General features: G+C 63.7%; 101 protein-coding genes, 2 tRNA genes and 2 pseudogenes (1 of these 105 running past the window's edge). 56 read left to right on the top strand and 49 right to left on the bottom strand.

Annotated features, from left to right (window positions below; genetic code table 11):
* Together BLT75_RS19725 and BLT75_RS19720 are read right to left on the bottom strand one after the other, a co-directional pair.
* Positions 1-1,745: the 5' portion of an error-prone DNA polymerase gene (locus BLT75_RS19725; protein WP_093036040.1), read on the bottom strand. It extends 1,159 nt beyond the left edge of the window; 1,745 of the gene's 2,904 nt are visible here — the first part of the coding sequence; its start codon is at positions 1,743-1,745; its stop codon lies beyond the left edge, outside the window.
* Positions 1,746-1,889: 144 nt separating this feature from the next.
* On the bottom strand, positions 1,890-2,342 hold the full coding sequence (locus BLT75_RS19720; protein ID WP_093036037.1) for a cytochrome c: 453 nt from the start codon (positions 2,340-2,342) through the stop codon (positions 1,890-1,892).
* A gap of 60 nt (positions 2,343-2,402) precedes the next feature.
* Between BLT75_RS19720 and BLT75_RS19715 the strand changes: the two genes are divergently transcribed.
* From BLT75_RS19715 to BLT75_RS19695, 5 genes are all read left to right on the top strand, one after another.
* On the top strand, positions 2,403-4,055 hold the full coding sequence (locus BLT75_RS19715) for a Y-family DNA polymerase (RefSeq protein WP_093036034.1): 1,653 nt from the start codon (positions 2,403-2,405) through the stop codon (positions 4,053-4,055).
* A 140-nt stretch (positions 4,056-4,195) separates the two neighbouring features.
* Complete coding sequence (locus BLT75_RS19710) at positions 4,196-4,546, top strand: DUF2794 domain-containing protein (protein ID WP_093036031.1); 351 nt, start codon at positions 4,196-4,198, stop codon at positions 4,544-4,546.
* A gap of 73 nt (positions 4,547-4,619) precedes the next feature.
* A complete protein-coding gene (locus BLT75_RS19705) occupies positions 4,620-5,357 on the top strand; it encodes an adenylate/guanylate cyclase domain-containing protein (RefSeq protein ID WP_093036028.1) in 738 nt (245 codons plus the stop codon).
* The gene (locus BLT75_RS19700; protein WP_093036025.1) at positions 5,342-5,839 is read left to right on the top strand and encodes a hypothetical protein; all 498 of its coding nucleotides are present in this window, start codon (positions 5,342-5,344) and stop codon (positions 5,837-5,839) included. The genes BLT75_RS19705 and BLT75_RS19700 overlap by 16 nt, the downstream gene beginning before the upstream one ends.
* Positions 5,840-5,842: 3 nt before the next feature.
* Positions 5,843-6,478: a hypothetical protein gene (locus tag BLT75_RS19695; RefSeq protein ID WP_093036022.1), complete on the top strand. Its 636-nt coding sequence runs from the start codon at positions 5,843-5,845 to the stop codon at positions 6,476-6,478.
* A gap of 174 nt (positions 6,479-6,652) precedes the next feature.
* Here the strand turns inward: BLT75_RS19695 and smpB are convergent, their stop codons facing one another.
* Positions 6,653-7,129 (bottom strand): SsrA-binding protein SmpB, encoded by a 477-nt coding sequence (gene smpB / locus BLT75_RS19690; RefSeq protein ID WP_093036020.1) that lies wholly within the window; start codon positions 7,127-7,129, stop codon positions 6,653-6,655.
* A 119-nt stretch (positions 7,130-7,248) separates the two neighbouring features.
* Here smpB and BLT75_RS19685 point away from each other — a divergent pair, with 119 nt between their 5' ends.
* Entirely contained in the window at positions 7,249-7,968 is a 720-nt protein-coding gene (locus BLT75_RS19685) for a type 1 glutamine amidotransferase (RefSeq protein ID WP_093036017.1), read from the top strand.
* A gap of 2 nt (positions 7,969-7,970) precedes the next feature.
* On the opposite strand, the gene BLT75_RS19680 is transcribed toward BLT75_RS19685, so the two are convergent.
* Positions 7,971-9,635 carry an amidohydrolase gene (locus BLT75_RS19680; protein ID WP_093036014.1) on the bottom strand — a complete coding sequence of 555 codons (1,665 nt, stop codon included), beginning with the start codon at positions 9,633-9,635 and terminating at the stop codon, positions 7,971-7,973.
* Positions 9,632-10,345, bottom strand: a complete 714-nt coding sequence (locus tag BLT75_RS19675) for a TetR/AcrR family transcriptional regulator (RefSeq protein ID WP_093036011.1) — start codon at positions 10,343-10,345, stop codon at positions 9,632-9,634. The genes BLT75_RS19680 and BLT75_RS19675 overlap by 4 nt, the downstream gene beginning before the upstream one ends.
* 118 nt (positions 10,346-10,463) lie before the next feature.
* Here BLT75_RS19675 and BLT75_RS19670 point away from each other — a divergent pair, with 118 nt between their 5' ends.
* The 7 genes from BLT75_RS19670 (at position 10,464) to lptF (ending at position 18,313) form a co-directional block, all read left to right on the top strand.
* Entirely contained in the window at positions 10,464-11,525 is a 1,062-nt protein-coding gene (locus tag BLT75_RS19670; protein WP_093036008.1) for an ABC transporter ATP-binding protein, read from the top strand.
* Positions 11,526-11,529: 4 nt separating this feature from the next.
* Positions 11,530-12,462: an ABC transporter permease gene (locus BLT75_RS19665; RefSeq protein ID WP_093036005.1), complete on the top strand. Its 933-nt coding sequence runs from the start codon at positions 11,530-11,532 to the stop codon at positions 12,460-12,462.
* The gene (locus tag BLT75_RS19660; protein ID WP_093036001.1) at positions 12,455-13,279 is read left to right on the top strand and encodes an ABC transporter permease; all 825 of its coding nucleotides are present in this window, start codon (positions 12,455-12,457) and stop codon (positions 13,277-13,279) included. The genes BLT75_RS19665 and BLT75_RS19660 overlap by 8 nt, the downstream gene beginning before the upstream one ends.
* Positions 13,280-13,344: 65 nt before the next feature.
* Positions 13,345-14,367 (top strand): ABC transporter substrate-binding protein, encoded by a 1,023-nt coding sequence (locus BLT75_RS19655; RefSeq protein WP_093035997.1) that lies wholly within the window; start codon positions 13,345-13,347, stop codon positions 14,365-14,367.
* Positions 14,368-14,451: 84 nt separating this feature from the next.
* Entirely contained in the window at positions 14,452-15,663 is a 1,212-nt protein-coding gene (locus BLT75_RS19650) for a serine hydrolase domain-containing protein (protein ID WP_093035994.1), read from the top strand.
* Positions 15,664-15,674: 11 nt separating this feature from the next.
* Positions 15,675-17,099 carry an amidase gene (locus tag BLT75_RS19645; protein ID WP_093035991.1) on the top strand — a complete coding sequence of 475 codons (1,425 nt, stop codon included), beginning with the start codon at positions 15,675-15,677 and terminating at the stop codon, positions 17,097-17,099.
* Positions 17,100-17,185: 86 nt separating this feature from the next.
* Positions 17,186-18,313 carry an LPS export ABC transporter permease LptF gene (gene lptF, locus BLT75_RS19640; protein WP_093035988.1) on the top strand — a complete coding sequence of 376 codons (1,128 nt, stop codon included), beginning with the start codon at positions 17,186-17,188 and terminating at the stop codon, positions 18,311-18,313.
* Between the two features lie 8 nt (positions 18,314-18,321).
* Here the strand turns inward: lptF and BLT75_RS19635 are convergent, their stop codons facing one another.
* The 4 genes from BLT75_RS19635 to BLT75_RS19620 are packed head-to-tail and all read right to left on the bottom strand — an operon-like array spanning position 18,322 to position 24,654.
* Positions 18,322-20,301, bottom strand: a complete 1,980-nt coding sequence (locus BLT75_RS19635; protein WP_093035985.1) for an oxidoreductase — start codon at positions 20,299-20,301, stop codon at positions 18,322-18,324.
* Positions 20,298-21,029: an NAD(P)-binding domain-containing protein gene (locus BLT75_RS19630; RefSeq protein ID WP_093035982.1), complete on the bottom strand. Its 732-nt coding sequence runs from the start codon at positions 21,027-21,029 to the stop codon at positions 20,298-20,300. Before BLT75_RS19630 ends, BLT75_RS19635 begins: the two co-directional genes overlap by 4 nt.
* A gap of 1 nt (position 21,030) precedes the next feature.
* Positions 21,031-23,076 carry an NADH:flavin oxidoreductase gene (locus BLT75_RS19625; protein WP_093035979.1) on the bottom strand — a complete coding sequence of 682 codons (2,046 nt, stop codon included), beginning with the start codon at positions 23,074-23,076 and terminating at the stop codon, positions 21,031-21,033.
* Between the two features lie 9 nt (positions 23,077-23,085).
* Positions 23,086-24,654, bottom strand: coding sequence for a trimethylamine methyltransferase family protein (locus BLT75_RS19620; RefSeq protein WP_093035976.1), 1,569 nt, complete (start codon positions 24,652-24,654; stop codon positions 23,086-23,088).
* A gap of 104 nt (positions 24,655-24,758) precedes the next feature.
* On the opposite strand from BLT75_RS19620, the gene BLT75_RS19615 reads away from it, so the two are divergent.
* Both BLT75_RS19615 and BLT75_RS19610 read left to right on the top strand, forming a co-directional pair.
* On the top strand, positions 24,759-25,382 hold the full coding sequence (locus BLT75_RS19615) for a TetR/AcrR family transcriptional regulator (RefSeq protein ID WP_093035973.1): 624 nt from the start codon (positions 24,759-24,761) through the stop codon (positions 25,380-25,382).
* 62 nt (positions 25,383-25,444) lie between these two features.
* Positions 25,445-25,837 (top strand): hypothetical protein, encoded by a 393-nt coding sequence (locus BLT75_RS19610; RefSeq protein ID WP_245706591.1) that lies wholly within the window; start codon positions 25,445-25,447, stop codon positions 25,835-25,837.
* A gap of 55 nt (positions 25,838-25,892) precedes the next feature.
* Here the strand turns inward: BLT75_RS19610 and istB are convergent, their stop codons facing one another.
* Together istB and istA are read right to left on the bottom strand one after the other, a co-directional pair.
* Positions 25,893-26,684, bottom strand: a complete 792-nt coding sequence (istB, locus tag BLT75_RS19605) for an IS21-like element helper ATPase IstB (RefSeq protein ID WP_093035970.1) — start codon at positions 26,682-26,684, stop codon at positions 25,893-25,895.
* Positions 26,674-28,203 (bottom strand): annotated as a pseudogene (gene istA, locus BLT75_RS19600) (IS21 family transposase). The gene istB and the pseudogene istA overlap by 11 nt, the downstream one beginning before the upstream one ends.
* Before the next feature lie 189 nt (positions 28,204-28,392).
* Here istA and BLT75_RS19595 point away from each other — a divergent pair.
* Positions 28,393-29,679 carry a hydantoinase B/oxoprolinase family protein gene (locus tag BLT75_RS19595; RefSeq protein ID WP_176828141.1) on the top strand — a complete coding sequence of 429 codons (1,287 nt, stop codon included), beginning with the start codon at positions 28,393-28,395 and terminating at the stop codon, positions 29,677-29,679.
* A gap of 16 nt (positions 29,680-29,695) precedes the next feature.
* Positions 29,696-30,211: an RNA 2',3'-cyclic phosphodiesterase gene (thpR, locus tag BLT75_RS19590; protein WP_093035967.1), complete on the top strand. Its 516-nt coding sequence runs from the start codon at positions 29,696-29,698 to the stop codon at positions 30,209-30,211.
* 3 nt (positions 30,212-30,214) lie between these two features.
* Here thpR and BLT75_RS19585 read toward each other — a convergent pair whose 3' ends face one another.
* A complete protein-coding gene (locus BLT75_RS19585; protein ID WP_093035964.1) occupies positions 30,215-31,750 on the bottom strand; it encodes a trimethylamine methyltransferase family protein in 1,536 nt (511 codons plus the stop codon).
* A gap of 4 nt (positions 31,751-31,754) precedes the next feature.
* Complete coding sequence (locus BLT75_RS19580; RefSeq protein WP_245706590.1) at positions 31,755-33,128, bottom strand: MmgE/PrpD family protein; 1,374 nt, start codon at positions 33,126-33,128, stop codon at positions 31,755-31,757.
* Positions 33,129-33,295: 167 nt separating this feature from the next.
* On the opposite strand from BLT75_RS19580, the gene BLT75_RS19575 reads away from it, so the two are divergent.
* Entirely contained in the window at positions 33,296-34,183 is an 888-nt protein-coding gene (locus BLT75_RS19575) for a LysR substrate-binding domain-containing protein (protein WP_093035958.1), read from the top strand.
* A gap of 105 nt (positions 34,184-34,288) precedes the next feature.
* Here the strand turns inward: BLT75_RS19575 and BLT75_RS19570 are convergent, their stop codons facing one another.
* The 3 genes from BLT75_RS19570 to BLT75_RS19560 form a co-directional block, all read right to left on the bottom strand.
* Positions 34,289-36,706: a GcvT family protein gene (locus tag BLT75_RS19570; protein WP_093035955.1), complete on the bottom strand. Its 2,418-nt coding sequence runs from the start codon at positions 36,704-36,706 to the stop codon at positions 34,289-34,291.
* A 99-nt stretch (positions 36,707-36,805) separates the two neighbouring features.
* Positions 36,806-38,056, bottom strand: a complete 1,251-nt coding sequence (locus tag BLT75_RS19565) for an aminotransferase class V-fold PLP-dependent enzyme (protein WP_093035952.1) — start codon at positions 38,054-38,056, stop codon at positions 36,806-36,808.
* Between the two features lie 327 nt (positions 38,057-38,383).
* Complete coding sequence (locus BLT75_RS19560; protein ID WP_093035950.1) at positions 38,384-39,781, bottom strand: aminotransferase family protein; 1,398 nt, start codon at positions 39,779-39,781, stop codon at positions 38,384-38,386.
* 393 nt (positions 39,782-40,174) lie between these two features.
* Between BLT75_RS19560 and BLT75_RS19550 the strand changes: the two genes are divergently transcribed.
* The 5 genes from BLT75_RS19550 (at position 40,175) to BLT75_RS19530 (ending at position 46,000) form a co-directional block, all read left to right on the top strand.
* Positions 40,175-41,182: a taurine ABC transporter substrate-binding protein gene (locus tag BLT75_RS19550; protein WP_093035944.1), complete on the top strand. Its 1,008-nt coding sequence runs from the start codon at positions 40,175-40,177 to the stop codon at positions 41,180-41,182.
* Positions 41,183-41,308: 126 nt separating this feature from the next.
* Positions 41,309-42,115, top strand: coding sequence for a taurine ABC transporter ATP-binding protein (locus BLT75_RS19545; protein WP_093035941.1), 807 nt, complete (start codon positions 41,309-41,311; stop codon positions 42,113-42,115).
* On the top strand, positions 42,112-43,389 hold the full coding sequence (locus BLT75_RS19540; protein ID WP_093035938.1) for an ABC transporter permease: 1,278 nt from the start codon (positions 42,112-42,114) through the stop codon (positions 43,387-43,389). The genes BLT75_RS19545 and BLT75_RS19540 overlap by 4 nt, the downstream gene beginning before the upstream one ends.
* Positions 43,390-43,524: 135 nt before the next feature.
* Positions 43,525-45,153, top strand: a complete 1,629-nt coding sequence (locus tag BLT75_RS19535) for an acyl-CoA synthetase (RefSeq protein ID WP_093035935.1) — start codon at positions 43,525-43,527, stop codon at positions 45,151-45,153.
* A 1-nt stretch (position 45,154) separates the two neighbouring features.
* Positions 45,155-46,000 carry a GNAT family N-acetyltransferase gene (locus tag BLT75_RS19530; protein ID WP_245706589.1) on the top strand — a complete coding sequence of 282 codons (846 nt, stop codon included), beginning with the start codon at positions 45,155-45,157 and terminating at the stop codon, positions 45,998-46,000.
* 293 nt (positions 46,001-46,293) lie between these two features.
* On the opposite strand, the gene BLT75_RS19525 is transcribed toward BLT75_RS19530, so the two are convergent.
* Both BLT75_RS19525 and BLT75_RS19520 read right to left on the bottom strand, forming a co-directional pair.
* Positions 46,294-46,512: a hypothetical protein gene (locus tag BLT75_RS19525; RefSeq protein WP_093035932.1), complete on the bottom strand. Its 219-nt coding sequence runs from the start codon at positions 46,510-46,512 to the stop codon at positions 46,294-46,296.
* A 212-nt stretch (positions 46,513-46,724) separates the two neighbouring features.
* Positions 46,725-46,810 (bottom strand) — tRNA-Leu (locus BLT75_RS19520).
* A 221-nt stretch (positions 46,811-47,031) separates the two neighbouring features.
* Between BLT75_RS19520 and BLT75_RS19515 the strand changes: the two genes are divergently transcribed.
* Positions 47,032-48,015: a complex I NDUFA9 subunit family protein gene (locus BLT75_RS19515; protein WP_093035929.1), complete on the top strand. Its 984-nt coding sequence runs from the start codon at positions 47,032-47,034 to the stop codon at positions 48,013-48,015.
* On the opposite strand, the gene BLT75_RS19510 is transcribed toward BLT75_RS19515, so the two are convergent.
* Positions 48,016-48,819 carry an undecaprenyl-diphosphate phosphatase gene (locus tag BLT75_RS19510; RefSeq protein WP_093035926.1) on the bottom strand — a complete coding sequence of 268 codons (804 nt, stop codon included), beginning with the start codon at positions 48,817-48,819 and terminating at the stop codon, positions 48,016-48,018.
* A gap of 225 nt (positions 48,820-49,044) precedes the next feature.
* On the opposite strand from BLT75_RS19510, the gene BLT75_RS19505 reads away from it, so the two are divergent.
* From BLT75_RS19505 to BLT75_RS19470, 8 genes are all read left to right on the top strand, one after another.
* Positions 49,045-50,478: an NAD(P)-dependent oxidoreductase gene (locus BLT75_RS19505; RefSeq protein WP_093035923.1), complete on the top strand. Its 1,434-nt coding sequence runs from the start codon at positions 49,045-49,047 to the stop codon at positions 50,476-50,478.
* Positions 50,479-50,536: 58 nt separating this feature from the next.
* The gene (locus BLT75_RS19500) at positions 50,537-50,974 is read left to right on the top strand and encodes a GFA family protein (RefSeq protein WP_093035920.1); all 438 of its coding nucleotides are present in this window, start codon (positions 50,537-50,539) and stop codon (positions 50,972-50,974) included.
* Positions 50,971-55,503 (top strand): glutamate synthase large subunit, encoded by a 4,533-nt coding sequence (gene gltB, locus BLT75_RS19495; RefSeq protein WP_093035917.1) that lies wholly within the window; start codon positions 50,971-50,973, stop codon positions 55,501-55,503. Before BLT75_RS19500 ends, gltB begins: the two co-directional genes overlap by 4 nt.
* A 220-nt stretch (positions 55,504-55,723) precedes the next feature.
* On the top strand, positions 55,724-56,665 hold the full coding sequence (locus tag BLT75_RS19490) for a Hint domain-containing protein (RefSeq protein WP_093035915.1): 942 nt from the start codon (positions 55,724-55,726) through the stop codon (positions 56,663-56,665).
* A 106-nt stretch (positions 56,666-56,771) separates the two neighbouring features.
* Positions 56,772-57,446, top strand: coding sequence for a monofunctional biosynthetic peptidoglycan transglycosylase (mtgA, locus tag BLT75_RS19485; RefSeq protein WP_245706588.1), 675 nt, complete (start codon positions 56,772-56,774; stop codon positions 57,444-57,446).
* A gap of 281 nt (positions 57,447-57,727) precedes the next feature.
* On the top strand, positions 57,728-58,393 hold the full coding sequence (gene fzlA / locus BLT75_RS19480) for an FtsZ-binding protein FzlA (protein WP_093035909.1): 666 nt from the start codon (positions 57,728-57,730) through the stop codon (positions 58,391-58,393).
* Positions 58,394-58,468: 75 nt separating this feature from the next.
* Positions 58,469-59,530 carry a tRNA epoxyqueuosine(34) reductase QueG gene (gene queG / locus BLT75_RS19475; protein ID WP_093035906.1) on the top strand — a complete coding sequence of 354 codons (1,062 nt, stop codon included), beginning with the start codon at positions 58,469-58,471 and terminating at the stop codon, positions 59,528-59,530.
* Between the two features lie 42 nt (positions 59,531-59,572).
* Positions 59,573-61,576 (top strand): hydantoinase/oxoprolinase N-terminal domain-containing protein, encoded by a 2,004-nt coding sequence (locus BLT75_RS19470; RefSeq protein WP_093035903.1) that lies wholly within the window; start codon positions 59,573-59,575, stop codon positions 61,574-61,576.
* A 139-nt stretch (positions 61,577-61,715) separates the two neighbouring features.
* On the opposite strand, the gene msrA is transcribed toward BLT75_RS19470, so the two are convergent.
* A complete protein-coding gene (gene msrA, locus BLT75_RS19465; protein ID WP_093035900.1) occupies positions 61,716-62,228 on the bottom strand; it encodes a peptide-methionine (S)-S-oxide reductase MsrA in 513 nt (170 codons plus the stop codon).
* A complete protein-coding gene (gene msrB / locus BLT75_RS19460; RefSeq protein WP_093036082.1) occupies positions 62,225-62,674 on the bottom strand; it encodes a peptide-methionine (R)-S-oxide reductase MsrB in 450 nt (149 codons plus the stop codon). Before msrB ends, msrA begins: the two co-directional genes overlap by 4 nt.
* Positions 62,675-62,813: 139 nt before the next feature.
* Here msrB and BLT75_RS19455 point away from each other — a divergent pair, with 139 nt between their 5' ends.
* Positions 62,814-63,335 carry a glutathione peroxidase gene (locus tag BLT75_RS19455; protein WP_093035896.1) on the top strand — a complete coding sequence of 174 codons (522 nt, stop codon included), beginning with the start codon at positions 62,814-62,816 and terminating at the stop codon, positions 63,333-63,335.
* Here the strand turns inward: BLT75_RS19455 and BLT75_RS19450 are convergent.
* The 6 genes from BLT75_RS19450 to ade form a co-directional block, all read right to left on the bottom strand.
* Entirely contained in the window at positions 63,332-64,210 is an 879-nt protein-coding gene (locus BLT75_RS19450) for a DMT family transporter (RefSeq protein WP_093035893.1), read from the bottom strand. The two genes, BLT75_RS19455 and BLT75_RS19450, sit on opposite strands and share 4 nt — an antisense overlap.
* A 64-nt stretch (positions 64,211-64,274) precedes the next feature.
* Positions 64,275-65,567 (bottom strand): tetratricopeptide repeat protein, encoded by a 1,293-nt coding sequence (locus BLT75_RS19445; protein ID WP_093035890.1) that lies wholly within the window; start codon positions 65,565-65,567, stop codon positions 64,275-64,277.
* Between the two features lie 119 nt (positions 65,568-65,686).
* A complete protein-coding gene (locus BLT75_RS19440) occupies positions 65,687-67,108 on the bottom strand; it encodes a M20 family metallopeptidase (protein WP_093035887.1) in 1,422 nt (473 codons plus the stop codon).
* 120 nt (positions 67,109-67,228) lie between these two features.
* On the bottom strand, positions 67,229-67,516 hold the full coding sequence (locus BLT75_RS19435) for an HU family DNA-binding protein (RefSeq protein ID WP_093036079.1): 288 nt from the start codon (positions 67,514-67,516) through the stop codon (positions 67,229-67,231).
* 131 nt (positions 67,517-67,647) lie between these two features.
* Positions 67,648-69,111 (bottom strand): AMP nucleosidase, encoded by a 1,464-nt coding sequence (locus BLT75_RS19430; protein ID WP_093035884.1) that lies wholly within the window; start codon positions 69,109-69,111, stop codon positions 67,648-67,650.
* Complete coding sequence (ade, locus tag BLT75_RS19425) at positions 69,108-70,910, bottom strand: adenine deaminase (protein ID WP_093035881.1); 1,803 nt, start codon at positions 70,908-70,910, stop codon at positions 69,108-69,110. Before ade ends, BLT75_RS19430 begins: the two co-directional genes overlap by 4 nt.
* A 110-nt stretch (positions 70,911-71,020) precedes the next feature.
* Between ade and BLT75_RS19420 the strand changes: the two genes are divergently transcribed.
* A complete protein-coding gene (locus BLT75_RS19420; protein WP_093035878.1) occupies positions 71,021-71,449 on the top strand; it encodes a VOC family protein in 429 nt (142 codons plus the stop codon).
* A gap of 92 nt (positions 71,450-71,541) precedes the next feature.
* Here the strand turns inward: BLT75_RS19420 and BLT75_RS19415 are convergent, their stop codons facing one another.
* Positions 71,542-72,414: a LysR family transcriptional regulator gene (locus tag BLT75_RS19415; protein WP_093035875.1), complete on the bottom strand. Its 873-nt coding sequence runs from the start codon at positions 72,412-72,414 to the stop codon at positions 71,542-71,544.
* Positions 72,415-72,534: 120 nt separating this feature from the next.
* Between BLT75_RS19415 and BLT75_RS19410 the strand changes: the two genes are divergently transcribed.
* The 6 genes from BLT75_RS19410 (at position 72,535) to queF (ending at position 76,782) form a co-directional block, all read left to right on the top strand.
* Positions 72,535-73,290, top strand: coding sequence for a class II aldolase and adducin N-terminal domain-containing protein (locus BLT75_RS19410; protein ID WP_093035872.1), 756 nt, complete (start codon positions 72,535-72,537; stop codon positions 73,288-73,290).
* A 78-nt stretch (positions 73,291-73,368) separates the two neighbouring features.
* The gene (locus BLT75_RS19405; protein ID WP_093036076.1) at positions 73,369-74,358 is read left to right on the top strand and encodes a sterol desaturase family protein; all 990 of its coding nucleotides are present in this window, start codon (positions 73,369-73,371) and stop codon (positions 74,356-74,358) included.
* A gap of 171 nt (positions 74,359-74,529) precedes the next feature.
* The gene (queC, locus tag BLT75_RS19400) at positions 74,530-75,222 is read left to right on the top strand and encodes a 7-cyano-7-deazaguanine synthase QueC (RefSeq protein ID WP_093036072.1); all 693 of its coding nucleotides are present in this window, start codon (positions 74,530-74,532) and stop codon (positions 75,220-75,222) included.
* Positions 75,222-75,578, top strand: a complete 357-nt coding sequence (gene queD, locus BLT75_RS19395; protein ID WP_093035869.1) for a 6-carboxytetrahydropterin synthase QueD — start codon at positions 75,222-75,224, stop codon at positions 75,576-75,578. Before queC ends, queD begins: the two co-directional genes overlap by 1 nt.
* Entirely contained in the window at positions 75,575-76,294 is a 720-nt protein-coding gene (gene queE, locus BLT75_RS19390; RefSeq protein WP_176828139.1) for a 7-carboxy-7-deazaguanine synthase QueE, read from the top strand. The genes queD and queE overlap by 4 nt, the downstream gene beginning before the upstream one ends.
* A gap of 20 nt (positions 76,295-76,314) precedes the next feature.
* Positions 76,315-76,782 (top strand): preQ(1) synthase, encoded by a 468-nt coding sequence (queF, locus tag BLT75_RS19385; RefSeq protein WP_093035863.1) that lies wholly within the window; start codon positions 76,315-76,317, stop codon positions 76,780-76,782.
* A gap of 37 nt (positions 76,783-76,819) precedes the next feature.
* Here the strand turns inward: queF and BLT75_RS19380 are convergent, their stop codons facing one another.
* Complete coding sequence (locus BLT75_RS19380; RefSeq protein WP_093035860.1) at positions 76,820-77,452, bottom strand: class I SAM-dependent DNA methyltransferase; 633 nt, start codon at positions 77,450-77,452, stop codon at positions 76,820-76,822.
* 88 nt (positions 77,453-77,540) lie between these two features.
* On the opposite strand from BLT75_RS19380, the gene BLT75_RS19375 reads away from it, so the two are divergent.
* On the top strand, positions 77,541-78,386 hold the full coding sequence (locus BLT75_RS19375) for an SDR family oxidoreductase (protein WP_093035857.1): 846 nt from the start codon (positions 77,541-77,543) through the stop codon (positions 78,384-78,386).
* 134 nt (positions 78,387-78,520) lie between these two features.
* On the opposite strand, the gene BLT75_RS25365 is transcribed toward BLT75_RS19375, so the two are convergent.
* The 8 genes and pseudogenes from BLT75_RS25365 to BLT75_RS19335 form a co-directional block, all read right to left on the bottom strand.
* Complete coding sequence (locus BLT75_RS25365; RefSeq protein WP_483880120.1) at positions 78,521-79,021, bottom strand: adenylate/guanylate cyclase domain-containing protein; 501 nt, start codon at positions 79,019-79,021, stop codon at positions 78,521-78,523.
* Positions 79,022-79,126: 105 nt separating this feature from the next.
* A pseudogene (locus tag BLT75_RS25360) lies at positions 79,127-79,501 on the bottom strand (nuclear transport factor 2 family protein); the annotation flags it as partial.
* Between the two features lie 112 nt (positions 79,502-79,613).
* Positions 79,614-81,542: a 1-deoxy-D-xylulose-5-phosphate synthase gene (gene dxs, locus BLT75_RS19360; RefSeq protein ID WP_093035851.1), complete on the bottom strand. Its 1,929-nt coding sequence runs from the start codon at positions 81,540-81,542 to the stop codon at positions 79,614-79,616.
* Positions 81,543-81,557: 15 nt separating this feature from the next.
* A complete protein-coding gene (locus tag BLT75_RS19355) occupies positions 81,558-82,424 on the bottom strand; it encodes a polyprenyl synthetase family protein (RefSeq protein ID WP_093035848.1) in 867 nt (288 codons plus the stop codon).
* Between the two features lie 2 nt (positions 82,425-82,426).
* Complete coding sequence (locus BLT75_RS19350) at positions 82,427-82,669, bottom strand: exodeoxyribonuclease VII small subunit (RefSeq protein ID WP_093035845.1); 243 nt, start codon at positions 82,667-82,669, stop codon at positions 82,427-82,429.
* Complete coding sequence (locus BLT75_RS19345) at positions 82,666-83,592, bottom strand: histone deacetylase family protein (protein ID WP_093035842.1); 927 nt, start codon at positions 83,590-83,592, stop codon at positions 82,666-82,668. The genes BLT75_RS19350 and BLT75_RS19345 overlap by 4 nt, the downstream gene beginning before the upstream one ends.
* A gap of 28 nt (positions 83,593-83,620) precedes the next feature.
* A complete protein-coding gene (locus BLT75_RS19340; protein WP_093035839.1) occupies positions 83,621-84,322 on the bottom strand; it encodes a response regulator in 702 nt (233 codons plus the stop codon).
* On the bottom strand, positions 84,319-84,831 hold the full coding sequence (locus BLT75_RS19335; protein ID WP_093035836.1) for a MarR family winged helix-turn-helix transcriptional regulator: 513 nt from the start codon (positions 84,829-84,831) through the stop codon (positions 84,319-84,321). The genes BLT75_RS19340 and BLT75_RS19335 overlap by 4 nt, the downstream gene beginning before the upstream one ends.
* A 155-nt stretch (positions 84,832-84,986) precedes the next feature.
* Here BLT75_RS19335 and BLT75_RS19330 point away from each other — a divergent pair, with 155 nt between their 5' ends.
* Both BLT75_RS19330 and BLT75_RS19325 read left to right on the top strand, forming a co-directional pair.
* Positions 84,987-85,853, top strand: a complete 867-nt coding sequence (locus BLT75_RS19330) for a branched-chain amino acid aminotransferase (RefSeq protein WP_093035833.1) — start codon at positions 84,987-84,989, stop codon at positions 85,851-85,853.
* Positions 85,854-86,138: 285 nt separating this feature from the next.
* A complete protein-coding gene (locus BLT75_RS19325; RefSeq protein WP_093035830.1) occupies positions 86,139-87,707 on the top strand; it encodes an alkaline phosphatase D family protein in 1,569 nt (522 codons plus the stop codon).
* Positions 87,708-87,774: 67 nt separating this feature from the next.
* Here the strand turns inward: BLT75_RS19325 and BLT75_RS19320 are convergent, their stop codons facing one another.
* From BLT75_RS19320 to BLT75_RS19310, 3 genes are read right to left on the bottom strand one after another with little or no spacing between them, the layout of a single operon-like run.
* The gene (locus BLT75_RS19320) at positions 87,775-88,641 is read right to left on the bottom strand and encodes a DMT family transporter (RefSeq protein ID WP_093035827.1); all 867 of its coding nucleotides are present in this window, start codon (positions 88,639-88,641) and stop codon (positions 87,775-87,777) included.
* Positions 88,642-88,646: 5 nt separating this feature from the next.
* Complete coding sequence (gene cobO / locus BLT75_RS19315; RefSeq protein ID WP_093036066.1) at positions 88,647-89,246, bottom strand: cob(I)yrinic acid a,c-diamide adenosyltransferase; 600 nt, start codon at positions 89,244-89,246, stop codon at positions 88,647-88,649.
* Positions 89,247-89,302: 56 nt separating this feature from the next.
* A complete protein-coding gene (locus BLT75_RS19310) occupies positions 89,303-90,238 on the bottom strand; it encodes a DMT family transporter (RefSeq protein WP_093035824.1) in 936 nt (311 codons plus the stop codon).
* A gap of 101 nt (positions 90,239-90,339) precedes the next feature.
* On the opposite strand from BLT75_RS19310, the gene BLT75_RS19305 reads away from it, so the two are divergent.
* On the top strand, positions 90,340-91,671 hold the full coding sequence (locus BLT75_RS19305; protein WP_093035821.1) for a CoA transferase: 1,332 nt from the start codon (positions 90,340-90,342) through the stop codon (positions 91,669-91,671).
* Here the strand turns inward: BLT75_RS19305 and BLT75_RS19300 are convergent, their stop codons facing one another.
* Genes BLT75_RS19300 through aroC form a run of 3 tightly spaced genes read right to left on the bottom strand, consistent with a single transcriptional unit; the run spans position 91,672 to position 94,356 of the window.
* A complete protein-coding gene (locus tag BLT75_RS19300) occupies positions 91,672-92,613 on the bottom strand; it encodes an AEC family transporter (protein ID WP_093035818.1) in 942 nt (313 codons plus the stop codon).
* A complete protein-coding gene (locus tag BLT75_RS19295; RefSeq protein ID WP_093035815.1) occupies positions 92,610-93,272 on the bottom strand; it encodes an HD domain-containing protein in 663 nt (220 codons plus the stop codon). Before BLT75_RS19295 ends, BLT75_RS19300 begins: the two co-directional genes overlap by 4 nt.
* Complete coding sequence (gene aroC / locus BLT75_RS19290; protein ID WP_093035812.1) at positions 93,256-94,356, bottom strand: chorismate synthase; 1,101 nt, start codon at positions 94,354-94,356, stop codon at positions 93,256-93,258. The genes BLT75_RS19295 and aroC overlap by 17 nt, the downstream gene beginning before the upstream one ends.
* Before the next feature lie 301 nt (positions 94,357-94,657).
* Here aroC and BLT75_RS19285 point away from each other — a divergent pair, with 301 nt between their 5' ends.
* Positions 94,658-95,275: an FMN-binding negative transcriptional regulator gene (locus BLT75_RS19285; RefSeq protein WP_093035809.1), complete on the top strand. Its 618-nt coding sequence runs from the start codon at positions 94,658-94,660 to the stop codon at positions 95,273-95,275.
* On the opposite strand, the gene BLT75_RS19280 is transcribed toward BLT75_RS19285, so the two are convergent.
* Positions 95,272-96,162, bottom strand: coding sequence for an alpha/beta fold hydrolase (locus tag BLT75_RS19280; RefSeq protein WP_093035806.1), 891 nt, complete (start codon positions 96,160-96,162; stop codon positions 95,272-95,274). The two genes, BLT75_RS19285 and BLT75_RS19280, sit on opposite strands and share 4 nt — an antisense overlap.
* Before the next feature lie 170 nt (positions 96,163-96,332).
* Here BLT75_RS19280 and BLT75_RS19275 point away from each other — a divergent pair, with 170 nt between their 5' ends.
* From BLT75_RS19275 to BLT75_RS19245, 7 genes are all read left to right on the top strand, one after another.
* Positions 96,333-96,944, top strand: coding sequence for a glutathione S-transferase (locus BLT75_RS19275; protein ID WP_093036063.1), 612 nt, complete (start codon positions 96,333-96,335; stop codon positions 96,942-96,944).
* A 199-nt stretch (positions 96,945-97,143) separates the two neighbouring features.
* Entirely contained in the window at positions 97,144-97,704 is a 561-nt protein-coding gene (petA, locus tag BLT75_RS19270) for a ubiquinol-cytochrome c reductase iron-sulfur subunit (protein ID WP_093036060.1), read from the top strand.
* A 12-nt stretch (positions 97,705-97,716) separates the two neighbouring features.
* On the top strand, positions 97,717-99,045 hold the full coding sequence (petB, locus tag BLT75_RS19265; RefSeq protein ID WP_093035803.1) for a cytochrome b: 1,329 nt from the start codon (positions 97,717-97,719) through the stop codon (positions 99,043-99,045).
* A gap of 18 nt (positions 99,046-99,063) precedes the next feature.
* Positions 99,064-99,858, top strand: a complete 795-nt coding sequence (locus BLT75_RS19260; RefSeq protein ID WP_093035800.1) for a cytochrome c1 — start codon at positions 99,064-99,066, stop codon at positions 99,856-99,858.
* Positions 99,859-100,076: 218 nt separating this feature from the next.
* Positions 100,077-100,331, top strand: coding sequence for a PepSY domain-containing protein (locus BLT75_RS19255; RefSeq protein ID WP_093035797.1), 255 nt, complete (start codon positions 100,077-100,079; stop codon positions 100,329-100,331).
* Between the two features lie 6 nt (positions 100,332-100,337).
* The gene (locus tag BLT75_RS19250; protein WP_093035794.1) at positions 100,338-100,904 is read left to right on the top strand and encodes a cytochrome b/b6 domain-containing protein; all 567 of its coding nucleotides are present in this window, start codon (positions 100,338-100,340) and stop codon (positions 100,902-100,904) included.
* The gene (locus BLT75_RS19245) at positions 100,901-101,422 is read left to right on the top strand and encodes a helix-turn-helix transcriptional regulator (RefSeq protein ID WP_245706587.1); all 522 of its coding nucleotides are present in this window, start codon (positions 100,901-100,903) and stop codon (positions 101,420-101,422) included. The genes BLT75_RS19250 and BLT75_RS19245 overlap by 4 nt, the downstream gene beginning before the upstream one ends.
* Before the next feature lie 337 nt (positions 101,423-101,759).
* Here BLT75_RS19245 and mtaB read toward each other — a convergent pair whose 3' ends face one another.
* Positions 101,760-103,016, bottom strand: a complete 1,257-nt coding sequence (gene mtaB / locus BLT75_RS19240; protein ID WP_093035791.1) for a tRNA (N(6)-L-threonylcarbamoyladenosine(37)-C(2))-methylthiotransferase MtaB — start codon at positions 103,014-103,016, stop codon at positions 101,760-101,762.
* A complete protein-coding gene (gene dapF / locus BLT75_RS19235; protein WP_093035788.1) occupies positions 103,013-103,855 on the bottom strand; it encodes a diaminopimelate epimerase in 843 nt (280 codons plus the stop codon). Before dapF ends, mtaB begins: the two co-directional genes overlap by 4 nt.
* A 210-nt stretch (positions 103,856-104,065) precedes the next feature.
* Here dapF and BLT75_RS19230 point away from each other — a divergent pair.
* From BLT75_RS19230 to BLT75_RS19220, 3 genes are all read left to right on the top strand, one after another.
* A tRNA-Lys gene (locus BLT75_RS19230) sits at positions 104,066-104,141 on the top strand.
* Between the two features lie 335 nt (positions 104,142-104,476).
* Positions 104,477-105,487, top strand: a complete 1,011-nt coding sequence (locus BLT75_RS19225; RefSeq protein WP_093035785.1) for an SMP-30/gluconolactonase/LRE family protein — start codon at positions 104,477-104,479, stop codon at positions 105,485-105,487.
* 207 nt (positions 105,488-105,694) lie between these two features.
* On the top strand, positions 105,695-108,823 hold the full coding sequence (locus BLT75_RS19220; protein WP_176828137.1) for an ATP-binding protein: 3,129 nt from the start codon (positions 105,695-105,697) through the stop codon (positions 108,821-108,823).
* Between the two features lie 26 nt (positions 108,824-108,849).
* Here BLT75_RS19220 and BLT75_RS19215 read toward each other — a convergent pair whose 3' ends face one another.
* From BLT75_RS19215 to BLT75_RS19205, 3 genes are read right to left on the bottom strand one after another with little or no spacing between them, the layout of a single operon-like run.
* Positions 108,850-110,262 (bottom strand): Dyp-type peroxidase, encoded by a 1,413-nt coding sequence (locus BLT75_RS19215; RefSeq protein WP_093035779.1) that lies wholly within the window; start codon positions 110,260-110,262, stop codon positions 108,850-108,852.
* Positions 110,262-110,978, bottom strand: a complete 717-nt coding sequence (locus BLT75_RS19210; protein ID WP_093035777.1) for a hypothetical protein — start codon at positions 110,976-110,978, stop codon at positions 110,262-110,264. The genes BLT75_RS19215 and BLT75_RS19210 overlap by 1 nt, the downstream gene beginning before the upstream one ends.
* Positions 110,979-110,981: 3 nt before the next feature.
* Positions 110,982-112,016: a catalase gene (locus tag BLT75_RS19205; protein WP_093035774.1), complete on the bottom strand. Its 1,035-nt coding sequence runs from the start codon at positions 112,014-112,016 to the stop codon at positions 110,982-110,984.
* A gap of 736 nt (positions 112,017-112,752) precedes the next feature.
* Here BLT75_RS19205 and BLT75_RS19200 point away from each other — a divergent pair.
* Positions 112,753-113,006, top strand: a 254-nt coding sequence (locus BLT75_RS19200; RefSeq protein ID WP_143028604.1) for a transposase, incomplete at its 3' end; no start/stop codon positions are given.

Genomic DNA, 113,006 nt, shown 5'->3' with positions numbered 1-113,006 from the left:
TGCCGCGCGATCAGATCGAACGCCTTGCGGATGCAGGTGAGCATGCCGAGGCTGAGCACATCGACCTTGAGGATGCCCAAGGAGTCGATATCGTCCTTGTCCCAGCAGATGACGGTGCGGTCCTCCATCGTGGCGTTCTCGATCGGCACCAGTTCATCAAGCCGCCCTTCGGTGATGATGAAGCCGCCGACATGCTGGCTGAGGTGGCGGGGAAAGCCCACGATCTCGTAGACCAGAGCCATGGTCTGTTGCAGGCGGCGGTCGGTGGGATCGAGGCCGATCTCGCGCATTCGCTGCGCCTCCAGCCCCTGTGTCGAGAAGAAGCCCCAGAGCTGCGAGCTGAGCGCGCCGATCGTGTCCTCGGTCAGGCCCATGGCGCGGCCCACCTCGCGGATGGCGCGCTTGCCCCGGTAATGGATGACGGTGGCGCACAGGCCCGCCCGGTGGCGGCCGTAGCGGTCATAGATGTGCTGAATCACCTCCTCGCGCCGCTCGTGTTCAAAATCGACGTCGATGTCGGGCGGCTCGTCGCGCGCCTCGGAGACGAAGCGCTCGAACACCATGGTGCCCATCTCGGGGCTGACCGAGGTCACGCCGAGGCAGTAGCAGACCACCGAATTGGCGGCACTGCCACGCCCCTGGCAAAGGATGCCGCGCGACCGGGCGAAATGCACGATGTCGCGGACGGTGAGGAAATAGGGCTCGTATTTCAGCTTGCCGATCAGCGCCAGTTCATGCGCCAGCATGCCCTTGACCCGGTCCGGCGCGCCTGCCGGGTAGCGCCATGTCAGCCCCTCATGCGCCAGCCGCGACAGGCGGTCAGTGGGGGTTTCCGACCCGCTGACCTCGCTGGGGTATTCATAGCGCAGCTCATCGAGCGAGAAGGTCAGCGTTTTGCTCAGCGCGTGGGCGCGGGCCACCGCGTCCTCGTGGCCCCGGAACAGGCGCAGCATCTCCGCCTCCGAGCGCAGGCGCTGTTCGCCATTGGCCAGCGCGTCGCGGCCCAGCTGATCGACCCGGCGGCGCAGGCGGATGGCGGTCAGCACGTCGGCCAGCTTGCGGCGGGCACCGTGGTGCAGGCGCGGCGCCGCACTGGCCAGGGTCGGCAGGCCGAGCTGGCGCGCCTCGGCCTCGAGCGCGGCGAAGCGGGCGCTGTCGGCCCCGTCATAGCGCGGCGTCAGCAGCAGGTGCATCTGCCCGGCAAAGCGGCGCGCCAGCCGCTGCGCCTGTGGCCAGGTCCCGCCCGCGCCGCCCGGAAAGGGCAGCGCCCGTGGCCAGAGCAACAGGTGGAGACCGCTCGCGAACTCCTCAAGGTCGGACAGGTGCAGGATGCAGTCACCCTTTTCGGCCCTGAGCCGCCCGGTGGACAGTATCCGGCAGAGGCTGGCCCAGCCCTGCCGGTTCACCGGCAGCACGGTGACCGGGGGCGCATCGGTGAACAACAGTCGCGCCGCCGGGATCAGGCGCGGCACCGCATGCACCGGGTACGAGGGCGGTTTCGGCAGATGCGCGGGGCGAGGCGGCCCGATGGGCGCATGCGTCTTCTCCCAGTCCAGCCGTTCCTGCACCCGGCGCGCGATCTCGCGGGCGCGGGTATGGGCGCGCACGATCCCCGCCACCGAATTGTCATCAGCGATGGCGATGGCGGACAGGCCCAGCAGAACCGCGCGCTCCATGTACTCCTCGGGGTGCGACGCCCCGGTGAGAAAGGTGAAATTCGAGGTGATCGACAATTCGGCATACATGGCGAGTCGCGATTATATTCACGTTTTGTTCTTGTTTCGAGTCCCCCCCCCGCTCGACCCGCCCCTTCATCTTTTCGGCAAATACTCCGGGGGAATCGCGCCCCCGGCGTGATGGGGACAGAGCCCCCTCTTGCCACCTACGCCTCAGCGCGGTTCCCGGAACCTGTCGTGACAGGCCAGGCAGGCTGCCATCATCCCTGGCAGGCTGCGTCGCAGAGCAGGCAGGTTGACCGTGCGCACCCCTCGTGCCGCCTGACGCGCGGCGATGGCGCGGCGCAGGAATTCGGCACGGTTTTCCCAGATCCCGGGCCTGGAGCGGCTGTGCCGGTCCATGTAGGGCTTTTCGAACCGCGCGGGAATCTCCGCCAGCGCCGCCAGCAGCACCGCCCGCGCCTCCCGCGCGGTGTCCCGGTCGAAATGCCGGCGCAACGCGCTCATCTCGAACAACACGCCCAGCGCCGCCTTGGCCGAGCGCATCGTGGCCTGACGGGCCAGCACCGCCTCGTCCCGGACCACGGGTTCGTCGGCCCGGACGCCGGACAGAACCCAGGCGGCCAACAGGGTACAGATCACCAACCCGGCCAGGCACCGCATCATCTCGACAGGCCTGACGATTCTGAAGTAGGAACAAAAAGTGAACAAATTGATGTCTGCCGTATGTCCAACCGCCGTATCCTTTCGCTGTGGTTTCCCCGCCTGGGCGCGGACCGGGTGATGCGGGCCGAGCGTGGCCTGCACGCAGGCCCGCTGGCCGTGGTCGAGGAACAGTCCAACATGCAGGTTATCAGCGCGTTAAACGCGGCGGCCGAGGCAGCGGGGCTGCGCGTGGGCCAGCCGGTGCGCGATGCCCATGCGATGTGCGGCGCGCTGATCACCCGGCCCCGCGACGCGCCCGCCGAACAGCTGTTCCTGACCGCGCTCCGGCGCTGGGCAGGCAAGTTCAGCCCCTGGGTGGCCGAGGAGCCGCCCGACGGGCTGGTGGTGGACCTGACCGGCTGCGCGCATCTGTTCGGCGGCGAGACAGCCCTGCTCGGGGTGATCGAGGACGATTGTGCCGACATGGGGCTGAGCGCACGAATGGGCATCGCCGACACGCTGGGCGCGGCCTGGGCGCTGGCGCGCTATGCCGGCCGTCAGCCGGGGTCGGACCGGTCCGGCGACGCGATCGCACAAGAGGCGCGCGCCACCCGGGCCCGTGCCGGCAAGCGGCGGCACTGGACCAGGGGCGGCGCAGCGCCGCAAGTGACGGCACAGGGTGGCGGTACCCGGATCGCACCACCGGGTCAGTGCCATGGGGCGCTGGGTCCGCTGCCGGTGGCGGCGCTGCGGCTGGAGCCCGACACGGTGGCGCAACTGGACCGGCTGGGCCTGCGGCGGATCGGCGACCTGCTGGGCCAGCCACGCGCGGCGCTGGCACGGCGGTTCGGACGCGGGCTGGTGCTGCGGCTCGACCAGGCGATGGGCAGCGCGCCGGAACCGGTGTCGCCCGCACGCCCGCCCGACCGTTTCGCGGTGCGGATGACCCTGCCCAATCCGATCGGGCTGGCCGAGGACGTGCTGGCCGCCATCGACCGGGTACTGCCAGCACTGTGCGCGCGGCTGGAGGAAAAAAGGCGCGGCGCGCGGACCCTCCGGCTGGAGGCGCACCGGGTCGACCAGGCCGCCGAGGTGGTCGAGATCGGGCTGGCCCGGCCCACGTTCGACCCCCACCGCATCCGACCGCTGCTGGAGATGAAGCTCGGGCAGATCGACGCCGGGTACGGCATCGACATGCTGCGGCTGGTGGCGGTGCAGACCGAACCGGTGCATGCCCGCACCCTGTCGGGCCATGCCGAGGCCGGGCGCGCGGTGCGCGACCGGCTGGCGGGCAATACCGCGCTGGACGACCTGATCGGGAAACTGGGCGCGCGGGTCGGGCTGGAGGCGATCACCCGGATGCACCCGGCGGCCACGCATATCCCCGAAAAGACGGCAAAGGTGCTGGCCGCCGCCTGGTCGGAGCCGGTGCACGATTGGCCCTTACCGCCGTGCCCGCGACCGCTCCTGTTGTGGCGGCCCGAACCGGTGATTGCGCCCGACAGCCCGGCAGTGCCCGCCACGTTCCGCTGGCGCGGGCGCAACTGGACCCTGGCCGAGGCCACCGGGCCGGAACGGATCGCGCCGGAATGGTGGCTGGACGATCCCGAATGGCGCAGCGGGGTGCGCGACTACTGGGTGGTGGTGACCGGACAGGGCGACCGGCTGTGGCTGTTCTACGGCCATGGCGGCACGATGTCGTCAGGCTGGTTCTGCCAGGGGTCCTTTGCCTGATCATTGGGACACGAAATGACCGGATCAGCCCCCAGCCCGGTACCACCGACACCGCAAGCAGCGTGGTCGGCGCGCCTCAGACCGGCGCAAAGGATACGCGAGAGGCTTGATTTGCCCGCAAATTGCGGCAAGCTATAATCATGAACATGCAGCCTCCCAGTCCGTTCGCCGCGGGCCCGGCCCAGACGCAGGTCGCCTTTGACAGGCGCGAGTTGTCCGTCATCCTAGGTGTCTATGGCCGCATGGTGGCCGCCGGAGAATGGCGCGACTACGGCATTTCCAACCTGACCGACGTGGCGGTGTTCTCGGTATTCCGGCGCACCGCGGAACACCCGCTCTACCGCATCGAAAAACGCCCGCGCCTGCGCGGACGGCAAGGCATGTATGCAGTGGTCGGCATGGACGGGCGCATCCTGAAGCGCGGCCACGACCTGAAATCGGTGCTGCGGGTGCTGGAACGCAAGCTGATCCGGGTGGTGAACCCGGACTGAGGCCGGAACCCATCCTGCCAGGCCGTGCCGCCCGCCAACCGGTCAAGGCGGGCCCTGGATTGGAGGGGGCAAGATGGAACGCCGCATCGCTGCAATCCTGGCCGCCGACATGGTCGGCTTCAGCCGCCTGATCGAACTGGACGAGGCGGGCACGCTGGCGCGGCAGAAACGGCACCGACTGGAGCTGATCGACCCCACCATCCGCGACCACCACGGGCGGATCATCAAGCTGACCGGCGACGGGCTGATCGCCGAGTTCAACTCGGTCGTCGAGGCGATGCAGGCCGCCGTGCTGGTCCAGCGCACCATGCCCGCGCGCGAGGCGGAGGTGCCCGAGAACAGGCGCATCCGCTACCGCATCGCCATCAACCTGGGCGACGTGGTGTTCGACGAGGGCGACATCTATGGCGACGGGGTGAACATCGCCGCGCGGCTGGAGGCGCTGGCCGAACCGGGCGGCATCGTGGTGTCGGGCACCGCCCATGACATGCTCAAATCGCAGGTCGGGGTCGGCTATCGCCCGCTGGGCGAGAAGCGGCTCAAGAACATCGCGACGCCGGTGCGGGTGTTTCAGGTAACCGACGGCGCCGCCAGTCCGCGGCGCCGGTTGGCCTTGCGGCGGCTGATCTGGCCCGGGGCGGCGGCGATGGCGGCGGCGGCGGTTGCCGGCTGGCTCTGGACGCGACCGGATTTCACCCCGGTCGACCCGGCGGAGATGGCGCTGGACCTGCCGAAAAACCCTCGATCGCGGTACTGCCCTTCGAGACACGCGGCGCGGCGGAATCGCAGGGTTGGGTGGCAGATGCCATAACCGAAAGCGTGATTTCGACCCTGTCGTTTTCCCCCGACATGCTGGTGATCGCACATTCGACGATGATGGGCTACAAGACCCGTGCGGTGAGCGCGACCGACGTCGCCCGCGACCTGGGCGTGCGCTATATCCTGAGCGGCAGCGTCCAGCACTCTGGCGAGACGCTGCGCGTGACCACCGAACGGGCCGACGCGATCCGGGGCCAGCAGATCTGGTCGATCCGCGAGGACAGCGCCATGGACGACCTGCTCGCCTTGCAGGACGGGATTTCCCGGCGCGTGTTCGAGGAATTGTCCGTGTCGCTGACCGTGGGCGAAGGCACTCGCACATGGCTCGAGCGGTCGGGCAGTTTCGAGAATTATGTCGCCATGGTCCGGGGACGGGCGGAGTTTCAGAGGTTCAGCCCCGAAGGTCACGCCAATGCCGAACGCCTTTGGGGCGCGCTTTATCGCAAGGCGCCGGACAGCGCGAATACCAACTAACTGATGGGCTGGCTTTACTGGCAGAAGGTCACGATTGGCCTGTCCGGCGACCCGGCGGCGGATTGGCGAAAGGCGATGGATTTTTCCGCGCGCGCCATCGAACTGGAGGAATACGGCGATTTCTACGCGCTGGCCGCGATCCTGGCACAGGGGTCAGGCCAGCATGACGCGGCCATCGCGCTGGCCGACAAGGCCATCGCGCTGTTGCCGGGCAGTGCGGATGCGAACGCGCTGGGCGGGCTGGTCAAGGCGACCGCCGGACAGGTGCGCGAGGGGCTGGAATTGATGGAACGGGGCATGCGGCTGGAACCCGACTATCCCGAATGGCTGCCTGCGGCCGTCACCTACGCCCGGCTGGAACTGGGCCTATATGATGAGGCCAGGAAACTGGCGCGCGAGGTTCTGGCATCCGACATGAAGGATGTGCGGGCCAAGCCGCAGGCGCAATCCGTGCTGACAGTCGCCGCCGCCTTTGAGGGCGACATGGTGGCGGCGCGCAAAGAGGCCGGAAAGCTGCTCGAGATCTTTCCCCAGGCCAGCGCCGCTCATGGAAGGGCATTTCGCTCGACCCACAGGGACCAGGCGTTCCTGGAAAGATACCTGGATGCGCTGGTTCAGGCCGGAATACCCGAGGACTGAACCGCGGGTCTGAAGCGCAAGCTGGTCCGGGCGCTCTGTCCCGACCGACCGCCCGCGCGCGGCCACCGTCGGCCGCCTCCGGCGGGAGTATTTGGCACCAGAAAGAAGCCCAAGGCGCTCCTGCTTCTTTCTGGTTACAAATACTCCGGCGCGGCCGCGCCACCGGGCGCGACGTCAGGAGTTTTCCTTGAGCAGGCGCTGTTTCTGGCGGTTCCAGTCGCGCTTGGCCTCGGTTTCGCGCTTGTCGTGGATCTTCTTGCCCTTGGCAACGCCGAGTTTCATCTTGGCGATGCCCTTGTGATTGAAATAGAGCACCAATGGCACCAGCGTCATGCCCTTGCGCTGGGTCGCGTTCCAGAAATCGGCCAGTTGCTTGCGCGAGACCAGCAGCTTGCGGCGGCGGCGTTCCTCGTGCCGGAACATCTTGGCCTGCTCGTAGGGCGGGATGTAGGCGTTCACCAGCCAGAGCTCGCCATTTTCCACGGCGGCGTAGCTGTCGGCGATATTGGTGCCGCTGCCGCGCAGCGCCTTGACCTCGGACCCTTCGAGCACGATGCCGCATTCGACATCGTCCTCGATCGCGTAATCGAAGCGCGCGCGCCGGTTCTCGGCAATCACCTTGTAGTTCGGGTCGATCTTCTGCTTGGCCATGGAGGGCAGATTTAGGCGCGTTGCGGCGCCCTTGCAAGCGGGGGACGCGGTTTCGAGTTGCCAGGGCCCGCGCGCCGCTGCACAAACGGGGCGATCGGACCGGGGGCGAGGCAAGCCGGATGCGCGTACTTATCCTGCAACATGCGGAATTCGAACATGCCGGGCGGTTCCGCGCCCTGTTCGCGCGCGAGGGTATCGAAACGCAAACGGTGCTGATGCCCGAGGCCCGGAGCCTGCCTGCGCTGGATGCGTTCGACGCGCTCTGGGTGCTGGGCGGGGTCATGCAGGTCTGGGAGACCGACAAATACCCCTGGCTGCTGGACGAGATCGACCTGATCCGGCGTGCGGTGGCGGAGGCGGGCAAGCCCTATTTCGGCATCTGTTTCGGCCACCAGTTGCTGGCTGCCGCCTTGGGCGGCGAGGTGGGACCGGCCGCGGTGGCGGAATTCGGGGTGATCCCGGTGCGCCGGTCGGGGCCGGTGGCGGGGCTGCTGGAGGGGCTGCCCGAGGTGTTTCACGCCTTCAGCTGGCATTCGGCCGAGGTCAAGGCGCTGCCGCCGGGCCATGCGCCGCTGGCCGGGACCGGCGATTGCGGCAACCAGCACATGACCGGCGCGGGCGCCGTCGGTTCGGTCCAGTTCCACCCCGAGATCGACACCGAGACGATGCGCGACTGGTTCGCCAGCCCCGGCGTGATCAACGACCTGAAGCCCAGGCTGGGCCCCGACCCGGAGCGGGTGATGATCGAGATGCTGGAGCGCCACGAGGCCGAGCTGTCACACCTGGCCGAGACGCTTTTTGCGAACTGGCTGGCGCGGGCTCGCGCCAGCCTTGGCTGAGCTTAGGCCTCCCAGATCGGCACGCCCTCGCTGAGGGTAATCGCGGCGCGGGCCTGGTCCAGCTCCTCGGGCGGGATCGCCTCGAGGTTGCGGTCCATGATCACGATATCGGCGAGGTATCCGGCGGCCAGCCTGCCGGTGCGGTCCTCGGCGAAGCCGGCATAGGCGCCGCCCCAGGTATAGCCATGCAGCGCCTCGTGCAGGGTGCTGGCATGGCCGGGATCGCCATCGCGCCAGGGCTGCCGCAGCACCGCCGCCTTGACCCCGCGCATCGGGTTCAGGTCCGAGACCGGCCAGTCCGAGGCGAAGGCGATGGGCACGCCCTGCGCCCGCAGGCAGGAGACCGGAAACGCCCAGGGCCAGCGCGCCGCACCCACCCGGCTGCGCCAGGGTTCAAGCGGGAAATCCATCGCGCCGGGCGGATGCGGCGGCTGCATCGAGGCGACCACACCCAGTTCGCGGAAGCGCGGCAGGTCGTCGGGATGCAGCACTTCGACATGTTCGATCCGGTGCCGCGAATCGCGCGGGCCGTTGGCGCGGCGCGCGGCCTCGTACCCGTCGAGCACCCGGCGCACCGCGCCGTCGCCGATGGCATGGACCGAGATCTGCAACCCGCGCCGGTCGGCCTCGATGGCGGCCTCGCGGAAGCGGTCCGCCGAATGCAGCGGTTCGCCGCGCCAGCCCGGCCGGTCGGCGTAATCCTCGACCATGACGGCGGTGGAACTGTCGACCACCCCGTCCATAAACATCTTGACCCGCCTCGCGCTGAGCCGGTCGGTGGCGAACTCGGCGGCAAGCTCGGACGCCTCGGCCAGCGACGAGACCGGTTTCGACGGGGTCAGGTGGAACGGAATCTCGGTACGGCAGATCAGTTCGCCCGCCTGTTCGATCTCGTGCAAGAGATCGAGCTGGTAGCGGTTACCGTCCATGTTGTGCAGGCTGGTGAAGCCGTAGGACGCGCAGAGTTTCAGCCCGTCGCGCATCACCGCCAGGTCCTCGGCCCGTTGCGCGGGGGTAGGCGGCGTTTCGGGTTCGACGCCCAGCAGGCCCAGGCTTTCGCGCCCGCCCGAGGAGCGCAGCGCCATCACCGGGTCAAAAGCCGCGTGTTCGCGCAGCTCGCCCGCGGCGGTGCCGTCGGAGGCCACCACCACCTCGTTGCCGGGCGGGGTGTCGCGGCCATGCATCAGACCGGCGGCGGTCAGCGCGGCGGTGTTGGCCCAGGCGGTGTGGTGATCGCCCGCAAACAGGATCAGCGGCCGGTCGGCCAGCGCCTGGTCGAGCAGCTGGCGGGTGGTGGTGACGCCCTCTCCGAACAGGTTGTAATCGGCGGCCTTGCAGACCAGCAGTGCCTCTTGCGGATTGGCCTTGGCATAGGCCTGCACCTTGTCGCGCAGCGCGGCCAAGCCGTGCACGCCGTCGAGTTGCAGGAAACGCTGGCCGAAGGCCCCGGCGAAAAGATGCAGGTGCGCCTCGACCAGGCCGGGCAGAACAGTGCCGCCCTGCGCGTCGATCCGGCGCGCGCCGGGGGCAGCCAGTGCGACGATATCGGCGTTTGAGCCAACCGCCAGAATGCGCCCGCCGGAGATGGCAAGCGCCTCGGCCCGGGGGGTGGCCAGATCCATCGTCAGGACCCGGCCGTTCAGGATCACCAGATCAGCGTTGCTCATCGAGCTTCCTTTGTGCGTTTGAGGGGAGAGGTGGCGGCGAAGCCGTCATCGAACACGAGGGCGACCAGCGCGGCAATGGCCTGCATAACCTCGGCCCGATGGGCGTCGAACGTCATCGCATCATTCTTGATGTAAGAGAAATAGCGCATGGTCCAGGTGTCATAGAACAGCCGCGACAGCACATCCGGGTTAGGCGCTGTGCCATTGCGCAGCACCATGTCGTAATCGCTCATGAACGTGCCGATCAGCTTGCGGAGCTCTTGATCCGAATTGGTGAACTGGCGTTCGAACTCGGACTGCGGGCGGCGGATATTGGCCGCCTCGGCATAGCGCCAGACCCGCTTTCCGGCGATCTGCATGGTCTTGGCCGTCAGGTCGATAAGGAAGGCACCCAGAACCTCGGCAAAGGGCTGGCCGGTTTCGCGTGGCAGGTTCATGTGGTTGGTCCGCTCGCGCTCTGCCCCTTCGAAGATCAGCGCGCTGAGGATGTTTTCCTTGGACCCGAAGTAGTTCGACACCGTGGGTGGCGAAACCCCGGTCTCCTGCGCGATGTCGGCCAGTGTCGTTGCATCGAAGCCGTTGACCGCGAACAGGTGTCCGGCGGCATCCAGAATCTCTTGCCTGCGCCGAGCCTTCTTACGGCCGCGCAGACCGGTTTCGGAGCTGTCGCCCGTGTCGACCTGCTCACTATTTGGGCGCTCGAATGCCAAGCCGATTTCCCATGCAAAAAAGTTTTTCTAAGAAAATTTTTTTATTGACTGAAATATTTTTGTCAATAGCACTTTATTGCAGGCAAGTGTTCAGCGCACGGCAACCCAAAGGGCGTTCATGATCGAAATCGACAAGGTGACCAAGACTTTTGGCGCGGGTGACGTGGCCTTTACGGCACTCCGCGACGTGAGCGTCACGATCCGGGAAAACGAGTTCTTTACCCTGCTGGGTCCGTCGGGCTGCGGCAAGACCACATTGCTGCGCCTGATCGCGGGGTTCGAACCGCCGACCATCGGCGCCATCCGGCTGAGCGGGCGCGACATCACCCGGCTGCCGCCAAACCAGCGGCCGGTGAACACGGTGTTCCAGAACTATGCCCTGTTCCCGCATATGAGCGTGGCGGGCAATATCGCCTTTGGGCTGGAGATGCTGGGCAAGCCCAAGGACGAGATCGCAAAGACGGTCGACGAGATGCTGCGACTGGTGCGGATGGAAGAGCTGAAGCATCGCAAGACCTCGGAAATCTCGGGCGGGCAGCAGCAGCGGGTGGCGCTGGCGCGGGCGCTGGCGCCGCACCCCGAGGTGCTGTTGCTGGACGAGCCGCTGAGTGCGCTGGATCTGAAGCTGCGCAAGGAGATGCAAATCGAGTTGAAGCGGTTGCAGAGCGAGACCGGGATCACCTTTGTCTTTGTCACTCATGACCAGGAAGAAGCGCTGACCATGTCGGACCGCATCGCGGTGATGAGCGGCGGGCGCATCCTGCAAATCGGGAACCCGCGCGAGATCTACGAGCGGCCCTCGGAACGGTTCGTGGCGAACTTCATCGGCGCGTCGAACTTTTTGAACGGGCAGTTGTCGGCCGGGTCGGTGACGCTGGAGGCGGGCGGAACATTCACGGTCGAACCGCCGCAAGGCGTGGCCGACGGCAAGGTCAGCGTGCTGATCCGGCCCGAACATGTGACCGTGGCAGGAACCGGCACCGACGGTGCCGCGCTGACCGCGACGGTGGAAAACGTGGTCTATTCCGGCGAAGCGACCGTGGCACATCTGAAACTGAAGACCGGCGAGGCGATCAAGGCCCGCGCATCGAACCTGCCCGGGGCCAGCGGCCTGCTGGAGACGGGTGTACAGGTGGGCGTGTCGGTGGCGCCGGGCGCGGTCACGGTGCTGGTGGACTAGGCACATGAGCGAACAGGCCGCATATCGCCCCGGAGAGCTGGAAGCCGAAGCCCAGGCCGCCGACAACCGCAGCCGATGGATGCTGGCGCTGCCGGCGGTGGTTATCATCACGCTGGCGGCGGCGGGGCCGCTCATGGTGATGGTGGTCTATTCCTTTCTGACGCCGGGCGATTACGGCAATGTCGTGTGGAAGTTCTCGCTCGAAGGCTGGATGAACACGCTGGTGCAGCGGGACATCTTTGACGACACGCTGATCTGGGCCGATGCGCATCTGTCCATCTTCTGGCGGTCGTTCTCGCTGTCGCTGATCACCACGGTGCTGACGTTGATCTTTGGCGTGCCAACGGCGTGGTTCATCGCCACCCAGCCGCCCGGCAAGCGCGAGTTCTGGCTGTTCCTGATCACCGTGCCGTTCTGGACCAACCTGCTGGTGCGGACCATCGCCATTCAGGAGCTGTTGCGGTCCGAAGGGGTGATCAACCTTGTCCTGCTGAAACTGGGGATCATCGACGCGCCGATCCAGATGATGTTCACCAATTTCGCCATCGGCTTCGGCATGACCTATGTCTATCTGCCGCTGATGGTGCTGCCGGTCTATGCAGCGGTGGACAAGCTGGATTTCCGCCTCGTCGAGGCGGCGCATGACCTGTATGCCGGGCGCTGGACCGCGTTCCGCCGGGTGATCCTGCCGCTGATCAAGCCGGGCATCATCGCGGGCTCGATCCTGGTCTTCATCCCGTCGCTGGGCGCCTATGTGACGCCCCGGGTACTGGGCGGCGGCAAGAACCTGATGTTCGGCAACCTGATAGAGTTGCAGTTCGGTCAGGGCCGCAACTGGCCGCTAGGAGCGGCGCTGTCGCTGATGCTGATGGCGGCGGTGATGATTGCGCTGATGTGGTATGTCCGGGTGACATCGAGGGAGCAATCCGATGGCTGAATCCCGCATGCAGAAACCGCCAAAGGGCTATTCGGTCCGCACCCTGCCGGGCTTCGCCATCGTGGCAATCTTTACCCTGATCACGCTGTATGCGCCGATCGCGATCCTGGTCATGTTTTCGTTCAACGCGGGCACCTCGATGGCGATCTGGGAAGGGTTCAGCCTGCGCTGGTACCAGCAGGCCGTCGCCAACGAGGCGGTGCAGGATGCCGCCATGCGGTCGCTGTTCCTGGCGCTGGTCGCGGCCTCGGTGGCGACGGTGGCCGCAACGATGGCAGCAATGGCCACCACCCGGACCCGCCATTTCCCCGGCAAGACGATGATCTATGCGCTGATCAACCAGCCGCTGATGGTGCCCGAGATCGTCACCGCCGTGGCGCTGTTGATCGTGTTCGCGGCGATCAAGGTCTGGACCGGGCATACCAGCATGATCTACCTGATCGTCGCCCATACCGCGTTCTGCGTGCCCTTTGCCTATCTGCCGATCCGCGCCCGGCTGGAGACCATGGACCTGTCGCTGGAGACCGCGGCGCAGGATCTTTATGCCTCGCGCTGGCTGACCTTTCGCCGGGTGACCCTGCCGTTGATGTGGCCGGGGATCGTGGCCGGGCTGATGCTGGCCTTTGTCATCTCGCTGGATGACGTGGTGATCACCGAATTCGTCAAATCCGCGGGACAGGAAACTCTGCCCACGTATATGCTGGGGCAATTGCGCCGCGTGGTCACGCCCGAGGTCAACGCGATCTCGACCGTGATCCTGCTGGCGGGCGCGATCCTGGTATCGCTGTTTTTCCGCCTGACCTCGAAACGGGGCTAGGCGCATTTCAACCGGCCGCGAGAGCCGGGACCAAACGTGAACGGACCAACAAGGAGAGAACATCTATGAGACACGTACTTGCCGCGGCATCCGCGCTGGCCCTGATGGCCGGAGGCGCCTATGCTAAGGAACTGAACATCTATAACTGGGGCAACTACACCAACCCCAAGCTGATCGAGAAATTCGAGGCCGAGACCGGCATCAAGGTGACGATCACCGATTACGACAGCAACGACACCGCGCTGGCCAAGGTCAAGGCGGGCGGTCACGGGTTCGACATCGTGGTGCCGACCCATACCTATGTGCCGATCTGGATTTCCGAGGGGCTGTTGGCCGAAACCCGCCCCGACCAGATGGAAAACTTCAAGAACATGGACGCCAAATGGGTCGATGTGGATTGGGACCCTGGCCGGCATTACACCGTGCCATGGCAGTGGGGCACCACCGGCGTTGTGGTGAACACCAAGTATTACAGCGGCGATATCAACACCTCGGCCATCTTCCTTGATCCGCCTGAGGAACTGCGGGGCAAGATCAACGTGGTGCCCGAAATGGGCGACGTGATGGTCATGGCGATCATGTATGCGGGCGGCGAACCCTGCACCGACGACAAGGAAGTGTTGAAGAAGGTTCACGAGACGCTGCTCAACGCCAAGCAGCATTGGCTGGGCATGGATTACGGCAACCTGGAGAAATTCGCCAAGGAAGACCTGTGGGCGGGCGTGAACTGGAACGGCTCGACCTTCCGGATGCGGTTGCAGAACGAAGCGATCGCCTATGGCTATCCCAAGGAAGGCTATCCGCTGTGGATGGATTCGGTCGCGGTTCTGAAGGACGCCAAGAACATGGACGAGGCCAAGGCGTTCCAGAACTTTGTCATGGACCCGGAAAACGCGGCGCTGATTTCGGAATTTGCGCGTTATGCCAACGGGATCTCCGGATCCGAAGCCTTCATGCCCGAGGACATGATGACCGCGCCCGAGATCGTGATCCCCGAAGAGCTGAAGGCCGCCGGCAAGTTCAACGGCACCTGCGCGCCGGAGACACAGGCGCTCTATACCCGGATCTGGACCGACCTTCAGAAGTAAGGTCATGAGACAGGAAAGGGCCCGGTAGCGGGCCCTTTCGCTGGCCCTTTTTTCGAACGGGGCGACAGCCTTCTGAGAGGAACAATGACCTTCTATCGCAATGCCGACCCGCAGGCGCCGATCCTGCGGGGCAAGGAGCCGCTTGGCCGGCGCCTGCCGCCCTATGACTGGGATCGGGCGCCCTGGAACCGCTGGACCTTCCAGAACATCCGCATGTGCGTGCCGACCGAAGAAATCGCGCGCGGACCCGACGCGCTGGATTGGCAAGAGGCGCTCCAGGACCTGTCGGGTGTCGCGTTCACCGGCTGGGACGGCAGGCCGATGACGCTGGCGGATCTGCTGGCGGATTATGCCGACGGGTTCCTGGTGGCGCACCGGGGGCGCATCCTGCACGAGAGCTATCACAACGGGATGACGCGCGGGTCGCGCCACCTGCTGATGTCGGTGTCAAAGTCGATCACCGCGACCACCGTCGGCATCCTGATCGACCGGGGCCTGCTGGACCCCGCCGCGCCGATGACCGAGTACCTGCCCGAACTGGCGGCGACAGGCTGGAAGGACGCGACGCTGCAACAGGTGCTGGACATGACCACAGGCGTCCGGTTCGTCGAGGATTACGAGGATCCCGATTGCGATGTGGCGCGGCTGGAATTTGCCTCGGGGTGGAAGCCGCTGCCGCCGCATATGGCGCCGGGGTCCTGTCCGGACAACACGTGGGATTACATCCTGTCGCTGACCGAATGCGAGGCCGCGCATGGGGCACGGTTCAGCTATCGCTCGATCGAGACCGATCTCTTGGGCGTGCTGATCGCGCGGGTGAGCGGGCAATCGTTCGCACGCACCGTGTCCGACTTGCTTTGGGCGCCGATGGGCACCGAGACCGGGGCCTATGTCACCGTCGACCGCAACGGCACCCCGCTGGTCGATGGCGGCATCTGTGCCAGCCTGCGCGATTGCGCCCGGTTCGGCCAGACCATGCTGGACGGCGGCCGCGCCGGTGGGCGGCAGGTGATCCCAAGCGCCTGGATCGAGGATGTGCGGGGCGGCGACCACGGCCTGTTCGACGACAAGATCCGCGATTTCATGTCTAACGGGCGCTATCGCAACATGTTCTGGATCCGCGATGTCGCCCGGCCCACGTATACATGCAAAGGAATTTACGGGCAGCTTATCTATGTGGATCCCGAACGGGACCTGGTGGTCGCCAATCTGTCGAGCTGGCCCGAATCTCTATCGGACATGCGCGATTCCAACACCTTCCGGGCAATCGACGCGATTGCCGCCGCACTCAGCTGAAGGGGAAAGACATGTCGGACCTGATCTATCTTACCGCGACCGAGGCCCTGGCCCGGTTCGCCGACAGGAGCCTGTCGCCGGTCGAATTGCTGTCGGCGCAGATCGCCCGGGCCGAGGCCACGGCAGTGACCGTCAACGCCTTTACCCATACCCATTTCGACGAGGCGATGGACCTGGCACGGGCCGCCGAGGCGCGCTGGGTCAAGGGCGCGCCGAATGGCCCGCTGGACGGGCTGGCGGTGGCGATCAAGGACGAGAGCATGATCGCGGGCAAGCCCACCTCGAGCGGCTCGCTGATCATGCAGGATTTCGTGGCCGACCATACCTCGCCCATGAACCAGCCGATCCTGGCCTCGGGCGCCATCGTGCATGCGCGCACCGCAACGCCCGAGTTTTCGTGCGCCGGGTTCACCTGGTCGCGGCTGTGGGGGGTGACGCGCAATCCGTGGAACCGCGAGTTCACCCCCGGCGGGTCGTCGGGCGGGTCGGCGGCGGCGCTGGCGGCAGGGACAACGACGCTGGCCACCGGGTCGGACATCGGCGGGTCGATCCGTATCCCGGCGTCCTGCTGCGGGCTGGTGGGGTACAAGCCGCCCTATGGGCGCAACCCCGACGACATCCCGTTCAACCTGGATTTCTATTGCCATACCGGGCCGCTGGCACGTTCGATTTCGGATGCGATCGTGCTCCAGAACCTGATGAGCGGGCCGAACCCGTTGGATATCTCGACCCTGAAGCCCAAGCTGGTGCTGTCCGACAGCTATCCCGACATTCGCGGCTGGAAAATCGCGCTGTCGATGGATCTGGGCAGTTTCACCGTGTCCGAGGACGTGCGGCGCAACACGCGGGCGGCGGCGCAGGTGTTCCGCGATCTGGGCGCGACGGTGGAGGAGGTCGAGATCGGCTGGGGCCCGGAAGTGCCCGAAGCCTGCTGGGCCTATCTGACCCATATCTTTGGCGGTGCCCTGTCCGAGGAGCTGGAGACCCATGGCGACCTGATGACCACTTATTGCCGGGCCTTCGCGGAAAGCTCGCTGAGTTCCACCGCCCGCGATTTCGTGCGCTCGCTGCAAGTGGCGGGCGAAAGTTACAAGAAGCTGGGGCCGCTGCTGGAGCGGTATAATTGCCTGATCTGCCCCACCAACGCTTTGCCCGCCGTGCGCGCCGATTTCGACCCCTCGGCCGAGGGGCTGGAGATCGAAGGGATATCGGTGCGGCCCGAGCTGGGCTGGGTGATGACGACGCCCTTCAACATGATGAGCCGCTGCCCGGTGATCTCGGTGCCGTCGGGCTTTGCCGGCAACGGCGTGCCGACCGGCATCCAGATCGTCGGACCGACCTATAGCGACGAGGTGGTGTTCCAGACGGCGATGGCCTTCGAGGCGGCGCAGGGTGGCTGGTTCGCGGACGCGGCGGGCAGGCCAAAACTGACCTAAGCGGGAACTGCCCCGGAAATGTGAGTTTCGCATTCCTCAGCCATGGCTTATGGTGCCGCGACCAGACTGCCAGGGCAAAGGACAGCATGTCGAAATTCGATGGATATTTCCTGCGCCAGTTGCTGGTGTTGTGCGGGTTTTTCGCCTTTGTCCTGGTCGGCGTGTTCTGGATTAGCAAGGCGGTCAGTCTGTTTGACAAGCTGATCAGCAGTGGCCAGACGGCGATGGTGGCGCTGGAGTTCACAGCGCTGTCGCTGCCGTCGCTCATCCGCACGGTGATGCCGATGGCGGTCTTTGCCGCGACCGTCTATGTCACCAACCGCCTGAACCGGGAAAGCGAACTGACCGTGATGCTGGCCACCGGAACCAGCCCGATGCGGCTGGCGCGGCCGGTTCTGCTGTTCGGAATGATCTGTGCCGTGATGCTGGGCACGATCACGCTCTACCTGCGCCCGGCCTCGTTGCAGCGGCTCGAGGCGCGGCAGGCCGAGGTGGCGGGCGACATGACGGCGCAGCTCTTGAACGACGGCCAGTTCATGCATCCTGTCAAGGGGGTAACTGTCTATATCGGCAAGATCGACCGGGATGGCACCCTGAACGATGTCTACCTGTCCGACCGCCGGCGCCCGGAACAGGTGGTGACCTATACCAGTTCCAAGGCGTTCCTGGCCCGCAGCGGCGAACAGATGGCGCTGGTCATGGTCGAAGGGACCGCCCTGCAAATGGATGCCAAGACCAAGCTGCTGTCGACCACGATTTTCCGGGATTTCTCCTACGACATCTCGGCGCTGGCCAAGCGCGATGAGATGCGCCCGCGCGATATTCGCAGCATTCCGACATTGGAACTGAACCGGGCACGGTTGCGCGGACCTGGCGCCGACACCCATGGTCGCGGCGAGATCATGGAGGAGTTGCAGGAACGCCTGTCCTGGCTTGCCATCAGTGTTGCTGTGGCCATGGTGGGCTTTTCGACCCTGATGCTCGGTACATTCTCGCGCTTTGGACTGTGGCCGCAACTTCTCGGCGCCTTTGCGCTGCTGGTCGCGATAGAGGGGCTGCGCGGGGTCGCCTCGGCGACCGTGGCGGAACATCCGAACCTGTGGTGGCTGCAACATGCGCCGGCGCTGGGGGGGATCGCCCTGTCCTTGCTGTTTCTGAGGATCGCGGGCCGGCCGGTTCGACTAACCCGAGGCAGCCGGGCCGGAATGGCATGATCACGTAATCAGAGCTTGAGCGCTGTCTTTCTTCCTTCGTGGATGGCGGCGGCGGCCAGACGTGGCGCGGCGGCGTCACCGATGCTGACCGCCGCGATACCCATTCCGCGCAGCGCGTCGGCCAGGCCGGTTTCAGGCGTGTTGGCGGTGGCCAACACAAGGCTGTCGGCGGCGATGACCTCGGTCTTGCCGGTCAGCAGCGACAGCACCTCTGCGCCCGTATCGGTCCAGCCGGACAGCGCGCTTTCGGTGACGAAGCGGACACCATGCCCGGCCAGCATGGCGCGGGCCGGGAAATCGGTGGCCGAGCGGGCCAGTTCGCGCCCGATCATCGGGTCGGGGGTGACGATGGTCACCTTGTGGCCCTTTTCCGCCAGATGCCAGGCGGTGCCGATGCCGCGCCAGTTGCCGCCCTCGTCCAGCAGCACGACATGGTCGCCAAGGCGGGCCGCGCGGGTCATCACGTCCTGGATCGACCAGACCTGCCCACGCCCGATCCCCGGTAGACTGGCCACATGCGGCAGCGCCTTTTGAAAGCCGGTTTCGGGCGGGGCGGAACCGGTGGCGAGCACCACGTGGTCGGTGCCAATGGCGGCGATGTCGTCGGCCTCCAGATAGGTGTTGTAGCGGATCTCGACCTGGAGCTTGCGCAGCTGACGTTCGTACCATCCGATCAGGTCGGTGATCTGCGCCCGGCGCGGTTGCAGCCCGGCGAGCCGGAATTGGCCACCCGGTTCCGGCCCCGCCTCGGCCAGGATCACCCGGTGCCCGCGTTCGGCGGCCACCCGGGCGCATTCCAGCCCGGCCGGCCCGCCGCCCACCACCAGCACGGTTTTCGGCGTGTCCGTGCGGGTGAACCGGTCGCCACCCCAGAGGTATTCGTGCCCGGCGGAGGGGTTCACCAGACAGGAAATATAGTAATCGCGCCCGCGTCGACCCCAGCATTGCTGGTTGCAGCTGAGGCATCCGCGAATGTCCTGCGCAGCGCCCCGTTCGGCCTTGGCCACCAGATGCGGGTCGGCGATCTGGCCGCGCACGATCGACACCAGATCGGCCCGCCCGGCGCCCAGTACCGTATTGGCGTTGTCGGGCGTGCGGATATTGGCCTCGGCGGTGACCAGCGCGGTCAGGTTGGCCTGTTTCAGGCGTTCGGCCAGATCGGCGCCGAGGTTCTCGGCATACTGAAAGCTGGGCAGAAGCTTGTAGAAGTCGAAATAGCTGCCCGCGCCGACGGTCACGTAATCCATCAGCTCCTGGGCGTCGTGCAGCGCCACGATCTCGACCATCTGGTCATGACTGAGGCAGACCGGTTTGTCAGAATCGTCGTTGACCGACAGGCCAATGATGAAATCCGGGCCGCAGGCGGCACGGATTCGGGCCATGATCTCGCGCGACAGCCGGGTGCGGTTTTCCAGGGAGCCGCCCCATTGGTCGGTGCGCTGGTTGGAAAACGGGGTCCAGAACTGGTCAAGCAGGCAGTGATAGGCGGCCCAGACCTCGACCCCGTCGAAACCGGATTTCTGGCAGCGGATCGCGGCATCGACAAAACCCTGAATGGTTTCCTCGATCTCGCCTTCGGTCATGGCGTGGCTGCCATCGTTGTCATGATAGCTGGGCCCGCCCGAAGGCGACCAGTTGGCGTGCCAGGAGTTGTCCCAGTCGCCATGCGCACCGACATGATAGAGCTGCTGGATCATCACCGTGCCATGTGCCTTGCAGGCCTCGGTGATGCGGGCGAAATGCGGGATGACGTCATCGCTGGAATGCCGGAAATTGCCGCGCGTCAGCACGGCGGCGGCATGGACCGGCATCGGCTCGACCACGATCATCGCGGCGCCGCCCATGGCGCGTTCCTCGTAATAGGCCAGATGCTGGTCGCCGGGCAGGCCGTCATGGGCCATGTTGGTGGTATGGGCGCCGAACACGATCCGGTTCTTCAGTTGCTTGTGGCGCAGCTGGACCGGGGTGAAGACATGTTTGAAGCTCATATGTCTTTCTCCAGCGTATCAAGCCCCGCGCGCAGGCTGTCGCCCATGCCAGCCGCCTCCATATGCAGGCGCAGGCGCTGGTTGTAGCCGCCCGGCGTGTTCAGTGCCTCGATCAGGCTGGCGCAATCGGTGCCTGCCAGGCTGGAGGCGACCAGCGCGCGCAGGAACGCCTCGCCCTGTTCGGGGTCGGAGACGCGTGCGCCCAGCCACTGGCCTGCGTCACCCACCATCCGGACCACAGGCGACAGCACCGCCTGGGCGCAGAGATAGGCCGCCATCTCCTCTGCATCCTTCAGCGCAAAGATCTGGTTGCGCGCGCCAAAGAGTGCAGCAACCAGATCGGCGTCGCCCTGCATCATGATCGGCGAGCCGCCCTGCGCGATGCCCGGAAAGGGCATCATGATCGCGGCCGCGCGGGCGGGTGCGACCATCTGCGCCACCTGTTCCAACGTGGCGCCCGCCATCAGGGTGATCACCTGCTGGCCGTCGCAAAAGACCAGCGCACCAAGAATGCCCGGCGCCTGTTCAGCCATCAGGCCGAGGATGACGATATCGCTCTCGTCGACGACCGCCTGGTTGGACGCGACCGTGACGTTGGGATAGGCTGCGGCCAATGCCTGCGCATTGGCCGCGCTGCGTTCGGACACGGCGATCGAATGCCCGTCTCCCGCGATGCCGTGGACGACGGCGGTTGCAATGGTTCCGGTTCCGAGCACCCCGATCCGCATGTCAGATATCCTTCATCAGCCTCAGCGCGTCATAGATCGCGGCATGGGTGTTGCGGGCGCTGACCGCATCGCCGATGCGGAACAACTGGAACGCGCCGTCGGGGTTGGTTTCGACCATCTGCGGGCGCCCGTCGATCAGCGCCTGATAGTTGACCTCGCCTCCGTTGCGCGACAGCGGGCGCAGGTCGAAATAGAGGTCGGCATTCGGCATGGTGCCATAGTTAACCACCACCTGATCATAGGTCTGGTCCTTGGTGAAGCTGCTGTAATCGGTGCCGATTTTCGCCCGCAGCCGGTTGCCGTCGCGGGTCACGTCCAGCAGACGGCGGGTGACGGTGAATGTCACATCCTTGTCCTGAAGCGCGCGCATATAGGGCACCAGATTCATGCCCATGATATCGGGGGCAAAGCTGCGGTCAGGGGTCATCACCTCGACCGATGAGCCGGAATTGGCGGCGATCTCGGCCGCCATCACGCCCGGGTGGTCGCCGCTTTCGTCATAGATCAGCACCTCGCGCCCCGGTTTCACATCGCCCGAGATCACGTCCCAGGCGCTGACCAGCAGGTCGTTCTCGCGCCCGGATTCGAAGAGTTTCGTATTGGGCAGGCCACCGGTGGCAACGATCACCACATCGGGGTTCAGCGCGGTCACATCCGCCACCTCGGCCCAGGTATTGAAGCGGAACTCGACATCGCGGGCGGCGCATTGCGCCATACGCCAGTCGACGATGCCGATCATCTCGCGCCGGCGCGGGTTCTGCATGGTCAGGCGGATCTGGCCGCCGGGATCCGGCTGGGCCTCGAACACGGTGACATGGTGGCCGCGTTCGGCGGCGACGCGCGCGGCCTCGAGCCCTGCCGGACCTGCCCCGACGATCACGACACGCTTGCGGGTCTGCGCAGGCGAAATCTGATGCGGCATGGTCAGTTCGCGCCCGGTTGCCGGGTTGTGGATGCACAGCGCCTCCCCCGCCTGATAGATCCGGTCCAGGCAATAGGTGGCGCCGACACAGGGGCGGATATCGTGTTCGCGGCCCTCGACGATCTTTTGCACCAGATAGGGGTCGGCCATATGGGCGCGGGTCATGCCCACCATGTCGAGCTGCCCGGTGACGATGGCATGGCGCGCTGTGGCGACATCGGGGATTTTCGAGGCATGGAATGTGGGCATGCCCACCTCGGCCCGGACCCGCCCGGCGAAATCGAGATGCGGCGCGGCCTTCATCCCCTGCACCGGGATCATGTCGGTCATCGCCGGGTCGGTGTGGATGCGGCCCCGGTTGACGTTGAGATAGTCGAGCTGCCCGGTCGCCTTGAACATATGGGCGATCTGCATGCCCATCTCTTCGGTGATGCCGCCTGTCTGCGCCTCGTCGGGGGCAAAGCGGGTGCCGACAATGAAGTCTTCGCCCACCCGTTTGCGCACCGCGTCGATGATGTCGAGCGTCAGTTGCATCCGGGTTTGCAGCGTCGCCTTGCCATAGGGGCCGTCCAGCTCGTTGGTCAGCGGCGAGATGAACTGGTCCAGCAGATGACCGTGGGTCATGATCTCGACCCCGTCCAGCCCCGCCAGTTTCATCTTTTCGGCGGCATCGGCGAAATCGCCGATGATGCGGGAAATATCCCAATCCTCGGCCAGTTTCGGAAACCGCCGGTGCGCCGGTTCCCGATCCGAGGTCGAGCTGACCGAAGGCAGCCAGGCGCCCTTGTCCCAGCCGGTGCGGCGGCCCAGATGCGTGAGCTGGATCATCACCGCGCAACCATGATCGTGGCATTCGTCGGCCAGCTTCTTCATCCAGCCCACCACCTCGTCGCGCCAGACGAGGATGTTGTTGAACACCGGCGGGCTGTCACGGCTGACCGAGGCGGAACCCGCGGTCATGGTCATTGCCACGCCGGCCTTGGCGCGTTCGACGTGATAGGCGCGATAGCGGTCCTTGGGCAGGCCGTCCTCGGGATAGGCCGGTTCATGACTGGTGGTCATGATCCGGTTCTTCAGGGTCAGGTGTTTCAGCTGATAGGGTTGCAGCAGTGGGTCGCGGGACATGGTCTTTCCTCAGTACCAGGCGTCGGGCATGGAGGCTTTCTTGCGGTCGATGAAATCGCACAGCGCCTCGTCGGTCGCTTCGTCCATCGGCGGCGCCTCGTAGGCGTTCAGGATATCCTTCCACCGCCGGTTGGCGCGGATGGCATAGTCGGCGCTGCCCTGTTCGAACCAGGTCTCGTGGGTCTGGTCGTCGTTCAGGCCGCTGTCCCAATAGGCGGTTTCATAGTGGCGCAGCGTGTGGTCGGTGCCGAACATGTGCTCGCCCGGCCCGTTCTGGGCCAGCGCGTCAAAGCCCAGCGTATCCTCGTTCACCTCGATCCCGGCCAGATAGGAATGCAGCGCGCCGCACATGTCGGTATCCATCACGAATTTCTCGTAGGACATGCTGAGCAGTCCGTCGACAAAACCGGCCGAGTGCAGGATGTAGTTGGCGCCGCCCTGCACCGCCGACATCATCGACATCATCGCCTGCTGCATGGCCTGCCCGTCCGGCGCCTTGGAGGTCGAGAAATTTCCGGCGCAGCGCAAGGGCATGTTCAGGCGACGGGCCAGCTGGCCCATCACCAGCGAGCCCAGCGCCGGTTCCGGCGTGCCGAAGGTCGGGCTGCCCGAGCGCAAGGACATCGACGACAGGAACCCGGCCAGGATGGTCGGCGCCCCGGGACGGGTCAGCTGGGCGATGGCGCAGGAGGCCATGGATTCGGCCAGGCACTGCGCCACGGCTCCGGCCATGGTCAGCGGCGACACCGCACCGCCCAGCAGGAACGGCAGGTGGATCGAACCCTGCCCCGCCGCCGCGTAGGTGCGGATGCCCGAGGCCGTGACCCCGTCGATCACCAGGGGCGAGGTGGTGTTGAAATTGCCCATGATGACGCAGTTCTGATCAACGAAATCGGCCCCGAACAGGATATGGCACATCTCGATACTGTCGGCGGCGCGTTCGGGCGCGGTGATCGAGCCGAGGAAGGCCCGGTCGGAATAGCGCATGTGCGAATAGACCATGTCCAGGTGCCGCTTGTTCACCGGGATGTCCGTCGGCTCGCAGATGGTGCCACCTGAATGATGCAGCCAGGGCGAGGACTGGCCCAGCTTGATCAGGTTGCGGAAGTCCTCGATCGTGCCGTAGCGGCGGCCATTGTCCATGTCCATCACGAAGGGCGAACCATAGGCGGGCGCGAAGACCATCGCGTCGCCACCGATATCAACCGAGTTGGCCGGGTTGCGGGCATGCTGGGTGAACCGGGCAGGCGCGGTTTTCAGGATCTCGCGCAGCATCCCCGGCTCGAACCGGACGTTCCAGGTGCCCGCGCGGATGTCGGAAACCTGTGCGCCGGCCTTCTTGTAGAGCTTCATGCTCTCTTCGTCGTCGCGCAGTTCGATGCCGATCTCGGCCAGGATCCGGTCGGCGGTGGCCTCGATCCGCTCCAGCGCCTCGTCGCCCAGCAGGTCATAGGCGGGGATCTTGCGGTTAATGTAGGGGACCCGCAGATGCAGGTTCTGTCCCGGTTCCGCGGACCGGGTGGATTTGTCAGAGCTGCGGCGCGAACGCCGAGTCCTTGTGGGCGCTTGAACGGTCATGGGTGAAACCTGCGATAGACAGCGAAACTGATCTATCTGCGCCCGACTTGACATATGTGTCAAGTATCTTGTGCAGAGGTGTCAAGACTGCTAGGTCTTGCCGCATGACGATTGCGCCGAAACCCTCCAGTACCGAGGCCGCCTGGCTGGCTGCCGCCTATGACCTGTTGACCGAGAGCGGGGTCGAGGCGGTCAAGATCATGCCGCTGGCGCAGAAACTGGGCGTCGCGCGCACCGGATTTTATTGGCATTTCAAGGATCGCGAGGCGCTTCTGGAGGCGATGGTTCGGCAATGGGAGGCCAAGAACACCGGCAACCTGGTGGCCCGGACCGAAGCCTTTGCCGACAGTATCGTCGAGGCGATGTTCAACCTGTTCGACTGCTGGCTCGACGACGAATTGTTCGACGCGCGGCTGGATCTGGCGATTCGCAACTGGGCGCGCAACGATACGGCGCTTCAGGCGCGGCTCGACCTGGCCGACACGGCGCGTCAGGATGCGGTGGCCGCGATGTTCCTGCGATTCGGCTATTCCGGACAGCAGGCCAGGGTCCGGGCGATGACGGTGATGTATACGCAGGTCGGCTATATCTCGATGCGGATCGAGGAGAACCCCAAGACCCGGCTGGCCAACATGCCGGACTATGTCGAGGTGTTCACCGGCGTCGCCCCGTCCACCGGCGATATCGAGCGGTTCATGGCGCGGCACCAGGAAAATGACGGGCGCTAACCGGTTGTAAACCGACCCGCAGATACCGTCCGGGGAACAGGAAGAATCCCCGGACAGGCAAAATGCCCCGTTTTCATCGACCAAGTGCCATCGTTGTGCCCCTGCTGCGGCTGGCCGCCTTCTGGCTGCTGGCGCTGACCGCGCAGGCGGCGGCGGTCGACCCCGGCATCTCCGGCCTGTGCGACACGGCCGCGCGCCGTGCGGCGCGGGCGCATGACGTGCCGTTCGACGTGCTGCGTGCCATTACCCGGGTGGAAACCGGGCGCAGCAGCGGCGGGACGCTGGAACCCTGGCCCTGGACCGTCAACATGGAAGGGGCCGGACACTGGTTCCCTTCGCAAGCTGCCGCGCAGAGGTTCGTTTTTGACCGGTTCAAATCCGGCGCGCGCAGTTTCGATGTGGGCTGTTTCCAGATCAACTATCGCTGGCATGCCCAGGCTGTTGATTTCCGCTGAGAATTGACCCGGTATTTTCACCGAGATTTGACCCACCCTCAGTATGCGTTTTTGTTCATGACCCGGTCAATGTAGCGATCTCCCTTCTTGTCTTCTTGGCGGCCTCGGAACTGGCCTTGAAGCGGTAGCTGTCGTTGCCGGTTTCCAAGATGTGGCAGCGGTGAGTGAGCCGGTCCAAGAGCGCGGTTGTCATTTTGGCGTCGCCGAAGACCTGGGCCCATTCTGAGAAACTGAGATTGGTGGTGATGATCACGCTGGTGCGCTCGTAGAGTTTGCTCAGGAGGTGGAACAGCAACGCTCCGCCTGATGAACTGAACGGCAGGTAGCCGAGCTCGTCGAGGATGACCAAGTCAACCTTGGTGAGCATCTCGGCCATTCTGCCGGCCTTTCCGAGCGCCTTTTCCTGTTCCAAGGCATTGACGAGTTCCACTGTCGAGTAGAAGCGCACTTTGCACCTGTGATGCTCGATGGCCTGGACGCCGATGGCCGTTGCGATGTGGCTTTTGCCGGTGCCCGGCCCACCAATCAGGACAACATTCTCGGCGTTTTCCATGAACGCGCCACGGTGCAACTGCCTGATGGTGGCTTCATTGATCTCGCTGGATTTGAAGTCAAAGCCCGCGAGGTCCTTGTAGGACGGGAAGCGCGCCACCTTTGTGTGATAGGCGATGGATCGCACTTCTCTCTCTGCCATCTCGGCCTTGAGCAACTGGGACAACATTGGCGTCGCGGCCTCAAAAGCTGGCGCGCCCTGGGCGACCAGATCCTCGACGGCCTGCGCCATGCCATGCAGCTTGAGGCTGCGGAGCATGATCACAATTGAGGCGCCTGCAGGGTCATGACGCATGACGCTTCTCCCCAGCCTGTCTCAGATCGTCATAGCGGTCGACGTTGGCCTTTGGTGCCGTTTCCAAGGCCAAGGCATCCGGCGGATCAACCTCTGGAAGATCGGTCTGTTTGCGGTCGATCAACCTGTGAAGCAGGTTCAGGATGTGCGTCTTGGTGGGCACGCCAGCTTCCAGCGCCAGTTCTACGGCGCACAGAACGGCGTCTTCGTCGTGATGCAGGACCAGGGACAGGATATCGACCATCTCCCGGTCACCACCCTCTTTGCGCAACATGTTATCCTGCAGGCGGCGGAAGGCTTCGGGCTTCTCGGTGAAAGGCGCGCCGTTGCGTAGGGCCCCGGGTTTGCGCTGGATCACCGCCAGATAATGGCGCCAATCATAGATGACCCTGCCTGGTTTGTGGTGCGACCGCTCGATGATGCGGCCATGGGTGCAGACGGTTTGGCCTTCGGCCGCCACGACCAGCCGGTCTGGATAGACATGCAGGCTGACGCGGCGGTTCGCGAAGCTGGCCGGAACGCTGTAGCGATTGCGCTCGAAGGTGACCAAGCATGTCGGCGATACCCGTTTACTATGCTCGACAAACCCATCAAAGGCCGGTGGCAGTGCCATCAGCATCGGCTTCTCTGCTTCCCAGGCATCAGCAATCGTGCCGGGCAGGTCCCGGTGCTTTGTCTCGGCCCACAAGGCAATACAGCGATCCTCCAACCACTGGTTCAGCTCGTCCAGATTCCTGAAGACAGGCATGACCTGCCACAGGCGGTTACGCGCATCCTGAACGTTCTTCTCGACCTGCCCCTTCTCCCATCCGGCGGCCGGGTTGCAGAACTCGGGCTCGAAGACGTAGTGGCTGGTCATCGCCTTGAAACGCGCGTTGACGTCCCGCTGTTTGCCGCAGCCAACCCGATCCACCGCCGTCTTCATATTGTCGTAGATCCCGCGCCCGGGAACGCCGCCGAAGACGCGGAACGCATGTCAGTGGGCGTCGAACAGCATCTCGTGAGTTTGCAGCGGGTAAGCTCGCACCAGGAACGCCCGGCTGTGCGACAGCTTGATATGGGCGACCTGCAGCTTGATCCGCTCGCCGCCAATGTTCGCCCAGTCTTCGCTCCAGTCGAACTGGGACGCCTCGCCGGGCTGAAACACCAGGGGCACGAATGTGCCACGCCCCGTCGTCTGCTCTGCCCGGTGTCGGTCCGAGTGCCAAGCCCGAGCAAACGCCGCCACGCGACCATAGGAGCCACCATAGCCAAGCTTGACCAGATCAGCGTGCATTTGCTTCACGGTGCGACGTTCCTTGCGCGATTTCCACGTCTGCACCAGCAACCAGGCCGACAGACGATCCGCATACGGGTCCAGCTTGCTTGGCCGAGATGGCGTCTTGAACTTCGGCTCGACCGCGCCTTCGCGCAGATACTTTCTGATGGTGTTGCGTGACAGGCCCGTGCGCCGGGAAATCTCGCGGATTGGCATTTTGTCACGCAATGCCCAGCGTCGGATAACACTCAAAAATCCCATGTCGATCACTCCATATCTCCCCGACCAAACCCGTCGGGGCAGCGTGTTCACATGGGTCAAATCTCGGTGGAAAATTATGAGGCTACCGGGTCAATTCTCAGCGGAAATCAACAGCTCGGACATCTACGACGAAGGTTTGCTGATCCCGCCCTGCAAGCTGGTGGACCGGGGGAACCCAATGCGCTGCTGATGGATATCATACGCGCCAACAGCCGCGAACCCGTCGCCAACGAAGGCGACATCTATGCCCTGATTGCCTGTTGCGAGGCCGGGGTACGGCGATTGACCGGGATGATGGATGAATACGGGCTGGATGATCTTGTCGAACTGGGCAACTACATCATCGACACATCCTATCGAGGAACGCTGGCTGCCATCGCCGAGATCCCCGAAGGCAGCTATCACAACATGATGCGCGTGGACGGGTACGAAGCAGAGCTTGAACTCCATGCCACCCTGACCGTCAGCGGCACCGGCATGCATGTCGATTTCACCGGGACTTCGGGCTTTTCGCGAAAGGGTATCAATGTTCCTCTGAATTACACCACCGCCTACACGGTCTTTGCCCTGCGTTGCATCGTCGGGCCGGACATTCCGAACAACGCCGGTTCGCTGGCCCCTTTCACCGTCGGTGGTCCATCGGGTTGTATCCTGAATGCGCAGCGCCCGGCGCCGGTTGCCATGCGGCATACCCTGGGGCAGGTCACGCCCGATCTGGTACTTGGTTGCCTGCATCAGGCCCTGCCCGGCCGGGTGCCCGCCGAAGGAGCGTCCTGCCTGTTCGATCTGCCGATGCGCCACGCGCCCGAGGTCGCCCGGGACGGAGGGCGACAGTTTGCAGTCGAACCCGTGGACAATGGCGGCACTGGCGCGCGGCCGCACTCGGACGGGCTGTCGACCACCGCTTTTCCGTCGGGCGTATTGGGCAGCCAGGTCGAGATTACGGAATCCGTCGCACCAGTCATCATTTGGCGCCGGGAACTGCGGCCCACTTCCGGTGGTCCGGGCCAGTTTCGTGGCGGCCTGGCCCGCCGAATCAAGTCCGGTTCCAGCGCGCTCAGCCTGACCGCGGCGGAGTCATTGGTGGCTGCAATCCAGGCGCTTGGTGTCAGCCGCGTCGGCTTCTCCTCGCCCTATCTGGGCGAGATCAACGATCAGGCAGTGGCCTTTCTCGCGTCGATCGGCATCGAGACGGTCTGCCGTGCCGACATCGGCCGCGAGTTGGGCAACTATGGTCAAGGCGAACTCTCCCCTAACGAGGTGTTCGATCTTGCCATTCGCGCCGACACCCCACGGGTCCAGGCAATCGTGCTAAGCTGCACCGACATGCGCGCGGTCGAGGCGGTAGACCGGATCGAGGCGCATCTGGACAAGCCGGCGGTGACATTGAACCAGGCATTGATGTTCTGCCTTAAACGGGCACTGGGCCTTGCGCGCCACGACCGACTGCCGGGACGCTTGTTTGACCGGCTCTGAAAGGTACAAGAAAACCATGCGCAGTTTCATCGCCATTCCTGTCCCCGATGCGATAGCCGAGCATCTGGAACGGCTCCAGCGCCGCATCGGCCTGGGCCGCCCGGTGCCGCGCTGCAATCTGCATCTCACGCTGACCTTTCTCGACGACCGACCAGAGGAAGTTCTGGAAGATCTGCATCACGAGTTGCTGGCTGTGCGGGGCGCGCCCTTCAGCGTTCCGATGGGAGGGATCGGTACTTTCGGTCCGGCACTCTTTGTCGAAGTTGCGGCTGACCCGAACCTGTCGCGGCTGCACGACATGGTCGCGTCGGCCTGCCGCAGGGCCGGGATCACAATGCAAAAACGCAGGTTTCGCCCGCATGTCACGGTGGCGCGTCTGCGTCCCGGTGCGACGCCGCCACCCCTGCCAACCGGTTTGGCGCAAACCGATCTTCCCGACCTGCCGGTCGCGGGATTTGCGCTTTACGCTTCCACCCTGCACCCCAAGGGTGCACGGCACGAAGTTCTGGCCGAATATCCTTTTTCACCCTGAACCTCAGGGCTCTCCCGCACCGATCTCTTCCTTGCGCCGTGCCACATAGGCATCCAGCGCCTCACGCACACCCGGGTCCATTGCAGGCTCCTCGTATTCCCGCAGCGCCTGCTGCCAGATCCGGGTCGCGCGCTCGGCGGCATCGGCTGCGCCCGCGGCTTCCCAGTTCTCGAAATTCTGCCAGTCCGACAGGATCGGGCGATAAAATGCAGTCTCGTACCGCTCCATCGTATGCGCAGCGCCAAAGAAATGCCCGCCCGGCGGCACCGCCGCCATCGCATCGAAGCCCAACGCGCCATCCGAGAAATCCACCGGCCGCAGGAATTCCATCATGTTCTGCATGATCTCGACGTCGAGGATGAATTTCTCATAAGACGCGGTAAGCCCGCCCTCCAGCCATCCGGCAGCATGATAGATGATGTTGGCCCCGCCCAGCACCGCGCCCCAGGTCGCCATCATCGTCTCGTAAGCGGCCTGCAAATCGACCGCGTTCGAGGCGTTGGAATTCGATGTCCGATAGGGCAGCCCATAGCGCCGCGCCAGCTGCCCGCCGATTATGTTTGCCTTGGTGTTCTCCGGCGTGCCAAAGGCGGGCGCGCCCGAGCGCATGTAGACATTCGAGGTGAACGAGCCGTACATCACCGGCGTACCCGGCCGCACCAGCTGGGTCAGCACCACGCCAAACAACGCCTCGGCATTCTGCTGCGCCAGCGCGGCGGCCAGCGTCACCGGCGTCATCGCCCCCATCAGGGTAAAGGGCGTGATCGTCACCGGCTGGCCATGTTCGGCCATCGCGATCAGCCCGTCCCCCATCGCGTCATCGAAGAGGCGCGGCGAATTGACCGAGATGATGGTGATCACCCCGGGATCGGCGGCCATCTGCTCCAGCGTCTGACCCCGCGCGATCGCCATCATCTCGATCCCGTCCAGCGCCCGCCCGCGCCCGATCGCGGTGCAGTGGAACGACAGGTCCGACAGGGTGAGATTGGCCAGATAAGTGTCCAGATGCCGCGAATTCGCGGGCATCTCGACCGGCGCCATCACCTGGTTGCCGATGATATGGATCGCGTTGAAATGATGCGCCAACCGGATGAAGTTGCAATAGTCGCCATAATTGCCCGACCGTCGCCCGTTGACCCGGTCATGCACGTTGGGCGGCCCGGCCACCAGACCAAAGTTCAGCGCATTGCCGCCCATCTCGATCCGTTTTGCCGGGTTGCGGCTGGTCAGGGTGAATGTGCGCGGCACGGTGGCCAGCGCCGCGTTCACCAGCGACTCGTCAATTCGCACGATGCCTGTATCGCGATCGACCAGCGCGCCGGCCTGCGCGAACAGGTCCAGCACGTTGTCACCGATCACCCTGATCCCCAGCTCGGACAGAACGCGCATCGAAGTGGCGTGCAACCGCTCCATCTGCTCGGGTGAGGCCAGTTCAAAACCGGGATAGGGGTTGCGCACCTGTTCCCAGGGCAGCTGTTCGATGCCGCCGCCGCTGCGCGCGCTCTTGCCGCGCCGGCCTCCTGTCCTGCGATCGGCCATGCGCTCAGCCCTGAACCGGATCGTAGAGATGCGCCGCCACATCGGCGAACCGGCTCTGCGGATCGGTCAGCCGCAGCACCGCGTCGCGCAGTCCCGCCGCGCGGCCCTCGCCCAGCACCGGGACAGCAAAATCCATGTACTTCGCCACCACCTCGTCGCGGGTCATCGGCGCCTCCGGCCCGCCCCGCGCATGAATGTCACCCGACACCAGCACCCGGCCATCTCGCGTGGTGATCTCGACATCCGCCCAGCGCCCGGCCGGAAAGCGCGTGGAATGACGCTCGGTCTCGGCCACGGTGATACGGGTCATGATCTCGGCAACCAGCGGATCCGACAGGCCGGGACCCGAGATATGCTCGACCCCGATCCGGCCATAGGCGATATAGGCCGCGACCGGAAACGGCAGCGCATATTGAGCAATGCCGGTAGTGGGCGGCAGCCCCTGGTACAGGCAGGCCGCCTGGTGGAAACTGTTCACATGCACCCGCGCGATATCCGCATGGGTCAGCCCATGCTCCAGCATGATCGCGCGCACCCCGTCCACCGCCGCATGCGCCCAGCGGCAGATCGGATAGGGTTTCACATATTGGTGCTCCATCTGCCAGAATTGGCCCAGGTCCTCCCAATACGGCGCCGCCTCGGGGGCCTCCATGGTGATCGCGGGCGCGCCAGTGAACCCGTGTTCGGCCAGCACCATCGAGGACATCCCCACCAGCGCCCCCCAGCCCGAGCCGTCATGCAGCATGGTGGGCGTCGCGATCTCGCGCATCATCTGGCTGCGGGGGCCATGATACTCGGCAATGCCCAGCGCCTGCCGCATCGTCTCGCGCCCCTGTCCACGCAACCGCGCGGCCATGGCCACCACACCCAGGCAGTTCCACGCGCCCGAGGTGTGATAGTCGCTGACCGTGGCATGCAGCGCGATACCTGCGCGCCCGGACACCTCGTATCCCACGGTGATCGCGGCCAACGCCTCGGGGCCGGTCAGATCGGGCAGGTGCTGCGCCAGTGTCGCCAGCGTCGGGATCACCACGACACCGATATGCCCCTTGGTCGGGTTGTACCCGTCATGGCCATCCAGGTTGTCGGTCTGGGTGGCGGCGGCAAAGGCCGCGCCCGCCAGGCTGACGCGCCGCCCGTCGAACATCATCCGCGCGCTATGGGCCGGATCGGAACTGCCATAGAGCAGGGTCGCCGTCTGCCGCGCGATCACGCCCGCCTCCATCGGGCCTGCCGCGGCGACGATTCCCAGCGTATCCAGCGCCATCAACGCCGCAGCCTCCAGCGTGCTGGCGGGTATGTCACCCGGGCCGCGATCCAGCGCGAAATCGGCGATCCGGTCGAATGTGGGGACGGGTTTGCTCATTGGTGCGGTCATCGGGCCTCCTTCGCCCTGACGGGCGTGTCCGGGTCCAAGGCTAGCCGCCTCCGCCCCGCGCCACACGCAAAAATGCCGGGACCTATGCCCCGGTTATTTTTGCACCGGCCATGTCCGGGCCCTTCGGGGCTTGCCGCAGCCGGACCAAGCGGCAATAGACTTGTGCCATGAAACATCTGCCGCATCTCACCTTCCTGCGCTCATTCGAGGCCGCCGCCCGGCACCTGAGCTTTACCGCCGCCTCCGAGGAACTTAACTGCACCCAGTCCGCGGTCAGCAACCATGTCCGCTCACTCGAGGAGTTCATCGGCCGTCCCCTTTTTGTCCGGCTTCCGCGCGCGCTGGCCCTGACCGAGGTAGGCGAGGCCTACCTGCCCTCGGTCCGCCACGCGCTGCAGGAAATCGACGTCGCGACCGAGGCGCTCCTGTCGCAGAAGCGCCGGCGCGAGGTGGTGGTGTCCTGCCCTACCAGCCTTGCCTCGGTCTGGCTTGCCGGCGTGCTGCGCGACTTCCACATCACCCATCCCGATATCCTGGTCACGGTGCACGGGACCGTCTGGACCGACGTGGAACAGGATGTGTCCGACATCTCGATCACGATGGACCACACCGATGACATTCCCGACGGCGCGGTTCAGCTCTGGGACGAACGGCTGGCCCTCGTCTGCGCCCCGGATTTCAAGGTCGATGGCAAGCCACTCACCGACCCGGCGCAACTGGTGCGCGCCCGCCGGATCCACGTGCTCGGTCGACCGATCTACTGGGAGTTGATGGCGCGCCATTTCGGCATCAAGAGCTTCGAGGCGACCGGTGGACTCAAGACCGACGTCTCGACGATCGGTGCCGGTCTCGCCGCTCAGGGTCTGGGCTGCGCTGCCCTGCCGCGCGTTCTGGTTCGTCCCTATCTGGATCGGGGCGACCTGGTCGAACCGTTCCAGACCGACATCCGCAACCCCTGGGTCTACTGTGCCCGCTTCAAGAGTCGTACGCCGACGCCGTCGGTCCGGCTGTTCAAGTCGTGGCTGCTGGACGCGGCTGGCAGAATGGAAGGCTGATCGCCGGGCGCGGCCCTTCCCCGCACGGCGACCAAAGCTGCTTCTTTCTGGTTCCAAATACTCAAAATCCGAGCCGCGCCGCCTTCCCCGCGACCGGGGCAGGGCTCAGCCGCGCAGCCGCGCGCCCGCCGGATCGAAAGGCGGCTCGGCCAGCAGCACCGCCTTGTGCGGCTTGCCCAGCAGATAGACCTCCAGCGCATCGCCGGGACTGGCCACCGCCGGGTTGGCATAGCCGATGGCCAGCGACTTGCCTACCGAATAGCCATAGGCGCCCGAGGTCACCCGCCCCACCGGTCGCCCGTCAGGAGTGAAGATCGGCTCGCCGCCGCTGGCATCGGCGCCGTGCGCGGCCTCGATCTCGAACACCGACAGCACCTCGCGCACCGGGTTGTCCTTGATCTTCAGCCAGGCCGCCTTGTTCAGGAACTCCTTGTCCGCCTTGATCAACCGCTCCAGCGCCACTTCCTGCGGCCAGTATTCCGGGCTGTATTCGCGGCCCCAGGAGCCATAGCCCTTTTCGATGCGCAGACTGCCCAGCGCCCTGCTGCCCACCGGGCCGCCACCGATCTCGCGCGCCGCAGCAATCAGCGCGGTGTAAAGCCGTACCTGATCCCCCTCGGCGCAATGCAGTTCCCAGCCCAGATCGCCGGTGAAACTGACCCGGATCGCCAGACAGGTCACGCCCGCCACCTCGATCGTGGCTGAGCGCATGAAGGGAAACGCCTCGTTCGACAGATCGGCATTGGTCAGCCGCTGCAACATGTCGCGCGCCTTGGGTCCGGCCACGTTGTAGCCCGCGATGCGGTTGGTCGCGACCTCGCATGTCGTGCCTTCGGGCAGTTCCACCATGTTAAAGAACCGCTGGTGATAGCGTTCGGCCATACCCGAGCCCACCATCATCAAGGCTTCCTCGCCGGTCATCGTGATGGTGAAATCGCCCGCGATGCCGCCCCGCACGCCAATCAGCGGCGTCAGACAGGATCTGCCCACGACAGTGGGCACCCGGTTCGCCACCAGCCGGTCCAGCCAGTCGCGCGCGCCCGGCCCCTTGATCTCGTAGTTGGCAAAGTTCGAGATGTCGATCACGCCCACCTGCTCACGCAACATGCGCACCTCGCGGCCCACCGGCTCCCACCAGTTCTGGCGGGTGAAGCCCACGGTCTCGGTCACGCCGGGCCGGTCCGCGAACCACAGCGGATGCTCCCAGCCGCAGTTCATGCCAAACACCGCACCCATCTCCCTTTGCATCTCATAGGCCGGGCGCACTCGCGCCGGCCGCCCGGCGCTGCGCTCCTCGTTGGGGAAGTGGATGGCAAAACGGTGAGTATACTGGTCCTGCACCCGCGCCTTGGTGAATTTCTTGTCGGCCCAATCGCCAAAGCGGGCAAGGTCCCAGGCGAACATGTCGTATTGCGGCTCGCCCTCGATCATCCATTGCGCCGCCAACAGGCCCAGACCGCCCGATTGCGAAAAGCCGGGAATGATGCCACCGCAGACGAAATAGTTCTTCAACTCCGGCACCGGCCCCCACAGGGCGCTCGAATCCGGCGACCAGATCATCGGCCCGTTGATCACCCGCTTCACCCCCGCCGTCGCCGCCACCGGCACCCGCTCGGTGGCGCGGATCACGTTTTCCATGATCCGGTCCAGATCGTCAGGGAACAGGTCATGGGCGAAATCCAGCGGCGTGCCGTTCTCGGCCCAGAACTTCATGTCCTTCTCATAGGCGCCGATCAGCAGCCCGTTGCCTTCCTGCCGGAAGTAATATTCACCATCCCGGTCCGCGATCGAGGGCAAGCGGCGGCCCAGCGCCGCCACCTCGGGGATCGCCTCGGTCACGAAATACTGATGCTCGGTCGGTTGCAGCGGCAGGGTGATCCCCGCCAGCGCCGCCACCTCGCGCCCCCACAGGCCGGCCGCATTGACCACCCATTGCGTGTGGATGTCGCCCTTCTCGGTGCGCACGATCCAGCTGCCGTCGGCTTGCTGTTCGGTGCCGATCACCGGGCAGAACCGCTCGATCGTGGCCCCCATCGCGCGCGCACCCGCCGCATAGGCATAGGTCACGCCCGACGGGTCCACGTTGCCGCCATCGGGTTCGTACATGATGCACCGGATATCGTCGAACTGCGCCAGCGGGTGCAGCTCCTTCGCGCGGTCCTTGTCGATCTCGTAGAAATTCAGCCCGTAATACCGCGCCTTGGCCTCTTGCAGGCGCAGCTGATGCTCACGCGCCTCGGTCTGCGCCAGGTACAGCGACCCCGCCTGGAACACGCCGCAACCCTGCCCGGTTTCCTTCTCCAGCTCCTTGTACAGGTTCATCGTGTAATGCTGGATGCGGGTGACGTTGTTGTTGTCATGCAGCCCGTGGATATTCGCGGCCGCGTGCCAGGTCGATCCGCTGGTCAGCTCGTCGCGCTCCAGCAGCACGACATCGCGCCAGCCCAGCTTGGCGAGGTGATAGAGGATCGAGCAACCGACAAGACCGCCGCCGATCACGACGGCCTGGGCATGGGTTTTCATGGGGCGGGTCTCCGTAATGTGTCGCGGACGACCCTAGCGGCACAGCCGCCCCGACACCCGCCAAAAAATCATGGGGCGGGTGCCGGTTTTCGTTTTGCGTCAGGCCGCGATCCCCTTCATCGCGGCCAGGAACTGCGCCACCTCGTGCACACTGTTGTAGTGGCACATCGACACCCGCACGCAGCTGTCCAGCCCCAGCGGATCGAGGATGTTGTTCGAATAATGGTCGGCCTTGCGCACATGGGTGCGGATGCCCTGCGCGTTCAGCTGCGCCACCACCTCGGCCGAGGCCACGCCTTCGACCCAGAGCGACACCAGCCCCTCGCGCGCGGGGTTGTCGGTGCCGCCGATGATATGCACCTTTGCCATGTCCTTCAGGCCGGCCAGGTTGCCGGTGCCGTGGATCATCGCATCGGTGAGCGCCTTTTCCTGCGCATGGATCGCCGCGCCTGCCGCTTCGAACCGGGCCCGCCGGTCGGTCGCGTCGCTCACCTGCGCGCCCAGCCACTCCAGGTAATCGGCCACATCGGTCAACGTCGCATAACTCCCGGTGTCGCGCGTCCCCATCTCCCAATTGTCCGCCGGCCCGTTGAGCAGCCCGTTATGCGGCAGCCTGGTCAGCCGGTCCGAGATCCAGGCCAGCCCGTAGCCATGGCGCGAAAACATCTTGTAGGGCGAGATGACATAGCCATCGACACCATAGGCGGCCAGGTCGATCCGCCCGTGCGCCGCATGCTGGATGCCGTCCACGATGATATACGCCTCGGGCGCCACCGCCCGGATCGCCGCCGCAATCCCCTCCAGGTCCACCCCCATGCCGGTTACGGGCGAGGTATGAACGATGGTCGCCACCACCGTGTCGGGCGTCACCGCCGCGGCATAGGCATCAGCCGTCACCGTCCCCGTCGCGTCGTCATGCGCCACCAGCACATGCCGCTGCCCGGCCACCCGCGCCCAGCGGTCACAGGCACTGCGCGAGGCCGGATGCTCCAGCGTCGTGCCCAGCACAACCCCCGGACCGGCGCCCAGACAGGCGTTCATGATCAGGCGGAACGTCAGTTCGGTGCCGCTTTCGCCGACAAAGAACTGCCCGCCGGGCGCGTTCATGAACACCCGCATGTCGTCCTTGGCCTTGTCGATCACCCGCACCAGTTCGCGACTGCCGGGATTGTCGCGCCCCTGGTTGTCGGGGATCGCCGCATATTTGGCCGAGGTCTCAACCACCGAATTCAGCGTCAGCGCGCCGCCGGCATTTTCAAAGAACACGCGCGGACCCTGCACCGGGCAATGGTCGACTTGCGCGAAACGGCTGCGGATTTCCAACAGCAACGCGGGGGTGATCTGGGTCATGCAGGCTCCATCCGGCAATGTATCGAGTCGCCGGCACGCTAAGCGCGCAGGCCGGGAATGACACGCAAAACTTTCTGGGATGAGGAGCAAATTCGAACCGCCCACTGACAAGGTGCCGGTGTGCCTTCAGGGAATCATGGCCGAGAAGGAAGCGTCGGGGTGGACGTCTGATGCCGCAACAGCGCCAAGCGGGTACGACTTGACCCGGTCTGCCGCGAGGGCCGGAGTCGACGGTCTTTCGATGCAACAAAAAACCGGCGCGTTGCCGCACCGGTTTTCATACGCACCTGCCGCAATGGGGAGGGGCAGCGGAAGGTGGTTCTGGTATCAGCCGAACACGCGGGTCAGGGCCGCATCGACGGCGTTGGTGATCGCGTCGATGTCGTCGGCAGTGGCGATCAGCGCCGGCGAGAAGCACAGCGTGTTGTTCCGGCCCGGGATCGAGCGGTTGGTCACGCCGATGATAACCCCCTGGGCCATGCAGTCGGCCACGACGGCCTGGGCCTGTTTTTCGGTCACGGGTTCCTTGGTTTCGCGATTGGCGACCAGTTCGGCGCCCAAGAACAGGCCCTTGCCGCGCACGTCGCCGATCACCTGATGCTTGTCCATCAGGGCGCGGAGATTGCCGAGCATGCGTTCGCCCATGGCGGTGCAGTTGTCGAGCAGGTTCTCGTCCTCGATGATGCGCATGTTCTCGATCGCCGCGGCAGGACCCGCGGTGCAGCCGCCAAAGGTCGAGATGTCGCGGAAATAGTTCAGCGGGTCGTCGCTGTTGTCCTTGAACATGTCGAACACCTCTTCGGTGGTCACCATGCAGGCGATGGCGGCATAGCCCGAGGCGACGCCCTTGGCCATGGTCACGAAATCCGGTTTGACGCCATATTGCTGATATCCGAACCAGGTTCCGGTACGGCCGATGCCGCAGACGACCTCGTCGATATGCAGCAGTACATCGTATTTCTTGCAGATCTCCTGGACCCGCTCCCAATAGCCCTCGGGCGGGGTGATGACGCCACCACCGGCGGTCACCGGTTCGAGGCAGAGCGCACCGACGGTCTCGGGGCCCTCGCGCAGGATCACCTCTTCGATCAGGTCGGCGGCGGCGCGGCCGAACTCGGCGCCCGACAGATGGCCCAGGCCCAGTTCTTCCTTGCGGTATTCCATGCAATGGGGGACCTTGACGAAATCCGGCGCGAAGGGGCCGTATTGCGCGTTGCGCTCGTCCTGGCCGCCCGCCGACATCGCCGCCAGCGTCGAGCCGTGATAGTCGCGGTCGCGGTACAGGATCTTGGTCTTCCTACCGCCGTATTTCTTGTGCGCGATCTGGCGCACCATCTTGAACGCCTTCTCGTTCGCCTCGGAGCCGGAGTTGGTGTAGTAGACCCGGCTCATGCCCGGCATCTTCTCGATCAGCTTCTCGGCGAACAGCGCGCCGGGGATCGAGCCCGCCGAGTTGGCGAAATAGCACAGCTTCATCAACTGGTCATATACGGCCTTGCAGATGGACTCACGCCCATAGCCCACGTTGACGGTCCATACACCGCCAGAAACAGCGTCCAGATGTTCCTTGCCCTTCTGATCCCAGACGCGCATGCCCTTGCCTTCGACGATGATGCGCGGATCGTTGGTTTCAAAAGGTTTGTGCTGGATCAGGTGGTGCCAGATATGGGCGCGGTCGGCCTCGACCACGCGACTCAGATCGTTTTCGTTGAACGTGCCGTCCATGACATGACCTCTTGCTGGATGTGCGGTTCCTGACTCGGATATCACAGAAGAACCCGAGCAGGGCTTCAGAGTCCAGAGACGTCAATTCATGTGCAACCGATAGGGCCAGAATTTTCCGTCGCATATGTCCAGACAATGCCGCTGTCCTTGGGTAAACCTCCGGCCGTTTCGCGGCATTGTCTTGAAATCAAAGAAAGGTTCCGGATTTGACATGTCAAAATCCGGATGTTCGAAACCTGCAAATTGGCGGCATTGATCGAAAAATCCGTTGATCGAATGCCGGTTTTCCATTCGGATCATCGCAAGGCGGAGGGTGTCCTTCGACCGACAAGAGACGGCTGACCGTCCTGGACCTTCGATCGCCGCGCAAAGCGGTAACAGGGAGAAATCAGAATGACTGGAAAGACAAAGTTTCTGGGTGCCGCTGCCGGGCTGGCGATGATGGCTTCAGCGTTCCCGACGTTGGCCACAGCAGCGGATGGCGAAATCACCGTGGCCTACTTCCTGGAATGGCCGATGCCGTTCGAATATGCCAAAGCCATGGGCACCTACGAAAAGGAAATGGGCGTCAAGATCAACTGGGTCAGCTTTGACACCGGCACGGCGATGAGCGCGGCCATGGCGTCGGGCGATGTCCAGATCGCCGTCAGCCAGGGTGTGCCGCCCTTCGTGGTGGCGACCAGCGCGGGACAGGACCTTCAGATCGTCGATGTCGCGGTTTCCTATTCGGACAATGACAACTGCGTCGTGCGGACCGAACTGGAGATCGACAAGGATTCGGCCGGCGAACTGGCGGGCAAGAAGGTGGCCGTTCCGCTGGGTACCGCCGCGCATTACGGGTTCCTCAAGCAGATGAACCATTTCGGCGTCGCGCTCGACAGTCTCGAGATCGTCGACATGGCCCCGCCCGACGGGGCTGCGGCGATTGCGCAGGGCGCCGTCGACATGGCGTGCGGTTGGGGTGGCGCGCTGCGTCGGATGAAGGAACATGGCAACGTGCTGCTGACCGGGGCCGAGAAGGAAGAACTTGGCATCCTCGTGTTCGACGTGACTTCGGCGCCGGCCGCCTTTGTCGCCGAAGAGGGCGAATTGCTGTCGAAGTTCCTCAAGGTGACCGCCGAGGCCAACGCCATGTGGAACAGCGGCGAGCACAAGGACGAGATGCTGCCGGTGATCGCCAAGGATGCAGGCATGGATCTTGCCGACACCGAGGCCACGATAGCGACTTTCGTGTTCCCCAGCGTGGAAGAGCAACTGGGCGCCAAATGGCTCGGTGGCGGCGCGCAGGAGTTCATGAAAGGTGTCGCACAGGTGTTCGTGGATGCCGGCAGCATTCCAGCAGCGCTCGACAGCTATGAAAACGCTGTGAACACGGGCCCGCTGGCGGCGACCCAGAACTGAGAACAGCTCGATGCGTTCCGGGCGGCGGGTTTGCCGCCCGGAACGCACGAACCCCATTGACCTAGATGGCGGCACCCTCGTCTGCAAGGAGGGGCAGGGTTGTGTGATCCGTCAGGAAGGGGACAGATGTCCGGACTATCAATCGAAAACCTCAGCATGCGCTTTGACCTGCCGAATGGTTCGTCAGTGCAGGCGTTGAAAAACGTAACCCTTGACCTGAAAGAGGGCGAGTTGCTGAGCGTGCTTGGCCCGTCGGGCTGTGGCAAGACGACGCTTCTCAACATCGTCGCGGGGTTTCTGGCCCCGACCGAAGGCCGGATCGTCCTGAACGGTCACACCGTCACTGGGCCGGATGCGGAACGGGGCATGGTGTTCCAGCAAGGCGCGCTGTTCGAATGGATGAGCGTTCGCGAGAACGTGGGATTTGGTCCGCGCATGAAAGGCATGTCCAGGTCCGAGTCCGCCGGAATCGTCGATCATCTGCTCGACGTGGTAGGATTGCAGGACTTCAAGGAAAAAGCCGTCTACGAACTGTCCGGCGGCATGCAGCAGCGGGTGGCGCTGGCGCGGTGTCTTGCCAATGACCCGGATGTGATCCTGATGGACGAACCATTGGGCGCGCTCGATGCGCTGACGCGAGAAAAGATGCAGAGCCTTGTGCTGAAACTCTGGAAGGAGACGGGCAAGACGATCATCCTGATCACCCATTCGGTCGAAGAAGCGCTGTTGCTGGGCGAGCGCCTGTTGGTGATGGCGCCGCGCCCGGGGCGCATTCACAAGGAATACCGCCTGCCCTTTGCCGATCTGGGCGTCGGCCAGGACCTGCGGCAGGTCAAGAAGCACCCTGACTTTGCGGTCAAGCGCGAGGAAATCCTGGGCATGATCTGGGACATGGAAGAAGAGATCATGGGCCGCACGGAGGCCGCGTCATGAACAGCGCCATTCCCTTTCTGATCTATCTTGGCATCTTTGTCGGCGCCTTCTGGGTGGTGCGGTTCCTGACGAAGCGTGGCCGGGTTCACGATTTCACCTCGCTCAAGACGGTGACTTTTGGCGATGAAAGCGCGGTGCGGTCGAACCGGACGGCCTCGATCATCTCGGTTGTCACCATCTTTGTCCTCTGGGGCATGTTCACGGGGTCGTCCTGGCTCCCCGGTTTCCTGCACATGCCAGGCCCGTTCGTCGGCGACACCAGCTTCACCTATACCGCCGAGGCGCCGGACGGCAGCCGCGACGACGCAACCGTGCATATCCGCGTGCATCGCGCCGACGAGACGCCGCCTGGAATCGAGGTCTCGCCGGGCGAGGGTTTCGCCAAGGATGACAGCGCCTCGGTCGTGGCCTGGCGCAGCGAGCTGATCCGCGTCGACCTGAATGACGAGATCACCAAGAAGGACGGCGCGCAGGTCGTGGCCATCGACGGCCAGCCTGTCGCGCCGGGCGGGTCGGTCAGGGTGGCCGCCGGCGTGGTCAACCTGTCGGACAAGGGCACGCCGAATTTCGTGCCGTCCAAGGGGTTGCAGATGGAGCCGATCTGGCTGCCCTCGCCCGAGGCGGTGGTGCGCCGCACCATCGACATCGCCAGCGAAGGCTATCAGGGCTATACGCTGTGGGAACATCTGGGCTATTCGCTGATGCGGGTCATCCTGGGGTTCGTCTTCGGCGCGCTGGTGGGCATCCCGCTGGGCTATGCGATGGGGCTGAGCGACTGGTTCCGCGGCTGGTTCGATCCGATCGTCGAGTTCATGCGCCCCGTGCCGCCGCTGGCCCTGATCCCGCTGGTGATCATCTGGGCCGGTATCGGCGAGACGGGCAAGATCATCCTGCTGTTCCTGGCCGCGCTCTGGATCATGGCGATTGCCGCGCGGGCCGGGGTGTCGGGGGTCAATATCTCCAAGGTGCACGCCGCCTATTCGCTGGGCGCCAGCAAGCGGCAGATCATGCGCTTCGTGATCGTCCCGAACTCCTTGCCCGAGATATTTACCGGCGCGCGGGTGGCGATGGGGGTCTGCTGGGGCACCGTGGTCGCGGCCGAACTGGTGGCCGCCGAGGTCGGTGCGGGCAAGATGATCGTGACGGCGTCCAAGTTCCAGAACACCGATATCGTGATCATGGGGATCATCCTGATCGGCATCATCGGTTTCGGCATCGACATCCTGATGCGCTGGGCGGAAAAGATCCTGGTCCCCTGGAAAGGCAAGGGCTGATCTAAAAAAACGGACACGGGGCCCTGCGGGGCCCGGTTCTTTTGTTGCTCTCAATGCGTAATTTTACGATCTTTTCTTGCCGGGGGCTGTTGTGGCACATCTCCCGGCAACGCTTTGTCTCAGGGAGCACAGGACATGACCGGCATCAACATCTACGATCAGAACCTCGACCGGACGCCTGCCAATTTCACACCGCTGTCGCCGCTGAGCATGATCGAGCGCACGGCGGCGATATACCCGGACTATCCATCGGTGGTCTACGGCGCACGCCGCTACACCTGGGCCGAGACCTATGCGCGGTGCCGGCGGCTGGCCGGTGCGCTTGTGGCGCGGGGGATTGGCAAGGGCGATACCGTGTCGATCATCGCCGCCAACATCCCCGAGATGTACGAGGCGCATTTCGGCGTGCCGATGGCCGGCGCGGTTCTGAACGCGATCAACACCCGGCTCGATGCGCCGATCATCGCCTTCATCCTGACCCATGCCGAGGCCAAGGTGCTGATCGTCGATCCCGAATTCTCGGCGGTGGTGCGCGACGCGCTGGACCAGATCGACCGGCCCGACCTGCTGGTCGTGGATATCGAGGATGCCAGTTTCGAGGGCGGCGCGCGGATTGGCGCGCTGACCTACGAGGAATTGCTGGCCGAGGGCGACCCCGAATTCGCCTGGTCGCTGCCCGATGACGAATGGGACGCGATCGCGCTGAACTATACCTCGGGCACAACCGGCAACCCGAAGGGCGTTGTCTATCATCACCGGGGCGCGGCGCTGAACGCCAATACCAATATTCTGGACTGGAGCATGCCGAAACACTCGGTCTATCTGTGGACCCTGCCGATGTTTCACTGCAACGGCTGGTGTTTTCCCTGGACCATGGCGGCCAATGCCGGGGTTTCGGTCTGCCTGCGCGCGGTGCGGGACGAACCGATCTATCGCGCCTTCCGCGAGGAAAAGGTGACGCATTTCTGCGGCGCGCCGATCGTGCTGAACATGCTGGCGAACGCCCCCGCGCATCTGAAGGATTTCGACCATCAGATCAAGGTGATGACCGCAGGCGCGCCACCGCCCGCCGCGGTGATCGAGAAGATGGAGGCGATGGGTGTCGAAGTCACCCATGTCTATGGCCTGACCGAAACCTACGGCCCTTCGGTCGTCTGCGCCTGGAAAGAGGTTTGGAACGCGCGGCCGGCAGGCGAAAGGGCGGCGCTGAAAGTGCGGCAGGGCGTGAAGAACGCCGCGCTCGCAGGGTTGATGGTAGCCGATCCTGATACGCTGGAGCCGGTGCCCGCGGATGGTGAGACCATGGGCGAGATCTTCATGCAGGGTAACGTGGTGATGAAAGGCTATCTGAAGAACCCGGACGCCACCGACAAGGCGTTCCGCGGCGGCTGGTTCGCGTCCGGCGATCTGGGGGTGATGCACCCGGACGGGTATGTCGCGCTCAAGGATCGGTCCAAGGACATCATCATCTCGGGGGGCGAGAACATCTCGTCGGTCGAGGTCGAAGGCGTTCTCTACAAGCATCCGGCGGTGCTGGAGGCGGCGGTGGTCGCGAAACCCGACGAGAAATGGGGCGAGACGCCCTGCGCCTTTGTCGAGCTGAAACCGGGGATGGCGGCCGAGGCCGCCGAGATCATCGCCTTCTGTAGGGACAACATGGCGCATTTCAAGGCGCCCAGGACGGTTGTCTTTGGGGAACTGCCCAAGACCTCGACCGGGAAGGTGCAGAAGTTCGTCCTGCGCGACCGGGCACGGGCGCTTTGATATGGCGGTTCCGGGGCTTGCCATTGCACCGATGAGCCTGCCGGAGCTTGAAATGGTTCTGGACTGGGCGGCGGACGAAGGCTGGAACCCCGGCCTGGACGATGCGCGCGCATTCTACGCCGCAGACACTCGGGGGTTCTTTCTGGCGCGGGTCGGGGCGGAACCGGTGGCGGCGATATCGGTCGTCAACCACGATGCCGGCAATGCGTTTCTCGGTCTCTACCTGTGCCGGCCGGACTGGCGGGGGCAGGGCATTGGCCTGGCGATCTGGAACCGGGCGCTGCAACATGCGGGCGGGCGCTCGGTCGGGCTGGACGGTGTGGCGGCGCAGGAGGCCAACTATGCCAAGTCGGGCTTTGTCCGCACCGGCGCCAGCCTGCGGCACGAAGGGCGCTGGCCGGCAGCGCGTTCACCACACGTTCGGGTAGCAGTGGCGGACGACGTTTCGCGGCTGATCGCGCTGGACGCCGAGGCGGGTGGGTTCACCCGCCCGGCCTTCCTGTCCGCGTGGTTGGCGGCTGGCCTACCGGAACGGTCGACGCGGGTTCTGCTCGGGAACGGAGAGATCTCCGGTTTCGCGACATGGCGAACCTGTCGGGAAGGCACCAAGATCGGCCCGATCATCGCGCCGGGAGCAGCCGCGGCGCTGGAACTGATCGCCGACATAGCCGCCGAGCGCCCCGACGGTCCGCTGATCGTCGATCTTCCCGAAGCCAATACCGCACTACGCAGCGAACTGGAACATGCAGGTTTCTCGGTGCCTTTCGCGACTGCGCGCATGTATCGTAGCGCCGTGCCCGAAACGACAGGGACATTGCAGGCCATTGCCACGATGGAGCTTGGATGATTCCGCCTGGAACTATTCAGCAATGCGCTGGCCCGGCCTGGCTAATCGGAACAGGGATGAGGCGTTTGTGGTCGAAGGATGTGTTCGAAGCGACCATACCTCCAACGCATTCAAACTGCGGCAGCCTTACCCAATCGTCTGGCCGAGCAATTCATTTGGCCATGAGATTTCAGTCAGGAGAACCGGCCGAGGGATAACCGCGCCAAAATCAAGTGAACTGCCGAAGTCATACTTACCAAAAAAGGACCGGCAGGAAGGCGCCGGCCCTTTCGACAACGTGGCGGACGACGCGATTATTTCGGTTCTGCGCCCCTGCCGTTCGAAACACCGCCAACGCTGCCCCAGCCACCGATGAGGCCGCTTGCCGCGTTCGCGGTGCCAGGTTCTGAAGTAACCGCGACGGCAACGCCTTCACCGCCTTTGCTGCTGCCCTTGCCATTGGTTGCATCCGCGAACACGACGGGTGCGAAGGCGAACGAGGCGATGGTGGCGGTGACAAAAAGCGACTTCATTTTCTTCCCCTTTTTTCGAACCAACGCAGCTTCTACGGGGAAGGCAGGGGTATGGATCAGTCGGGCTTGCGCTCGACCTACAAGGCCAGGCATTCAGCTCGTTATTCGCGCTGTGAATGCAAACATATCCGATGGTCAACATACCGGTAGAGCTAAAGCACAAAATCCAATGCCCCCCGGACGATTTACTGAAAACAATTGTTAAAGGGGATTGGTGCCCAGGAGAGGACTCGAACCTCCACGTCTTTTGGACACTAGTACCTGAAACTAGCGCGTCTACCAATTCCGCCACCTGGGCAGGTGTCGTGAGGGGCCGTTTAAGCCGAGCCGGAGAGGGCGTCAACCGGATTTTTTATCTTTGAGAGAAAATTTTCATGGAAGCCGGGAAACCCGCTACTTGCATGATCCGAGCGCGTCAAAACGATGCCATGGTCCGCCAGCGCGGCACTATTGCGCCTTGTTTGGCGGAGTGCGCAGCGGTAGATCGGAGCAAGACCATAAGTCAGCAGGAGCGTTCACATGTCCAAACTGGTCACGATCTACGGAGGATCGGGTTTTGTCGGCAGGTATATAGCGCGACGCATGGCAAAAGAGGGATGGCGGGTGCGAGTCGCCGTTCGCCGGCCCAATGAGGCCATGCACGTGAAACCTTATGGCGTGGTGGGCCAGGTCGAACCGGTCGCGTGCAACGTGCGCGACGACATGTCCGTTGCGCAAGCGATGCAGGGCGCGGATGCCGTAATCAATTGTGTCGGCGTGCTGAACGAAACGGGAAAGAACAGCTTTGACGCCGTTCAGGCCGAAGCACCCGAACGTATTGCCCGGATTGCGGCAGCGAATGGCGTGGCCCGCATGGTGCATATCTCGGCCATCGGCGCGGACGCCGATTCCGACAGCGAATATTCCCGGACCAAGGCATTGGGCGAGGCCGGCATATTGCGTCACATGCCCGATGCCGTGATTCTGCGGCCCTCGGTGATCTTTGGAGCCGAGGATCAGTTTTTCAACAGGTTCGCGGGAATGACCCGGTTCGGCCCTGTTCTGGCCATCGTCGGAGCCGACACCCGATTCCAACCGGTCCATGTCGACGATGTAGCCCGCGCCGCGGTGAAAGGCGCGCTGGGCCAGGCTGAGCCCGGCGTTTACGAACTGGGCGGCCCGGAAGTCGCCAGCTTCCGCGACCTCATGCAAAGGATGCTGGATATCATCCATCGCCGCCGGATCGTGGTTGCCCTGCCCTTCCCGATCGCGCGTATCATGGCCGCCGTTCTCGATATGGCGAAATTCGTCAGTTTCCAGTTGTTCCCCAACAACATCCTGACGCGGGATCAGTTGAAGAACCTGCGCCGTGACAATGTGGTTGCCGAAGGCGCCAATGGGTTTGCCGAACTGGGGATCGAACCGAAAACCATGCAATCGGTGTTGCCCACCTATCTGTGGAAGTTCCGCCCCAACGGCCAGTATGACGAGATCCAGGCCTCGGCGCGCAACATGCGCGCCTGATCAGGTGTAGGCGATCACCAGCAGGATCGCACCAAGGATCACGCGATAGACAACATAGGGCGTGAAGCTGACCGAGCGTAAAAGGCGCATCATCAGGGACAGGGCCAGTAGCGCCGACAAGAAAGCGAAAACGGCGGCGATTGCGCCGTCACGCGCGGCTTGGGCGTTCGCTGTGATCGCGACATCGGCCCCCAGCAACACGCCCGAAGCGATGATCGTCGGGATGGACATCAGCATGGATATCCGGGCAGCATCGCCGCGCGTGTAACCCAGCCGTCTCGCCCCGGTGATGGTGATGCCGGACCGAGAGGTTCCCGGAACCAACGCCAGTACCTGCCACAACCCCATGATCAGCGCATCGCGCACCCCCCAGTCGGCGGTGTGTTTCTTCTGTGCCCCGGTCCGGTCCGCCCACCAAAGGACCAGACCGAAGACTAGCATGGTCCACCCGATGACGGCGACAGAACGCATGGCATCACTGAGACCGGTAAAGTGCAGAATCGCTCCCCCGACGATTGTGGGTATGGTCGCCACGATCAACCCCATCGCCAAAAGCGCTCCGGGGGTATCGGTTTTTCCCGTCAGGGCGCGGGGCAGGCCGGAAAGCCCGTCACGCACATCGTTCCAGAAATAGAGGACAACGGCGCACAGGGTTCCCACGTGCACGGCCACGTCGATCACCTGTCCCTGGTCCTGAAGACCGCTGAGCCGGGGCAAGAGAATCAGATGTCCCGAGGAAGACACCGGCAGGAACTCGGTAATACCCTGAATGAGCGCGACCAGAATCAGTTGGAAGAGGGACATGGCCGAATGGTTCCGCACGAAACGAGTTTCTTGATGGGTATAACTCCCCCCGAGAAAAGGAAAGTTGCCATTTAGGTCCGGATTGATACTTATTTTTGGGGGAAAAATCGGAGCGTGACGAAAAATTTGGCTCAAAAAGTCAATTTAGGTCAGCATATATGACTTTTAATCAGAAGGCAGCTAATATACCAAGTCGCGCAACAGGAAATTCGTGGAGTTCGACCCGTGGCCAAGCAACCGATGCTGAAATTTGTGCAGATCGAGCGTGACATGCCGGAAAAGCGTGCGGCCTCTGCGCGCAAAGAAGACTTTGACGAGATCTATGCCGAATTCGCGGCAGCCAAGGCTGCGGAACAGGCGAGCCGGTGCAGCCAGTGCGGCGTTCCCTATTGCCAGACGCATTGCCCGCTGCACAACAACATCCCCGACTGGCTGCGGCTGACCGCGATGGGACGGCTGGAAGAGGCGTACCAGACCAGTCAGGCGACCAACACCTTTCCCGAGATCTGTGGCCGCATCTGCCCGCAGGACAGGTTGTGCGAAGGCAACTGCGTGATCGAACAGTCGGGCCACGGCACGGTGACCATTGGCGCGGTCGAGAAGTACATTACCGATACCGCCTGGGACATGGGCTGGGTCAAGCCCGCGTCGCCGGTGGCGGAGCGCAGCGAAAGCGTGGGCATCATCGGGGCGGGCCCCGGCGGGCTGGCGGCCGCCGACATGCTGCGGCAGGCCGGTGTTCAGGTCACGGTCTATGACCGTTACGACAGGGCTGGCGGGCTGCTGATGTACGGCATTCCGGGCTTCAAGCTGGAAAAGGACATAGTGGAGCGCCGCAACCGTTTGCTGGCCGATGGCGGGGTTCGGTTCGAGCTGAACTGTGACGTGGACGCGGCCAAGTTCGGCGAGATCCGCGCCGCCCATGACGCGGTGATCATCGCGACCGGTGTCTACAAGTCGCGCGACCTGTCGATGCCCGGCAGCGATCTGCCCGGAATCGAGAAGGCGATCGACTATCTGTCAGCCTCGAACCGCAAGAGCTTTGGTGACGAGGTTGCCGATTTCGACAATGGCCGCCTGAATGCAGAGGGCAAGCGGGTGGTGGTGATCGGCGGCGGCGACACCGCGATGGACTGTGTGCGCACCGCGATCCGGCAGGGCGCCGTCAGCGTCAAATGCCTGTATCGCCGCGACCGGGCCAACATGCCGGGCAGCCAGCGCGAAACCCAGAATGCCGAGGAAGAAGGCGTGATCTTTGAATGGCTGTCCGCCCCGATCGGATTTACCGGCCAGGACAGGGTGAATGGCGTCACGGTGCAGAAGATGCGCCTGGGACAGCCGGACGCCAGCGGTCGCCAGTCGCCCGAGGTGATCGAAGGCGCGGACTATGTCGAAGAGGCCGACCTGGTGATCAAGGCGCTGGGTTTCGAGCCCGAGGACCTGCCGGCGTTGTTTGGCCAGCCCGATCTGCCGGTCACCCGCTGGGGCACGGTCAAGGCGGCCTTCCGCACCGGCGCCACCGAGATGGAGGGCGTCTATGCCGTTGGTGACATCGTGCGCGGCGCCTCGCTGGTGGTCTGGGCGATCCGCGACGGGCGCGACTGCGCCGAAGCGATTCTGGAGGGCTTTGGCGCCAGGACCGCCATGGCGGCAGAGTAAGGCTCAAAGACAGGAAACGAAGCGACCCTTTCACGTCCCGACGGCAGCGAGGCACCCAATGACGGAACTCCACGGACAATGCATGTGTGGCGCGGTAACCGTCAGCGCGACCGCGACACGGGATGCACTGAGCGCCTGTCATTGCGACATGTGCCGGCGCTGGACCAGTTCGATGCTGATCACCTTTCAGGCCGAACCCGGATATGCCGCCTTGGGTCCGATACAGGTCTATCAGTCCTCGGACTGGGCCGAACGGGCGTTCTGCGGCCAGTGCGGTTCGGCGCTGTGGTACAGGATTACTGCCCCTGGGCAGATGCACGGACAGACCCATATGGCGGCCGGTCTGTTCGAAAACGCGGGCGGCAACGCCCTGAAACTGGAACTTTACATCGACAAGAAGCCCGAGGGCTACGCGTTCGCGGACGAACGCCGGCAGATGACCCAAGCCGAGGTCGAAGCCATGTATGCCCCCTCTGAGCAAGGAGACAGCCAATGACCAAGTATGATGCCGATTGGGTGCGGGCCGAAGAAGCCAAGCGCAAGTGGATGGCCGAAAACGGCCTGTATTCCGAAGAGGAAGAGCATTCTTCATGCGGGGTTGGACTGGTCGTCTCGGTCAACGGCAAGAAAAGCCGCAAAGTCGTCGAGGCCGGGATCAACGCGCTCAAGGCCGTGTGGCACCGCGGCGCGGTCGATGCCGACGGCAAGACCGGCGACGGCGCGGGGATCCATGTGCAGATTCCTGTTCCCTTCTTTTATGACCAGATCCGCCGCACCGGGCACGAGCCGCGTCTGGACCAGTTGATCGCGGTTGGCCAGGTGTTCCTGCCGCGCACCGATTTCGGCGCGCAGGAGCGGTGCCGGACCATCGTCGAGTCCGAAGTGCTGCGCATGGGCTATTACATCTATGGCTGGCGCCACGTGCCGGTGGATGTGACCTGCCTGGGCGACAAGGCGAACGCAACCCGCCCCGAGATCGAGCAGATCCTGATCTCGAACTCCAAGGGCGTCGATGAAGAGACCTTCGAGCGCGAGCTCTATGTCATCCGCCGCCGCATCGAGAAGGCGGCGATTGCGGCCGGTATCTCGGGCCTGTACCTCGCCTCGCTCAGCTGCCGGTCGATCATCTACAAGGGGATGATGCTGGCCGAGCAGGTGGCGGTGTTCTATCCCGACCTGATGGACGAGCGGTTCGAATCCTCGTTCGCGATCTATCACCAGCGTTATTCCACCAACACCTTCCCGCAATGGTGGCTGGCGCAGCCGTTCCGCATGCTGGCCCATAACGGCGAGATCAACACGCTGAAGGGCAACCTGAACTGGATGAAGAGCCACGAGATCCGCATGGCGAGCTCGTATTTCGACGAGATGGCCGAGGACATCAAGCCGATCGTGCCGGGTGGATCGTCGGATTCGGCGGCGCTGGACGCGGTGTTCGAGGTGCTGGTGCGCGCCGGGCGCAACGCGCCCATGGCCAAGACGATGCTGGTACCCGAGAGCTGGTCCAAGCAGGCGGTGGAACTGCCGCAGGCCTGGGTCGACATGTATTCCTATTGCAACTCGGTCATCGAGCCCTGGGACGGCCCGGCCGCACTGGCGATGACGGATGGCCGCTGGGTCTGTGGCGGGCTTGACCGCAACGGGCTGCGTCCGATGCGATATGTGGTCACCGGCGACGGCCTGCTGATCGCAGGATCCGAGGCGGGTATGGTGCCCACCGACGAGGCAACCGTGGTGGAAAAAGGCGCGCTGGGTCCGGGGCAGATGATCGCCGTCGATATGGCCGAGGGCAAGCTTTACCACGACCGCGAGTTGAAGGACAAACTAGCAGGTTCGCGCCCGTTCGGCGACTGGGTCGGCAAGATCAACAATCTCGAAGACCAGCTTGGTGATGTCGAAGAGAAGCCGCTGTTCGCCGGCGAGGAACTGCGCAAGCGGCAGATCGCGGCCGGTTACACCATCGAGGAACTGGAGCAGATTCTTGCGCCCATGGCCGAGGACGGCAAGGAGGCGCTGGCCTCGATGGGTGACGACACGCCCGCCGCGGTGCTGTCGAAACAATACCGCCCGCTCAGCCATTTCTTCCGCCAGAACTTCAGCCAGGTGACCAACCCGCCGATCGACAGCCTGCGCGAATATCGGGTGATGAGCCTGAAGACACGCTTCGGCAACCTCAAGAACGTGCTCGACGAGGACAGCAGCCAGACCGAGATCATCGTGGCCGAGAGCCCCTTTGTCGGCAACGCGCAGTGGGAGACGCTGAAGAAGAACTTCAACGCGCCGCTGGTGGAGATCGACTGTAGCTTCGACCAGGGGTCGGGTGCGCTGGGCACGGCCTTGGCGCGCATTCGCGCCGAAGCCGAAGAGGCGGTGCGTTCCGGTGCCGGGCACATCTTGCTGACCGATCACCTTTCGGGTCCGGGCAAGGTGGCGATGCCGATGATCCTGGCCACCAGCGCGGTGCACAGCCACCTGACACGCAAGGGCCTGCGGACCTTCTGCTCGCTCAACGTGCGTTCGGCGGAATGTATCGACCCGCATTATTTCGCGGTGCTGATCGGGTGCGGCGCAACCGTCGTCAACGCCTATCTGGCTGAGGATTCGATTGCCGACCGCATCAACCGCGGCCTGCTCGAAGGCACGCTGACCGAGAATATCGCCCGCTATCGCGAGGCGATCGACCAGGGCCTGCTCAAGATCATGGCCAAGATGGGTATCTCGGTCGTGTCGTCCTATCGCGGCGGTCTGAATTTCGAGGCGGTGGGCCTGAGCCGCGCCATGGTGGCCGAGTATTTCCCCGGCATGACCAGCCGCATCTCGGGCATCGGGATCAAAGGAATCCAGGCAAAGGCCGAGGAAATTCATGCCAAGGGCTGGGACAGCGGGCTGGACGTGCTGCCCATCGGCGGGTTCTACAAGGCGCGCAAGTCAGGCGAGACCCACGCCTGGGACGCGACGACCATGCACATGATGCAGATGGCCTGCAATCGCGCGTCCTATGAGCTGTGGAAGCAGTATTCGGCCAAGTTGCAGAGCAATCCGCCGATCCACCTGCGCGACCTTCTGGACATCAAGCCGCTGGGCAAGCCGGTGCCGATCGAAGAGGTGGAAAGCATCACCTCGATCCGCAAGCGCTTTGTCACGCCGGGCATGTCGCTGGGCGCGCTCAGCCCCGAGGCGCACAAGACGCTGAACGTCGCAATGAACCGGATCGGCGCGAAGTCCGACAGCGGCGAGGGCGGCGAGGATCCGGCGCATTTCCTGCCCGAGCCCAATGGCGACAACCCGTCGGCCAAGATCAAGCAGGTGGCCAGCGGCCGGTTCGGAGTGACCGCCGAATACCTCAACCACTGTGAGGAGTTGGAGATCAAGGTGGCGCAGGGCGCCAAGCCCGGCGAGGGCGGCCAGTTGCCCGGCATGAAGGTCACCGACCTGATCGCGCGGCTGCGTCACTCGACCAAGGGCGTGACGCTGATCAGCCCGCCGCCGCACCACGACATCTATTCGATCGAGGATCTGGCGCAGCTGATCTATGACCTCAAGCAGATCAACCCGCGCGCCAAGGTGACGGTGAAGCTGGTGGCCTCGTCCGGGGTTGGCACCATCGCGGCCGGCGTGGCCAAGGCCAAGGCCGACATCATCCTGATCTCGGGCCATAACGGCGGTACCGGGGCGTCACCCGCGACCTCGATCAAATACGCGGGTCTGCCGTGGGAGATGGGCCTGACCGAAGCGCATCAGGTTCTGGCGATGAACAACCTGCGTGACCGGGTGACTCTGCGCACCGATGGCGGGCTCAGAACCGGGCGTGACATCGTCATGGCGGCGATGATGGGGGCCGAGGAATACGGCATCGGCACCGCCGCGCTGATCGCGATGGGCTGCATCATGGTGCGGCAGTGCCAGTCGAACACATGCCCCGTCGGGGTCTGCACCCAGGACGAGAGCCTGCGCGCCAAGTTCACCGGCAATGCCGAGAAGGTGGTGAACCTGATCACCTTCTACGCTCAGGAAGTGCGCGAGATCCTTGCCAGCATCGGTGCGCGGTCACTGGACGAAGTGATCGGGCGTGCCGACCTCTTGGCACAGGTGTCGCGTGGCTCGGCGCATCTGGACGACCTGGACCTCAACCCGCTGCTGATCACGGTCGATGGTGCGCAAAACATCGTCTACGACCGCAGCAAGCCGCGCAACGTGGTGCCTGACACGCTGGATGCCGAGATCGTGCGCGATGCCGCCCGGTTCCTGGAGGACGGCGAGAAGATGCAGCTGAGCTATTCGGTCCAGAACACGCATCGGACGGTCGGAACACGGGTTTCAAGCCATATCGTAAAGAAGTTCGGCATGCGCAACGCGCTGCAACATGATCACCTGCATATCAAGCTGCGCGGATCGGCCGGCCAATCGCTCGGCGCATTTGCGGCGCGTGGCCTCAAGCTGGAAGTGTCGGGCGACGCCAACGACTATGTGGGCAAGGGCCTGTCGGGTGGTACCATCGTGGTGCGCCAGCCGCAGATCAGCCCGCTGAAGGCCGACGAGAACACGATCATCGGCAATACCGTACTGTATGGTGCGACCGACGGGTATCTGTTCGCCGCAGGCCGCGCCGGAGAGCGGTTCGCCGTGCGCAACTCGGGTGCCAAGGTGGTGGTCGAAGGCTGCGGTTCCAACGGGTGCGAATACATGACCGGTGGTGTGGCGGTGATCCTCGGCGAGATCGGCGCGAACTTCGGCGCTGGCATGACCGGGGGCATGGCCTATCTCTATGACCCCGAAGGCAAGGCTCAGGTTCTGATGAACATGGAAACGCTGGTCACCTGCCCGGTGACGGTGGACCACTGGGAGACGCAACTGAAGGACCTGGTCGAGCGTCATGCGGAAGAGACCCGCAGCCGCAAGGCCGCCGACATCCTGCAGCACTGGGACACGGAAAAGGCGAACTTCCTTCAGGTCTGCCCCAAGGAAATGCTGAACAAGCTGAGCCATCCGCTGACCCAGGACGCGCTGGCAATGCCCGCCGAATAACGGGCAGGAGGCGGCCCTTTGCCGGGCCGCACCTTGGCACATACGATACGACCGGGCTGCCAGAACAGCCCGGTCATTTTCGTTTGTTCCCGGTGCCTTGGTTAACACTTTGTGAAATTGGCCACATTTCCGCCCCATTTTCACCTTAATCTGACCGGCGAGGCAGGCGCGCGCCTTGGCGTGCGGGCAACAGACCCGGAAAACCGGGCGGAGCAGAGAAATGGCGAATATCACGTTGACCGCGCAGAACGTGAACGGAGACCCGTTCGTTAATGGCGGAACGATCAATATCGTGAACAACTCTACGAGCGTTCTGACATTTGTCGATGTCGATACGCAGTTGAATGATCCGCTGTCAGGAGAATACGTTTCGTTTGACGGCGGGCTGACGCTGCTGAGCTATCAATACCTGGGTGTCGGAGACGTACGCGGTGACCCTGGTCAGTGTGCCTCCTTCATCAGGATCGATTTGGGTGACGGCAATTTCATGACCGTCGCCCTGGACATGAATGCCGATTTCGACGACCTGCCCGATCTCCAGAATGGCAACACCCAACTTACGATCGGCACGCTCGACACGACCTCGACAAACTGGTTTCCCGGTTTCGCCTGCTTTGCTGCGGGCACGTTCATCGAGGTCGAAGGCGGACCCGTCCCGGTTGAAACCTTGCGCCCGGGCGACATGGTCCGGACGCTGGACAACGGATTTCAGCCCCTTGCGCATCTAGCGCACACCACGGTTCGTGGTGAAGGGGCCCTGGCACCAGTAGTGTTCAAGGCGGGCGCCCTGGGAAATTTTCGCGATCTGGTGGTCAGCCAGCAGCATCGCATGTTGCTCTCGGGCTGGCAGACTGAACTTGTCTGTGGAGTACAAGAGGTTTTTGCCCCGGCCCAAATGCTGGTGAACGACACAACGATACGAATCGTGCCGCGCCACAAGGTTTCCTACTACCATCTGCTGTTCGCGCAGCATGAGATCGTGTTCTCCGAGGGCATCCCCACCGAAAGCTATTTCCCCGGCGCATTTCAATGCAACGACGCGACGTCGGGAGACGCGGAAACAGGTCTGTTTCCACATCTCGCGAATTTGAACCGACAAGGCTGGCAAACTGCCCGCAGGGTCGCCAAAACCTCCGAGGTCCGTTTATTGACCGCCGCTTGAGCGGGTTGCTTTGACCGTTTTGGTCGCAAGAGAACTGGGCTAATACTCGTCCATGGCCAAGCGGACAGCAAAATCCAGAAAGAAAAAGGCCCCCCAGGCCAGTATCATGAGCAGGATCAGCAAGCGCATCATGCGCTGGGCGGGTCTTGCCCTGCTTGCGGTCTTTGGCCTGCTTGTTTTACTTGTCCTGCTGTTCTCGTTCATCAATCCACCCGTGACCCATACCATCTGGAGCGAGTATCGGCGGCTGGGGGCGGTAGAACGGGACTGGGTATCTCTCGAAGACGTGGCACCGGTCATGGCGCGATCCGTTGTTGCTGCCGAGGACGCGAATTTCTGCCTGCATTGGGGATTTGACGTCAACGCGATCAGGGCCGCAATCGACGAAGGTGGGGGACGCGGCGCATCGACCATTTCACAGCAGGTGGTCAAGAATGTGTTCCTCTGGCAAGGACGCAGCTGGCCTCGCAAGGCGTTGGAAACCGGGATCACTCCGATGGTCGAACTGCTCTGGTCGAAACGGCGCATCATCGAGGTTTATCTGAACGTGGCCGAGATGGATGAAGGCGTTTTCGGAGTGGCCGCCGCGTCTCGGCATTACTTCGGAGTGGAACCGGACAAGTTGAGTCCGGTGCAGGCGGCACGGCTGGCCGCCGTGCTTCCCAACCCAAAGGAACGTTCGGCCTCCAGACCATCCGGTCGGTTGCAGAAACGAGCGGCCTCCATCATGGACGGAGCAGCGACCATCAAGGCGGACGGGCGCGCGGATTGTTTCGAATGAGCCTGGTCGGTATCAAGCCTGAATGTCAGGAAGCGCACCCTGTGATATTCAATGACGGGCAATCGCTTTGTCCCAAGCCGTAATAGGTTGGCATGCATATATCGGGTTGTTCATTCTCTGTCCGCATCCGGGCCAACCAGCGGATGCACTCATGTGCAACCGCGTCTCGCTTATGTGCGGCTGACCAGCGACGGTCTGCCCGAGGCGTGCAGGGGAACTTGCACTTGTACTGCCGGCAAGGCTATTGCTGACAGGCAAGATTTTTAATCATCCGGATCACCATGGCGCGCCTCTTTCACGTTCCCCTTTCTCCGTTCTGCCGCAAGGTGCGCCTGTCGCTGGCCGAAAAGAAGATCGAGGTCGAACTGGTCGAGGAACGCTATTGGGAAGCCGATCCGGATTTCCTGCGCCGCAATCCCGCCGGCAAGGTTCCGGTTCTGAAACTGGACGGGCGGATGCTGGCCGAGAGCGGGGCAATCTGCGAGTATATCGAGGAAACCCGCCCGGATCCCGCCCTGATGCCCAGGGATGCCGATGGACGTTACGAGGTGCGCCGGCTGGTAAGCTGGTTCGATGACAAGTTCCACAACGAGGTGACATCGAAACTGCTGTATGAGCGGGTGAACAAGAAGGTCACCGGTCAGGGCTATCCCGACAGCCGCAATGTCAAGGACGGGGCGCGGGCGATCAAGTATCACCTCGATTACATGGCCTGGCTGCTGGATCACCGCCGCTGGCTGGCGGGCGACCAGATGACCCTGGCCGATTTCGCCGCCGCCGCACATCTGTCGGCGCTCGACTATATCTCGGATGTGGACTGGAACCGCAGCCAGGTGGTCAAGGACTGGTATGCCAAGATCAAGTCGCGGCCATCGTTCCGGTCGATCCTGGCGGATCAGGTGCCCGGGTTCCGGCCGCCGCCGCATTATGCCGATCTCGACTTCTGATCGGGTTCGGGGGGGCGCTGCCCCCGTCGCCCGTGCCGGGCGACTCCCCCGGAGTATTTGGGACCAGAAAGAAGCATGAGCCGGGAGCTGAAACAGAAACTGGTTGCGATGGCCCTGCAGGAGGGTTTCGTGGCCTGCCGGATCTGCCGCCCCTGGGACGTGCCGGAGGTGCCCGCGCGGCTGGCGAGTTTTGTCGCCGCCGGGTATCACGGGCAGATGGGCTGGATGGCGGAGCGGATGGAATGGCGCGGCAACCCTGCTGCGCTGTGGCCCGAGGCGCGATCCGTGATCATGCTGGCGGAAAGCTATACTCCGCAGGAGGACCCGATGGCGGTCGTCGGCCGGCCGGACCGGGGCGCGATATCGGTCTATGCGCGCAACAGGGATTATCACGACCTGGTCAAGAAGCGCCTGAAACGGCTGGCACGCTGGCTGATCGCCGAGGCGGGCGGCGAGGTGAAGGTGTTCGTCGATACCGCCCCGGTTCCGGAAAAGCCGCTGGGACAGGCGGCCGGACTGGGCTGGCAGGGCAAACATACCAACCTGGTGAGCCGCGACTGGGGCAATTGGGCCTTTCTAGGGTCCGTTTTCACCACACTCGACCTGCCCGCGGATGAACCCGAGCGGGACAACTGCGGGTCGTGCCGCGCCTGCCTGGATGTCTGTCCGACCGGAGCCTTTCCGGCGCCCTACCGGCTGGATGCGCGGCGCTGCATTTCCTACCTGACGATCGAGCACAAGGGGCCGGTGGACGAGGAATTGCGGGAAAAGCTGGGGAACCGCATCTACGGCTGCGACGATTGCCTGGCCGTCTGCCCGTGGAACAAGTTCGCGGTCGCCGCCAGCGACCTGCGACATGCGGCGCGCGAGGAGCTGACCGCGCCGCGTCTGGCCGCGCTCGTGCAGCTGGACGATGCCGGGTTCCGCGCGATGTTTTCGGGCTCGCCGATCAAGCGTATCGGGCGCGACCGGTTCGTGCGGAACGTGCTTTACGCCATCGGCAATTCCGGGATGGCCGAATTGCTCCCGGCTGCGCAGGGGTTGACAGGCGATCCGGACGCTACCGTCGCCGATGCCGCACGCTGGGCGGTCGAGAAGCTGAAGCAAGTGCCGCAAACAGGCGGGACGTGTCGCTGAAAGCCGGTATTCAGGCCCGAGCCAACAGAATGGAGGACCCGGATGACACTGTCATTGGGCGTTGATACGGGCGGTACATACACGGATGCGGTGCTGATCCGCGACGAGCGCGAGGTGATCGCCTCGGCCAAGGCGCTGACCACCCGGTCGGATCTGGCGATCGGGGTCGGGCAGGCCATTCGGGCGGTGATGGATGAGGCCGGTGTGTCGGCCGGGCAGATCGGGCTAGCCTCCCTGTCGACCACGCTTGCCACCAATGCGCTGGTCGAAGGCCAGGGCGGCCGGGTGGCGCTGATCTATATCGGCTTCGCCGAAGGCGACCTGGACAAGCATGGCCTGCGCGACGCGTTGAAGGGCGATCCCGCGCTGGTCATATCGGGCGGGCACAGCCATGCGGGCAGCGAGGTCGCGCCGCTGGATCTGGCGGCGTTAGAAGCCTTTCTGGATTCAAACAAGGGAATTTCGGGTTTTGCTGTGGCCGCACAATTCGCGACGCGCAATCCGGCGCATGAACTGGAGGCCGCGCGTCTGATCGCCGAACGGACCACCGCGCCGGTCACGTGCTCGCACCAGTTGTCCGCCAAGCTCAATGGCCCGAAACGGGCGGTGACGGCGGTCTTGAACGCGCGCCTGATCGGGATGATCGACCGCCTGATCGGACGGGCGCAGGATACGCTGGCCGAGCTGGGGATCGATGCGCCGATGATGGTGGTGCGCGGCGACGGGGCGCTGATGAGCGCGGAACAGGCGCGGGAACGGCCGATCGAGACCATTCTCAGTGGCCCCGCGGCCTCGATCGTTGGCGCGCGCTGGCTGACCGGGGTCGAGAATGCGCTGGTCTCGGACATCGGCGGGACGACGACGGATGTGGCCCTGATCAAGGATGGGCGGCCCAAGATCGACCCCGCCGGCGCGCAGGTGGGCGGGTTCCGGACCATGGTCGAGGCAGTGGCGATGCGCACCCATGGCCTGGGCGGCGACAGCCAGGTGCATGTGGTCGCCGAGGGGTTGAAGGGCGGGGTCCTGCTTGGCCCGCGCCGGGTTCTGCCGGTGTCGCTGATCGCGACCGAGGCGGGCGCGCTGGTGCATGCCGTGCTGGATGAACAACTGCGGGCCACGACCGTGGGCGAGTACGATGTCCGCTTTGCCCGGCAGGTTCCCGGCGTGCCGACAGACGGGATCGGCCCGCGCGAAACGGTGCTGCTCGATCGCCTGGGGACGCAAGTCCTGCCGCTGTCGGCGCTGCTGCGGACCCGGATGGAACAGGGCGCCCTGACCCGGCTGGTCGACCGCGGCATCGTGCAGGTGTCCGGGATCACCCCGTCGGATGCCAGCCATGTACTGGGCCGGCTCGACGCCTGGGATGCCGCGGCCGCCCGCAAGGGACTGGAGCTGTTTGCCCGCAAACGCACGGGCAGCGGTGAGCGGCTGGCGGACGGGCCGGAGACATTGGCGCGGATGATCATCGACCAGCTGACCGAGCAGACGGCATTGACCCTGCTGGAGACCGCTTTTGCCGAAGACGGCACGGATTTCGGTCTGCCGCCCGAGCAACTGGCCCGGCATGTCCTGACCCAAAGGGGCCTTGCGGGACATCGCGGGTTGATCAGGCTCGATGCCGCCCTGGATGTCGATGTCGTGGGGCTGGGCGCCTCTGCGCCGAGTTACTACCCGACCGTCGGAGAGCGGTTGCACTGTGGCATGATCCTGCCGCAACACGCCGGCGTGGCGAATGCCATCGGCGCGGTTGTCGGGCGTGTGACCTTTCGCAAGTCCGGCACGGTCACGGCGCCGTCCGAAGGGCGCTACCGCGTGCATCTGGAAGAAGGTCCGCAGGATTTCGGATCGTCGGACGCGGCGTTGAAACTGCTGGAAGAGGTTCTGAGGGCCGAGGCCGTGGCAGAGGCGCGCGCGGCCGGGGCCGAGGACATCCGCGTACTGGTATCCCGGGATATCCGGCAGGTGCCGATCGAAGGGCGCGAAGTGTTCGTCGAGGCGACCGTCACTGTCGAAGCCAGCGGGCGGCCACGGGTGGCGCACGATTGATACGGGGCGCGCGGGGGGAAAGGCCGCGCGCCCCATCGCGTTTCAGGTTTCAGAACATTTCGGGAAACCCCTGCATCGCCAATGCAATACCGCGCGTGACATTGGCGATGCTGTCTGTTTCAGGTATTTCCCGACGGCTTTATTCAGCGGCATTCGACCGTTTCGGCAGCACCCAATCCCGGCGCGGGAAATGGCAGGTATAGCCATTGGGGTGCTTTTCCAGATAGTCCTGATGGTAATCCTCGGCCTCCCAGAAATCGCCCACGGGTTCCACCTCGGTCACGACCTTGCCGGGCCAGAGGCCAGAGGCGTCCACATCCGCGATCGTGTCGAGGGCGACGGCTTTCTGGGCCTCGTCCACGTAGTAGATCGCTGAACGATAGCTGGTGCCGATGTCGTTGCCCTGACGGCCCGGGGTGGTCGGGTCGTGGATCTGAAAGAAGAACTCCAGCAGCTCGCGATAGGTTATCCTTGCGGGATCGAACATGATCTCGATCCCTTCGGCATGGGTGCCGTGGTCGCGATAGGTGGCGTTGGCGACGTCGCCGCCGGTATAGCCCACGCGGGTGGACTGTACGCCGGGGAGCCTGCGGATCAGGTCCTGCATCCCCCAGAAACATCCCCCCGCCAGTACAGCGCGTTCAATGGTCATGCGATATCCTCCACCTGGTCGATATAGTCTCCGTAGCCTTCCGCTTCCATGTCGTCGCGGTGGACGAAGCGGAGCGAGGCCGAGTTGATGCAGTAGCGCAGCCCGCCCCGGTCGCGTGGTCCGTCCGGAAAGACATGGCCCAGATGGCTGTCGCCATGTTTCGAACGGACCTCGGTGCGGATCATGCCGTGAGTGCGGTCTTCGATCTCGGTCACGTGCGCCGGTTCGATCGGTTTGGTGAAGCTGGGCCAGCCGCAGCCGGATTCGTACTTGTCGGACGAGGCGAACAGCGGTTCGCCCGAAACGATGTCGACATAGATGCCCGGTTCCTTGTGGTGCAGGAGCTTGCCGGTACCGGGACGCTCGGTGCCGCTGCGCTGCGTCACGTAGAACTCTTCCGGCGTCAGGGCGGCAAGGGCTTCGGGCGATTTGGTGTAACGGGTCATGGAACCTCCGCTTAGGGTCTTGGGCACAGTATTTGAGATCGGATTGGCGAAAGCAAAGGGTTGTTTCATGTCGCTCGCGCAGACGTGCATTGATCCGGCGGTCCCTTTGATACGTAAACTTCAGGAAAGGAGAACCAAGATGTTTCGGATCGTTTTTCTGACCGTTCTTCTGCTTGTCGGCCATACCGTTCAGGCCGCGCCGCTCTCAGGTGTGTTCCCGTCCATCGACGGCGGTACCCTGTCCATGGAGGAATGGCGCGGGCGGCCGGTGCTGGTGGTCAACACCGCCTCGCAATGCGGGTTCACCGGCCAGTATGCCGGGCTGCAAACCTTGTGGGAGACCTACAAGGACAAGGGCCTGGTGGTGCTCGCCGTCCCTTCGGATGACTTCAACCAGGAACTGGCGACGGCGGCAGAGGTCAAGGAGTTCTGCGCGCTGAATTATGACCTGACCTTGCCGATGACAGATATTCTGCACGTGAAGGGAGCGCAGGCACATCCGTTCTACAAGGCGGTCAAGGCCGAAACCGGGTTCGAGCCGGGCTGGAACTTCAACAAGATCCTTGTTGGGCCGGACGGCACTGTTGCCGCGACATTCGGCTCGGCTGTCCGGCCGGAGTCCACCCGTATGCGTCGCGAGATCGAAGCGCTGTTGAATTAGGCCGGGCGCACCGCAGCCTGCCGGGAAAGCTGCACCGCGAGGATTCCGGCGGTTGTTACGGCAACACCGGCAAGATCAAGCGCACCCAGGCGCTCGCCCAGCAGGGCGGCAGCGATGGCGACGCCGAATACCGGATTGAGAAAGTGGAAGGTCGCGGCACGGATCGCGCCGATCCGGTTCAGCAGCAGCACCCAGACGAATGTTGCCGTCAGGCCGGGGATCAGCGTCGTATAAGCAAAGGCTAGCGCCAGCGGCAGCGTAGGGTTGATATACACGGTTTCGAAAACAGGGGTCGCGACGAACAGGATCGCCGATCCGACCAGCATCTGCAATCCGACGACCATCATGTAGTTGCCGCCCGATGTGGCTCCGCGCAGTGCCAATGTTGCCACGGCCAGCCCCAAAGCGCCCAGTCCGCACAGGAACACGCCGAACAGATCGACACCGGCGTTGATCCGTTCCCCCATGATCAGCGCCACGCCCAGGAAACCGGCCAGCAACCCGGCAATGCCCAGCGCGGGCAGACGCTCGCCCAGGAAAAGCCAACTGGCCAGGGCGACCAGCAGCGGCATGGTCGAGGCGATGATGGCGGCAAGCGATGCCTCGACCGTCTGCATCGCGTAGAAGTTCAGACCGAGGTACAGCGCGTTCTGGCAGATACCGAAAACGATGGTGGCCTTCCACTGGTTCCGGCTCAGGCGCCATGACTGGCCCATGGCCAGCGCGATCAGAACGCCGATCAGCCCCGAGATCAGGAACCGGCAGGCCAGCGAGAAGAGCGGCGAGGCATCCGCGACGATGATCCGGGCCGAGGTGAAGGCCGAGGACCACATGAAGGCAAAAGCCAGCCCCATCGCGACGGCACGCATGTCCATGATCTATTTACCCTTCGCTTCGGTCGGGCGGACAGTTTCCGAAAACGCCCCGGGGTGCAAGAGGCTATGCGACCGTTCCGACGAGATCGGAAACCGGCGGTGCCGAGGACAGCACCGGACGGCGGGCTTTCAGGTTGCGCCGCGCCTCCTCCGTCAGGCCGAGCCTGACAAGAACGTTCACATAAGCCAGTTCTAACAGGTCACGCTGGGCCCGGCTGCCACCCAGGCGTTCGTTCGTGGCCAGGACCTGAACAAGATCCGCAAGCGCGCCGGCCCAGTCCTGTCTGGCGATTGCGGCCCAGGCGCGGGCGACGGGGCGCACCATGTCGCCGGCAAATCCCGTCGCGGTCTCGGCGATATGGACCACCCTGTCGCCCTGACCCGCCATCGCATGTGCAAGGGCGGCATGCATGTCGGCAAAACTCTGGCCGGTCTCGGGAAAGAAGCGAGCGGCATAGTCGCTGATCGCGGTCCAGCGCATCGGGTCCACCGCGACCCCGGCCAGTTCGGCGCGATAGAGGATGGCGGCGGTATCGGTCAGCACGTTGATCGGCAGGCCCTTGGCGGCGCCGGGGCCGATGCTGCGATCCACCAGCGCCCACATCTCGGCCTCGTCGCCGTCATGCAGCGCCCAGAGCGCCTGGTGCCAGGACAGGTGCCCGTGCAGAACGGCGCGGTCGTCATAGCCACGCATCCAGTCGGCCAGATAGGTTCGGCCAGCGGCCATGTCGCCCGCCTCGTAAAGCGCATGGGCCTTGAAGTGCGAGCCGTTGGCGTTGTCCGGGTTGAGCGCCAGCGATTTCTCCATCAGCCGCAGCGAAGCGTCGACTTGCCCGGTTTCGCAGAGCGACAAGGCATGCATCGACATCATCCACCAGTCCTCGCCGTAATGGGGCAGCAGGGCCGATGTATAGGCGAGCAGCTCCGCCTCGCGCCCGACCTCGCCTGAAAAGCCGATCAGGCCGAAGATATTGGTGCAGAGCTGTGCGGCCATGGCGTCGCGCGGGTAGTCGCGAACATGCGCCAGCACCACCTGCCGCGCGGCCCTTGGTTGGCCGCCCAGCAAGAGATTCATGGCTTCGATGTGCTGTTGTTCGCGCGTGTCGGCATGTGGCGCAAGCTCGAGCGCCGTGGCGATCGCCGCCCTGACCCCCGGCATGTCGCCGGACATCATGCGCGCGCGAGCGAGGCCGGCATGGCCCAGGGAAAAACCGGGATCGGCTGCAACGGCATTCTCGAACTCGGAAACCGCGCCGAACTGGCCAGCCAGAAACAGCCTGACCGCCTGATCGTAGTGGTCGACAGCAGTGGTGCTGCCGGTCGAAAGCGGATTCCCGTATGCGTCGCGCAGGGTCATGTGTCTTCTCCCGAACGGTGCGTATCGGCGGCAGGCCGCCGCGGCATGTTGCCGGCACTATGCCGCGTCGGATAGCCGGGGCCAAACGATAGTTCCGTGACGCAGGCGCCAGACCGCAGCTATTTTCCTGCCATGGCGGCAACAGGCGGTTCGGCTTCCGACGGCAGCGGGCAGACATATCCCTGCGGGCCGACCCGCGCGGCAAGGTCATCGCGGGCGCGCTTGCGCAAGTCGGAATCAAGAATCGCGTCGACACCGGTCGCGGCCATGACGGCGGCGGCATGCGTCATGCCTTTCAGCGCCAGCGGGCTCTTGCCCTGGGCCACCATCTGCCACGAGTGGAACGGGGTGCCGATTGCATAAGTCGCGCCCCAGAGCTGAACCGTGGGGACCACCCAGCTGACATCGGCCACATCCGTGGACCCGGCAAGCGCCGGTACCGGCGTGCCCTCGGGCACCACGAAATCGGGCAGGGCAAGATCGGCGCGCGGGCGCATGCCGACGCTTTCATAGGCGGTGGCGATGTCCTCTTCGGTCATGGTCGCCTGGAACCGGGCGGCATAGGCGCGGTCCAGATCGTCGAACGGGGGCGGGCCCAGCAGGTCGAGATTGCGCTGCATTGCGGCGCAGAGCGGGTCGTTCGGGATCAGGTTTGACACGGCGGCCAGCACCTCGTCCTGCACCTCGGTCTCGGTCATCAGCGCAGCGCCTTGCGCCACCTTGCGCACCCGCGCGAGCAGTTTCAGCATCTCGGGCGCGGTCTTGTCCCGCACCACGTAGCGGACCTTGGTCTCGCCCTGCACCACATTGGGCGAGATCCCTCCGCCGTCGATGATCGCGTAATGGATGCGGGCGCTGTCGGGCATGTGTTCGCGCAGGTAGTTGACGCCGACGTTCATCAGTTCCATCGCATCGAGCGCGCTGCGCCCCAAGTGGGGCGAGGCGGCGGCATGCGAGGCGCGGCCGGTGAAGGAGAAATCGACGCGGGCATTGGCCAGCGAACTGCCCAGCATCACGGCCGGGATGGAATGCGGATGCCACGAGATGGCGATGTCGACATCGGCGAATGCGCCGTCGCGCACCATGAAGGTCTTGCCGGCGCCGCCCTCTTCGGCCGGGCAGCCATAGTAGCGCACGCGCCCCGGCGTGCCGGTGTCGCGCAACCAGTCGCGCACCGCGACCGCCGCCAGCATCGCGGCCGAGCCCAGCAGGTTGTGGCCGCAGCCATGGCCATTGGCGCCCTGTTCCATCGGTTTGCGCTCGACCAGATCGGCGATCTGGCTCAATCCGGCCAGCGCGTCGTATTCGCCGAGAAAGGCGATGACGGGCCCGCCTTCGCCGGCCTCACCCATGATCGCCGTCGGGATACCGGCGATGTTTTCGGTGACCGTGAACCCCTGCCGTTTCAACTCGGCCACATGGGCCGCCGCCGAGCGCGTCTCCGCATAGCAGGTTTCGGGCGTTGCCCATACGGCATTCGACAAGGCGTGCAGGTCGCCCTGCGCGCGATGGACATAGGACCATACTGGATGTTCGTTCATGGCGTTACTCCGGGTTACACCGCAACCCTGCGCCGGAAATCGGTTCAGGTAAACATGCCCTGTCCGAAAATGAAAAAAGGCCGCCTCGGGGGCGGCCTTGTGCTTGGGATTCGGCAGGGATCAGCCGTTGACGCTGTCCTTCAGGGCCTTGGCGATGGTCACCTTGACGACCTTGTCCGCTTCCTTGGTGAAGGATTCACCGGTGGCGGGATTGCGAACCTGACGCTCGGGACGCTCGCGGCAATAGATCTTGCCGACACCCGGCAGGGTCACGGCACCACCGCCTGCCACTTCGCGGGTGATCAGCGCGCCGATGGCGTCCAGCGCCATGCCGGCGGTTTTCTTGTCACTGCCCATTTCCTCGGCCAGTGCGGCGACGAGCTGAGTCTTGGTCATAGGCTTTGCCATTTCTTGGTCTCCTTTTTCGTGCCCGATCCATTGGGCCTCATCGCGGCAATCTAACTTTATCTTGTGATCAAACACAACGAATAGTAGCACCAGAAAACCCGAAAATAGGGGATTTTTGGCGTTTTTCACGCTCAGAGGAAGGCTGTTTCGTCGAAGGAACGCAGTTTTCGGCTGTGGAGCCGTTCCAAAGGCATTCCGCGCAGCGCCTCCATAGCCCGGATTCCGATGTGCAAGTGGCGGCTGACCTGGGTCGTATAGAAGGCGGAAGCCATTCCCGGCAGCTTGAGTTCACCATGCAGCGGTTTGTCGCTGACGCACAGCAAGGTGCCGTAGGGCACCCTGAACCGGTAGCCGTTGGCGGCGATGGTGGCGCTTTCCATGTCCAGCGCTATGGCCCGCGACTGGCTGAGCCGCTGGACCGGGCCGGACTGGTCGCGCAGTTCCCAGTTGCGATTGTCGATGGTGGCGACCGTGCCCGTGCGCATGATCCGTTTCAGGTCGTAGCCCGAAAGTCTTGTCACCTCGGCCACGGCCTGTTCCAGCGCGATCTGGATTTCGGCCAGCGCCGGGATCGGCACCCAGACCGGCAGATCGTCATCCAGCACATGGTCCTCGCGCAGATAGGCATGGGCCAGAACGAAGTCGCCCAGCGCCTGGGTATTGCGCAGCCCCGCGCAATGGCCGACCATCAGCCAAGCGTGCGGCCGCAGAACGGCAATGTGGTCCGTCGCCGTTTTTGCATTGGACGGGCCGACGCCGATGTTGACCAGGGTGATGCCAGAGCCATCCTCGCGTTTCAGGTGATAGCATGGCATCTGCGGCAGCTTGGCAGGCGTATCCAGCGGTGCATCCGGCGACGAGATCTCGATGTTTCCCGTGCTGACGAAACTGGTATAACCGCTGTCCGGATCGGCCAGTTGCGTTCGGGCATAGGCTTCGAATTCGGACACGTAAAACTGGTAGTTCGTGAACAGGACGTGGTTCTGGAAATGCTCGGGGTCCGTGGCGGTGTAATGCGCCAGCCGGGCAAGGGAGTAGTCTACCCGTTGCGCCGTGAACAGTGACAACGGGCCCGAGCCATCTTCGGACACATGGGTGCCGTTGACGATATCGTCATTGGTGGTGGCCAGGTCGGGCACGTCGAACACGTCGCGCAACGTGAAACCAGCAGCGCCTTCGTGCGGGACAATCAGGTCAGGCGTGTTCGCCACGGCGAAATGCAACGGGATCGGTGTGTTCGATGGACCGATCTGCACCGGCTGACCGTGATTGCGGATCAACAGGCCGATCTGCTGGGTCAGATAGGCGCGAAACAGATCGGGCCGGGTGACTGTCGTGGCATGGGTGCCGGGTTGCGAAACGTGACCAAAGCTGAGTCGGCTGTCGACCTGCGCATAAGAAGAATTCGTGAACCGTATTTCGGGGTAAAAGGCGCGGTAGCGGGTTCCCGGTTCGAACTTCTGCATCGCGCGTGCGAAGCTGTCGCCCAAAAATCCGGTTGCCTGTTCATACAACGCCTGCAAACGATCCACGGCGGCCTCGGCATTGGTGAACAGTTCGGCCTCGGGCATCTGAGGCGTGATCAAACGGGTCATGCAAGCGGCTCCAGCAGGTCGATCTTTTCAAAGGTGCGGACATCGACCAGGCCCAGGTCCGAGATGCGCAATTCGGGGATCACCACCAGCGCCAGCAGCGAATGCTGCATGTAGGCGTTGTTCAGCGTGCAGCCGCAGGCGACCATCGCCTCGACCATCTTCTGTGCCTTGGCGGCAACCTCGGCGGCGGGGCTGTCGGACATCAGACCGGCGATGGGCAGTTCCACAAGCGCCAGTTCCTGCCCGTCGCGCCAGATGGTGATGCCGCCGCCGACCTCGGCCAGCCGGTTCGCGGCCAGCGCCATCTGGTCGCGGTCGGTGCCCACCACGATCATGTGATGGCTGTCATGCGCCACGGTCGAGGCCATGGCCATCCGGCCCCTGTAGCCGAAGCCCGAGACAAAGGCGTTGGTGACGCCGCCGGTGGCGCGGTGGCGTTCCACCAGCGCGATCTGGCAGACATCGCCCTCGCCCTCGACCAGCCCGCCGATGATCGGCAGCTCCGCCTTGAGTGCCCTGGTGGGCGCCTGGTTTTCCACCACGCCGATCACATTGGCGCGCACCCGGTTGGCGCCGGTGGGGGCCTTGATCTCGAAATCGGTCGCGCTGAGCGTATGGCCCAGATGCACGGTGTTGCGGGCCGTGTCGGGCCAGTCGTAATGCGGACAGTCCACGATGATCCTGCCGTTTTCGGCCACCACCTGCCCGCGTGCGATCACCAGTTCGACGGGCAATTCGCGCAGGTCCGAGGTCAGGATCACATCGGCCCGGCGGCCCGGCGTGATGGAGCCCAGTTCGCGCTCCAGCCCGAAATGGGTGGCCGTGTTGATCGTGGCCATCTGCAGCGCCACCAGCGGGTCGCAGCCACAGGCGATGGCATGGCGCACCACCCGGTTCATATGCCCGTCGTTTACCAGCGTGGCCGAATGGCAATCGTCGGTACACAGGATGAAGTTGCGCGGGTCGAGCCCCTTTTCCGTCACCGCGGTGATCTGGGTTTCCACGTCATACCAGGCGCTGCCCAGCCGCATCATGCTGCGCATGCCCTGCCGCACCCGGGCGATGGCGTCCGCCTCGCAGGTGCCTTCGTGGTCGTCCGCAGGCCCGCCCGCTACATAGGCGGCAAAGGCCGGACCCAGGTCGGGCGAGGCGTAATGCCCGCCCACCGTCTTGCCCGCGCGCTGTGTGGCGGCAATCTCTGCCAGCATCTTGGGGTCGGCATTGGTGACGCCGGGAAAGTTCATCATCTCGCCCAGGCCGATGATGCCGGGCCAGGTCATCGCCTCGGCCACATCCTCGGGCGTGATCTCGTACCCTGTGGTTTCCAGACCCGGCGCCGAGGGCGCACAGGACGGCATCTGGGTAAAGATGTTGACGGGCTGCATCAGCGCCTCGTCATGCATCATCCGCACACCCGTGAGGCCCAACACATTGGCGATCTCGTGCGGGTCGGTGAACATGGTCGTGGTGCCATGCGGAATGACGGCGGCGGCGAATTCCGCCGGGGTCAGCATGCCGCTTTCGATATGCATGTGTCCATCGCACAGGCCCGGGATCATGTGACGTCCGTTCGCCTCGATGATCCGGGTGCCGGGGCCGATGCAGTGGCTGGCATCGGGACCGACAAAGGCGATCCGGCCTTCGGCGATGGCGATGGAGTGGTTCGGCAAGGTTTCGCGCGTGTGGACGTTGACCCAGATACCGTCACGGATGATCGTATCTGCCGGGGCGCGGCCTGCGGCCACGTCGATAAGTCGGGGGGCCACATCGGCCCAATCGGGGAAGGTCTTGTATTCCATGGCGCAGCTTTTCCGAAACCGGGGCCGGGTGCAAGCCCCGCAAAAATGGTTTCGCAAAAGCTTCATTCAACCCGGTTGACTTGCCATCAATCGCCATCAAGGTTTCCGGAATGGACTATGAAACGATAGATGCTGACGGTTTCGGCCGGTCCTTGCGCGGTATCGGCCTGAACCTGCTGGTGCGGGATGTTCCCGCCACCTGCGCCTTTTTGAAAGGCGTCTTCGACATGTCCTGTCACCGGATCACTGCGGATTTCGCCATCGTTAACTATGGCGATCAGGTGTTCCAGTTGCATCGCGACGGAACCTATCACTCCAATCCGTTGCTGGGTCTGCTGCCGGAAAACCCGCCGCGCGGCGCCGGTATCGAGATCAGGCTCTATGACAGCGATCCGGACAGGGCGTTTGAACGAGCCAAAGGATTGGGCGCCACTATATTGCAGGCGCCGACGGACAAGCCGCACGGTCTGCGCGAAGCCTATATCCTGTGTTCCGATGGCTATGCCTGGGTGCCCAGCCGACCCAAGGATACCGACTGACCGCAGCGCGCCACAGGCGCGCTGCCCGGCCCAACGGGAGGAGGTGTCGCGTCAGCGGCATCGACGACGGGCGGGAGGACTCCCTGATCCGGTCACCCAGTTTCCCGGGCAATCTCTTCCCGGATCCAGTCGGCAAAGGCCAAGGCTCCGGGGGTTTCCTCGGCCTGTGGCGAGAGAAGCAGGTAATAGGCTTCGGGCATCGCCGCCCGGTGCGAAAAGGGGGCGGCCAGCCGGCCCTGCCCGATCAGGCCGCGCGCGATGGTGTCATGCGCCAGACACAGCCCGCCCCCGGCCATCGCCACCGACAGGCCGACCATGTAGGTGGTGGCATGGGTGATCGGCGGATCGGGCCATGCCAGCCCCTGTTCCTCGGCCCAGGTCGCCCAGTTCGACAGCAGGTTGGAACAATCATAAAGCGGTTGTGCCGCCAGCGTCTCCAATGTCACCGGGTAATCGGGAGCGCAGACCGGATAGTAATGATCCGTGCGCAAGAGTTCGGTGCGCACCGTATCTGCGGGGCGCAGCGAATAGCGGATCTCGACCGCCGCGCCTTCGGCCATCTCGCGCGGCTCCCACAGTTCGGTGAAGATGTTCAGATGCACATCCGGATGCAGCGCACGAAACCGGGGCAAGCGTGGCCCCAGCCAGTTGACGGCAAAGGTGATGTTGCATTGCACCTGCACCGTGTTCTGCCGGTCGCCGGTCACCGCACGCGTGCCCCGGATCAGGGTGCGGAACGCCTCGCGCACCACCGGCAGATAGGTGATCCCGGCCTCGGTCAGTTCCAGCGCCCGGGGCCGACGGTGAAACAGCGGCTGGCCCAGATGTGTTTCAAGCGCCTTGATCTGCTGGCTGACAGCACTTTGCGTCATGTTCAGGTCGCGCGCCGCACCGGTGAACGACAGGTGGCGGGCGGCGGCCTCGAAGGTGCGCAACCAGCCCAGCGGGGGAAGGGGGTTCTGCATCCCATAACCTTGTCATAAGTATTTCTAATGTGAAACAGGCAAATTTTTCGTTGGTCAAACCTGACGTCAAAAGGCAGGTTTTGGGCGACCCGAATGCCACACGAGATCAGGAGCACACCCATGTCCGTCACCAGCCTGCGCCCCAATATCGACCATTGGCAGGACCGCGTCGATCTGGCCGCGTCCTTTCGCTGGATCGAGCGGCTGAACATGCACGAAGGGGTTGCCAATCATTTCAGCCTTGCGGTGAACCCAGAGGGCACCCGATTCCTGATGAACCCGAACCAGATGCATTTCGCGCGTATCCGGGCGTCGGATCTGCTCCTGCTCGACGCCAACGACCCCGCGACGATGGACCTGCCCGGCGCGCCCGATCCGACGGCCTGGGGTCTGCATGGTTCGATCCATCGCCGCTGTCCGCATGCGCGTTGCGTGATGCATGTGCATTCGATCTTTGCCACCGTGCTGGCGTCGCTCGCCGACAGCACCTTGCCACCCATCGACCAGAACACGGCGACCTTCTACAACCGCTATGTGATCGACGATGAATTCGGCGGGCTGGCCTTTGAAAGCGAGGGGGAACGCTGTGCCTCGATGCTGAGCGACCCGAAGAAGCGGGTGATGATCATGGGCAACCACGGCGTGCTGGTGATCGGCAGCGACGTGGGCGATACGCTGAATCGGCTCTACTACTTCGAGCGCGCCGCCGAGACCTACATCCGCGCCCTGCAAACGGGTCGCCCGCTGCGGATGCTGAGCGACGAGATCGCCGAAAAGACCGCGCAGGAACTCGACGACTATCCCGGTCAGGCCGAAGCGCATCTACGCGAGGTCAAGGCCGTTCTGGACGCCGAAGGGTCCACCTACGCAAGCTGAACATTTGCAAATCGCAACCTTCCCGAACCGGCCCAGTGGGGCCGGATGAAGGGGCTTGTCCAAACACGAGGCACGACCATGACGGATTTCAGTCAGGACGCCGAGGCGGCACGCTGGAATTATCGCCCTGAAAACCCCGTCGGGCTGAACCCGCTGTTCAGCTGGCCGCCGCGCCCGGCGGCGGTGCTGCGGTGGTATCGCGGGGCGTGGCTTCAGCTGACCTCGCTGACACTCTGTTTGGCGCTCGCCATAGCGACCTATGCCTGGTTCCTGCCACCGCTGGAGGCGATGCAAAGCTTCGCGCCCGGCTGGATGGTCCGGGTGTGGCTTTTGAACATGGTGCCGCAGATCCTGGTGGCGGGCGCGCTGCACTGGTGGCTTTACATGCGCAAGGGTCAGGGCATGTACAAGAAGTTCGACCGCCGCGATCTGACCCAGGACAACGGCACCTTCACCTTTCGCAACCAGGTCCGGGACAATATCTGGTGGACGCTGGGCAGCGCGATGACCGTCTGTACGGTCTATCAATGGCTGATCTACTGGGTCATGGCCAATGGCTGGGTCCCCACCGTGACCTGGGCTCAAGGACCAGTCTGGTTCGTGGTCTGGCTGTTCTTCATCCCGATGTGGTCGGGACTGCATTTCTACTGGGTGCACCGGCTGGAGCATCACCCGAAGCTCTACAAACACGTGCACGCGGTGCATCACCGCAACGTCAACATCGGGCCGTGGTCCGGGATCTCGAATCACTGGTACGAGAACATCCTCTATTTCACGACCTATTTCATCCACCTGGTGGTGCCGTCGCATCCCCTGCACCTGCTGTTCCATATCTACTTCCAGCAGGTCAGCCCGATCCTGTCGCATTCGGGGTTCGAGAAGATCAAGGCCGGCAAGACCGAAGCGGCCAAGACCGGCGACTTCTTTCATCAACTGCATCACCGGTATTTCGAGTGCAACTACGGCACCTCGGAAATCCCGTTCGACAAGTGGTTCGGCACCTTCCACGATGGCAGCGCCGAGGCAACCACGCGGACCCGTGCGTATAAAAAGCAGATGTATACCTGAACTCGCTCCACCGGTTTGGGAGGGCCGCCCGCTTGGGCGGACCTTCACGTTTTCGCCGGGGCAGGTGCTGGGTCTTTACCTTTGCCCTTCCCCTCTGTTACAGGCTATCGGCCCGGATCATCCGGGCGCCGGTCGCAGCCTACCCGGCTAATGAAAACAAGGGACCCGAACGTGAAGACACTTGTCATCTGCTCCGGCGGATTGGATTCGGTATCGCTGGCCCACAAGGTGGCCGCCGAGCAGGAACTGATCGGCCTTATTTCTTTCGACTACGGTCAGCGTCACCACAAGGAACTGGAATTCGCCGCACGATGCGCAGCGCGTCTGGGCGTGCCGCATGACCTGATCGACATGCGCCAGATCGGCGCGCATCTGTCGGGCAGCGCGCTGACCGACGATGTGGATGTCCCCGACGGGCATTACGCCGAGGACACCATGAGGATCACCGTGGTGCCCAACCGCAATGCGATCATGCTGGCCATCGCCTTTGGCATCGCCGCCGCCAAACAGGCCGACGCGGTGGCGACCGCCGTGCATGGCGGCGACCACTTCATATATCCCGATTGCCGCCCGGCCTTTACCCAGGCGTTCGAAGCGATGCAGGCGCAGGCGCTGGACGGCTATGCCAATGTCCGGCTCTACACCCCCTTCGTGCATGTGCCGAAATCGGCCATCGTGACCGAGGGGGCGCGGCACAACACGCCCTTTGCCGATACCTGGTCCTGCTACAAGGGGGGCGAGGTGCATTGCGGCCGCTGCGGCACCTGCGTCGAACGGCGCGAGGCGTTTCATCTGGCGGGCGTCACGGACCCGACAGCCTATGCCGACCCCGAGTTCTGGCGCGCGGCGGTGGAGGGGCGCTAATGTACCGGATCACCAAGGAGTTCCATTTCTCGGCCTCGCACCAGCTCTGCCATCTGCCCGACGATCACCCCTGCGCCCGACTGCATGGGCACAACTATATCGTCGAGGTCGAGCTGGCCTCGGCCGAGCTGGATGCCAACGGGTTCGTACGCGATTACCGCGCGTTGAAACCGCTCAAGACCTGGATCGACGATGCGCTGGACCACCGCCACCTGAACGAAGTGTTCGGTCATGACATGGTCACGTCCGAGCGGCTGGCGAAAGAAGTCTATGATTTCTGCAAGGCGCGCTGGCCGGAAACCAGCGCTGTGCGGGTCAGTGAAACGCCCAAGACCTGGGCCGAGTACCGGCCATGACCACGTTGCGCATTGCCGAGATTTTCGGCCCCACCATTCAGGGCGAGGGCGCGGTCATTGGCGCGCCCACCGTGTTCGTCCGGGCGGGCGGTTGCGATTACCGCTGTGCCTGGTGCGACAGCCTGCATGCGGTGGACAGCGCCTATCGCGACACATGGGCTCCGATGACGACCGAGGAGGTCTGGGCCGAGGTCGAGCGTCTCTCGGGCGGGGTGCCGCTGACGGTATCACTGTCGGGTGGCAATCCCGCGATCCAGGATTTCGGCCCGCTGATCGAGATGGGCAAGGAGCAGGGCTATCGCTTTGCGCTGGAGACCCAAGGCTCTGTCGCGCGGAACTGGTTCAGGGAACTGTCTCCCCTGATCCTGAGCCCGAAACCGCCTTCGTCGGGCGAAACGGTGGACTGGGAGCGGTTCGGGGACTGTATCGCGCAGGCCCGCAACGCGGTAACGGTAATCAAGATCGTCGTGTTCGACGAGGCCGATTACCTGTGGGCGCGCGAGGTGGCGGCGCGCTATCCGCATCTGCCGATCTATCTGCAACCGGGCAACCACACGCCACCGCCCCCGGACGAGCATGATGCCGCCATCGACATGGACGGCATCATGGCCCGGTACGAATGGCTGATCGGGCGGGCACTGGCCGACCGCTGGTTCACCCCTACAATTCTGCCGCAGCTGCATGTGCTGGTCTGGGGCAACAAGCGCGGCGTCTGAGACGCCGGAAGGAGTATCAAATGGTAAATCAGGACATCTATGCAAACCTGACCCAATTGGGCGGCAAGACCGAGCTGCCGAACTCGCCCGAAGAGGCGGTGCTGGAAAAGGTGCCCAACCCGCAGGCGGGCACCGATTACGCGGTGCGCTTTACCGCGCCCGAGTTCACCTCGCTCTGTCCGCTGACGGCGCAGCCCGATTTCGCCCATATCGTGATCGACTACGTGCCGGGCGACTGGCTGGTCGAGAGCAAGTCGCTGAAACTGTATCTGGGCTCATTCCGCAATCACGGTGCGTTTCACGAGGATTGCAGCGTTTCCATCGGCAAGCGCCTTGTCGAGACGCTGACCCCCAAATGGCTGCGGGTCGGCGCCTACTGGTATCCGCGCGGTGGTATGCCGATCGACGTGTTCTATCAGACCGGACCTGAGTTGCCGGGTGTGTGGATCCCCGATCAGGGCGTGCCGACCTACCGCGGGCGCGGCTGAAGCGCATCGCGTGAGAACGGGAACCGGGCCTACGCGCCTAGGACTTCTCGAACAGGGCAATATAGGCCATGTCGTCCTTGTGCGGGCCGGCGGCCAGGTCGCCATAGATGCGAACCTGGGGCAGTTTGAGGTTCTCGATCTGCCCTTGTGCCATCCGGCGCAGCGCAAAGTCGAACCCCTTTTCCACAAAATGCGCGGCGTTGATCGAGATCGCGAATTGTGCGCCTGGGCGGGCGACACGCAGAAGTGCATGCAGGACCTCGGGACCCAGATGGCCATGGGTGAAGGTGCCCGAGGACACGACCCCCGAATAGCTGTCGCGCGGGACAGGAATGCCCAGGTTCAAGTCAGCTTCGATGGCATCGCGGTAGATATCCTTGCGCATGGCCTGCGCCAGCATCTCGGCACTGATGTCGGTGGCGTCGAGGGGGCCGACCCCGAACCCGGACAGTACGGCGCCGCACAATCCCGTGCCCGCGCCGACATCCAGGACAGGCCCCTGACCACCTGCCGCGACGAAAGCGCGCGCGGTGTGCATCGGAAGCTGGTAATCCTCGCGCGCGGCAAAGCCGTCGTCATAGTCCCCGGCCCACTCGGCATAGAGCTTGCGGTTGTCGTCAGGGGTTTTGAGGCCGTAGGCGGCGGTCAGGTCTGGTGTTTTTGTACTCATGTACAAATGAAAGGCTCAATGACAGATTCGAATCAAGTGCGGCGATCACACGCTTGATTGTTCCGGCGGCGGATCGCATCAATGGGACATGACAAGTACGCTTCTTTCCTTTGGACACGGATACTCGGCTCGGGCGCTGTCACGGCTGCTGGCGCCGCGCGGCTGGCGGATCATCGGCACCACCCGCAACCCCGATCAACTGGAGGAGATCCGGCAGGCCGGCGCGGAACCGGTGCTGTGGCCGGGCAGCGACGTGACCCTTGACGGCGTTACGCATCTGCTGATCTCGACGGCGCCCGATGCCTCGGGCGATCCGATCCTCGCGGCACTGGGGGACGAGATCGCGAAAAGAGCAAATCAATTTCAATGGGTTGGCTATCTATCCACCACCGCCGTCTATGGCGATCACGACGGTGCCTGGGTCGACGAGACCACGCCGGTCGCGCCGACCGCAGCACGGGGACGCTGGCGGGTGATGGCCGAACAGCAATGGCAGGCGGTGCCCGATCTGCCGGTTCACATCTTTCGGCTGGCCGGAATCTATGGTCCCGGACGAGGGCCGTTTTCCAAGCTGGGCAAGGGCGGCATCCGCCGGATCATCAAGCCGGGACAGGTGTTCTCGCGCATTCATGTTGCTGATATAGCTCAGGTTTTATCGGCCTCCATGGATCGGCCGAACCCCGGTACGATCTACAATGTCTGCGATGACGAACCGGTGCCGCCGCAGGATGTGATCGCCTATGCGGCCGAGTTGCAGGGCCTCCCCCTGCCGCCCGCGGTGGATTTCGACAAGGCCGACCTGACCCCGATGGCGCGCAGTTTCTACAGCGAAAACAAGCGGGTGCGAAATGACCGCATCAAGAATGAACTGGGCGTCACGCTGAAATATCCCAATTACAGGATCGGGCTGGAGGCGCTGGCGCAAGAGGGGTGATGTACGCCAATGCACAGGTATCTTGACCGTTTTGCACTTGGTCCGAGACGGCAATTGGCCGTTTTGAAACGGAGTTCAGGCACCGTCCGTGCCGAACTTCGGACGCCGTAGAACAAGGCGTTCGGTTATCGGGATCATCCCCGGTCTCGCCAACTCAGCTTACAGAGTGAATGTTCGCCTTCCAGCGCCTTCAACGGAACCGTCATCTGATCGTGGAATACAAAGTCGGTCGCTCCGCCGACCATGATCCGGGTGGCATCCGATACGCAGATGTCACCGGGTGCGGCCAACGCGGCAATTCTCGCGGCCTTGTTGACGACGGTTCCGAAATGGTCGCTGTCGGATGCCATCACTTCGCCCGTGTGTACACTGATGCGAACCTGGAGTTTCGGTTCTGTCGTCTCTGCCGAGTTCGCGCGCTGAATCATCCTGGCGGTCGACAAGGCCGCTCGGGCCGAGGAAAAGCTCGACATCACGCCATCCCCGAGCGATTTGACGACCTTTCCTCCGCCTTCGACGTTATGTTTCTGGATCAGGCGCAGATGCCGGCGCACTGCCTCGGTCCAAAGGTGGTCCCCGATGGTCTCGGCGATCCGCGTACTGTCCGCGATGTCGGTGAACATCACCGATGCCATGCCGCTTGGCCCCAGTTCGTAGGGTGAGGACAGGGCCGCGTCGAGAAGTTCCTCGAACCCCCGCGCCTCGTAGCCGAAGCCTTTGACGTTGTTGACAGGGAGCGAGTTGTGAACATGGATGATCTTCCACGTGCCTTTCGCGAGCCTGAAGATCACGGTCGACCGCATCCCTAGGGTTTGGCCGGTCTTGATCGCTTCGATCTCGGCCTGCCACTCGACCCAGCTGATCGACCCGCATTCATATCCGCAGATTTCGGCCGGTTTCCAGCGGAACCGGGGAACCTCGCCAATTTAGCTTGCAAAACTGCGCCGCAATGCGTCGTCGCGCCAGTACTCGCCCTCGGCAGAGCCGAAATAGGATAGAGCGGTTTCTTCGGAGAAGAGATGCTCGACCGTTTCCCCATCTCCATTGCCATAGGCGTTGATCCATCGTTCCACGATGGCGGCAAGTTCCGGCGAGGCGCGGACAACGTCTGACATTCCAGCCATGATCGGCTGTTCGATACTTTCCGGGAAGGCCGAAGCCGGCCTGCCCTGCACTCCTTTCGGGCACGATGTCCGAAACACCGGGAAGGGGAACCCGGAGAGGCGTTTACGCCCGCTTTTCCCCGATCTTCGCTACGCCCAGCACCTCGAGCACCTTGGCCTCGATCTGGGGGGCGTTCATGGCGGCGGTGGTGTACATATCCTCGGGGCTGGACTGGTCGATGAACGTGTCGGGCAGGACCATCGAGCGGAATTTCAGCCCATGGTCGAACACGCCCTCGTCCGAGAGCAGTTGCGCCACGTGACTGCCAAAGCCGCCAACGGCGCCTTCTTCGATGGTGATCAACGCCTCGTGGTCATGAGCCAGTTGCAGGATCAGGTCGCGGTCGAGCGGTTTGGCGAAGCGGGCGTCGGCGATGGTGGGGGTGATTCCCTTGGCCGCCAGCGCCTCGGCGGCCTTTTGCACCTCGGCCAGCCTTGTGCCAAAGGACAGGATCGCCACGCGGGCGCCTTGCTGGATCATCCGGCCCTTGCCGATTTCCAGCACCTCGCCCTGTTCGGGCATTTCGACGCCCACGCCCTCGCCGCGCGGATAACGGAAGGCGATGGGGCCGTCGTCATGCGCGGCGGCGGTGGCGACCATGTGCACCAGTTCGGCCTCGTCCGCGGCGGCCATCACCACCATGCCCGGCAGGTTGGCCATGTAGGCGATGTCGAAACTGCCGGCATGGGTGGCACCGTCGGCACCGACCAGCCCAGCCCGGTCGATGGCGAAACGCACCGGCAGACGCTGGATCGCGACATCATGCACCACCTGGTCATAGCCGCGCTGGAGGAAGGTCGAATACATCGCGCAGAAGGGTTTCATGCCGCCTGCGGCCAGCGCGGCGGAGAAGGTCACGCCGTGCTGTTCCGCTATGCCCACGTCGAAACAGCGCGAGGGGTAGCGTTCGGCAAAGAGGTTCAGCCCGGTGCCATCGGGCATGGCGGCGGTGACGGCGACAATCTTGTCGTCGCGTGCGGCCTGATCGACCAGCGCCTTGCCGAAAACCGAGGTATAGGAGGGCGCGTTGGAGGGGGCCTTGTGCTGCTTGCCGGTGACCACGTCGAATTTCGCGGTGGCATGGCCCCGGTCGCGGGCGCGTTCGGCGGGGGCATAGCCCTTGCCCTTTTTGGTCAGCACATGCAGCAGGATCGGGCCGGTGGCGCGGGCCTTGATGGTGCGCAGGACGGGCAGCAGCTGACTCAGATCGTGCCCGTCGATGGGACCGATGTAGGAGAACCCCAGTTCCTCGAACAAGGTGCCGCCCACGGCCATGCCCTTGAGCATCTCCTTGGCGCGTTTGGCGCCTTCGCGGAAGGGTTCAGGCAAGAGCGACACCGCGCCCTTGGCGGCGGCCTTCAGCTCGTGAAAGGGGGCTTCGGTGTAGAGGCGCGAGAGATAGGTCGAGAGCGCGCCGGTCGGCGGGGCGATCGACATCTCGTTGTCGTTGAGGATGACGATGAGGCGCTTTTTCAGGTGGCCGGCGTTGTTCATCGCCTCGAAGGCCATGCCGGCGGACATCGAGCCGTCGCCAATCACCGCAATGGCGTCACCCAGCCCCTCGGGCGTCACGCCGCCCAGGTCGCGGGCCACGGCAAAGCCCAGTGCCGCGCTGATCGAGGTAGAGCTGTGCGCGGCGCCAAAGGGGTCATAAGGCGACTCGGAGCGCTTGGTGAAGCCTGACAGCCCGTCCTTTGCGCGCAGCGTGCGGATACGGTCGCGGCGTTCGGTCAGGATCTTGTGCGGATAGCACTGATGGCCGACGTCCCAAATCACCTTGTCGCGCGGTGTGTCAAAGACAGCGTGCAGCGCCACGGTCAGTTCCACCACGCCAAGCCCCGCGCCCAGGTGGCCGCCGGTGACCGACACGGCCGAGACGGTTTCGGCGCGCAGTTCGCTTGCCAGTTGGGTCAGCTGCGCGTCGGAGAACCGTTTCAGGTCCGCCGGACGGGTCACCTGGTCAAGAAGCGGGGTATGCGGGCGGTCAGGCATGGCGTCCTTCGTGGTTCAGTTCTCGCGCGCAATAACGAAGCGGGCGGCTTCCTTCAAGGTTTCGGCGCTCGCGCCATAGGGGGCGAGCGCGGTGCAGGCCTGGTCGACGAGATCGCGCGCGCGGTTCCTGGCGGCATCGAGACCCAGTAGCGAGACAAAGGTGGCCTTGCCCGCGCCCGCGTCCTTTTGCAGCCGCTTGCCGGCCTTTTCAGCATCGCCTTCGACATCCAAGATGTCGTCGGCGATCTGGAAGGCAAGGCCCAGCGCGCGGGCATATTGGCGCAAGGGGGTGGGATCGGCCTGCGCCAGCACGGCGCCTGCGGCGGCGGACCATTCGATCAGCGCGCCGGTCTTGCCCGCCTGAAGGTGGGTGATCTGGTCGAGTGTCAGCGGTTCGGGTGCGGTTTCGGCGGCGATATCGAGCGCCTGGCCCAGCACCATGCCGCGCGCGCCGGCGGCCTGCGCCAGCGTCAGCGCCAGGGCGACGCGAACCTCGGCGGAGCCGACCTCGGGGCGGGTACACAGTTCGAAGGCCAGCGATTGCAATGCGTCCCCGGCCAGCACGGCGGTGCCCTCGTCCCACTTCACATGGGCGGTGGGGCGGCCCCGGCGCAGGTCGTCGTCGTCCATGCAGGGCAGGTCGTCATGTACCAGGCTATAGGCATGCAGCGCCTCGATGGCGGTGGCGGGCCAGATGGCGCGCGCCTCGTCCACACCGTGCAGACGCGCGCTTTCCAGCACAAGGAAACCGCGCAGGCGCTTGCCGCCTTCGGTCGTCCAGGCCATGGCGCGGGTGATGTCGAGCGACTCCAGCTCACCCAGCACAGCGTCGAATGTGCGCTGGATCAGCGCGGCGTCCCGCGCCAGCCTTTCGCCGAACATGGTCAGAGACCTTCGACCGGCTTGGTTCCGGTGGGCTGACCATTGGAGTCGAGCGTGATGGCGGCGACCTTTTCCTCGGCGCGCTGCAGCTCGTCCTCGCAACGCTTTTTCAGTGCCGCGCCGCGTTCGTAAAGGGCAATGGACTGGTCCAGCGCCACATCGCCGCGTTCAAGCTGGCCGACCACGGTTTCCAACTCTTTCATCGCCTGTTCAAAACTCATCTGTTCGACGGGTGTCTCGGTCATGTCGCGGCCTTTATCAGTTCCTGTACATGCGCGCGCGTGGCGGCGGCGAGCGCGTTCAGATCATAACCGCCTTCGAGAGTCGAGACGATACGGCCCTGGCACAGTTCCTGCGCCAGCGTGCACAGCTCGGCGGTGAGCCAGGCGAAGTCGGCCGTGGACCAGTTCAGGTTGGCCAGCGGGTCGTCCTGGTGGGCGTCGAATCCGGCGGAGATGATGATGAGTTCGGGCTTGAAGGCGCGCAGGCGCGGGAAAGCCTGGGCCGTGTAGGCCGCGCGCATCTCGGCACCGCCGGTGCCGGGGGCCAGCGGGATGTTGAGGATCTGGCCATGCGCGCCATCCTCGTCCGGGCGGCCAGTGCCGGGCCAGAGCGGCATCTGCTGGCTGGTGATCAGAAGCGCGCGCGCCTCGTCCCACAAGAGGTCCTGGGTGCCGTTGCCGTGATGCACGTCGAAATCGACCACGGCCACACGCGAAAGTCCGTGATGGTCGAGCGCGTGTTTCGCCGCAAGCGCGGCATTGCCGAAGAGGCAGAAGCCCATCGCGGTTTCCCGTTCGGCATGGTGCCCCGGCGGACGGATGGCACAGAACGCATTTTGCACCGCGCCGCCCAGCACGATATCAACCGCGCGCACCACCGCGCCTGCGGCACGGAACGCGGCATCGACCGATCCGGGCGACAGGAAGGTGTCGCCGTCGATCTGTGTGAACCCCTCGTCAGGGCGGGCATCGCGGATATCGGAGATATAGCCTGCAGGATGAACGCGCAGCAGGTCGTCTTCGGCAGCCAGCGGCGCGGTGACGCGGCGCAGGTCGAGCGGTTCGAGGGCGTGAAGCACATGTTCGAGCCGGGCCACCCGCTCGGGGTGTCCCGTGGGGGTGACATGGTTCAGACAGTCGGCATGGGTGATCAGGGCGGTTTTCATCAGCGTTCCTTGTGGCGATGCGCTGGGGTCAATCCGGCGCCAGCATATAGCCCGCGCCGCGCACCGTTTGCAGGTATCGTGGTTGTTTCGGGTTCGGCTCGATCTTCCGCCGGAGGCGGGTGATCTGCACGTCGACCGCGCGTTCCTGCGCCTGACCGCGATCTCGGCCCAGTTCTTCGACCAGTTTCGTTCGCGAGAAAGCCTCTCCCGGTCGAGCCGAAAAGATCTTCATAAGCTGGCTTTCGGTCGCGGTGAGGCGGACGAGCTTGTCGCCCTGCCACAGTTCGCCACGCTCGATATCGTAACGGATCGGGCCCAGTTGCAGGAATTTGGGTGCCGCCTCCTGGGCGAGCGTTTCGGGGACCCGTCGCAGGATGGCATTTATCCTGAGCAATAGCTCGCGCGGCTCGAACGGCTTCGCCAGATAGTCGTCGGCCCCGGCTTCAAGTCCGGCGATGCGGTGCTCGGTCTCGCCGCGCCCGGTAAGAAGCAGGATCGGGATAGACAGGGTTTCGCGCAGTGACCGGGTCAGGCTGACGCCATCCTCGCCCGGCATCATCACGTCCATCACGATCAGGTCGAAGTCGAGTCCCGACAGCACCCTGCGCGCATGGGCGGCATCGCGGGCAGCGGTCACGAGGAAACCGTTGCGAATCAGGAACTTCTTGAGCAGGTCGCGGATACGCTCGTCATCGTCGACGATCAGCAGGTGGGACTCGAGCGTGGTCATGAGGAACTGTCCCGCAGTTTGGCATAGGTGCGCCGCATCTCGCGGTCCATCATCGCCTCGAGCACCTGGCGGAACCCGGCGACGGCCTCGGGGCCGGCCTCCTTGTAGGCGCTGCGCATACGGACGCGCTGGGCGTCCGAAAGTTTGGATTCAAGCGCGGCTCCCTCGGCTGTAAGGTATAGATGGCGTTCGCGCTTGTCTTCGGTGCCGACCCGGCTTTCGACAAGGCCATCAGCAATCAGGGTGCGCAGAACCCGGTTGAGCGACTGCTTGGTGACGCCGAGGATGGCCAGCAGGTTGTTCACCGTGGTTCCCGGCGCGCGGTTTATGAAATGGATGGCCCTGTGGTGCGCGCGTCCATAGGCCAGTTCGGCCAGAATCCGGTCGGGATCGGCGGTAAAGCCGCGATAGGCGAAGAACATTGCTTCTATCCCCTGACGCAACTGCTCGTCTGTCAGAAACAGCAAGCTTTCCCCGCCAAAGGCCTGAGCCGGCCGTGCATCGGACATGGTGTGCCTCTTCCTTGGGTTCGGACAGTTTATGTCAGTCTTATTGACATTCCAATATGGAACAAGTATCGAGTCGCAGTTTTTGCGCAACTTTGTGTCCGGGTCGGACCTAATGTGCGCAATTATTGGAAAACGGCTGGGCTGGAGGATATGACATGACGGCTTATGACGATCGCGACGGCGTGATCTGGATGGATGGCGAGTTTGTTCCCTGGCGCGATGCCAAGGTCCATATTCTGACCCATGCGATGCACTATGCCAGTTCGGTTTTCGAAGGCGAGCGGGCCTATAACGGCAAGATCTTCAAGAGCCGCGAACACTCCGAACGCCTGGTCGCGTCCGCCAAGGCTCTGGACATGCCGATGCCCTATTCGGTGGACGAGATCGAGGCCGCCAAGGAAGCGACGCTGAAAGCCAGCGGGTTGACGGACGCCTATGTGCGCGCGCTGGTCTGGCGCGGTTCGGGCGAAGATATGGGCGTGGCCTCGGCCCGCAACCCGGTGCGGATGGCAATCGCGGTCTGGCCCTGGGGCGCCTATTACGGCGACGCCAAGATGCAGGGCGCCAAGCTGGACATCGCGGAATGGAAGCGGCCCAGCCCGGATACCATCCCGGTGCATGCCAAGGCGGCGGGTCTTTACATGATCTGCACCATCTCCAAGCACAAGGCCGAGGCCAAGGGCTGTTCGGACGCGCTGTTCATGGACTGGCGCGGCTATGTGGCCGAGGCGACCGGCGCCAACGTGTTCTTTGTCAAGGATGGCGAAGTGCATACGCCGCTGGCCGACTGCTTCCTGAACGGGATCACCCGGCAGACGGTAATCCAGATGCTCAAGGACAAGGGCATCACCGTGCATGAGCGCCGCATCAAGCCGGAAGAGATGGAAGGGTTCGAACAGTGCTGGCTGACCGGCACCGCCGCCGAGGTCACCCCGGTGGGTCAGATCGGCCCCTATACTTTCGAAGTGGGCCAGATGACCCGCGATATCGCGGCGGAGTATGAGGCGCTGGTTCGGGCCTAAAGCTCGACCCGTGTTAAGTTTGGGCGCCGGTAATCCGGCGCCCTTCTTCGTTTAGACGATCCGGGTCGTGACCTCGACGATGCAGTGGGTCGCGTTGGAACAGGATCAAGTGGCGCGACAGGCGCGGAACTCCGTGCCGGCATGTGGTGACGGGCCGGACCTGTCACAGTATCATCGTGAGAAGTTCAAGAATCTGAGCCGCGGATTTTACACTTCTGCGGCTCTCATGCGTCTTGCCAATCGAGCGGACCGGAACACCCGGCCGCCAGACAGGAGAGTTTTCGCATGACACGCATTCTTCACCCTTCGCGCCGCGCATTTCTGGCCGGTGGCACAGCCTTTACAGCCACGTTGGCGATGCCCGCGATCAGCCGGGCCTCGTCGCGCCCGATGTTTACCCATGGGGTGCAATCCGGTGACGTTGACACCGTCTCGGGGATGATCTGGACGCGCACCGACCGCCCGGCAAGGGTGATGATGGACATATCCACCACCGAGAGTTTTGCGGATGCGCGCCGCCTGACGCCGATGTTCGCCACGCCGGACAGCGATTTTGCCGTAAAGCGGCTGGTCGAGGGGCTGCCGTCGGATCAGGACGTGTTCTATCGCTTTGTCGCCGCGGACCTGAACGACATCAGCGCGCTGTCCGAGCCGATTGTCGGCCGGTTCCGCACCGCGCCCAACGCAAGGCGCGACGTGCGCTTTGCCTGGTCGGGCGATACCGCCGGCCAGGGCTGGGGCATCGATGACGAGGGCATGCGGACCTATGCCACGATGGCGCAGCACCAGCCCGATTTCTTCATCCACTCAGGCGACACGATCTATGCGGACGGTCCGATGAAGGACGTGGTCGAAAAGGACGGCGCGGTGATCTGGAAAAACACCACCCTGATCGACGAGAAGCGCAAGGTCGCCGAATCCCTGGACGAATTCCGCGGCCAGTGGAAATACAACCTGATGGACGCGCATGTGCAGGCGATGAACGCCGTTTGCCCGACGTTCTTCCAGTGGGACGACCACGAGGTGGTCAACAACTGGTCCGATGCAAAGGACCTGTTGAGCGATGACCGCTACTCCGAAAAATCCGTGCATGTGCTGCAAAGCCGGGCAGCCCGCGCCTTCCACGAGATGACGCCGCTCAGGATCACCCCGGCCGAGCCAGGCCGGGTCTATCGCAAGATCTCTTACGGGCCGATGCTGGACGTGTTCTTCCTTGACCTGCGCAGCTACCGCGGGCCGAACGGTGCCTCTATGGAGGAAGAGATTACCGACCAGAGCCGCATCCTGGGTGCCGAGCAGCTGGCCTGGATCAAGCGGGAACTGGCGGCCTCGACCGCGACGTGGAAGGTGATCGCCTCGGACATGCCGATCGGCGTGATCGTCTGGGACAACTGGAAGGAGCAGGCCGGGGCCGAGGCGATCGCGAACGGCGACAATGGTCCGGTCAGAGGGCGCGAGCTGGAGATTGCCGATCTGTTGCGGTTCATCAAGAGCGCGGGTATCCGGAACACCGTGTGGTTCACCGCGGATGTGCATTACACCGCCGCGCATCACTACAGCCCGGACCGGGCGCAGTTCCAGGATTTCGACCCGTTCTGGGAATTCGTCTCGGGCCCGCTGCATGCCGGAACATTCGGCCCCAACGAGCTGGACCAAACCTTTGGCCCCGAGGTGAAATTCGTCAAGGCGCCTGCGCCAGAGCAGGGGGCGAACCTGCCGCCCAGCATGGGGCTGCAGTTCTTCGGTCTCGTGGACATCAACGGCGCGACCCAGCAGATGAAGGTGCGGCTGATGGATCGCGGCAATAGCGAACTGTGGTCTGTCACGCTCGACCCGGTCCTGACCGCGCTCTGACGGTTGGGGCGGAAGATCGAAAATCTTCCCGTGACAGAAATTCTGCGGCTGGCCCCGGCGGGGCCAGTCAGCGTCTTGCACGCCGCTCGCGCAGGATGGTGTAGATGCCGCCGGCAACGATGATGGCGCTGCCAGCCCAGGTGGCGGCATCGGGGCTTTCGCCGAAAACGACGATGCCGAGGATCATGGCAAAGACCAGCCGGACATAACGGAAGGGTGCGATGACCGAGATCTCGCCCCGCCGCATCGCGCGGGTCAGGCATTCGTAGGCCAGAACACCGAACAGGATCGCGGCGGCCAGGTGCAGGGCCGTATGCGGATCGGGCAAGGTGGCTCCGCCGGTCCAGCCGAGCGCCAGCACGCCCGACACGACCAGCGCGCCGAAACCGTAGACGCCCAGTTGCGCGTTGCTCAGCCGGGGCCGCGCGGCGCGGGTGGCCAGATCGCGCCCGGCAAAGCCGATCATGCCGAGGACGGCAAAGATCGAGGCGGGGACGAACCCTTCCATTCCGGGCCGCAGGATCAGCAGCACACCGGCCAGCCCGATCAGGATCGCCACCCAACGCCGCCAGCCCACGGTTTCGCCCAGAAACAGTGCCGCCCCCATCGCCACCACCAGCGGGGTCGCCTGAAGGATGGCCGAGGTGCTGGTGAGGGGCGTCAACGCCAGCGCCAGCGTATAGCAGATGCGGCCCATCACCTCGAAACCGGAACGGACGGCTAAGGTCCGGTCAGGCCGGACCAGCGCCGCCTCACCGCGCCAGCGGGCCAGCAGGGCAAATATCGCCATGCCGCCAAGCCCGAAGAGGATCAGCACCTGCCCGACGGGCAGGACGGCGGTGGCGGATTTGACGAACATATCCTCGAGCGCAAAGGCGCCCATGGCGGCGACCATGTAGAGACTGCCGCTGAGGTTCTCGGCCTGCCGGGTCATGCGGGTCAGAAATCCACGCCGCGCTGCGCCTTGATCCCGGCTTCGAACGGGTGTTTCTCGACCGTCATCTCGGTCACCAGATCGGCATAGTCGCGCAGCGCCTGCGGCGCGTCGCGCCCCGTAAGAAACGCGCTGGTGCGGTCCGAGCGCGCCTTGAGCCCGTCAAGCACAGTATCGACCGACAGGTATTCATAGCGCAGCGCGATGTTGATCTCGTCCAGCACCACCAGGTCGTAATCGCCGCTCTCCATCAATTCGCGCGCCTTGGCAAAGGCGGCGGTGGCGGCGGCGATGTCGCGGTCGCGGTCCTGGGTGTCCCAGGTGAAACCCTCGCCCATCGTGTGCCAGGTCACCAGATTGTGTTCTTCGAAGAAACGCCGCTCGCCGGTTTTCCACTTGCCCTTGATGAACTGGACCACGGCGACCTTTTGCCCCCAGCCCAGCGCCCGGATCACCACGCCGAAGGCAGCCGAGGACTTGCCCTTGCCCTTGCCGGTATTGATCAGCACCAGCCCGCGGCCGGGGTCGACCGCCTCGGACACTTTCTTGCGGTGCTCGGCCTGCACGGCCTTCATCTTTTCCTTGTGATCCTGTGCGTCGGTCATCTTCATTCCTTTCCCGGTTGCGCGCTACCCTAGGGCGTGGCGCGGAAAGGTAAAGGTCATGCCTTGGGATTGAGCGGGCGTGTCTTGGCCGTGTCGAGGCCCAGCTGCCGCTCGCGCCAGATCACGACCACGTTGCCCGCAATCACCAGCGTGGCGCCGGCCAGCATCACCAGGGTCGGCAATTCGTCGAACCAGAGATAGCCGATGACGATGGCGAACAGCATCGAGGCATAGTCGTAGGGCGCCAGCATCGAGGCCTGGGCAAACCGGTAGGAGGAGGTGACGAGGATCTGCGCCACGCCGCCGACCAGCCCGGTCAGGATCAGGATCGCGGCCTGCTCCCAGGTTGGCATGGTCCAGCCGAAAAAGACTGTCAGCCCGGAAAGCAGTGTCGCCGTCAGCGAGAAATAGAAGACAATGGCGGCGGCATGATCGACCTGCACCAATTGCCGGATATGGATCTGGACAAAGGCGCGGGCGATGGTAGCCCCCAATATGCAGAGCGCCCCGATGGTGGCCGCCTGGTCCAGCGAGGCCCCCGCGCCCAGCCGCGGCCAGAGCATGACGATCACCCCCAGCAGACCCAGTACCACGGCGCCGATGCGCACCAGCCGGATGGTCTCGCCCAGCATCAGTGCCGCCAGGATCAGGGTAAAGATCGGGGTGGCATAGCCGATGGCCGTCACTTCGGGCAAGGGCAGCAGGCCAAGCCCGGTAAAGGTCAGCCCCATGGCTCCGGTACCCAGAACGCCGCGCCAGAAATGGCCCATCGGTTTCTTGACGATCAGACCCTGCCGCATCTCGCCGCGTGCGATCAGCCAGACGAAGATGACCGGGATGGCAAAGAGCGACCGGAAGAACACCATCTCGCCGGGTGGAAAATCGGCGGATAATGCCTTGATCATCGCCGACATGCCGGTGAACAGGAACAGCGCGCCGAGTTTCAGTGTGACCGCCAGAATCGGTCGATGCGATGTTAAGGGCTTTGCCATGGCGCGAACCTGCGCCTTTGGCTGGGAAAGATCAATTGGTTGATTTCTGGTAACGGTAACAGTCATTGTGCAAGTGCAGAAAGTTCACGGGAGCACAGGGTATGGATCAGGTATCAGCCGCATTCGGACCGCAGGCGTTTGATGTTCAGGGTCGGGGCGCGTGGCCTTCGCGGTTCGCGGTGACAGAACTCGCGACCAGATGCTTTGGCGCGGTGGGTTCGGCGCTGGGCGCGTTGATCGAGGCCAAGGGTCTTGGGCCGCGCCCGGCGGTCATGGTCGACCGGCGGTTGGCGTCGCTGTGGTACTCCTGGTCAATCCATCCACAGGGCTGGCAGATGCCCGGCGCCTGGGATCCGATTGCGGGTGACTATGCGGCGGCGGATGGCTGGATCAGGTTGCATACCAATGCGCCGCATCACCGGGATGCGGCGCTGTCGGTACTTGGGTGCGGGGCCGAGCGCGCAAAGGTGGCCGAGGCGCTGCGCGGCTGGCAGATCGACGCGCTGGAAACCGCTGTTGTGAGCGCGGGCGGAGCTGCGGCGGCGATGCGCGATCGCGCGGCCTGGCTGGCGCATCCGCAGGGGGCAGCGGTGGCGGCGGAACCGCTGGTGCATTGGGCGACGCGCGCAGGTGCCTTGCGCGATTATGGCGGCACGCGGGCGCGGCCGCTGGCGGGGCTGAGGGTGCTCGACCTGACACGGGTGCTGGCGGGGCCGATGGCGACTCGGACGCTGGCCGGGTACGGGGCCGAGGTGCTGCGCATCGACCCGCCAAGCTGGTCGGAACCGGGGGTGGTGCCAGATGTAACACTGGGCAAGACCTGTGCCCATCTGGACCTGAAACAGGCCGCCGACCGGGTCCGGTTCGAGGCGCTGCTGGAGGGGGCGGATGTGCTGGTGCATGGCTATCGGCCCGGCGCGCTGGATGCGTTGGTGCCGCCCGAGCGGCGGATGGAACTGGCGCCGAACCTGATCGAGGTGAGCCTCTGCGCCTATGGCTGGACCGGGCCATGGGCGGGGCGTCGCGGGTTCGATTCGCTGGTGCAGATGAGCTGTGGCATCGCCAAGGCGGGCATGGGTTGGGCCGGGGCCGACAAGCCGCATCCGTTGCCGGTGCAGGCGCTGGACCATGCGACGGGCTACCTGATGGCGGCGGCGGTCTTGTCGGCGCTGGCGCGGGCGGCGCGGGGCGAGGGCGTGTCCTCGGCCCGGTTGTCCTTGGCGCGGACGGCAGAACTGCATTGTGCCTTGGAGGCGGCCGAGGAGGGTCCGGCGATCACCGGGTCTGCGCCCGATGACCTGTCGGATTGGCAGGAGCAGACGCCTTGGGGACCGGCGCGGCGGTTGAAGCCGGCGCTGAGCGTCGAGGGGGCGCCGATGCACTGGGACAGTGCGGCTTGCGATCTGGGATCGTCGCCCGCCGCCTGGCGCTGATCAGGTCAGCCACCAGAGGAGGCCCGAGAGTGTAAAGAAGGCCAGCGTGGTTGCCGTGAGCAGCGCGATCGAGGCCATGCCTTCGTGCCTCAGTTCCTGCGCAAGAACGGCGTAGATGCCGAACATCGGCATCGCCGCCGACAGGATCAGGGCGGTGCGCATGTTGGCGTCCAGCGGCAGGCCGATCGCGGCGACCAGCATCACCGCCAGAAGGGCCAGCGCCGGATGAAGCAGCAGTTTCAGCGCCGAGATCTGCACCGCATGCCAGCGGCTGCCGCGCCAGCTGAGGCCCGCGAGCGAACCGCCGATCACGACGAGCGCCAGCGCCGAGGCGGAGGCGGCCAGCATCTGCATCAGCCGGGTCACGGCCTGCGGCATGGGTACGCCTGCGAGGCTGACCGCCAGACCCAAAAGCAGGCCGATCACCATCGGACGTTTCAGCACGCCCCAGAGGATGCCCGCGATTCGCTGGCCGATGCCGCCCTGGCCGCGCCCACGCGCCATGTCCATCAGGATCAGGCAGGCGGGGATGATCAGCACGTTCTCGACCAGCATGTTGAGCGCCAGAATCACGCCCGCCAGATCGGGAAAGGTGAGCAGCATCACAGGATAGCCGACAAAACCGGAATTGGGGCAGGAACTGCCCATCACGGCCACCGCGCGGCGGCTGGCCTCGGTGCCCGCCAGCGTGAACCACAGATAGCTGAGCCCGACTGTGGCAAGGCCGGCGGCAGCAAAGGCCAGCATGTAGCCGGGGTGAAACACCTCGGCCACATCGCGGCTGGCCACCGCGTTGAAGAGAAGCGCGGGCAGCGCGATATCCATCACATAGCGGCCCAGAACCCGCATGTCGCCGGTGCTGAACCAGCCCTGCCGGACCACCAGGAACCCGACCGCCAGAGCGGCGTAGATCGGGAAGGTGATGCTCAGGATCTGGCTCAAGCCTGAATCCAACCGACAGGCAGGGGGGTGCCGATCTCGGCGGCGAAATCGTCGAGAAAGCGCAGCATCAGCGCGATGCGCGCCTCGGCCAGGACGCGGCCCTTGGTGGTCAGCATGCCCTGCGGCAGGGCCAGAAGTTTCACCCGCCAGTGATCGAGCGAATAGAGCGTATCGTCGGGGGCGCGGTGTTCGCAGAACGGGTCGGCGGGGTCATAGAGCGCCCGGCCCAGCGACCCCGAGACGGAAAAGTTGCGTGCGATGCCGATGGCGCCCAGCGCATCGAGCCGGTCGGCGTCGCGCAGGATACGGGCCTCCTCGGTCTCGGGCGGGATGCCGGCAGAGAAACTGTGCGCCACGATGGCGTGCCGGGTGGCGGCGATGCGCATGGCATCGAAACCAAGCTCGCGCAGCAGCGGCTCGGCCGCCTCCGCCGAGCGGCGTGAGGCGGTGTGCCGGTCGGGCGCGTTCTTGGGCAGGTTCACGAGGTCGTGCAGATAGCTGGCGGCAAGCAGCACATCCCTGTCGGCCCCGGGTCCGGCAATGGCCTGCACATTGACCCAGACCCGGTCCAGATGCGCCAGGTCATGTGCCGGGTCGGTGACCATGCGCGTGGCGACAAGGCTGCGTAGCGCGTCGTGCAGGTCAGCCGATATGGCCACGATTGGCCCCGATCTGGCCGCGGTGCAGCAGCAGGTGGTCGAGAATCACGCAGGCCATCATTGCCTCGCCCACCGGCACGGCACGGATGCCGACGCAGGGGTCGTGGCGGCCCTTGGTGATGATCTCGGTTTCCTCGCCGGTCCTGGTAATGGTCTTGCGGGTGGTCAGGATCGAGGAGGTGGGTTTCACCGCGAACCGCACCACGATGTCCTGCCCGGTGGAAATGCCGCCCAGAATGCCGCCGGCGTGGTTCGAGCTGTATTGCGGGCCGTTCTGTCCCATGAAGATCTCGTCGGCATTGGCCTCGCCAGTCAGTTCGGCGGCGGCCATGCCCTCGCCGATCTCGACGCCCTTGACCGCGTTGATCGACATCATCGCGGCGGCCAGATCGGTGTCGAGCTTGCCATAGACCGGCGCGCCGAGGCCAGCGGGCACGCCGCGTGCAACGACCTCGATCACCGCGCCGACCGAGTTGCCGGATTTGCGCAGCCCGTCGAGATAGTCGGCCCAGTCGGAGGCGGCCTGGGCGTCGGGCACCCAGAACGGGTTCTGTTCGATCTGCGACCAGTCGAAACGGGTGCGGTCGATCCGGTTCGGGCCCATCTGCACCATGTAGCCGGTGATCTGGACATTTGGCGCAAGCGCCCGGATCGCCTCACGCGCCAGCCCACCGGCGGCCACCCGCGCGGCGGTTTCGCGGGCCGAACTGCGGCCGCCGCCGCGATAGTCGCGGATGCCGTATTTCTGGAAATAGGTGATGTCGGCGTGGCCGGGGCGAAACTTGTCCTTGATGTCACCGTAGTCCTTGGAGCGCTGATCGGTGTTCTCGATCATCAGCTGCACCGGCGTGCCGGTGGTCTGGCCCTCGAACACGCCGGACAGGATCTTCACCTCGTCCGCTTCGCGGCGCTGGGTCGTGTATTTGTTCTGACCGGGTTTGCGGCGGTCGAGCCAGTGCTGGATCATCGCCTCGTCGATGGGCACGCCCGGCGGGCAACCGTCGACCGTGGCGCCAAGCGCGGGTCCGTGGCTTTCGCCCCAGGTGGTGACGCGGAAAAGATGGCCAAAGCTGTTCATCGACATGGGCGGGCTCCTTTGCGCGATGTGCTTAGCGGGCTGCGTCCCGGGCCTCAAGGGGTTTACGGGGCGGGAGGGGGGCGCTGCCCCCGTCTCCGTGCTGCGGAGACGCCTCCGGAGCATTTGTGGAAAGATGAAGATCAGGCGGTGCCGTGACGTTTCGGCCGGGTGGCCGTGATCTGGAGCGCGGCGCGGCCGGTGACGCAGGCATGCCGGCTGGCGCGCCTCGGTGCGAGCACGAACCGAGGAGCGCTTGCCAAGCAGCGGGCTGCGCTGCAAGACGTTCCTGCAGGACAGGAGGACAAGCATGCACCCCAACCTCGCGTTTCGCGGCGAAAGCACCGCGCGCAATCTGGAGTTCGCACGCGCCCGAGGGTTCGGCGTGCTGGCGATGGCGGCGCAAGGCGCGCCGTTGATCAGCCATGTGCCATTCCTGCTGAACCCGGCCGGGGATGTGGTCGAACTGCATCTGGTGCGATCGAACCCGATCGTGCGGCTGCTGGCAGAGCCGGTGCCGGGGCGGCTCGTGGTCAGCGGGCCGGACAGCTATGTCTCGCCCGACTGGTACGGGATGGAGGAGCAGGTGCCGACCTGGAACTATGTCGCCGTGCATCTGGTCGGCCGACTGGAACTGCGGCCGCAGGAGGAGATGCGCGGCCTGCTCGACCGGCTATCGGCCGAGTTCGAGGGGCGCCTTAGCCCCAAGGTGCGCTGGGTCGCGGACAAGATGCAGCCCGAGGGGCTGGAACGCATGATGCGGATGATCGTGCCCTGCCGGTTCCGCATTGAAGATGTGCAGGGGACTTGGAAGCTGGGGCAGAACAAGCCCGACGCCGCGCGGATGGGGGCCGCAGAGGCGCTGGAGAAAGCCGGGACCGGGGCCGAAGTGGCGGCGCTGGCGGCGTTGATGCGGGCAGTGTCCTAGGCTGTCAGCCCGGCGGCGTGGGCGATTTCCGCGGCAACGAAATCGGGCGCCTGCATCGGCATGAAATGCGTCAGGTCAGGACGTTGGATGTCGGTGCCATCGGGAAAGGTCGCCGCCAGCCCCGGCCAGGTCGGCGAGCGGGTGAAATCGTGCATCGTTTGCAGGTCGAACGGGTCCGAGCGCAGAACGCAAACCGGGCAGGCGACACGGGCCACGTGATCGAAGATGGCCGGGTTAGAGAAAGCCGCCATATAGGCCGCGGCCTCGGTCTCGGGCGCGCAGGCGAGCGTCAGGCCCCCCTCGCCGTCGGGGCGCAGGGCGTGGTCGCAATAGGCGTGCAAAGCCTCGGGCGTGAACAGTGCATAGGGACTGCGGTCGCGAAAGCGGGCGAACATTTCGTCCGGGCCGGTGAAATCGCGCTTGCGCAGGGCAGCCGGATGCAGGCCCACGGCCTGCATGATCCGGGCCCCGGTTTCGTAGAACTCCGGATCCATGATCACCGGGTCGATGAGGACCAGCGCAGCCACCCTGTCGGGCCTCATCGACGTGGCCTGGGTCAGGGCATGGCCGCTGATCGAGTGGCCGATGCCGACGATGTCGCGCAAATCGAGCATATCGAGCAGCGCGGCCAGGTCCTCAGCTATGACATGCCAGTGATCGAACGGGCCGCCGGTGCTGTGGCCGTGGCCGCGCAGATCGACGCAGATCGAATGCACCGGCGGCAGGCAAGCGATCACCGGATCCCAAACGCGGGCATGAAACCCGGTTGCGTGAGAGAGGAACAGGGTCTTGCCCCGACCGCGCAGATCGGAATGCCGTTCCACGTAGGACAGGGTGATGTCGCCGATCAGGCAGGATTTGCGGCTTGGGCGGTTTGGCATGTCCATCTGGCTACCTGCTGCGAGAGTTGCAGGCAGCCTAGCGGCTGGGGTGCCACGCGCTCAAACGGGACGTTGGGTCAGGTTCGGGGCTTGATTTGGCGGGTGGGCAGGATACCACTTGTCGCATCGGTGGCCGTTTCGGGCCGTTACACGGGAAGTCGGGAGAACGCAGCATGATGAAACTCTACTACAGCGCGACGTCGCCCTATGTGCGCAAGGTCATGGTCCTGCTGCACGAGACCGGCAAGCTGGGCGATGTCGAACTTGTCACCGCCAGCGGCACACCGCTGGCCCCGGCCGAGGCGCTGCTGGCCAAGAACCCGCTGACCAAGGTGCCGGCGCTGGAACGGCCCGAGGGTCCGACCCTGTTCGACAGCCGGGTGATCACCGCCTATCTGGATACGCGCTACAAGGGCGGGCTCTATCCGGCGGGCGACGGGCGCTGGAACACGATGACGCTCGAGGCGCTGGGCGATGGTATCACCGATGCGGCGCTGTTGATGACTTACGAGGGGCGGCTGCGGCCCGAGGACAGGCGATGGGACGACTGGACCGAAGGGCAATGGAACAAGATCGCCCGCGCCTGCGCCGCGCTGGAGAGCCGCTGGATGGCACATCTGGCCGGTCCGGTGGACATGGGGCAGATTGCGGTGGCCTGTGCGCTGGCCTATGTCGATTTCCGGCACGACGCGCGCGGATGGCGCAACGGGAACCCGGCGCTGGCCGCGTGGTTTGCGGATTTCGAATCGCGCCCGTCAATGGAATCGACGCGCCCGCCCGCAGGCTGAGAGGGGTAAAATTCCGGGTTGCGCTTGAAATTGTGTGGCTCTGCCGCGACATGAAAGGCAAACTGCGGCGTCCTGCGCGCCTTTGACCGCTGGACGAACGGTTTTCTCCCGGCTAGATACCCGCGATGAGACACCGCATTTTCCTGCGGCGTACATGCATGTTTGCCCGAACCCGGGCGCTGGAATCGGAGAAAACCTCGTGTCCCACGCAGAAGACCACGAAGGCACCCGCAGAGATTTCCTCTACTACGCCACGGCTGGCGCAGGTGCCGTAGCCACGGGAGCCGTTGTCTGGCCCCTGGTGAACCAAATGAACCCCTCGGCCGACGTGCAGGCTCTGTCGTCGATTCGCGTGGATGTGAGCGGCGTCGAAGTGGGCACCCAGATCAGCGTGAAATTCCTGGGCAAGCCGGTGTTCATCCGCCGCCGCACCGAGGAAGAAATCAGCGAGGCACGCGCCGTTGAACTGAGCGAACTGATCGACCAGAGCGCCGAGAACCCCAACAAGCCGGGCGCCGATGCCAGCGACGAGAACCGTTCGCTGGACGAAAGCGGTGAATGGCTGGTGATGATGGGTGTCTGCACCCACCTGGGCTGCGTGCCTCTGGGCGATGGCGCCGGCGATTTCCACGGCTGGTTCTGCCCCTGCCACGGTTCGCACTACGATACGTCTGGCCGGATCCGCAAAGGCCCCGCGCCTGAGAACCTGCACATTCCGGTGGCAGAGTTCGTCGACGAAAACACCATCAAGCTGGGATAAGGAAGCGCGCTCATGGCCGGTATTCCGCACGACCATTACGAACCGAAGACGGGCGCCGAGAAGTGGCTGAACAGCCGCCTGCCCATCGTCGGTCTGATCTATGATACAATCATGATCCCCACCCCCAAGAACCTGAACTGGTGGTGGATCTGGGGCATCGTCCTGGCCTTCTGCCTGGCGCTTCAAATCATCACCGGCATCGTGCTGGTGATGCATTACACGCCGCATGTCGACATGGCCTTCGCCAGTGTCGAGCACATCATGCGCAACGTGAACGGCGGTTACATGCTGCGCTATCTGCACGCAAACGGTGCATCGCTGTTCTTTGTCGCCGTATACATCCACATCTTCCGCGGCCTGTTCTACGGCTCTTACAAGGCCCCGCGCGAAGTGACCTGGATCATCGGCATGCTGATCTACCTCTGCATGATGGGCACTGCCTTCATGGGCTACGTGCTGCCTTGGGGCCAGATGTCGTTCTGGGGCGCAACCGTGATCACCGGCCTGTTTGGCGCGATCCCCTTCGTCGGCGAAGCGATCCAGACCTGGCTGCTGGGCGGACCCGCCGTGGACAATGCCACGCTGAACCGCTTCTTCTCGTTGCATTACCTGCTGCCCTTCGTCATCGCAGCGCTGGTCGTGGTGCATATCTGGGCCTTCCACACCACCGGCAACAACAACCCCACAGGTGTTGAAGTTCGTCGTGGGTCGAAAGCCGAGGCCGAGAAGGACACGCTGCCGTTCTGGCCCTACTTCGTGATCAAGGACCTTTTTGCCCTGGCCGTCGTTCTGGCCGTGTTCTGGGCAATCGTGGGCTTCATGCCGAACTACCTGGGTCACCCCGACAACTATATCGAGGCCAACCCGCTGGTGACGCCCGCGCATATCGTGCCGGAGTGGTACTTCCTGCCCTTCTACGCGATCCTGCGTGCCTTTACTTCCGACGTCTGGGTGGTGCAGTTCGCATCCTTCGTCACCGGGGGCATCATCGACGCCAAATTCTTTGGTGTGCTGGCGATGTTCGGTGCGATCCTGGCAATGGCTCTGGCGCCCTGGCTCGACACCTCGTCGGTCCGTTCGGGCAAGTACCGTCCGATGTTCAAATGGTGGTTCTACCTGCTGATCATCGACTTCTTTGCCCTGATGTGGCTGGGCGCGATGCCCGCGGAAGAGCCGTATGCATCGTTCTCGCTGATCGCCTCGGCCTACTGGTTCGGCTATTTCTTCGTGATTCTCCCGATCCTGGGTGTGATCGAGAAGCCGCTGCCGCAACCGGCGACGATCGAAGAAGACTTCAACGCGCACTACGGCACGGCGTCTGACGCCACTCCGGCCGAGTAAGAAGAGGGACCGGGACTCATGTTCAAGAAACTTGCAATCGGTGCCGCTTTTGCCCTGGCGCTTGCTCCTGTCGCATCTCATGCGGCAGGCGGCGGCGAGCAGCATATCGAGGATTTCCAGTTCTCGTTCGAAGGCCCCTTCGGCACTTACGACCAGAACCAGCTGCAACGCGGCCTTCAGGTCTATACCGAGGTCTGTGCGGCCTGCCACGGCCTGAAATACGTGCCGCTGCGCACGCTGGGCGACGAGGGCGGCATCGGCTGGAGCGAAGATCAGGTCCGCGCCTATGCGGCCGAGATGTTCACCGTCTATGATCCGGAACTGGAAGACGATCGCCCGGCGATCCCGACCGATCACTTCCCGGCCAATACTGCCGCCGGCGCTCCGGACCTCAGCATGATGGCCAAGGCGCGCGCGGGCTTCCACGGCCCCTATGGCCTGGGCATCAACCAGATGTTCAAGGGCATCGGTGGCGCGGAATACATCGCCTCGTTGCTAACCGGGTACACCGGCCAAGAGAAGGAAGAGGCCGGATCGATCCTCTATGAAAACACCGCCTTCCCGGGCGGCTGGATCTCGATGGCCCCGCCGCTCAGCGACGAACAGGTGGAATTCGCCGATGGTCATGCCAACGACCTGCATCACCTGTCGGCTGACGTTTCGGCCTTTCTGATGTGGGCGGCCGAGCCCAAGATGATGGCACGCAAGCAGGCCGGCCTGGTCGGCGTCGTGTTCCTGACCATCCTGGCCAGCATGCTGTACCTGACCAACAAGCGCCTTTGGGCTCCGCACAAGGGCAAGAAAGCACACTGAGCCCTTTCACTGGTTCCGAAAGACCAGCCCCCGCAGCCCAGGTTGCGGGGGTTTTTCGTTGCGCCGGCAGATGCTGTGTATCGGCCGGACGTCGACATCAGCGCGCGCTTGTTTCCGGCGCATAAGCCCCCGGCAAATGGTGCAGAGTAGCGGATGAGGTCAGTTTGAATTCACGCAGTTGGAACACCCGTCTGCGCTGATGAAAAGGAGAAACCGGAATGAGAACCCTGTCCCTTGTCGCCGTGATGGCTCTGGCCGCTGGCCCCCTGTTCGCCTTGGAGATGACCACCGACACCATTTTGGGCACGACCGAGGAGGCCGTTCGCACCAGCCTGAAGGACCTTGGTTACGACGTGCGCAAGGTCGAGGCCGAGGACGGCAAGATCGAGGCCTATGTGGTCAAGGACAAGAAAATGGCTGAAGTCTATGTCGACCCGGCAACCGGCAAGGTTGTCAAGATCGAGACGAAGTGACCGGCCATGTCCATGAACAGCGGCGGGCGCCCTGGCGCCCGCAAATACAGGGTCTGGGACCCGCTGGTACGTATCACCCATTGGGGCGTTGCCTTGGGCGTTCTGTTGAACGCTGCCCTCACGGACCCTGAAGGAACACTGCACGAGCAAGTCGGCTACGTGGTGTTGGGTCTGGTTGTGCTGCGCCTCTTGTGGTGTATCGTGGGGCCGAGAATGGCACGGTTCGCGGCCTTTCCCCCGTCTCCCGCTGCGGCACTGGCACATGTGCGGGACATGCTGGGCGGGGACCGGGCCGTGCATCTGTCACATAACCCGCTGGGGGCGTTGATGGCCTACAATCTCTGGCTCACCTTGCTGGTCCTGTCGATAACCGGGATCATGATGGGCACGGTCGCCTTTTTTGGCGTCGAATGGGTCGAAGAAGTCCACGAGGCAGCCTATGGCTGGCTGATGGTGTCGGTTGCGCTTCATGTCGGCGGTGTCCTGTTCGACCAGTGGCGGACCGGCGTGCCCCTGGTGCGGGCGATGATCGACGGGCGCAAGGCGGTGGCCCGCGACAGGCCGGTAAAATGAACGCCACGGCAGGCAAACTGCTGCGGCCCGGCGGACCCGATGAACGCCGGGCTGCGGTTCTGGCCTGGATGGTCGTCATTCAGGCTCTGTGCGCCCTGTTCTTCATCGGAGATGTGGTGTTCGACCTTTATGCCGGCGACGGGCAGGCGCCGGGCCATTTGTGGCTGGAAGGCTTCGTCGCCCTGGTTCTGGTGTTCGGACTGGGCGTGCTGATTGTCGAACTGCGCCAATTGTTGGCACGGATGGAGCGCGTTACTGCCAGTCTTATGGCGGCACGTGGCGAGATGGCGGAGGTGATCGAGGCGTTCTTCTCCGATTGGGGGCTGACACCCGCGGAGCGCGATGTCGCGCTGATGATCCTCAAGGGATTCGACAACGAGAGCATCGCGGGCATAAGGGGCCGGGCCGTGGGCACCATACGGGCCCAATCCGCTGCCATCTATGGCAAGGCGGGGGTGGACGGGCGGACCCAGTTGTTGAGCCTGTTCATGGAAGAGCTTCTGGCGGAACCCGAGTAAGCAAGGGGCGCTGCCCCTCTTGCCCTTCGGGCAATTCACCCCGGAGTATTTCCGACCAGAAAGAAGCAGGAAGGACCGGGGCGCAAGGCAAGAACGGCATCACACCTGTCGGCCGCGCGGGTCTTCGGTCTGGTCAGGTTCCGGATCGCGACCCGGTTTCCATATGGGCATGGTCAAGAGCGGCGCTGCCCTGGGTGAAGTCGCATCGTCGAGGTTGCCGCTGGGCACAGGTTTCGGGCGGCGCATGGACCCCAGTGAAGAGAAGCCCTTGTGTGGGGGTGCCAGACCCCCGCGAAAAGCGGAGCCGGACAGGATCAGGACCGTCGCCTGGGTCGGTTCAGGCCGTAAGTTGACCGCCGGAGGTACCGGTGATCATCGCGGTGACGATCCGGCCTTCGGGCTGGGGCTGGGCGAAGCGGACCTCGGTGAACTGTTCGGTGCGCCCCATGGTGGGGCTTTCCATCAGGATGCGGTGGGTTTGGCCGACCTGCGCGGCAAGGTGCAGGGCGACGCGCGCGTCGCCTGCGGCCCGCAGGCGGGCGGCGCGGCTCTTGATCGTCTTGCCGTTTACCTGGTTGGGGATTTTCGCGGCAGGCGTACCCTCGCGCCGTGAATAGGGAAAGACATGCAGCCAGGTCAGGTGGCAGTCTTCGACCAGTTTCAGCGAGTTCTCGAAATGCGCCTCGGTCTCGGTCGGAAAACCGGCGATGATGTCGGCGCCAAAGGTCATCTCTGGGCGCAGGCGGCGGGCCTCTTCGGCGAAACGGATCGCGTCGTCGCGCAGATGGCGACGTTTCATCCGTTTCAGGATCAGGTCGTCGCCGTGTTGCAGGCTGAGATGCAGATGCGGCATCAGGCGGGATTCGGTGGCGATCGCCTGCATCAGGTTCTCGTCCACCTCGATCGAATCGATGGAGCTGATCCGCAGACGCGGCAGGTCGGGCACCAACCGCAGGATGCGCATGACAAGATCACCCAGCTTGGGAGTGGCAGGCAGATCGGCGCCCCATGAGGTGAGATCGACACCGGTCAGCACCACCTCGTAATAGCCGCGATCGACCAGCCGCTTGATCTGGTCCACGACGACGCCGGCGGGGACCGAGCGGGAATTGCCCCGGCCGTAGGGAATGATGCAGAAGGTGCAGCGATGGTCGCAGCCATTCTGGACCTGGACATAGGCGCGCGAGCGGGTGCCGAACCCATCGATCAGGTGGCCGGCGGTCTCGGTGACGCTCATGATGTCGTCGACCTGCACGGTTTCTGTCTTGCCGATGAAATCGGCAGCCATGCCTTGCCACGTCTCGGGACGCATCTTTTCGGAATTGCCGATCACCGCGTCGACTTCGGCCATGGCAGCGAAGGTCTCGGGCTCTGTCTGAGCGGCACAGCCGGTCACGATCAGCCGCGCGGTGGGGTTTTCACGGCGCAGGCGGCGGATTTCCTGCCTTGCCTTGCGCACCGCCTCGGCCGTGACGGCGCAGGTGTTGACGATGACGGCGTTGTCCAGTCCGGCCTGGGCCGTCAGTTCCTTCATCGCCTCGGTCTCATAAGCGTTGAGACGGCAACCAAGCGTGGTGAACTTTGGCGCGCTCATGCCAGGCTGGCCAGGAATTCAGGCGTCAGCGTGGCGCTGAAGACATGCATGGTGGGGCCAGTCATCCAGACCCCGTCGTCGCGCCAGTCGACCCAGAGTGTGCCGCCGTCGAGATCGATCTGCACCTTTCGACCGGTGAGGCCCCGGCGCGCGGCAGCCACCGCAGTGGCGCAGGAGGACGAGCCCGAGGCCAGCGTGATCCCGACGCCCCGTTCCCATACCCGCATGCGGATACGGTCGGGGCCGGTGACCTGGGCCACTTGCACGTTGGTGCGTTGCGGGTAGAGCGGGTGAAACTCGTAGCGTGCGCCGAACTCTGCCAGCGGGATCGCTTCGGCGTCGGCGACGAAGAACGTGCAATGGGGATTGCCCATGCCTGTGGCGGTCGGGCCACCCTCGATGGGCAGTTCCAGCGTGTCCATCTCTTCGGCGAGCGGGATCTCGTGCCAGAGAAGTTGTGGCGCGCCCATGTTGACCGCTGTCAACCCGTCACCCGCGTCGCGTGCATATAGATCGCCCCGGTCGGTGGTCAGGTGCAGATCGGTCTTGCCGGTCTCGTTCATCAGGTGTCGCGCGATACAGCGTGTGGCATTGCCGCATGCGGCCGAGGTCGAGCCGTCGGCATTGTAGAACACCAGATGCGCGTCGCCCTTGCCCGGCTCTATCACGGCGAGTTGGTCGAAACCCACGCCGAAATGACGATGGGCGATTCCCTTGGCCAATGCCGCCGTAATCCCCACAGGATGCACCCGCGCATCGACAACGACAAAGTCATTGCCCAGCCCGTGCATCTTCATGAAGGTCAAACCGGCGTTCTGCTGCTGCATCATGGCGGGCATATAACGTCGGGCCGAAAAATATTCCAGCCCGCCAGAAGGATTCCTGAAAAAAGGGGTTGACCCCCTTTCACCACCTGCCTAATTAGGCCGCCTATCGGGTCGCCGGATACTCCGGAAACGAAAGCGACTCGCGGCGCAAATAAGCTCTTGAACCACCTCGGCAAAATAGCTTAGAGAGCGCCACGGATCGAAAGATCGTGCAAAAAGAGTGGGCCGTTAGCTCAGTTGGTAGAGCAACTGACTTTTAATCAGTGGGTCACAGGTTCGAATCCTGTACGGCTCACCACTCCTTTCATAACGCTGTGTGATTCGCAGTCACTTACTGGCATGCGTGTCTGCGATGAATTCGCGAGCCAAGACGGATCCAAGGTCGGGATACCTCGGCATTGACTGCCTCGGGTGTACCATAAGCCGCTTCATTTCAGCGGCATCGACTGGGCTGAGCGTCCCGCGCGCTTGCAAGCCGGAAACTCGAAACTTCAGTTGTGAACAACCTGAGTCGTGGCTAGACTGCCCGAATGTACCGTTAAAATTGAAAAAATGAGAGCATGCTGTGCGGCACCTGACAACCAAGGCTGCCGGCACTGGATATCGAAAACGAATTCAGCAGGGAGCGGATGGATGTCAGATCGAAAGACAATCGAAGACGGGTATCTGGAACCGGTCGCCGAAGGTTTGGGCTTTCCCGAGGGCCCCGTCGCGATGAACGATGGTTCTGTCCTTTTTGTAGACATCAAGGACCAGTTGCTGAGGCGGCTGATGCCCGACAAGAGCATCGTGAATGTCGCCGAATTGCCCGGTGGACCGAACGGGGTCGCCATCGGACCCGACGGAGCCGCCTATGTCTGCAACAACGGCGGGGTTTACAGTTTCATCAAATACGATCCCCTGGCGCCTCCGGGGTCGGGCAAGACCCCGGACCCCGAGCGCGAAATTACCATACCCTGGCCAGAGCGCCCAAATTACCAAGGCGGCTCGATTCAACGAGTCGATCTGAAGACCGGAGAGGTCGAACCACTTTATCATGAGTATCAGGGGAAAAACCTGATCGCCCCCGACGATATCGTCTTCGACAGGAACGGCGGATTCTGGTTCACCGATACGGGCATGCAAGAGGGCATGACGACCGAGTCGGGCGCGGTCTATTACGCCACCATCGATCGAAAGACCCTGATACTTGCTGCCGTGGTACCTACGGCCAACGGCATCGGCCTCTCGCCCAAAGGCGACAAGCTTTATGTTGCTGATACGGTTTTCGGGCGTCTCTGGGTCATGGATATCCTTGGTCCGGGCAAGCTGAAACCGGGCCCTTTGCCGACCATGCCCGGCGGAGTGGTTGAGACGCTGCCGGCGTTCAAGCTTCCAACCCAGGAAAACGCAAATCAATGGCTCGACAGCCTCAAGGTCGAGGCTGACGGGCGTGTGTGTGTCGGCACGATCTTCAATGGCGGCATCACGGTGTTTTCGCCCGATGGCCAGACGCAGCACCTGCCTGTCAATGACATGTTCACGACCAATCTCTGTTTTGGCGGAAAAGACATGTGCGAAGTCTGGATAACCGCGTCGAGCACCGGAAAGATCTACAAGACACTCTGGCCACGACCTGGACTTAAGCTGGCCTTTACAGCCTGACAGGGTGACAGGGCCAGGTCACAAGACGAGAATCGAATGTTGTCGCCACGCGGTTACTGGCGGTCGTGTTGCCGTGGGGATCGGAGGTGTTGATCTTCTCGTTGGAGAGTAGCCGAAACACTAACTGTCGTGTTAACATTGATTAACATGGTTGATGCTGCCGAAATCGACGGAATCCCGTCAAAGCGCCCACCTGAGAGGCGATTGGTGTCGGTGCTCTTTACCGACATGGTCGACTACACTGCGACGATCGATAAACTCGGCGAAGAAAAGGCCGTTTTCTTCACCCGCATGCTGTACGAAATGCTGACCGCCGTAGTCCAGCAACACGGCGGTGCGGTACGCGGATTTGCCGGCGACAGCATCATGGCCATCTTCGGTATTCCCAAGGCAATCGAGGAAGTCGGGCTGAGGGCCTGCGGGACCGCCATTGCGATCCAGCAAACTTTCGCGAATGCCGCTGACGATATCGAGAGCCGTTTTGGAGTACGCCCCGTCTTGCGTGTCGGCATCTGTTCGGGTTCAGTCGTCGTTGCCGCAGTCGAGGGCGAAAAGGGTGAATTGACGGCGGTCGGCAATACCGTCAACCTCGCCTCGCGCATTCAGTCGCTGGCGCCCGAAGGCGGGTGCCTGATTTGCGACAACACCCGACGGCTTGTCGAATGGCGCGTCGATCTGAGCTTTGAAGGCGAGTACGAAGTCAAAGGCGTGGCCCGGCAGCAAAAGCTCTGGCGGCTGCAATCCTTGCGGGACGGCACTACCCGGTTTGACGCTTCGGTCGGCCGTGGGTTGAGCCGGTACATTGGCCGCGAAGCCGAGCTTTCGGCCCTTGCAGACGCATATGACGCGGCTGGGTCAAGCCTTCGTGTGGTCGATCTCGTCGCGGAACCGGGCCTTGGCAAGACGCGGCTGGTGTTCGAATTCCTGCGCAGCGAGAAATCGAAAGCCGCGAAAATATTCACTGGTCACTGCACTGCGGTTGGCGAGCAGGTTCCGTTCCTGCCGTTCATCGAAGTTGTTCGAACTTCCTTCCAGATCCAGGACGAAGATGAGCCAGCGGAAATTGAAGGCAAGCTTCGGACGGGGCTTCAAGTTACCGGGCTGGACACCGCTGAAAACCTCGGGCTCTTGATGAACCTCCTTGGCCTTGAGCCTCCAAAGGGTGCGCTTGATGGCCTTGATGGGGTTCTGATCGGTTTGCGCACACGCGATTTATTGCCCAATCTGCTCAAGGCTCAATGCAAGATCGGGCCCGTGATCCTTTTGATCGAGGATATCCATTGGATCGACGGCGCTTCGGAAGACATGCTGCGGAGGCTGATTGCCGACGGCGGGATCGCCAACTTGCTGATCATCACGACCCGACGGCCGGAGTATACGCCGGCCTGGCGCGAGTCCGCGGCCACTGTGACACTGGCGCTCCAGCCGTTGTCAGAAGACGATATCCGCCACCTTGCACAAAGCCGGTTGCAGGTCGAATCCCTGCCTGACGGGCTGGTCCGCACGGTGATCGAGCGCTCTGGCGGGAATCCTCTTTTCGGTGAAGAGATTCTGACCTATCTGATCGAGAATGGCGCGCTGAAGATCGTTGATGGACAAGTTCAGTTCGACACCAGCTCTGCCGACGGCGTCCTGCCGTCCAGCATGCAGAACCTGCTTTTCGCGCGTATTGAACAGCTTCGACCCGCCGACCGCATGGTTTTGCAAGCAGCAGCTGCAATCGGTAGGCAGTTCGATCCCGGCCTGTTGTCGATGGTCGTCGAACAATCGGATGAAACGGGTTCGGTCCTTCAAAGGTTGCAGGCGCTCGACGTCGTTCACCGGAAAGACAATTCGTCCGACTACATGTTCAAGCATGTCCTGCTGAGGGACACCGTGTATCAGAGCCTGTTGGCTGATCGCAGGTCAGAGCTTCACCTGGCCATTGCCGAGGCTCTGGAGAAGCGCAATGCCAACCGGCTGCCCGAAGCGGCCGAAATGCTGGCGCATCACTATTCCCAGACGTCGCGCACGGATATGGCCTTTCGCTATACCGCGCTTGCGGGGGCAAAGAGCCTCGGTGTGTTTTCACATGATCAGGCCAATCGGTATTTTGCTGCGGCCCTGGAACTCTATGAAAAGGATCCGGGCTGCGCCAGCGACGCAGCCTTCTCCGAATTCCTGGGCAACTACGCGCTGTGTTCGAACATCTCGCTCGACGTGATGACCATGATCGAACTGGCGCCTCGAATTCGGCCGATCCTGAATAGGATCGGGGACAATGGCGATCACGTCCTGTTTCTGCACCACTATGTTTCCTGCCTTGTCTGCAACAGCCAGTTTCACGAGGCATTGCGTGTCCAGCGGGAGCTGACACAGATGGCCGAACGCCTGGGCGATCCCAAATCCCTGGCTTATGCGATGGTAAACGAGCTTTCCGTGGCCATTTACAGCGCACCCATCACGAATGCAGAATTCGAGGCCAGAAAAAAGAAGATCGAAGCTGCACTCACAAAGTTCGACGATGCCTATCTACAGAACTTCTACCTTGCGACTGTTGGCTGGAACGAGTTGACCCGAGGGCGCGTCCTGGGTGCGCGCGACACGGCCGAGCGCATGATCGAATTCGGCGTCAAGAACAACGATCCGCGGGCGCTGGGTTACGGAAAGGCCATGAAAGCGCTTGTCGCAGTGGTGACCGACGATCATCAGGCCGCATTGGAGTTGTCCGAAGAGGCCCTGAGCCTGTCCCGGGCCGAATTCGAAACGGCAATCGCAGAGTCCTCGCGCGTGGCCGCGCTGGTCGCACTTGAAAAACCGGGCGCCCTTGAGGCCGTAAAGGATTATGTAAATAGGAGCGCGGCAGACGGTTGCACGCTGTTCAGCGGCGTTCCTCAGACCATGTTGGGCGTGGGCCTGGCGATGGAAGGCCGCGTGGCCGAGGGCCTGCGCCAGATCGAAAACACGATCAACCTGCGCCAGGCAGAGGGGATGCAGATCGGTGCCGACTGGAATCGGTTGTTCCTGAGCGAAGTCTATCTTCAGATCCTGTCGGGCGAAGGTGGGGCGTCGATAGGCGTGTTGCTACGGAACTTTCGAACCTTGTTGGGCGTGATGATTTTCGGAGAAAAGCGGATCGCGGCCCTGATAGAACAGGCAAGGCAAAATCCGCAATACGATCAGGACGGTCACTATTTTGCGCGCGGAGAGATGATCCTTGGCCTGCTCTGCAAGATGAAGAAGCGCAACAAGGAAGCTGTCGAACACCTCAGGACCGCGCATCGCTTGATTGCGCCCACAGGGTCCTCGCCCATGCTCGACCGGATCGAGCAAGCGTTGGAAGATCTTTCTGCCTAGAGATTTTCGGGTAGTCCCGAAACGGCTTAGCCTTTGAGCCCGGACAGATAACGTATCGCGGAAAGGCTCGGCAGCATGGTATAGGCACCACCGCGGGCGATCACGAACCTTGGAAAACCGCTGAGCCTGATCCTGTGTTCGGTGCTTGTTGTCAGGTAGAAGACGCTGGTCTCCGGTTCGTTGGCACCCAGCAAGGGATCGTTCGTACCGGTGATCTCGGGGTCCTGAAGTCCAAAATTGATCCAGTCACACATGACCGCCTCGAACTGAGCGCCGTAGTTTGCGCCGATAAAATTGCCGAGCAGACCATGTTCACCGGTTTCGGGGTCGGGCCCATAGGACATTCCCCGCCGGACAAGCCGGCGCGAATAATTTGCGACTCTCTGTACGATGGGACCGCCCCGTGGGTTTGCCCGCCGCATATGAGATCCGGCAGGACAACGCGACCCGAATTTGTAATCGTAGTTTGTCTTCGACAGATCACCCAGAACATCCGAATTCGGCGACAATTCATAGGGCGTTCCATTGCGCCAGCGCCCACACATCTGCGCGGCGACAACCTCGCGGAGGGCCTCGTGCCGGTTCGTGCCGCCATTGATGTTCGCTTCCGCCCCCTTGGGCAGAAGTTCGTATTGCCTCGGGTTCTTTTCCAATTCGGTCGCGGCTTTGCTGAGATAGGCCTCAAAGGCATCCGTATTCTGCTGCAGCACGCGGAATGCATTGAAGGCGCTGTCGCGAAAAACGTTCTTGGGTTCCGGGATCGCAAACTCCACGCCCTCGAAATGCGTTACATAGCCCAGAAGAACAGTGCCCAGCGGATCCTTCGGTTCGTCCACTCCCACCTGGTCGGGGTCGAAGACATGTTTGAAACGCGGTTGCGAAATACTGTCTGTGTAGCCAAAGAATACCTTGTCGTCGGGAAGATTGCGGCCGTTGCGGGTGCCCAGAATAGTGAAGGCCCGCCCGACTTGTACCTCTACCGTATCGAAGGCGGTCTCATCGTTGGAATAGATCGACGCCACGATGTGGATGCGGTCGGGCTGATCGAATGGCGAAGGCCAGTTTTCAGGCGCACTTTGTCCGAAATCGCCCAGTTTGATGGCACGCCTGGCCATTCCCTCGGCATATTCGGACGGAAATGTCGCAAGTTGTTCTGCCGGCAGTCCCAAGGCGCGCAACCCGGCAAATGTGATGCCTATGTTGAAACAAGTTTCGAGAGGGTTGTCCCTGCTCCAATCGGCAGAACGCGTGATCCGGGGGACATCCTTTTGCGTTCCATCCGCCGATGCCGCCAGAAATCGTCGGGCAACGTCCCGGTTGGACACTTCCAGCATGAGGTGGCGAACTTTGCCGTGCCTGTAACCTCTCAGGATGTTGCCCTGAACGTTCTGGGGCGCAAAATCCTTGGTTGGACTGACCGCAGCATCAATTTCGGACATCACCACCCCACCCCGAGTTTGTTGCGAATCTGTGCAGCGGAATAACCGGGATAACCCCGGTAGCCACCGCCGAGCGAGATATTCCGGTTCGCATGCAACTGGAGGATCAGCGAACGCGGAAGAGACTCCACCGCATGCGGTGGATCATTCGGTTTTTTCCCGATCTGGGCATCCTGGAGAGCAAACAATTCGACCGGGAAGTCGGGGGCCTGGAACAGGTCGTGGTCGCGGACCCAGTCTATGAATGCCTCGACGTTCTTCTCGCAGGGGCGAAGCTTGTCGCCACCTTCGACCACCAGCATCAAGGCATCAAAGACGCTGCCGATCGTGGAAATGAAATCGCGGATGTAGTTGCTGAAATCCCCGTCGTAGACACTAATCATGCAGATATGGTCCTCGATCAGAAGAAACCGCGCGGAATGCACGGTTCCCACATTGTCGAGGCCGGCAAACACCTCGTCCACGTTCTGCGCCAGCGCCATGACAGCCTTGGCCCGCCCGATCGGGGACGGATCCTTGAGCGGCATCAGCAGGTTCATCATCCTCTGCGTACTGTCGCTGGGTTGTGGCGAGGGGCGCGGCCCGCCCGGAAGCTTGGGCTTGCCATCGCGCCAGACCCAGAAGGGCACCACGACATATTTCGAGAGGAACTGGAACCAGCGGCGCTCTGGCAAGCTGTTGACATATGTGTTCAGCCATCCGCCGTCATCGCTCATGCCTTATCCTTTCACGTTGCTGAAGGGACAGGGAATGCCACCCCGCCGGTTGCTGGAGTATTCGTACACATCCTTGCGAATCCTCAGTACCGGATCGCCGGACGGTTTGATCCCTTCTACAAGATGCCAGGGGTTGAAACTCAACTTCTCGGAATGGGCTTGCTGGTCATCCGGCACATGCTCCAGCGTCAGCGTCCCCATCATGACCCGCTTGCGGTGCGGCGGCCATTGCCGTGAGGAATCGTCGAAGTCATCGCCGATTTCACCGATCTGCATCATCAACGTGAAGCGTTCGGTCTGTTTCCCGGCAAGACGGTCTCTCAGATCCTTCTGGAGGTACTTGTCCTTCGGAGTTTCTTCGGGGTTTGTGTTCAAAACGCCCGCGACCGGCGCCCATGTGAACCGCACCCTGCGTTCCTGACCATCGCGACCGGTCACCACAAAGGTGTGGACCGCATGGTAATCTGCACGAACGTAACTGACCGGCGCTCCGATTGCGGACGCCTCGACCACGGCAGGCTGCGCCCAGGCATGTTCGTTGGCAAAGGCTATTGCCGCTTCATTCGGCCGTTCCGTCTGTCCGGGATAGGGGTCCGGCAATGGCAATTCAAGCTTCAGGTAATGCTTGATCTTCTGCCATGGCGTTTCCCGCTTGCAGGGTTGGGGTCGCGCATGGCGCGCAAATTTCAGGAAAGTCGTTTCAGTCGGCGCAAAGAACACGGACAGCGTCATCGCGATGAGGTCGGTCGATTTCCCATCCTTGAGATGAAACCGAACCGCCATGCCCCGCACATCCGACCATCCATCGTGTTCTTTGACCAGACCGATTCCATTGGAAAACCGGACGTCCACAGGCACACCCTCTGGCTTGGCCGGCGGCTGGAAATGTTCGGCGACGCAGTATTCAGGCGCAATGGGGGAGGGAACGAAATGTCCAGTCACACCAATTCCGACTGTGTGAACGGGCCGCCGTTGTGTGCTCCCGCCCGGAATATCGAGCGCCTCAACGATGTCCTGGACAAGTTTCGGGTCGGCCATCGGTTTCCTCCACCTTGACGAGATGTACGAGAGCGCGGTGCAATCTGCAGATCATGTTATACGAAATTCTAACTTCCGAAGACTTTTTTTCGGCGGGACCATGCTCATGGACCTGTATGAACACACGCTTTGTTGCTGCGATCCATTTGTCACAATGGCAGGAAACACCATAGCGCCACGTCTTCACGAAAGGATGCGGTTCTTCAGGCTCCGGTACCAACGTTCGATCCTGCACTGGATATGCGGATGATGCCGCGCGCTCCGGACGTGATCCAACCCCATGGTATCCAGGCAGGCACCAAGATCGGCCGCGAGGCAAGATGTGCTATTGTTGGTGAGCAGCCGCTCCAGCGTACCGGTGACATCCCCGTATCGACGTGCAGAGCTTTCAGGCAATGTTGTACAGGGTGTGAAACACCCCGTTGCTCCGACCCTGAAATCTGTCCGATAGGCGCTGACGTCAGACAAGCTCTACACTGACCGCCTGGTCCGGAACCCGCTCCGTTACGTAAAGGACCCAGAGACAGACAAAAACATGTCCCGCCTGAAGGAGCCGTCAGGCCAGGTCGTTACGAAATCTCCCGCCATGCGGATCGTCGATGACGACTTCTTGGCGGCACGGAGTCTCTGGAGATCATTCGGGTCTTGATCTGTCTGACGTCAGCACCTACCGGACAGATTTAGAGGTTTGAGCGACGGAGGATTTCTGGTTCATCGAAGCCATTATGGAGCGAAGATGGACAAGAAATCCGGAACATCGAAGGACGCCGCTGACAAGTTAGTCAGGGGTATCAAGCGCAAGACCCGCAAACATTACTCTGCCGAGGAGAAAATCAGGATCGTCCTGGCGGGTCTGCGGGGTGAAGAGAGCATCTCTGCGCTGTGTCGGCGCGAGGGGATTGCCGAGAGCCTGTACTATTCCTGGTCGAAGGAGTTTCTCGAGGCGGGGAAGTCCCGGCTGTCGGGCGACACGGCGCGCCAGGCGACGGC

The sequence above is a fragment of the Ruegeria marina genome (assembly GCF_900101475.1).
Lineage (GTDB): Bacteria > Pseudomonadota > Alphaproteobacteria > Rhodobacterales > Rhodobacteraceae > Ruegeria_B > Ruegeria_B marina.
Note: the sequence above shows the minus strand (reverse complement) of the source record. Positions and strands in the feature narration are given on the sequence as shown.

Excerpts from the sequence above, each read along its gene's own strand:
- BLT75_RS19720 (WP_093036037.1), bottom strand. The coding sequence starts at position 2,342 with ATGATGCGGTGCCTGGCCGGGTTGGTGATCTGTACCCTGTTGGCCGCC.
- BLT75_RS19715 (WP_093036034.1), top strand. The coding sequence starts at position 2,403 with ATGTCCAACCGCCGTATCCTTTCGCTGTGGTTTCCCCGCCTGGGCGCG.
- BLT75_RS19710 (WP_093036031.1), top strand. The coding sequence starts at position 4,196 with ATGAACATGCAGCCTCCCAGTCCGTTCGCCGCGGGCCCGGCCCAGACG.
- BLT75_RS19705 (WP_093036028.1), top strand. The coding sequence starts at position 4,620 with ATGGAACGCCGCATCGCTGCAATCCTGGCCGCCGACATGGTCGGCTTC.
- BLT75_RS19695 (WP_093036022.1), top strand. The coding sequence starts at position 5,843 with ATGGGCTGGCTTTACTGGCAGAAGGTCACGATTGGCCTGTCCGGCGAC.
- smpB (WP_093036020.1), bottom strand. The coding sequence starts at position 7,129 with ATGGCCAAGCAGAAGATCGACCCGAACTACAAGGTGATTGCCGAGAAC.
- BLT75_RS19685 (WP_093036017.1), top strand. The coding sequence starts at position 7,249 with ATGCGCGTACTTATCCTGCAACATGCGGAATTCGAACATGCCGGGCGG.
- BLT75_RS19680 (WP_093036014.1), bottom strand. The coding sequence starts at position 9,635 with ATGAGCAACGCTGATCTGGTGATCCTGAACGGCCGGGTCCTGACGATG.
- BLT75_RS19670 (WP_093036008.1), top strand. The coding sequence starts at position 10,464 with ATGATCGAAATCGACAAGGTGACCAAGACTTTTGGCGCGGGTGACGTG.
- BLT75_RS19665 (WP_093036005.1), top strand. The coding sequence starts at position 11,530 with ATGAGCGAACAGGCCGCATATCGCCCCGGAGAGCTGGAAGCCGAAGCC.
- BLT75_RS19660 (WP_093036001.1), top strand. The coding sequence starts at position 12,455 with ATGGCTGAATCCCGCATGCAGAAACCGCCAAAGGGCTATTCGGTCCGC.
- BLT75_RS19655 (WP_093035997.1), top strand. The coding sequence starts at position 13,345 with ATGAGACACGTACTTGCCGCGGCATCCGCGCTGGCCCTGATGGCCGGA.
- BLT75_RS19650 (WP_093035994.1), top strand. The coding sequence starts at position 14,452 with ATGACCTTCTATCGCAATGCCGACCCGCAGGCGCCGATCCTGCGGGGC.
- BLT75_RS19645 (WP_093035991.1), top strand. The coding sequence starts at position 15,675 with ATGTCGGACCTGATCTATCTTACCGCGACCGAGGCCCTGGCCCGGTTC.
- lptF (WP_093035988.1), top strand. The coding sequence starts at position 17,186 with ATGTCGAAATTCGATGGATATTTCCTGCGCCAGTTGCTGGTGTTGTGC.
- BLT75_RS19635 (WP_093035985.1), bottom strand. The coding sequence starts at position 20,301 with ATGAGCTTCAAACATGTCTTCACCCCGGTCCAGCTGCGCCACAAGCAA.
- BLT75_RS19630 (WP_093035982.1), bottom strand. The coding sequence starts at position 21,029 with ATGCGGATCGGGGTGCTCGGAACCGGAACCATTGCAACCGCCGTCGTC.
- BLT75_RS19625 (WP_093035979.1), bottom strand. The coding sequence starts at position 23,076 with ATGTCCCGCGACCCACTGCTGCAACCCTATCAGCTGAAACACCTGACC.
- BLT75_RS19620 (WP_093035976.1), bottom strand. The coding sequence starts at position 24,654 with ATGACCGTTCAAGCGCCCACAAGGACTCGGCGTTCGCGCCGCAGCTCT.
- BLT75_RS19615 (WP_093035973.1), top strand. The coding sequence starts at position 24,759 with ATGACGATTGCGCCGAAACCCTCCAGTACCGAGGCCGCCTGGCTGGCT.
- BLT75_RS19610 (WP_245706591.1), top strand. The coding sequence starts at position 25,445 with ATGCCCCGTTTTCATCGACCAAGTGCCATCGTTGTGCCCCTGCTGCGG.
- istB (WP_093035970.1), bottom strand. The coding sequence starts at position 26,684 with ATGCGTCATGACCCTGCAGGCGCCTCAATTGTGATCATGCTCCGCAGC.
- BLT75_RS19595 (WP_176828141.1), top strand. The coding sequence starts at position 28,393 with ATGGATATCATACGCGCCAACAGCCGCGAACCCGTCGCCAACGAAGGC.
- thpR (WP_093035967.1), top strand. The coding sequence starts at position 29,696 with ATGCGCAGTTTCATCGCCATTCCTGTCCCCGATGCGATAGCCGAGCAT.
- BLT75_RS19585 (WP_093035964.1), bottom strand. The coding sequence starts at position 31,750 with ATGGCCGATCGCAGGACAGGAGGCCGGCGCGGCAAGAGCGCGCGCAGC.
- BLT75_RS19580 (WP_245706590.1), bottom strand. The coding sequence starts at position 33,128 with ATGACCGCACCAATGAGCAAACCCGTCCCCACATTCGACCGGATCGCC.
- BLT75_RS19575 (WP_093035958.1), top strand. The coding sequence starts at position 33,296 with ATGAAACATCTGCCGCATCTCACCTTCCTGCGCTCATTCGAGGCCGCC.
- BLT75_RS19570 (WP_093035955.1), bottom strand. The coding sequence starts at position 36,706 with ATGAAAACCCATGCCCAGGCCGTCGTGATCGGCGGCGGTCTTGTCGGT.
- BLT75_RS19565 (WP_093035952.1), bottom strand. The coding sequence starts at position 38,056 with ATGACCCAGATCACCCCCGCGTTGCTGTTGGAAATCCGCAGCCGTTTC.
- BLT75_RS19560 (WP_093035950.1), bottom strand. The coding sequence starts at position 39,781 with ATGGACGGCACGTTCAACGAAAACGATCTGAGTCGCGTGGTCGAGGCC.
- BLT75_RS19550 (WP_093035944.1), top strand. The coding sequence starts at position 40,175 with ATGACTGGAAAGACAAAGTTTCTGGGTGCCGCTGCCGGGCTGGCGATG.
- BLT75_RS19545 (WP_093035941.1), top strand. The coding sequence starts at position 41,309 with ATGTCCGGACTATCAATCGAAAACCTCAGCATGCGCTTTGACCTGCCG.
- BLT75_RS19540 (WP_093035938.1), top strand. The coding sequence starts at position 42,112 with ATGAACAGCGCCATTCCCTTTCTGATCTATCTTGGCATCTTTGTCGGC.
- BLT75_RS19535 (WP_093035935.1), top strand. The coding sequence starts at position 43,525 with ATGACCGGCATCAACATCTACGATCAGAACCTCGACCGGACGCCTGCC.
- BLT75_RS19530 (WP_245706589.1), top strand. The coding sequence starts at position 45,155 with ATGGCGGTTCCGGGGCTTGCCATTGCACCGATGAGCCTGCCGGAGCTT.
- BLT75_RS19525 (WP_093035932.1), bottom strand. The coding sequence starts at position 46,512 with ATGAAGTCGCTTTTTGTCACCGCCACCATCGCCTCGTTCGCCTTCGCA.
- BLT75_RS19515 (WP_093035929.1), top strand. The coding sequence starts at position 47,032 with ATGTCCAAACTGGTCACGATCTACGGAGGATCGGGTTTTGTCGGCAGG.
- BLT75_RS19510 (WP_093035926.1), bottom strand. The coding sequence starts at position 48,819 with ATGTCCCTCTTCCAACTGATTCTGGTCGCGCTCATTCAGGGTATTACC.
- BLT75_RS19500 (WP_093035920.1), top strand. The coding sequence starts at position 50,537 with ATGACGGAACTCCACGGACAATGCATGTGTGGCGCGGTAACCGTCAGC.
- gltB (WP_093035917.1), top strand. The coding sequence starts at position 50,971 with ATGACCAAGTATGATGCCGATTGGGTGCGGGCCGAAGAAGCCAAGCGC.
- BLT75_RS19490 (WP_093035915.1), top strand. The coding sequence starts at position 55,724 with ATGGCGAATATCACGTTGACCGCGCAGAACGTGAACGGAGACCCGTTC.
- mtgA (WP_245706588.1), top strand. The coding sequence starts at position 56,772 with ATGAGCAGGATCAGCAAGCGCATCATGCGCTGGGCGGGTCTTGCCCTG.
- fzlA (WP_093035909.1), top strand. The coding sequence starts at position 57,728 with ATGGCGCGCCTCTTTCACGTTCCCCTTTCTCCGTTCTGCCGCAAGGTG.
- queG (WP_093035906.1), top strand. The coding sequence starts at position 58,469 with ATGAGCCGGGAGCTGAAACAGAAACTGGTTGCGATGGCCCTGCAGGAG.
- BLT75_RS19470 (WP_093035903.1), top strand. The coding sequence starts at position 59,573 with ATGACACTGTCATTGGGCGTTGATACGGGCGGTACATACACGGATGCG.
- msrA (WP_093035900.1), bottom strand. The coding sequence starts at position 62,228 with ATGACCATTGAACGCGCTGTACTGGCGGGGGGATGTTTCTGGGGGATG.
- msrB (WP_093036082.1), bottom strand. The coding sequence starts at position 62,674 with ATGACCCGTTACACCAAATCGCCCGAAGCCCTTGCCGCCCTGACGCCG.
- BLT75_RS19455 (WP_093035896.1), top strand. The coding sequence starts at position 62,814 with ATGTTTCGGATCGTTTTTCTGACCGTTCTTCTGCTTGTCGGCCATACC.
- BLT75_RS19450 (WP_093035893.1), bottom strand. The coding sequence starts at position 64,210 with ATGGACATGCGTGCCGTCGCGATGGGGCTGGCTTTTGCCTTCATGTGG.
- BLT75_RS19445 (WP_093035890.1), bottom strand. The coding sequence starts at position 65,567 with ATGACCCTGCGCGACGCATACGGGAATCCGCTTTCGACCGGCAGCACC.
- BLT75_RS19440 (WP_093035887.1), bottom strand. The coding sequence starts at position 67,108 with ATGAACGAACATCCAGTATGGTCCTATGTCCATCGCGCGCAGGGCGAC.
- BLT75_RS19435 (WP_093036079.1), bottom strand. The coding sequence starts at position 67,516 with ATGGCAAAGCCTATGACCAAGACTCAGCTCGTCGCCGCACTGGCCGAG.
- BLT75_RS19430 (WP_093035884.1), bottom strand. The coding sequence starts at position 69,111 with ATGACCCGTTTGATCACGCCTCAGATGCCCGAGGCCGAACTGTTCACC.
- ade (WP_093035881.1), bottom strand. The coding sequence starts at position 70,910 with ATGGAATACAAGACCTTCCCCGATTGGGCCGATGTGGCCCCCCGACTT.
- BLT75_RS19420 (WP_093035878.1), top strand. The coding sequence starts at position 71,021 with ATGGACTATGAAACGATAGATGCTGACGGTTTCGGCCGGTCCTTGCGC.
- BLT75_RS19415 (WP_093035875.1), bottom strand. The coding sequence starts at position 72,414 with ATGCAGAACCCCCTTCCCCCGCTGGGCTGGTTGCGCACCTTCGAGGCC.
- BLT75_RS19410 (WP_093035872.1), top strand. The coding sequence starts at position 72,535 with ATGTCCGTCACCAGCCTGCGCCCCAATATCGACCATTGGCAGGACCGC.
- BLT75_RS19405 (WP_093036076.1), top strand. The coding sequence starts at position 73,369 with ATGACGGATTTCAGTCAGGACGCCGAGGCGGCACGCTGGAATTATCGC.
- queD (WP_093035869.1), top strand. The coding sequence starts at position 75,222 with ATGTACCGGATCACCAAGGAGTTCCATTTCTCGGCCTCGCACCAGCTC.
- queE (WP_176828139.1), top strand. The coding sequence starts at position 75,575 with ATGACCACGTTGCGCATTGCCGAGATTTTCGGCCCCACCATTCAGGGC.
- queF (WP_093035863.1), top strand. The coding sequence starts at position 76,315 with ATGGTAAATCAGGACATCTATGCAAACCTGACCCAATTGGGCGGCAAG.
- BLT75_RS19380 (WP_093035860.1), bottom strand. The coding sequence starts at position 77,452 with ATGAGTACAAAAACACCAGACCTGACCGCCGCCTACGGCCTCAAAACC.
- BLT75_RS19375 (WP_093035857.1), top strand. The coding sequence starts at position 77,541 with ATGACAAGTACGCTTCTTTCCTTTGGACACGGATACTCGGCTCGGGCG.
- BLT75_RS25365 (WP_483880120.1), bottom strand. The coding sequence starts at position 79,021 with ATGGCATCGGTGATGTTCACCGACATCGCGGACAGTACGCGGATCGCC.
- dxs (WP_093035851.1), bottom strand. The coding sequence starts at position 81,542 with ATGCCTGACCGCCCGCATACCCCGCTTCTTGACCAGGTGACCCGTCCG.
- BLT75_RS19355 (WP_093035848.1), bottom strand. The coding sequence starts at position 82,424 with ATGTTCGGCGAAAGGCTGGCGCGGGACGCCGCGCTGATCCAGCGCACA.
- BLT75_RS19350 (WP_093035845.1), bottom strand. The coding sequence starts at position 82,669 with ATGACCGAGACACCCGTCGAACAGATGAGTTTTGAACAGGCGATGAAA.
- BLT75_RS19345 (WP_093035842.1), bottom strand. The coding sequence starts at position 83,592 with ATGAAAACCGCCCTGATCACCCATGCCGACTGTCTGAACCATGTCACC.
- BLT75_RS19340 (WP_093035839.1), bottom strand. The coding sequence starts at position 84,322 with ATGACCACGCTCGAGTCCCACCTGCTGATCGTCGACGATGACGAGCGT.
- BLT75_RS19335 (WP_093035836.1), bottom strand. The coding sequence starts at position 84,831 with ATGTCCGATGCACGGCCGGCTCAGGCCTTTGGCGGGGAAAGCTTGCTG.
- BLT75_RS19330 (WP_093035833.1), top strand. The coding sequence starts at position 84,987 with ATGACGGCTTATGACGATCGCGACGGCGTGATCTGGATGGATGGCGAG.
- BLT75_RS19325 (WP_093035830.1), top strand. The coding sequence starts at position 86,139 with ATGACACGCATTCTTCACCCTTCGCGCCGCGCATTTCTGGCCGGTGGC.
- BLT75_RS19320 (WP_093035827.1), bottom strand. The coding sequence starts at position 88,641 with ATGACCCGGCAGGCCGAGAACCTCAGCGGCAGTCTCTACATGGTCGCC.
- cobO (WP_093036066.1), bottom strand. The coding sequence starts at position 89,246 with ATGACCGACGCACAGGATCACAAGGAAAAGATGAAGGCCGTGCAGGCC.
- BLT75_RS19310 (WP_093035824.1), bottom strand. The coding sequence starts at position 90,238 with ATGGCAAAGCCCTTAACATCGCATCGACCGATTCTGGCGGTCACACTG.
- BLT75_RS19305 (WP_093035821.1), top strand. The coding sequence starts at position 90,340 with ATGGATCAGGTATCAGCCGCATTCGGACCGCAGGCGTTTGATGTTCAG.
- aroC (WP_093035812.1), bottom strand. The coding sequence starts at position 94,356 with ATGTCGATGAACAGCTTTGGCCATCTTTTCCGCGTCACCACCTGGGGC.
- BLT75_RS19285 (WP_093035809.1), top strand. The coding sequence starts at position 94,658 with ATGCACCCCAACCTCGCGTTTCGCGGCGAAAGCACCGCGCGCAATCTG.
- BLT75_RS19280 (WP_093035806.1), bottom strand. The coding sequence starts at position 96,162 with ATGGACATGCCAAACCGCCCAAGCCGCAAATCCTGCCTGATCGGCGAC.
- BLT75_RS19275 (WP_093036063.1), top strand. The coding sequence starts at position 96,333 with ATGAAACTCTACTACAGCGCGACGTCGCCCTATGTGCGCAAGGTCATG.
- petB (WP_093035803.1), top strand. The coding sequence starts at position 97,717 with ATGGCCGGTATTCCGCACGACCATTACGAACCGAAGACGGGCGCCGAG.
- BLT75_RS19260 (WP_093035800.1), top strand. The coding sequence starts at position 99,064 with ATGTTCAAGAAACTTGCAATCGGTGCCGCTTTTGCCCTGGCGCTTGCT.
- BLT75_RS19255 (WP_093035797.1), top strand. The coding sequence starts at position 100,077 with ATGAGAACCCTGTCCCTTGTCGCCGTGATGGCTCTGGCCGCTGGCCCC.
- BLT75_RS19250 (WP_093035794.1), top strand. The coding sequence starts at position 100,338 with ATGTCCATGAACAGCGGCGGGCGCCCTGGCGCCCGCAAATACAGGGTC.
- BLT75_RS19245 (WP_245706587.1), top strand. The coding sequence starts at position 100,901 with ATGAACGCCACGGCAGGCAAACTGCTGCGGCCCGGCGGACCCGATGAA.
- mtaB (WP_093035791.1), bottom strand. The coding sequence starts at position 103,016 with ATGAGCGCGCCAAAGTTCACCACGCTTGGTTGCCGTCTCAACGCTTAT.
- dapF (WP_093035788.1), bottom strand. The coding sequence starts at position 103,855 with ATGCCCGCCATGATGCAGCAGCAGAACGCCGGTTTGACCTTCATGAAG.
- BLT75_RS19225 (WP_093035785.1), top strand. The coding sequence starts at position 104,477 with ATGTCAGATCGAAAGACAATCGAAGACGGGTATCTGGAACCGGTCGCC.
- BLT75_RS19215 (WP_093035779.1), bottom strand. The coding sequence starts at position 110,262 with ATGTCCGAAATTGATGCTGCGGTCAGTCCAACCAAGGATTTTGCGCCC.
- BLT75_RS19210 (WP_093035777.1), bottom strand. The coding sequence starts at position 110,978 with ATGAGCGATGACGGCGGATGGCTGAACACATATGTCAACAGCTTGCCA.
- BLT75_RS19205 (WP_093035774.1), bottom strand. The coding sequence starts at position 112,016 with ATGGCCGACCCGAAACTTGTCCAGGACATCGTTGAGGCGCTCGATATT.